This is a genomic window from Streptomyces sp. NPDC053542, from assembly GCF_044544685.1.
In the GTDB taxonomy this organism is placed as follows: domain Bacteria; phylum Actinomycetota; class Actinomycetes; order Streptomycetales; family Streptomycetaceae; genus Streptomyces.
The window spans coordinates 543,007-658,349 of the sequence record NZ_JBITXL010000001.1 but is presented as its reverse complement, the minus strand read 5'-3'; the positions used below and the strand labels follow the sequence as shown (position 1 = coordinate 658,349).

The 115,343-nt window shown below is 71.1% G+C and carries 88 protein-coding genes and 4 pseudogenes (1 of these 92 running past the window's edge); 57 read left to right on the top strand and 35 right to left on the bottom strand.

Annotated features, from left to right (window positions below; all coding sequences use genetic code 11):
• Positions 1-455, top strand: the end of a protein-coding gene (locus tag ACIGXO_RS02890; RefSeq protein WP_399779345.1) for an NAD-dependent epimerase/dehydratase family protein. Its footprint begins 547 nt before the window's first position; 455 of the gene's 1,002 nt are visible here — the last part of the coding sequence; its start codon lies beyond the left edge, outside the window; it ends in the stop codon at positions 453-455.
• A gap of 63 nt (positions 456-518) precedes the next feature.
• On the opposite strand, the gene ACIGXO_RS02885 is transcribed toward ACIGXO_RS02890, so the two are convergent.
• Both ACIGXO_RS02885 and ACIGXO_RS02880 read right to left on the bottom strand, forming a co-directional pair.
• A complete protein-coding gene (locus tag ACIGXO_RS02885; protein WP_399779343.1) occupies positions 519-1,631 on the bottom strand; it encodes a sensor histidine kinase in 1,113 nt (370 codons plus the stop codon).
• Positions 1,632-1,633: 2 nt separating this feature from the next.
• The gene (locus ACIGXO_RS02880) at positions 1,634-2,455 is read right to left on the bottom strand and encodes a response regulator transcription factor (protein ID WP_399779341.1); all 822 of its coding nucleotides are present in this window, start codon (positions 2,453-2,455) and stop codon (positions 1,634-1,636) included.
• A gap of 114 nt (positions 2,456-2,569) precedes the next feature.
• Between ACIGXO_RS02880 and ACIGXO_RS02875 the strand changes: the two genes are divergently transcribed.
• From ACIGXO_RS02875 to ACIGXO_RS02865, 3 genes are read left to right on the top strand one after another with little or no spacing between them, the layout of a single operon-like run.
• Complete coding sequence (locus ACIGXO_RS02875; protein ID WP_399779976.1) at positions 2,570-3,304, top strand: glycosyltransferase family 2 protein; 735 nt, start codon at positions 2,570-2,572, stop codon at positions 3,302-3,304.
• The gene (locus ACIGXO_RS02870; RefSeq protein ID WP_399779339.1) at positions 3,301-3,918 is read left to right on the top strand and encodes a DUF2064 domain-containing protein; all 618 of its coding nucleotides are present in this window, start codon (positions 3,301-3,303) and stop codon (positions 3,916-3,918) included. Before ACIGXO_RS02875 ends, ACIGXO_RS02870 begins: the two co-directional genes overlap by 4 nt.
• Complete coding sequence (locus ACIGXO_RS02865; protein ID WP_399779337.1) at positions 3,915-4,724, top strand: class I SAM-dependent methyltransferase; 810 nt, start codon at positions 3,915-3,917, stop codon at positions 4,722-4,724. Before ACIGXO_RS02870 ends, ACIGXO_RS02865 begins: the two co-directional genes overlap by 4 nt.
• A 364-nt stretch (positions 4,725-5,088) precedes the next feature.
• On the opposite strand, the gene ACIGXO_RS02860 is transcribed toward ACIGXO_RS02865, so the two are convergent.
• Positions 5,089-6,336 carry a molybdopterin-dependent oxidoreductase gene (locus ACIGXO_RS02860; RefSeq protein ID WP_399779335.1) on the bottom strand — a complete coding sequence of 416 codons (1,248 nt, stop codon included), beginning with the start codon at positions 6,334-6,336 and terminating at the stop codon, positions 5,089-5,091.
• Positions 6,337-6,448: 112 nt separating this feature from the next.
• Between ACIGXO_RS02860 and ACIGXO_RS02855 the strand changes: the two genes are divergently transcribed.
• The 4 genes from ACIGXO_RS02855 to ACIGXO_RS02840 all read left to right on the top strand — a co-directional run bounded on the left by ACIGXO_RS02855 (position 6,449) and on the right by ACIGXO_RS02840 (position 15,162).
• Positions 6,449-7,825, top strand: coding sequence for a hypothetical protein (locus tag ACIGXO_RS02855; RefSeq protein WP_399779333.1), 1,377 nt, complete (start codon positions 6,449-6,451; stop codon positions 7,823-7,825).
• A gap of 289 nt (positions 7,826-8,114) precedes the next feature.
• Positions 8,115-8,729: a sigma-70 family RNA polymerase sigma factor gene (locus tag ACIGXO_RS02850; protein WP_399779331.1), complete on the top strand. Its 615-nt coding sequence runs from the start codon at positions 8,115-8,117 to the stop codon at positions 8,727-8,729.
• Complete coding sequence (locus ACIGXO_RS02845) at positions 8,726-10,387, top strand: hypothetical protein (protein WP_399779329.1); 1,662 nt, start codon at positions 8,726-8,728, stop codon at positions 10,385-10,387. Before ACIGXO_RS02850 ends, ACIGXO_RS02845 begins: the two co-directional genes overlap by 4 nt.
• Complete coding sequence (locus ACIGXO_RS02840) at positions 10,384-15,162, top strand: FtsK/SpoIIIE domain-containing protein (protein WP_399779328.1); 4,779 nt, start codon at positions 10,384-10,386, stop codon at positions 15,160-15,162. The genes ACIGXO_RS02845 and ACIGXO_RS02840 overlap by 4 nt, the downstream gene beginning before the upstream one ends.
• 93 nt (positions 15,163-15,255) lie before the next feature.
• On the opposite strand, the gene ACIGXO_RS02835 is transcribed toward ACIGXO_RS02840, so the two are convergent.
• Positions 15,256-15,564, bottom strand: coding sequence for a hypothetical protein (locus ACIGXO_RS02835; RefSeq protein WP_030253916.1), 309 nt, complete (start codon positions 15,562-15,564; stop codon positions 15,256-15,258).
• An 82-nt stretch (positions 15,565-15,646) separates the two neighbouring features.
• A complete protein-coding gene (locus ACIGXO_RS02830) occupies positions 15,647-16,657 on the bottom strand; it encodes a hypothetical protein (RefSeq protein ID WP_399779325.1) in 1,011 nt (336 codons plus the stop codon).
• A gap of 235 nt (positions 16,658-16,892) precedes the next feature.
• On the opposite strand from ACIGXO_RS02830, the gene ACIGXO_RS02825 reads away from it, so the two are divergent.
• From ACIGXO_RS02825 to ACIGXO_RS02815, 3 genes are read left to right on the top strand one after another with little or no spacing between them, the layout of a single operon-like run.
• Positions 16,893-22,760, top strand: coding sequence for a putative T7SS-secreted protein (locus tag ACIGXO_RS02825; RefSeq protein ID WP_399779323.1), 5,868 nt, complete (start codon positions 16,893-16,895; stop codon positions 22,758-22,760).
• Positions 22,757-25,561 (top strand): right-handed parallel beta-helix repeat-containing protein, encoded by a 2,805-nt coding sequence (locus ACIGXO_RS02820; RefSeq protein WP_399779321.1) that lies wholly within the window; start codon positions 22,757-22,759, stop codon positions 25,559-25,561. The genes ACIGXO_RS02825 and ACIGXO_RS02820 overlap by 4 nt, the downstream gene beginning before the upstream one ends.
• A 37-nt stretch (positions 25,562-25,598) precedes the next feature.
• Positions 25,599-26,537, top strand: a complete 939-nt coding sequence (locus tag ACIGXO_RS02815; RefSeq protein ID WP_399779319.1) for a hypothetical protein — start codon at positions 25,599-25,601, stop codon at positions 26,535-26,537.
• A gap of 368 nt (positions 26,538-26,905) precedes the next feature.
• Here the strand turns inward: ACIGXO_RS02815 and ACIGXO_RS02810 are convergent, their stop codons facing one another.
• Positions 26,906-27,490, bottom strand: coding sequence for a TetR/AcrR family transcriptional regulator (locus ACIGXO_RS02810; protein ID WP_399779317.1), 585 nt, complete (start codon positions 27,488-27,490; stop codon positions 26,906-26,908).
• 216 nt (positions 27,491-27,706) lie between these two features.
• Between ACIGXO_RS02810 and ACIGXO_RS02805 the strand changes: the two genes are divergently transcribed.
• The gene (locus ACIGXO_RS02805) at positions 27,707-28,645 is read left to right on the top strand and encodes an alpha/beta fold hydrolase (protein ID WP_399779315.1); all 939 of its coding nucleotides are present in this window, start codon (positions 27,707-27,709) and stop codon (positions 28,643-28,645) included.
• Positions 28,646-29,325: 680 nt separating this feature from the next.
• On the opposite strand, the gene ACIGXO_RS02800 is transcribed toward ACIGXO_RS02805, so the two are convergent.
• Positions 29,326-30,600, bottom strand: a complete 1,275-nt coding sequence (locus ACIGXO_RS02800) for an MFS transporter (protein ID WP_399779313.1) — start codon at positions 30,598-30,600, stop codon at positions 29,326-29,328.
• Positions 30,597-32,000, bottom strand: a complete 1,404-nt coding sequence (locus ACIGXO_RS02795) for a rhodanese-like domain-containing protein (RefSeq protein WP_399779311.1) — start codon at positions 31,998-32,000, stop codon at positions 30,597-30,599. The genes ACIGXO_RS02800 and ACIGXO_RS02795 overlap by 4 nt, the downstream gene beginning before the upstream one ends.
• 103 nt (positions 32,001-32,103) lie before the next feature.
• Between ACIGXO_RS02795 and ACIGXO_RS02790 the strand changes: the two genes are divergently transcribed.
• Positions 32,104-32,778 (top strand): ArsR/SmtB family transcription factor, encoded by a 675-nt coding sequence (locus ACIGXO_RS02790; protein WP_399779310.1) that lies wholly within the window; start codon positions 32,104-32,106, stop codon positions 32,776-32,778.
• 52 nt (positions 32,779-32,830) lie between these two features.
• Positions 32,831-32,920: pseudogene (locus tag ACIGXO_RS02785) on the top strand (hypothetical protein); the annotation flags it as partial.
• A 340-nt stretch (positions 32,921-33,260) separates the two neighbouring features.
• Here ACIGXO_RS02785 and ACIGXO_RS02780 read toward each other — a convergent pair.
• A complete protein-coding gene (locus tag ACIGXO_RS02780) occupies positions 33,261-33,542 on the bottom strand; it encodes an EF-hand domain-containing protein (RefSeq protein WP_399779309.1) in 282 nt (93 codons plus the stop codon).
• Between the two features lie 148 nt (positions 33,543-33,690).
• Positions 33,691-33,960: pseudogene (locus tag ACIGXO_RS02775) on the bottom strand (TetR family transcriptional regulator); the annotation flags it as partial.
• Positions 33,961-33,994: 34 nt separating this feature from the next.
• Between ACIGXO_RS02775 and ACIGXO_RS02770 the strand changes: the two are divergent.
• Positions 33,995-34,311: pseudogene (locus ACIGXO_RS02770) on the top strand (type 1 glutamine amidotransferase domain-containing protein); the annotation flags it as partial.
• Positions 34,312-34,334: 23 nt separating this feature from the next.
• Here the strand turns inward: ACIGXO_RS02770 and ACIGXO_RS02765 are convergent.
• From ACIGXO_RS02765 to ACIGXO_RS02725, 9 genes and pseudogenes are all read right to left on the bottom strand, one after another.
• Positions 34,335-36,485, bottom strand: a complete 2,151-nt coding sequence (locus tag ACIGXO_RS02765; protein ID WP_399779307.1) for an ATP-binding protein — start codon at positions 36,483-36,485, stop codon at positions 34,335-34,337.
• A gap of 309 nt (positions 36,486-36,794) precedes the next feature.
• Positions 36,795-38,204, bottom strand: coding sequence for an aspartate ammonia-lyase (gene aspA / locus ACIGXO_RS02760; protein ID WP_399779305.1), 1,410 nt, complete (start codon positions 38,202-38,204; stop codon positions 36,795-36,797).
• 125 nt (positions 38,205-38,329) lie between these two features.
• Positions 38,330-39,388, bottom strand: coding sequence for an asparaginase (locus ACIGXO_RS02755; RefSeq protein ID WP_399779973.1), 1,059 nt, complete (start codon positions 39,386-39,388; stop codon positions 38,330-38,332).
• A gap of 65 nt (positions 39,389-39,453) precedes the next feature.
• Entirely contained in the window at positions 39,454-40,893 is a 1,440-nt protein-coding gene (locus ACIGXO_RS02750; protein WP_399779303.1) for an amino acid permease, read from the bottom strand.
• Positions 40,890-41,567: a FadR/GntR family transcriptional regulator gene (locus ACIGXO_RS02745; RefSeq protein ID WP_399779971.1), complete on the bottom strand. Its 678-nt coding sequence runs from the start codon at positions 41,565-41,567 to the stop codon at positions 40,890-40,892. The genes ACIGXO_RS02750 and ACIGXO_RS02745 overlap by 4 nt, the downstream gene beginning before the upstream one ends.
• Positions 41,568-41,780: 213 nt before the next feature.
• Positions 41,781-42,965 carry a GAF domain-containing protein gene (locus ACIGXO_RS02740; RefSeq protein ID WP_399779301.1) on the bottom strand — a complete coding sequence of 395 codons (1,185 nt, stop codon included), beginning with the start codon at positions 42,963-42,965 and terminating at the stop codon, positions 41,781-41,783.
• A gap of 128 nt (positions 42,966-43,093) precedes the next feature.
• Positions 43,094-43,309 (bottom strand): annotated as a pseudogene (locus ACIGXO_RS02735) (aldehyde dehydrogenase family protein); the annotation flags it as partial.
• A gap of 69 nt (positions 43,310-43,378) precedes the next feature.
• Positions 43,379-44,797, bottom strand: a complete 1,419-nt coding sequence (locus ACIGXO_RS02730) for a 2-oxoadipate dioxygenase/decarboxylase family protein (RefSeq protein ID WP_399779299.1) — start codon at positions 44,795-44,797, stop codon at positions 43,379-43,381.
• Between the two features lie 47 nt (positions 44,798-44,844).
• Positions 44,845-46,029: an NAD(P)/FAD-dependent oxidoreductase gene (locus ACIGXO_RS02725; RefSeq protein WP_399779297.1), complete on the bottom strand. Its 1,185-nt coding sequence runs from the start codon at positions 46,027-46,029 to the stop codon at positions 44,845-44,847.
• Between the two features lie 119 nt (positions 46,030-46,148).
• Between ACIGXO_RS02725 and ACIGXO_RS02720 the strand changes: the two genes are divergently transcribed.
• From ACIGXO_RS02720 to ACIGXO_RS02615, 22 genes are all read left to right on the top strand, one after another.
• The gene (locus ACIGXO_RS02720; protein WP_399779295.1) at positions 46,149-47,012 is read left to right on the top strand and encodes a LysR substrate-binding domain-containing protein; all 864 of its coding nucleotides are present in this window, start codon (positions 46,149-46,151) and stop codon (positions 47,010-47,012) included.
• Between the two features lie 551 nt (positions 47,013-47,563).
• A complete protein-coding gene (locus ACIGXO_RS02715) occupies positions 47,564-49,042 on the top strand; it encodes a sugar transferase (protein WP_399779294.1) in 1,479 nt (492 codons plus the stop codon).
• 73 nt (positions 49,043-49,115) lie between these two features.
• On the top strand, positions 49,116-50,444 hold the full coding sequence (locus ACIGXO_RS02710) for a nucleotide sugar dehydrogenase (RefSeq protein WP_399779292.1): 1,329 nt from the start codon (positions 49,116-49,118) through the stop codon (positions 50,442-50,444).
• On the top strand, positions 50,434-51,699 hold the full coding sequence (locus ACIGXO_RS02705; RefSeq protein ID WP_399779290.1) for a glycosyltransferase family 4 protein: 1,266 nt from the start codon (positions 50,434-50,436) through the stop codon (positions 51,697-51,699). Before ACIGXO_RS02710 ends, ACIGXO_RS02705 begins: the two co-directional genes overlap by 11 nt.
• Complete coding sequence (locus tag ACIGXO_RS02700) at positions 51,696-53,099, top strand: Wzz/FepE/Etk N-terminal domain-containing protein (RefSeq protein WP_399779288.1); 1,404 nt, start codon at positions 51,696-51,698, stop codon at positions 53,097-53,099. Before ACIGXO_RS02705 ends, ACIGXO_RS02700 begins: the two co-directional genes overlap by 4 nt.
• Entirely contained in the window at positions 53,096-54,502 is a 1,407-nt protein-coding gene (locus ACIGXO_RS02695; RefSeq protein WP_399779286.1) for a Wzz/FepE/Etk N-terminal domain-containing protein, read from the top strand. Before ACIGXO_RS02700 ends, ACIGXO_RS02695 begins: the two co-directional genes overlap by 4 nt.
• Before the next feature lie 3 nt (positions 54,503-54,505).
• Positions 54,506-56,431: an asparagine synthase (glutamine-hydrolyzing) gene (gene asnB / locus ACIGXO_RS02690; RefSeq protein WP_399779284.1), complete on the top strand. Its 1,926-nt coding sequence runs from the start codon at positions 54,506-54,508 to the stop codon at positions 56,429-56,431.
• Positions 56,428-58,617: a bi-domain-containing oxidoreductase gene (locus ACIGXO_RS02685; RefSeq protein ID WP_399779283.1), complete on the top strand. Its 2,190-nt coding sequence runs from the start codon at positions 56,428-56,430 to the stop codon at positions 58,615-58,617. The genes asnB and ACIGXO_RS02685 overlap by 4 nt, the downstream gene beginning before the upstream one ends.
• Positions 58,614-60,584 (top strand): alginate lyase family protein, encoded by a 1,971-nt coding sequence (locus tag ACIGXO_RS02680; protein WP_399779281.1) that lies wholly within the window; start codon positions 58,614-58,616, stop codon positions 60,582-60,584. Before ACIGXO_RS02685 ends, ACIGXO_RS02680 begins: the two co-directional genes overlap by 4 nt.
• An 8-nt stretch (positions 60,585-60,592) precedes the next feature.
• Positions 60,593-62,131 carry a right-handed parallel beta-helix repeat-containing protein gene (locus ACIGXO_RS02675; protein ID WP_399779279.1) on the top strand — a complete coding sequence of 513 codons (1,539 nt, stop codon included), beginning with the start codon at positions 60,593-60,595 and terminating at the stop codon, positions 62,129-62,131.
• Position 62,132: 1 nt separating this feature from the next.
• Complete coding sequence (locus ACIGXO_RS02670) at positions 62,133-63,377, top strand: O-antigen ligase domain-containing protein (RefSeq protein ID WP_399779278.1); 1,245 nt, start codon at positions 62,133-62,135, stop codon at positions 63,375-63,377.
• Positions 63,378-63,388: 11 nt separating this feature from the next.
• Positions 63,389-64,582 carry a glycosyltransferase gene (locus ACIGXO_RS02665; protein WP_399779967.1) on the top strand — a complete coding sequence of 398 codons (1,194 nt, stop codon included), beginning with the start codon at positions 63,389-63,391 and terminating at the stop codon, positions 64,580-64,582.
• Complete coding sequence (locus tag ACIGXO_RS02660; protein WP_399779276.1) at positions 64,579-65,832, top strand: class I SAM-dependent methyltransferase; 1,254 nt, start codon at positions 64,579-64,581, stop codon at positions 65,830-65,832. The genes ACIGXO_RS02665 and ACIGXO_RS02660 overlap by 4 nt, the downstream gene beginning before the upstream one ends.
• Positions 65,829-66,623: a glucose-1-phosphate cytidylyltransferase gene (locus tag ACIGXO_RS02655; protein WP_399779273.1), complete on the top strand. Its 795-nt coding sequence runs from the start codon at positions 65,829-65,831 to the stop codon at positions 66,621-66,623. Before ACIGXO_RS02660 ends, ACIGXO_RS02655 begins: the two co-directional genes overlap by 4 nt.
• On the top strand, positions 66,620-67,282 hold the full coding sequence (locus ACIGXO_RS02650) for a PIG-L deacetylase family protein (RefSeq protein ID WP_399779272.1): 663 nt from the start codon (positions 66,620-66,622) through the stop codon (positions 67,280-67,282). The genes ACIGXO_RS02655 and ACIGXO_RS02650 overlap by 4 nt, the downstream gene beginning before the upstream one ends.
• Before the next feature lie 3 nt (positions 67,283-67,285).
• Positions 67,286-68,311, top strand: coding sequence for an NAD-dependent epimerase/dehydratase family protein (locus tag ACIGXO_RS02645; protein WP_399779270.1), 1,026 nt, complete (start codon positions 67,286-67,288; stop codon positions 68,309-68,311).
• Between the two features lie 47 nt (positions 68,312-68,358).
• Positions 68,359-69,633: a DUF4910 domain-containing protein gene (locus tag ACIGXO_RS02640; RefSeq protein WP_399779964.1), complete on the top strand. Its 1,275-nt coding sequence runs from the start codon at positions 68,359-68,361 to the stop codon at positions 69,631-69,633.
• The gene (locus ACIGXO_RS02635; protein WP_399779268.1) at positions 69,630-70,937 is read left to right on the top strand and encodes a hypothetical protein; all 1,308 of its coding nucleotides are present in this window, start codon (positions 69,630-69,632) and stop codon (positions 70,935-70,937) included. Before ACIGXO_RS02640 ends, ACIGXO_RS02635 begins: the two co-directional genes overlap by 4 nt.
• Positions 70,934-71,890, top strand: coding sequence for a glycosyltransferase family 2 protein (locus ACIGXO_RS02630; protein ID WP_399779267.1), 957 nt, complete (start codon positions 70,934-70,936; stop codon positions 71,888-71,890). Before ACIGXO_RS02635 ends, ACIGXO_RS02630 begins: the two co-directional genes overlap by 4 nt.
• On the top strand, positions 71,887-73,104 hold the full coding sequence (locus ACIGXO_RS02625; RefSeq protein ID WP_399779265.1) for a polysaccharide pyruvyl transferase family protein: 1,218 nt from the start codon (positions 71,887-71,889) through the stop codon (positions 73,102-73,104). Before ACIGXO_RS02630 ends, ACIGXO_RS02625 begins: the two co-directional genes overlap by 4 nt.
• Positions 73,101-73,652 (top strand): dTDP-4-dehydrorhamnose 3,5-epimerase, encoded by a 552-nt coding sequence (gene rfbC, locus ACIGXO_RS02620; RefSeq protein WP_399779263.1) that lies wholly within the window; start codon positions 73,101-73,103, stop codon positions 73,650-73,652. Before ACIGXO_RS02625 ends, rfbC begins: the two co-directional genes overlap by 4 nt.
• Before the next feature lie 7 nt (positions 73,653-73,659).
• Positions 73,660-74,985, top strand: coding sequence for a glutamate-1-semialdehyde 2,1-aminomutase (locus tag ACIGXO_RS02615; protein ID WP_399779262.1), 1,326 nt, complete (start codon positions 73,660-73,662; stop codon positions 74,983-74,985).
• A 7-nt stretch (positions 74,986-74,992) separates the two neighbouring features.
• On the opposite strand, the gene ACIGXO_RS02610 is transcribed toward ACIGXO_RS02615, so the two are convergent.
• Positions 74,993-75,688 (bottom strand): phosphatase PAP2 family protein, encoded by a 696-nt coding sequence (locus tag ACIGXO_RS02610; protein WP_399779260.1) that lies wholly within the window; start codon positions 75,686-75,688, stop codon positions 74,993-74,995.
• 361 nt (positions 75,689-76,049) lie between these two features.
• Between ACIGXO_RS02610 and ACIGXO_RS02605 the strand changes: the two genes are divergently transcribed.
• Positions 76,050-77,117 (top strand): tryptophan dimethylallyltransferase family protein, encoded by a 1,068-nt coding sequence (locus ACIGXO_RS02605; RefSeq protein ID WP_399779258.1) that lies wholly within the window; start codon positions 76,050-76,052, stop codon positions 77,115-77,117.
• Positions 77,118-77,122: 5 nt separating this feature from the next.
• A complete protein-coding gene (locus ACIGXO_RS02600; RefSeq protein WP_399779256.1) occupies positions 77,123-78,424 on the top strand; it encodes a pyridoxal phosphate-dependent aminotransferase in 1,302 nt (433 codons plus the stop codon).
• Here ACIGXO_RS02600 and ACIGXO_RS02595 read toward each other — a convergent pair.
• The 6 genes from ACIGXO_RS02595 to ACIGXO_RS02570 all read right to left on the bottom strand — a co-directional run bounded on the left by ACIGXO_RS02595 (position 78,323) and on the right by ACIGXO_RS02570 (position 84,343).
• Positions 78,323-79,792 carry a cytochrome P450 gene (locus ACIGXO_RS02595; RefSeq protein WP_399779254.1) on the bottom strand — a complete coding sequence of 490 codons (1,470 nt, stop codon included), beginning with the start codon at positions 79,790-79,792 and terminating at the stop codon, positions 78,323-78,325. The two genes, ACIGXO_RS02600 and ACIGXO_RS02595, sit on opposite strands and share 102 nt — an antisense overlap.
• Positions 79,786-80,409, bottom strand: coding sequence for a GTP-binding protein (locus tag ACIGXO_RS02590; RefSeq protein WP_399779252.1), 624 nt, complete (start codon positions 80,407-80,409; stop codon positions 79,786-79,788). The genes ACIGXO_RS02595 and ACIGXO_RS02590 overlap by 7 nt, the downstream gene beginning before the upstream one ends.
• Positions 80,390-80,758 (bottom strand): DUF742 domain-containing protein, encoded by a 369-nt coding sequence (locus ACIGXO_RS02585; protein ID WP_399779250.1) that lies wholly within the window; start codon positions 80,756-80,758, stop codon positions 80,390-80,392. The genes ACIGXO_RS02590 and ACIGXO_RS02585 overlap by 20 nt, the downstream gene beginning before the upstream one ends.
• Positions 80,755-81,141: a roadblock/LC7 domain-containing protein gene (locus tag ACIGXO_RS02580; protein WP_399779961.1), complete on the bottom strand. Its 387-nt coding sequence runs from the start codon at positions 81,139-81,141 to the stop codon at positions 80,755-80,757. Before ACIGXO_RS02580 ends, ACIGXO_RS02585 begins: the two co-directional genes overlap by 4 nt.
• 50 nt (positions 81,142-81,191) lie before the next feature.
• On the bottom strand, positions 81,192-82,643 hold the full coding sequence (locus ACIGXO_RS02575; RefSeq protein WP_399779248.1) for an ATP-binding protein: 1,452 nt from the start codon (positions 82,641-82,643) through the stop codon (positions 81,192-81,194).
• Positions 82,644-83,587: 944 nt separating this feature from the next.
• Positions 83,588-84,343: an IclR family transcriptional regulator gene (locus ACIGXO_RS02570; protein WP_399779246.1), complete on the bottom strand. Its 756-nt coding sequence runs from the start codon at positions 84,341-84,343 to the stop codon at positions 83,588-83,590.
• Positions 84,344-84,526: 183 nt separating this feature from the next.
• Here ACIGXO_RS02570 and ACIGXO_RS02565 point away from each other — a divergent pair, with 183 nt between their 5' ends.
• From ACIGXO_RS02565 to ACIGXO_RS02545, 5 genes are all read left to right on the top strand, one after another.
• Positions 84,527-85,651: a zinc-binding dehydrogenase gene (locus ACIGXO_RS02565; protein WP_399779244.1), complete on the top strand. Its 1,125-nt coding sequence runs from the start codon at positions 84,527-84,529 to the stop codon at positions 85,649-85,651.
• Positions 85,652-85,760: 109 nt separating this feature from the next.
• Complete coding sequence (locus ACIGXO_RS02560; protein ID WP_399779242.1) at positions 85,761-87,047, top strand: Rieske 2Fe-2S domain-containing protein; 1,287 nt, start codon at positions 85,761-85,763, stop codon at positions 87,045-87,047.
• Positions 87,048-87,083: 36 nt separating this feature from the next.
• Positions 87,084-87,524 (top strand): hypothetical protein, encoded by a 441-nt coding sequence (locus ACIGXO_RS02555; RefSeq protein ID WP_399779241.1) that lies wholly within the window; start codon positions 87,084-87,086, stop codon positions 87,522-87,524.
• Positions 87,521-88,552 (top strand): PDR/VanB family oxidoreductase, encoded by a 1,032-nt coding sequence (locus ACIGXO_RS02550; protein ID WP_399779239.1) that lies wholly within the window; start codon positions 87,521-87,523, stop codon positions 88,550-88,552. The genes ACIGXO_RS02555 and ACIGXO_RS02550 overlap by 4 nt, the downstream gene beginning before the upstream one ends.
• Before the next feature lie 61 nt (positions 88,553-88,613).
• On the top strand, positions 88,614-89,957 hold the full coding sequence (locus ACIGXO_RS02545; protein ID WP_399779238.1) for an MFS transporter: 1,344 nt from the start codon (positions 88,614-88,616) through the stop codon (positions 89,955-89,957).
• Between the two features lie 142 nt (positions 89,958-90,099).
• Here ACIGXO_RS02545 and ACIGXO_RS02540 read toward each other — a convergent pair whose 3' ends face one another.
• Positions 90,100-91,104, bottom strand: coding sequence for a mechanosensitive ion channel family protein (locus ACIGXO_RS02540; protein ID WP_399779237.1), 1,005 nt, complete (start codon positions 91,102-91,104; stop codon positions 90,100-90,102).
• 214 nt (positions 91,105-91,318) lie between these two features.
• Here ACIGXO_RS02540 and ACIGXO_RS02535 point away from each other — a divergent pair, with 214 nt between their 5' ends.
• Positions 91,319-91,879, top strand: a complete 561-nt coding sequence (locus ACIGXO_RS02535) for a cysteine hydrolase family protein (RefSeq protein ID WP_399779235.1) — start codon at positions 91,319-91,321, stop codon at positions 91,877-91,879.
• Positions 91,880-91,942: 63 nt separating this feature from the next.
• On the opposite strand, the gene ACIGXO_RS02530 is transcribed toward ACIGXO_RS02535, so the two are convergent.
• Positions 91,943-92,281, bottom strand: a complete 339-nt coding sequence (locus ACIGXO_RS02530; protein WP_399779234.1) for a PLDc N-terminal domain-containing protein — start codon at positions 92,279-92,281, stop codon at positions 91,943-91,945.
• A gap of 179 nt (positions 92,282-92,460) precedes the next feature.
• Between ACIGXO_RS02530 and ACIGXO_RS02525 the strand changes: the two genes are divergently transcribed.
• Positions 92,461-93,264 (top strand): YhjD/YihY/BrkB family envelope integrity protein, encoded by an 804-nt coding sequence (locus tag ACIGXO_RS02525; protein WP_399779232.1) that lies wholly within the window; start codon positions 92,461-92,463, stop codon positions 93,262-93,264.
• A gap of 67 nt (positions 93,265-93,331) precedes the next feature.
• Entirely contained in the window at positions 93,332-94,993 is a 1,662-nt protein-coding gene (locus tag ACIGXO_RS02520; RefSeq protein WP_399779230.1) for an MFS transporter, read from the top strand.
• Here the strand turns inward: ACIGXO_RS02520 and ACIGXO_RS02515 are convergent.
• The gene (locus ACIGXO_RS02515) at positions 94,962-96,449 is read right to left on the bottom strand and encodes an alpha-amylase (RefSeq protein ID WP_399779228.1); all 1,488 of its coding nucleotides are present in this window, start codon (positions 96,447-96,449) and stop codon (positions 94,962-94,964) included. The two genes, ACIGXO_RS02520 and ACIGXO_RS02515, sit on opposite strands and share 32 nt — an antisense overlap.
• The gene (locus ACIGXO_RS02510) at positions 96,449-99,097 is read right to left on the bottom strand and encodes an MGH1-like glycoside hydrolase domain-containing protein (RefSeq protein WP_399779226.1); all 2,649 of its coding nucleotides are present in this window, start codon (positions 99,095-99,097) and stop codon (positions 96,449-96,451) included. The genes ACIGXO_RS02515 and ACIGXO_RS02510 overlap by 1 nt, the downstream gene beginning before the upstream one ends.
• 149 nt (positions 99,098-99,246) lie before the next feature.
• On the opposite strand from ACIGXO_RS02510, the gene rutA reads away from it, so the two are divergent.
• Positions 99,247-100,338 (top strand): pyrimidine utilization protein A, encoded by a 1,092-nt coding sequence (gene rutA, locus ACIGXO_RS02505; RefSeq protein WP_399779224.1) that lies wholly within the window; start codon positions 99,247-99,249, stop codon positions 100,336-100,338.
• On the opposite strand, the gene ACIGXO_RS02500 is transcribed toward rutA, so the two are convergent.
• The 4 genes from ACIGXO_RS02500 to ACIGXO_RS02485 form a co-directional block, all read right to left on the bottom strand.
• Positions 100,321-101,349, bottom strand: coding sequence for a 2Fe-2S iron-sulfur cluster-binding protein (locus tag ACIGXO_RS02500; RefSeq protein ID WP_399779222.1), 1,029 nt, complete (start codon positions 101,347-101,349; stop codon positions 100,321-100,323). The two genes, rutA and ACIGXO_RS02500, sit on opposite strands and share 18 nt — an antisense overlap.
• Entirely contained in the window at positions 101,346-102,602 is a 1,257-nt protein-coding gene (locus ACIGXO_RS02495; protein ID WP_399779220.1) for an SRPBCC family protein, read from the bottom strand. Before ACIGXO_RS02495 ends, ACIGXO_RS02500 begins: the two co-directional genes overlap by 4 nt.
• Before the next feature lie 20 nt (positions 102,603-102,622).
• A complete protein-coding gene (locus ACIGXO_RS02490; RefSeq protein ID WP_399779218.1) occupies positions 102,623-104,683 on the bottom strand; it encodes an FAD-dependent oxidoreductase in 2,061 nt (686 codons plus the stop codon).
• Between the two features lie 144 nt (positions 104,684-104,827).
• Entirely contained in the window at positions 104,828-105,577 is a 750-nt protein-coding gene (locus ACIGXO_RS02485) for an IclR family transcriptional regulator (RefSeq protein ID WP_399779959.1), read from the bottom strand.
• Between the two features lie 214 nt (positions 105,578-105,791).
• Between ACIGXO_RS02485 and ACIGXO_RS02480 the strand changes: the two genes are divergently transcribed.
• The 4 genes from ACIGXO_RS02480 to ACIGXO_RS02465 all read left to right on the top strand — a co-directional run bounded on the left by ACIGXO_RS02480 (position 105,792) and on the right by ACIGXO_RS02465 (position 109,149).
• Positions 105,792-106,274, top strand: coding sequence for a DedA family protein (locus tag ACIGXO_RS02480; RefSeq protein ID WP_399779216.1), 483 nt, complete (start codon positions 105,792-105,794; stop codon positions 106,272-106,274).
• A gap of 138 nt (positions 106,275-106,412) precedes the next feature.
• Complete coding sequence (locus tag ACIGXO_RS02475; RefSeq protein WP_399779214.1) at positions 106,413-106,838, top strand: cupin domain-containing protein; 426 nt, start codon at positions 106,413-106,415, stop codon at positions 106,836-106,838.
• A 31-nt stretch (positions 106,839-106,869) separates the two neighbouring features.
• The gene (locus ACIGXO_RS02470; protein ID WP_399779212.1) at positions 106,870-107,619 is read left to right on the top strand and encodes an SDR family oxidoreductase; all 750 of its coding nucleotides are present in this window, start codon (positions 106,870-106,872) and stop codon (positions 107,617-107,619) included.
• 192 nt (positions 107,620-107,811) lie between these two features.
• Complete coding sequence (locus tag ACIGXO_RS02465) at positions 107,812-109,149, top strand: APC family permease (protein WP_399779210.1); 1,338 nt, start codon at positions 107,812-107,814, stop codon at positions 109,147-109,149.
• On the opposite strand, the gene cimA is transcribed toward ACIGXO_RS02465, so the two are convergent.
• Entirely contained in the window at positions 109,068-110,717 is a 1,650-nt protein-coding gene (gene cimA, locus ACIGXO_RS02460; protein WP_399779208.1) for a citramalate synthase, read from the bottom strand. The genes ACIGXO_RS02465 and cimA overlap by 82 nt on opposite strands.
• A 308-nt stretch (positions 110,718-111,025) precedes the next feature.
• On the opposite strand from cimA, the gene leuD (ACIGXO_RS02455) reads away from it, so the two are divergent.
• The 5 genes from leuD (ACIGXO_RS02455) to ACIGXO_RS02435 all read left to right on the top strand — a co-directional run bounded on the left by leuD (ACIGXO_RS02455) (position 111,026) and on the right by ACIGXO_RS02435 (position 115,077).
• Entirely contained in the window at positions 111,026-111,625 is a 600-nt protein-coding gene (leuD, locus tag ACIGXO_RS02455) for a 3-isopropylmalate dehydratase small subunit (protein WP_399779206.1), read from the top strand.
• Positions 111,626-111,730: 105 nt separating this feature from the next.
• Positions 111,731-112,309 carry an Lrp/AsnC family transcriptional regulator gene (locus tag ACIGXO_RS02450; RefSeq protein WP_399779204.1) on the top strand — a complete coding sequence of 193 codons (579 nt, stop codon included), beginning with the start codon at positions 111,731-111,733 and terminating at the stop codon, positions 112,307-112,309.
• A gap of 163 nt (positions 112,310-112,472) precedes the next feature.
• Positions 112,473-113,903 carry a 3-isopropylmalate dehydratase large subunit gene (gene leuC / locus ACIGXO_RS02445; RefSeq protein WP_399779202.1) on the top strand — a complete coding sequence of 477 codons (1,431 nt, stop codon included), beginning with the start codon at positions 112,473-112,475 and terminating at the stop codon, positions 113,901-113,903.
• Between the two features lie 5 nt (positions 113,904-113,908).
• On the top strand, positions 113,909-114,499 hold the full coding sequence (gene leuD, locus ACIGXO_RS02440; protein ID WP_399779200.1) for a 3-isopropylmalate dehydratase small subunit: 591 nt from the start codon (positions 113,909-113,911) through the stop codon (positions 114,497-114,499).
• Between the two features lie 164 nt (positions 114,500-114,663).
• Complete coding sequence (locus ACIGXO_RS02435; RefSeq protein WP_399779198.1) at positions 114,664-115,077, top strand: DUF2000 domain-containing protein; 414 nt, start codon at positions 114,664-114,666, stop codon at positions 115,075-115,077.
• The last annotated feature ends 266 nt before the right edge of the window (positions 115,078-115,343 follow it).

Here is a 115,343-nt window from a genome sequence, read left to right as displayed (position 1 = left end):
GTACGGCGGTGTCGTTGCGGTACCACAATGTGTACGGTCCCCGGATGCCCCGTGACACCCCGTACGCCGGGGTCGCCTCCTTCTTCCGCTCGGCGCTGGCCCGTGGTGAGGCACCGCGGGTCTTCGAGGACGGTCGCCAGCGACGGGACTTCGTGCACGTGCGGGACGTGGCGGCGGCCAACGTGGCGGCGTTGGACACCGACGCGCCCGTGGGCGCACTCACGGCGTACAACACGGGCAGCGGCGAGCCGCATACGGTCGGCGAGATGGCCCGGGAACTGGCCGCTGCGTGCAGCGGACCCGAGCCGGTGGTCACGGGGGAGTACCGCCTGGGGGACGTACGCCACATCACGGCGGACTCGTCCCGGCTGCGGACCGAACTGGGCTGGAAAGCGCAGGTGGGTTTCGCGGAGGGCATGCGGGAGTTCGCGCGGGCCGAATCGCGGGAGTGCTGAGCGCCGCACCGGCCGCCCGGAGGGCCCCGTCTGCTCCGCAGGACCTTCCGAGAGCCGACGGGCTCAGGAATCGGCCGCGGGGAGCGTCACCTCGAAGCGGCAGCCGCCGGAAATGTTGGACACGGCGGCGCGGCCCCGGTGAGCCTCGACGATGCCGCGGACGATGGCGAGGCCGAGGCCCGCGCCGGCGGGCGGGGTACGCGCGTGAGTGCCACGCCAGCCGGTGTCGAAGACCCGGGGCAGGTCTTCCTCGGGAATGCCGCCGCAGCCATCGGTGACCGACAGGGTCACGCCGTCGGGACAGCGTTCCGTGGCGATCGCGACCGTGCCGTCGGCAGGGGTGCGCCGGATCGCGTTGAGGAGGAGGTTTCCCAGCACACGGCTCATTTCCTTGCCGTCCACTTCGACGGGAACGGGTTCGACCCGGTCGCCGACGAGCTTCACTCCGTGTTCACGGGCGAGCGGATCGGCTTCGGCGAGGGCGTCGCCGACGAGGTCGTACAGGGAGACGTGGGAGAGGGAAAGCGTGAGGGCGCCCGCGTGAATTCGGGAGAGTTCGAACAGGTCGCTCACCATGTCGTTCAGGCGCTCGACCTCGGCGCGGATCTGCCGCAAGTAGCGGTCCGGATCGGCCGCCACCCTGTCCTCCAGCGCCTCGGTCATGGCGCGCAGGCCCGCGAGCGGGGTGCGCAGGTCGTGCGAGATCCAGGCGACGAGTTCGCGCCGCGAGGTCTCCAATGCCCGTTCACGGTCGCGGGATTCGGCGAGCTTGGCGCTGGTGTTGGCCAACTCGTCGCTCAAGGAAGTGAGTTCGGCGATTGCCGGGCCGGTGGGAGCCGCGAAGTCACCGCCGTCCCCGAAGGAGCGGGCCGCGAGCTGGAGGTCCCGGCTGCGGGCGACGACCCAGCGTCCCAGCAGCAGCGCCGTGGCCAGCGACACCACGGTGGCCATCGCGACGACCGTAGTGACGACGGTCAGGTCGTGCGCCGACAGGAACATCGCCCACGCGACCGCGAGAGTTCCGGCGAGCATCGCGGTCACGGCCACCGCGGCCACAACGGTGAGCGAGGCGGTGAGCGAGCGGCGGCGCAGCAACCACAGCGCTCCCGCACCGAGGAGCCCGGCCGCACCGGCACCGAGGAAGGCGAACAGGGCGATGAGAAGGGTGTCGCGCACGGTCACTCCGCGCCGTCCGCGCCGACACCCTCGCGGACATCGCCGCCGTCGCGGGCGTCGCCGCTCTCCAGGGCGCCGTCGCCCGGATCGAAGCGGTAGCCCACGCCCCACACGGTCTGGATCAGCCGGGGCCGGGCCGGATCGTCCTCGACCTTGCCGCGCAGCCGGCGGACGTGGACGGTGACGGTCGACAGGTCGCCGAACTCCCAGCCCCACACGTCCCGCATCAGGTCCTCGCGGCTGCAGGCGCGGCCGGGGTTGCGGAGGAAGTACGCGAGCAGGTCGAACTCGCGGAGGGTGAGGGCGATGCCGGTGCCGTTCTTGGTGGCACGGCGGGCGGTGGGGTCGACGGTGAGCCCGGCCGCGCTCAAGGGGTGTGTCTCCGTACGGGAGTGTGCTGCGGCCCAGGGACGCGTGCGGCGCAGGATCGACTCCACCCGCAGTACCAGTTCCCGCGGGCTGAACGGCTTGGTGACGTAATCGTCGGCCCCCACCTCCAGGCCCAGGATGCGGTCGTCCTCATCGCCGCGGGCGGTGAGCATGATGACCGGCACCGGCCCGCGTCCCCGCATGCGGCGGCACACCTCCAGCCCGTCCATCCCCGGCAGCATCAGGTCCAGCACCACCAGGTCGGGCCAGGTCGCCGCGGCACGGGTGAGCGCGGCGGGCCCGTCCTCGGCGCGGTCCACGACGTGTCCTGCCCGGTCGAGATAACCGGCTACGACCTCGGCGACCGTGAGGTCGTCGTCGACGACGAGGACGCGGGCGGCCCCGGACCTCTCATCCGCCGGTCCGGCCGGCGTCCCGTACGGCATCTGCTCCATGCGGACAGCCTCGCACCAGTGGGCCGTTGCTGCTGGCCGCCAGGTGCCCGCCGTCCCTGATGTCCGCGTTTCGTAAGGAGCTGGAGTCCGAAATGCGTGTTTCGCGCTCGTAAGGTGAAGGGCGTGAAGATCTCTCCCACCCGGCCGGACGTCGACGTCGTCCTGCCCTGCCTGAACGAGGCCGAGGCCCTCCCCTGGGTACTCGACCGCATCCCGCCCGGCTGGCGGGCCCTCGTCGTGGACAACGGCTCCACGGACGGTTCGGCGGATCTCGCCCGGGAGCTCGGCGCCTCCGTCGTCGACGAACCGCGGCGCGGATTCGGTGCCGCCTGCCACGCCGGGCTGACCGCCGCCACCGCCGACATCGTGTGCTTCTGCGACTGTGACGCCTCGCTCGACCCGACGCTGCTCCTGCCTTTCGTGCGGGAAGTGCGAGCGGGCGAGGCCGACCTGGTGCTGGGCCGGCGGCGGCCCAGCGGCCGGGGCGTCTGGCCCGTGCACGCCCGGGCCGGCAACCTCGCGCTCGCCCGGATGCTGCGTCGTCGCACCGGGCTTCGCCTGCACGACCTGGGACCGCTGCGCGCCGCCCGTCGTGAGCCGCTCCTCGCTCTCGGCCTCACCGACCGGCGCAGCGGTTACCCGCTCCAGATGGTGGTCCGCGCCGCTGACGCCGGCTGGCGCATCGCCGAACACGACGTGCCGTACCTGCCGCGCAGCGGCGAATCGAAGGTCACCGGCACCTGGCGCGGCACCTGGCAGGCGGTCCGTGACATGCGTCGTGTCCTCGCCGAGGCACCGGCCGTGCCGGTGGCGACCGCGCCGGCCGCGCAAGGAGGCACCCCTCGATGACCACCCTGCTCGTGATTGCCAAGGAGCCCCGGCCGGGTCGCGTGAAGACGCGGCTCACACCGCCGTTCACGCCCGCGGAGGCGGCGGCACTCGCCGAGGCGGCCCTCGTGGACACGCTGTGTACGGTGGCTGCGACCCCCGCGGAGCGCCGTGTGCTGGTGCTGGACGGGAGTCCCGGCCCCTGGCTGCCGCCCGGTTTCGACCTCGTACCGCAGTGCGCGGGCCGCCTCGACGCGCGGCTGGCCGCGGCCTTCGCGGGCTGCGACGGCCCGGCCCTGCTCATCGGCATGGACACGCCGCAGGTGACGCCGGACCTGCTGACCGTCGACTTCGCCGGCTACGACGCCTGCTTCGGTGCGGCCGAGGACGGCGGCTTCTGGGCACTGGGTCTGGCGTCCCCCGATCCCGGCCTGCTGCGCGGCGTCCCCATGTCGACGCCGGACACCGGCGCCGTCCAGCGCGGCCGGCTCGTCGCCGCCGGCCTGCGTGTCCGCGATCTGCCGCGGCTGCGCGACGTCGACACGGCGGCCGACGCGCAAGCTGTCTCCGCGTCGGCGCCACACGGCCGCTTCGCCGCGGAACTGGCCCGGCTGCAGGCGGTCGCCGGTCGATGAACACCGCACACGAGGCGATAGCGCAGCACATCACCGGACGCCCCACCGTGACCCCCTGGTCGACCGACCCCTACGCCGACGCCTTGCGCGCCGGCCGCGGGCCGCTCTTCCTCCGCCGTACCGACGGCTGGCTGCTGCCGTTGGAGGTGGAGCGGTGGTGTGCGCGCGCCGACGCCGTGGACCGGGAAGTACTGACCCGTTGCGAAGGGGCCGTGCTCGATGTGGGGTGCGGGCCGGGGAGGCTCGTCGTGGAGCTCGCCTCCTCGGGGCACGCGGCACTCGGCATCGACGTCAGCGAAGCCGCCGTGGCCCACGCCACCCGGCGTGGCGGGCAGGCCCTGCGGCGCTCCGTCTTCGAACCGCTGCCCGGTGAGGGCCGGTGGGGCACCGCGCTCCTGCTCGACGGGAACCTCGGCATCGGCGGCGACCCGCCGGCCCTGCTCGGCCGGCTGGCCCGGCTTCTCCTCCCCGGCGGCCTGCTGATCGCTGAGACGGTCCCGGTCGACGTGGACGAGCTCGCCAGCGTCCGCCTCGTCCGTACTGCGGACCTCGCCGGTGCCGGCGACGTCCGGGGCACGGCGGGTGCCTCGTTCCCCTGGGCCCGGCTCGGCACCCCGGCGCTGCTCCGGTGTGCCCGCGCGCGGGGCTGGCGTGCCGTCGATCAGTGGGCGGCCGGTGGGCGCGCTTTCGTCGCACTGCGCAGCCGCACCACCAGCAGCAGGGCCGAGCCGCCGAACAGCACGGCCGAGATCAGCAGCCATCTGGTCAGGAAGCCGTCGCCCGACAGCCCGGCGACCGACCGGTAGCGTTCTGCCACCTGCCCGCTGATCAGCGGAAACCACACGAGCAGCAGCAGCCCCGAGAAGGCGGCCGGTACGCGTACGTACATGGCGCCCTCCCGGTGGCCGACCGCGCCGAGCACCCGTACGACCGCGTGGGCCACAGCGACGTACAGCGGCAGCAGCACCAGGTCGTGAACCAGGGCGGCGCCGACGAACCAGCACGCCACCTGGAACCAGTCGTCGGCGAGCAGCCGCACGCCCGCGTAGCCGGCAAGCGCGAACGAGCAGGCCAGCAGGAGGAGTTGCAGCGGGCTGCCGATCCGGATCCGCAGGCGTCCGCCGTCCCGGAGCCGCCGCAGCGGGTGTCCGGTGCCCAGGCCGTCTCTCATCACAGTTCTCCGAACGTCATCCGGGCCACCCACTTGGTGTTGAGCACTCCGGGCGCCCCGGGCACGATGACCCGCGCCGGGTAGCCGTGGTCCAGGGTCAGGGGCTCACCATTGACCTCCAGGGCGAGCAGCGAGCGCGGGTCGCGCACCTGATTGGCGCGCAGGGCGGCCCGGCGGAAGGCACCGTGCAGTTGGAGCGACTCCACCAGTACGTCGGGCGCGGCGTCCGCGCCGTACCCGACGAGCCGTGCGACATCCGTCAGCCGTACGCCCCGCCACCACTGGTCGGAGGTCGACCAGCCCTCCACGCAGGCGATGGGCAGCGCCGAGCTGTGCAGGCCGAGGGCCAGCAGCTCGGCCCGGCTCAGCCGGACGGTCCCGGTGCGCCCCGCGACGACCAGCCGCCATACCTCCCCGCTCGTCTCCCGCGCGCTGATCCCCGCGTACGCGGCCGTCTTGTTGATCTGGAAGCCGCCGGGGCCGCTGCCCGGGTCCGCTCCTCCGTGTGGCGCGAGCACGGCAGTCCGCCGCAGCGGACCGTCGAAGCTGCGCCCCACCGTGGTACCGAACAGGACCAGTGAACCTCCCCCGACCAGCCACAGCGCACCCCGCCGCGAGGTGGTGGGCGGATCGGGACGCGCGGAGGTCAACTGCCCCGCCCGTTCCCGGGGCGGCCCCTCGTCCGCGCGGAGACCGCGCAGATTCCGTACGGCCGCCGGCACCTTCAGTACGGCATGTGCGACGAACGCGGCGAAGAACACCCACGCGCCGTAGAAGTGCAGTGAGTAGAAGGAGCCGGGGAACACGTAGTCCAGCTGGACGTTGAGCACCCCCGTCGTGAACTGGAACAGCGCGCCCCCGACCAACAGGAGCAGGGAGACACGCTCCAGGGCATGGGCCACCGACCGCGCGGGCGGCAGCTGGAACAGCCTGGGCACGACCGACCACAGCTTCGCCAGCAGGACGGGGACGAGCGTGATGCCGAGCGTGACGTGGACGCCCTGGGTGAGCCGGTACAGCCAGTACGGGCCGGTCGGCCAGGAGAAGAGGTAGAAGCCGAGCAGGCCCTTGTCCGGAGTCTTGTCGTTCACCGGCGACAGGTCGGGGTTGTACGCCGCGTAGGACAGGAGCCCGGTCACGAACAGCACGGTGATCCCGGCGAGCAGCACCACACCGAGCACCGAGGTGAACCAGGGACCGCGCAGCGGACTGCGCCAGCGAACCGGGAAGGAAGCGGATCGTGCCATGCGCCGACCGTACGGCCGGACACCCCGCGACGGGCTGCGCAACCGATGACGAAACGCTGACGTCCGCGCCTGTCAGGCCGTCGGCGGCCGCCGACCGGCCTAACGTTCCCATGTGAACCGCGACCTCCTCCGCGACCTGTACGCCGCCGTGACCGCGGTGCTGCTCGTCCTTGCGGCCGTCCTGGTCGGCATCGCCGTCGAGCGCACCGACGGCACCCTCCGCGTCGGGTGGCCCCCGCTGTACTCCAACTGGTTGCCGCACCTGGGCCCCGGCACGCCGGCCGCACTCGCCGTGGCGGTCGCCGTCGTGGCGTACGGGCCGTCCCTGGCCGCCCGTCTGCCCTGGCGTGCCCTGCTCATCGCCGCCTGGGGCACCGCCATGGCCTGGACGTGGTCCCTCGCGCTCGTCGACGGCTGGCACCGCGGCATCGCCCGGCGGCTGACGACCAGGTACGAGTACCTCCAGGTCATCGACCGCTTCCACGACATCCCCGGCACCCTGCGGGACTTCACCCAGCACATCCTGCTGCACTCTCCCGACCACTGGCCCCCACACGTCGCCGGACATCCGCCGGCCGCGTCGCTCACCTTCGTCCTCCTCGACCGGATCGGCCTGGGCGGCGGCGGATGGGCCGGCGCCTGGTGCATCACCGTCGGCGCCACGGCGTGCGTGGCCGTGCTCGTGACGGTGCGGGCGCTTGCCGGGGAGCGCCTGGCGCGGCGGGCGGCACCGTGCCTGGCGCCGGCGCCGGCGGCGGTGTGGATGGGGACGTCGGCCGACGGATACTTCGCCGCGGTTGCCGCATGGTCCGTCGCCCTGGCAGCGCTCGCGGTGACGCACCGGGCGGCGCACCGGGCACGGGCCGCCGCCTTCGGCTCGGGGCTGCTGCTCGGTCTGACCTGCTACCTCTCGTACGGGCTCACGCTGTTCGCGCTGGTCGTAGCCGGTGTGCTGCTGCTCGGCCGGAAACGGAACCCGACCGGGGTGCTCCAGGTGCTCCCCTTGCTGCTGCTCGGCTTCGTCGTCGTGCCGGTGGCGTTCACACTCGCCGGCTTCAACTGGTGGGAGGCGTACCACCTGCTGGTCGAGCGCTACTACCAAGGAGCGGGCGGCATCCGGCCGTACGGCTATTGGGTGTGGGCCAACCTCGCCTGCACGGTCTTCCTCGTGGGCCTCGCGACGGCGGCAGGGCTGCGGCGCGCCGCCGGCACGCTCGTCCGGCAGCGCGACCGCCTCCTCACCCGGCCGGGCCCGGCCGGCGGACCCTCCGCCGAGGCACGACTCGCCCTGCTGGTGTCCGCCGCCGTGCTCACTCTCCTCGCCGCTGATCTGTCCGGGATGAGCAAGGCGGAGACGGAACGCATCTGGCTGCCGTTCGTCATGTGGCTGCTGCCGGCCTGCGCCTTCCTCACCAGGCCCCGTGCCTGGCTCGCGGCCCAGGCCGTGCTCGCCCTGCTCGTCAACCACTTGCTGCTGACCGCTTGGTGACGGCTGCCCGGCACGCGCCGACCGCGCCCACGAAGTGCGAGGCATCCCGCGAAGGCCAGTCCCTTCCGGGAGCGGTGAGGAATGAGCGGTGATGAATGAGCGGTGATGAATATTCAACTATGGTCGCCCGTGGGTAGGTTTGCGTACGGCAAGAGGGCGATTGTTCACCCGGGGGGTTTTGCCGCGTTCGGTGGCCGCTGATTAGGCTGGGGTACGTGGTTACGACAACCACTTGTTCCCGCTCGGGGTGCGCCCGGCACCCCTGGAGACCCCCTGAGGCAGCACATCGATGAGCGAACCGGCGATATCGGCCCCGGTCCCTGCTCCCGCCGGGCCCGGGCGCCCCGCGCCGGCTTCCCCGCCGTCTGCCCGTCCCTCCGCCGAGGAGCGCATCACCGCACTCGTCCTGACGTACCGTCAGCCGTTGTTGCGGTATGTCACCGGCCTGCTGCCCACCGACCCGCAGCGCGCGGAGGACGTCGTTCAGGAAGCACTGTTGCGCGCCTGGCTGAAGAGTGAGGCGTCCAGCGCCCGCGGCGCCCGGCGCGAGACGGGGTGGGAGCCGAGTCTGCCCTGGCTGTTCACGGTCGCCCGCAACGTCGTGATCGACTGGAGTCGGCGTGACAGCTCCCGGCCGGCGGTGCTGACCGGGCTGCCGCCGGAGACGGCCGGTCTCGCGGACGAGGCAGCCCGCGTCGTGGAGCGGACGCACGTCGTCGAGTTACTCGCCCAACTGTCCCGCCCCCATCGAGAGGTTCTGGTGTACACATACCTGCTCGGCTGTTCCGGCCCCGATACGGCGCACGCCCTGGGCATTCCGTCCGGCACCGTGAAGTCCCGGCTGCACCACGCGATGCACCACCTGCGGCAGGCCGCCGCGCTCGCCGCGCGGGAGTGCGCGTGAGTCCTTTCAGCCACGCCGCGTCTTCGGGCGCGGCGGCCGTCGCGGCACCGGCGCAGTTCCCGGTACCGCTGGCCCTCGGCATGCCGGACCGTAACTCCTGGCTGATTCTCATCGGCTTCCTCGTCGCCCTGGTCCTGCTCGTCTGGCTCCTCGTCCGCACCGTGAGCAGGCAGGGCGGCTTCCGCCGCACCTGCCGCCGGATCGCGTGGGAGGCACGGATGACCGCACGGGCGTTCACCGCGCCGCTGCGTGCCTACCTGCGGCACCGGCGCTGTGCCCGGATGCTGGCCCAGTACTTCGCCGACCCGGCCGCCGGCGACGTGGTGCGGGCGGCCCTCGACCGCGCGGACACGGACGCGGGGGAGGGCTGTTACGTGCCCGCCGTTCAGCTGTCCCAGGCCAGGGACCGCGTTCGCGTCGTCGTCGCGGGGCGTGACCCGGCCGGATCCGCCGGGCCGGTGCTGCCATGGAAGGACGCGGCGGACGAGCCGGGGGAGTGGACCTGGGCCGCGCCGGCCGATGCGGTACGGACGCGGCCTGCCGGCCTCGGCCGCGCCGTACGGCTGCCGCTCGTCCTGGGCGTGGACCGCAAGGCGCCGGGCGTCGTCCTCGTCGACTGGCTGCGCGGCCCCGCCGCGCTGGCCATCGAGGGCGACGCGCGGGTCTCCCGCGGTGTGCTCCAGGCGCTGGCCGCACAGGTGGACCGGATGCCGGACGGGCCGCCGGTCCGGATCGCCTCCGGTGTGCACCCGCGATTCCCCGGGCGCCCGCTGGACGACATCCTCGCGGAACTGGCGGACCGGCCGGGAGCGCAGGAGCAAGCGACGGGATCGGCGGTTCCGGAGGAAGCGGTGCCGGTGGTGGTCTGCTGGGCACCGACGCCCGCACAAGCGGCCCGGCTCGCGGAGCTGTGCGCGCGAGGGCAGGCCCGCGTGCTGGCCGGCGGCCGGCTGCCGGGCGCCTGCTGGGTCCTGCACGCCGAGCCGGACGGCCGGCTGCTGGGGCCCGGACCACAGGTGGACGTGGAGTCGCCCGCACTCGGCCGGGCCGTGGCCCGCGCGGTGCGGCGAGGGCTCCCCGCGCCGTACTGCGTGCTGCCGGACGCCGGTACCGGGACGGGCGCGGGCACCGATACCGGGACGGGCGCAGGCACGGGTACCGGACCTGGCTTCCCGGCCGCCGGGCCCGCCCGGGAAACCGCCCCGGCCGGGCCGGAACTCCGCAAGCCCGAGCCCGCGCCGGACCGCACCGAGCCGGTACGCGAGCAGGCGGCGGCCACCCGCGATGCCGACTTCGACGAGCCCGCGCCGAGCGGGCCCGCTCCAGGGCCGAGTGCACCGGCGGCCTCCGCCGTACCTGCTCCCGCGCCGCGCCCGGACGCACCCGGGCGACCGGCCACCACGGCACCCGAACCCCGCACGGCCAGTGGCGCACCCGGACCCCGCACAGCCCGCGGTGCGACCGGACCCGACCGCCCGGCCGACGCCGGCTCCGCCATGGCGGACGACTTCGACTTCACGGAACCGGACCTGGCCGAACCCCGGACCGCAGCCCCCGCGCCCGGCCTGGCCGGGGTGTCCGCCGCCGACCGCTCCGACGCCGACTCCGACCCCGCCGCCTCCGGCGATTCCCAGGAACGGACTCCTCGTACCCCGTGAGACTCTTCGTCACCCTCGCTCCGGCCGCCCCGGAAACCTCCGCACCGGCCCGGCCCGGCTCCCCGCACACCGCCCCCGAGCGGCGCGACCTGGTCCTGGACACCCCGGGCTCGACCACCGTCGGCGCACTGGCCGCACGCCTCGCCGGCGAGCCCCCGACCGGCGACACGGCCCCCGCGCTCTTCCTCGAAGACCGTGAACTCCCCGCCGATCTGCCGCTGGCCGCCACCGGCGTACGGGACGGCGCCACGCTCGGTCTCGGCGGTCCGGTACCGCCCGAGCCCGACGGCGGCTACGGGCCCGGCCGCGCCGACCTGCCGCCGCCGTCCCGTTCCGCCGACGGCGAGCGGCTGCCGCGCGCACCCCGTGTGGAACTCCAGCTGATCGGCGGGCGCGGTGCCGGGCGCGTCTGGCCCCTGGACTGCGGTACGCACACCGTCGGCCCGGCGGCAGGCAGCTCGGTGCGGCTCCAAGGCCGTGAAGTGCCCGCCGACGGGATCCGCATCACCGTCCGCCCGGACGGCACCGTGCTGCTGAACGTCAACGCGGCGGTCGGCGGGCCCGCGTCCGGCGACGGCGCGCCGGCGGTCGGCGCCACGGGGCCCGGCCACCGCACCGGCGTCCACCTGTCCGTGCCCGAACCGCCGCCCGCCCGGCCCCGCGCCGACGCCACCCCGCTGCCGCCCCCGCCGCCGCCCGAACTCCCCGACCCCTACGCCGACACGCACGCCCCCGTCCCCGAGGGCTGGGTGGAGTGGCCGCTCGGCGGTGAGCTGCGGATGGGCGAGTACCTGCTGCGGGTGGCCGAGCCCACCGAGGCGGACGCCGCCGTGACGGCCTCCGAGGACGGCGCGTACCTGGACTTCAACCGGCCGCCGCGGATCGTGCCGCCGCTGGTGCCGGAACGGTTCACGCTGCCCTCGCCGCCGGTGCCGCCGGCCCGGCGCACCATCCCGCTGCTGGTGGTGATCGCGCCGCTGTTCATGGGCGTCGGCATGGTCGTCTTCCTGCACTCGTACTTCTACTTGATGTTCGCGTTCTTCAGCCCGGTGCTCGCCATCGGCAACTGGATCAGCTCCAAGCGGAGCGGCTGGCGCGACTTCCTGACCTCGGTCGCCAACTACCGGGCCCGGCGCGCCTCGCTGGAGGAGGACGTCAAGGACATGGTCGCGCGCGAGCGCGGCCTGCGGGTCGCCGCCGGCCCCGACCCGGCAGCCGCCGGCATGTGGGCCGTCGGCCCCGGCGCCCGGCTGTGGGAACGCCGCCGCGGCGACTCCGACCACCTGCTGCTGCGTGTCGGCACCGTACGCCAGGCGTCGCTGCTGACGATCGAGGACGCCTCCCGCGAGGACAACCACCGCTCCGTCAACTGGCAGATCCCCGACATGCCGATCGGCGTGAACCTGGCCGGGGACGGTGTCGTCGGCATCTCGGGCGAGACGGACGCGGCCCGGGCGCTGGCCCGCTGGACCGTCGCGCAGGCCGCGATCCTGCACAGCCCGCGCGACGTCCGGATCACCGTGCTCACCGACGCGGCGGGCGCGCCCGCCTGGCAGTGGGTGCGCTGGCTGCCGCACGCCCGCCCCGGCGAGGGCGGCGTCGCCGCGCCGCCGTCCGGCGGGCCCACCGTGACCATCGGCAACGACCCGGAGACGGTCGCCAACCGGGTCTCCGAACTGGTCTCCGCGATCCGTTCCCGGGCCCGTTCGCGGGAGTCGGCGATGGGCGGCGCGCTGCTCGCCGAGCCCGACCTCGTCGTCGTCCTGGACGGCGCGCGGCGGCTGCGCGACGTGCCCGGCGTGGTGCAGGTGCTCAAGGAGGGCCCGGCCGTACGGGTGTTCCTGATCTGCCTCGACCAGGAGGAGCGGATGCTCCCCGAGGAGTGCGTCACCGTCTGCGCGGTCGGCGCCCGCGAGGTGACGCTGCGCCGTACCGGCAGCGCCGACATCACCGGCATCCGGCCCGACCTGGTGGACACCGGCTGGTGCGAGCGGATCGGCCGGGCCCTGGCCCCCGTACGCGACGTCACCCCGGACGGCTCGGACGGTCTGCCGGACCGCGTCAAGCTGCTGGACCTGCTCGGCCTGGAGCCGCCGCGGGCCGCCGAGCTGGCCGCCCGCTGGACCAAGCGTCCGGCCTCCACCGGCGTCCTGCTCGGCACCGGCTACACCGGTCCTGTCACCTTCGACCTGGTCAAGGACGGCCCGCACGGCCTGATCGCGGGCACGACCGGCGCCGGCAAGTCCGAACTCCTCCAGACGCTGGTGGCCTCCCTGGCGGCGGTCAACCGGCCGGACGAGATGACGTTCGTCCTCGTCGACTACAAGGGCGGCAGCGCCTTCGCGGGCTGCGAGAAGCTGCCGCACGTCCTCGGCATGGTCACCGACCTGGACAGCCACCTGGTCGAGCGGGCCCTGACCTCGCTGACCGCCGAACTGACCCGCCGCGAACGCATCCTGGCCGACGCGGGCGCCAAGGACCACACCGAGTACCGGGCGATGCGCCGCCGCGACCCCGCGCTGGCGCCACTGCCGAGGCTGCTGCTCATCATCGACGAGTTCGCCACCCTCGCCCGCGACGTGCCCGAGTTCGTACCCGGCCTGGTCGGCATCGCCCAGCGTGGCCGCTCGCTCGGTCTGCACCTGCTGCTCGCCACCCAGCGCCCGGCCGGTGTGATCACCGCCGACATCCGCGCCAACACCAACCTGCGGATCTCGCTGCGCGTCACCGACGCCCTCGACAGCCAGGACGTCCTGGAGGTCAACGACGCGGTGAGCATCTCCAGCGACACCCCGGGCCGCGCCCTGGCCCGGATCGGGCACCGGTCGGTGCTCCCGTTCCAGACCGCCTTCGTCGGCGCCGTACGCGACGACGGACAGGCCGCGGCCGCGGGCACCGGGGCCGCGGGGGCGGACACCGGGCCGGGCTCGGAACACCGGGCCGACGTCTGGACCAGCGAACTGACCTGGTCGCTGCTGGGCCGTACAGCGGCCGAACCGGTCGAGGAGACCGCTGACCTGTTCGACGCCATCCAGGAGGCGATGGACCGCGCCGACGCGCCCACCGATCTGACGGCCCTGGTCGACGCGGTCCGGGAAGCCGCCGCTCAGCTGGAGATCGAGCGGCAGCCCAGCCCCTGGCTGCCCGCGCTGCCCAACGCGGTGAGCCTGGCCGAACTGCCCGAGCGGCCCGACCCGGCCGACGGACGCCTCGCGCCGGTCGCCTGGGGCCTGGCCGACCTGCCGGGCGCCCAGCGCCAGGAGCCCCTGGAACTGGACCTGAGCCGCTTCGGGCACCTGTACGTCCTGGGCACCCCGCGCTCCGGCCGCTCCCAGGTGCTGCGCACCATAGGCGGCGCGCTGGCCCGCCGGCACTCCAGCGCCGACGTGCACCTGTACGGCATCGACGCGGCCGGCGGCGCGCTGGCGGCGCTGTCCGAACTGCCGCACTGCGGCGCCGTCGTACCGCGCGCCGACCTGGAACGGCTGGGCCGCCTGCTGACCCGGCTGACCGCCGAGATGAGCGCGCGCCAGGAACTGCTCACCTCCCACGGCGCGGCCAACCTCACCGAACTGCGCGCCCTGCTGCGGCCCGCCGAACGCCCCGCCCACGTGGTCGTCCTGATCGACGGCTGGGACTCGTTGGCAGCCCTGCTCGGCGAGCACGACGGCGGCCGGCCGATGCATGAGCTGACCGCGCTGATCCGCGAGGGCGCGCCGATGGGACTGCACGTCGTCGCCACGTCCGAACGGGCGCTGCTGACCGGCAAGGTCGCCTCGCTCAACGACGAGCGGCTGCTGCTCAGGCTGACCGACCGCAACGAGTACAGCCTGGCGGGCATCCCGCCGAAGCAGGTGCCGGCCGTCGTCCCGCAGGGCCGCGGCTGGCGCGGGGGCAGCGCCACCGAAGTGCAGGTCGCGCTGCTCGGCGAACAGGCCCCACAGGGACAGGGGGCGCCGGTCACCGGACGCGACCAGGCCGAGGCGCTCAAGCGGATCGGGGAGCGGGCCGCGCAGCGCGACCGCGACCTGCCCGCGGCGCGCCGCCCCGCGCGCGTCATGAGCCTGCCCCGCCAGGTGTCGTTCACCGACGCGTACGAGAAGGTCCCGGCGGCCGACCGGCGCCCCCTGTGGGGACTGCTCGGCGTCGGCGGCGACGACCTGGGCGCCATCGGCGTGGACTTCGCGGCCGACGCGCCGTCCTTCCTCGTCAGCGGTCCGCCCGGCAGCGGCCGGTCCACCGCGCTCACCACGCTCGCGGTGTCGCTGCTGGCCGGCGGTACTCGGGTGGTCGCGCTCACCCCGCGTGAATCGCCGCTGCGGGGCCTGGCCCGGCACCCGCGGGCCGTGGTCATCCAGGATCCGGACCCGCTGGCCGACGAGGTGAGTGCGGCGCTGAACGCCGAGCCGGGGCCCGCCGTGGTCCTGGTCGATGACGCCGACCTGCTCTCCCAGCTGCCTGCCTGTGACGCGGCGCTGCGGGAGGTCGCCACCACGGGCCGGGACCGCGGTATCGGACTGGTCGCTGCCGCCACTGCCGAGACGCTGACCACGGCGGGCATCGGCTGGCTCGGCCTGGTACGGCGGGTCCGCAAGGGCGTGCTGCTGTCGCCGCAGTCACCGGGCGAGGGCGACATCCTCGGCGTGCGGGTGCCGTACGACCTGTTGCGGGGCCGTCCGACGCCGGGCCGCGGCCTGACCGTCGACCCGGTGACCGGCGCGCTGGTGTCGGTGCTGGTACCGGAGACGGTGCTGCGCGACGGGGACGCCGGCTGACCGGCCGGCCCGTACGGACGACGGTGCCCCGCCCCGGACTTCTGGTCCGGGGCGGGGCACCGTCGTGTCGTACGGCCCGTGTCGTACGGTCCGTCAGCCGGCGTTCTTGGTGCCGGTCGCGATGTCCAGGTCCATCTTCTCGATGCTGTTCTTGATCTGGTTGAACTGGTTGGCGAAGGAGTTGATGCTCTCCACCGCCTTCTGCAGCGACGCGGTGAGGTTGCTGTAGGACTCCTTCAGCGCCGGGCTGCTCTGCTGCATGAACAGGCCGTTGTCCAGCAGGCCCTCGACGGAGGTCTTGGTGCTCAGCAGCAGCGGGTTGATGTCGTTGACGGCCTGCTTCATCACGCCGGAGACGCGCTGGATCTCGTTGTAGTCGATGTTGATGTTGCCTGCGGGCATGGTGCTGACTCCTTGGGTCGGTATGGGGATGGGTGAAACCGGGACGGGGCCCGGGGGCGCGTCGGGCCGAGGGCGGGGGCCGTCAGTCGTCGGACTCCTTCGGCGTCCAGCCGGTGTCTCCCTCGGCGTCGTCGCTGGTCCACTCCTCCGTCTTGCCGTCGGTCACCACGGTTTTGGTGCCGCTGCCGTCCTCGTTGACCTCGATGGTGGTGGTCACCTCGTGGCCGTCGAGATCGACGGAGGAGTGGGTAGTGCCTGTCACCGTCTGCTCGTTGCCGTCCTCGTCGGGACCGACGGTGGTGTAGGTGGTCTTCGTGTCGCGGTGGCCGGTCTTCTGGTCGGTGACCGAGGTGGTGGTACCGGTGGTGGTGCTCTCGTTGCCGTCGGTGTCCTTCGTCTTGCTGGTGAAGTCGTCCGTGGTGGTCTTGTGCTCCGGCGTCTCGGTCGTCTTCGACGTGCCGGTGGTGTGGGTGACGCTGCCGAAGACGTCCGTCGAGGTCGAGTCGTACGTGCCGTCGGCGTGGTAGTTCGTGGTGTCGGTCGCCTTCAGGCCCGTGTTGGTCTCCATGGTCGTGGTGACCTTCGTCGGCTTGCCGTCCGGCCCGTACTCGTACGTCGTGGTGGTCTTGTTGCCGTGCCCGTCGTCGGTGGTCCACTCGTCGGGGCGCTCACCGGGCTTCTCGGGCTCCTCCGGCAGCAGGGACGGATCGAGGTCCGGGTACTCCTTCTTGGCCTTCTCGACCGACTCGTGCCAGGCGTTCCACTCGTCGTTGCGGGCGTTCCACAGGTCGGAGGCGATCGAGGCGCTCTGCTTGGCGGCCTTGTTGGCCAGGTCGAAGTCCCAGTCGGCCCACTTCTTCGCCACGCCCTCGTAGAGGTTCTTGAGCTTCTCCAGCTTCTCCTCGGAGCGCTTGAAGGAGCCCTTCCAGGTCGAGTAGTACTTGCGGATCGCCGCGACCGCCACCCGGGTGCCGACCTCGTCGACCGAGTACTCCTGCTTGCTCTCGCGGGCCTGCTTGACCTCGTCCTTGAGCTTGCCGGCCTTCTGCGCGACGTCGTTGAGCAGTTCGTAGTCAACGGCTATGTCGGTCACGGTCACACCCTTCGCGCGGTCGGAGATCACTTCAGGTCTCTCCACTGGTCAAACGCAACGAAAAGCGAATCGGTTCACCCGAGTACCGGTGAAGGGGAGCGAAGTGATGTCGTTCACACGGTGAACCGATCGGGCCGCAGATACGTAAACGTAGGTGTGGTGTTCTGTGACTCCGGTGAGCCGGACGCGTCGTCAGTGACACCTGTGAACGGTCTACCGCGGGAGAGGAACAGGCTTGGCTACGCGTCCCGGAGACTGGGGTGCTCTCGGCCTCGACGGCGATCCGACCCCGGGCGACGCCGCCGCCATCACGGCCATCGCCGACGCGATGCGCGACCTCGCCACCAACGCGGGCACCATCAACAACGGCCTCAAGGCGCTCCAGCAGACCGCCGGTGACGGCCGGCGTTTCATCGGCAAGACCGCCGACCAGCTGCGCGACATGGTCGACGACCACCTGCACAACTTCGTCGGCCACGTCGAGGACTCCTTCCACCAGGCCGAGGCGGCACTGCGTACGTACGCCACCGCCGTCACCGATGCGCAGAGCGATGCCGACCAGGCGCTGTCCGCCATCCAGGGCCTGGCCGACGACGACCCGCAGCGGCAGACCCACATCGACCGGGCCGACGAGGCGAAGACCGCGCTCAGCAACGCGGCGAGCACCTTGGACAAGGCGCTGACCGCTGCCGGGTCGCTGATGGTCCAGCCGGTCAGCGACTGCGACATGTTCTGGGAAGCCTTCGAATGGCTGACCATTGTCCTGTCGGTCATCGCCATCTTCACCGGCGGCGTCCTCGCGGTCCTCGCCTGGGGCATGAACGCGGTCCTGCTGATCAAAACCATCGTCGACTTCAGTCAGGGCAAGGCGAGCGGCCTGGAGCTCGGCCTCGCCTTCCTCGGCGTGCTCTTCCCGACCACCAAGGCCCTGCCGGTCGGTTCCATCGTCAAGGGCCTGGGCGGCGTCCTCAAGGGCGGCTTCGAAGGCATCGCCGGCGCCGGGAAGAACATCTTCGCGGAGATCGGCCACTTCTCCTCGCTGCACGGCATGCCCAAGGTCGTGGTGGCGCCCATGGTCATCGCCGCCCACGCGGCGCCCGCCCTCAACATCGTCAACGGCGTGAAGGGGCTCGGGAATCTCGCCAAGGGCGGCTGGGAGTCCCTGGCGGGCACCTTCGCCAAGGACTGGGCGACGTTCACCGGTCACATCGACGGCAGCTGGGCCAAGATCGGCGCGTACGCGAAGGTCAACTTCGGGCGGGGCGGGCGGATCGCCGTCGCCACCGTGCTGCCCCTGGACTTCACCGAAATGGGTGTCCTGGGCTTCGGTGGCGCCGCGCGGCTCGCCTTCGGCGAGCGGGTCCTGGGCATCAAGCAGCCGGAGCTGCACGCGCTGCTGGCCAACGCGGGGCGTACGGACGCGGCGCTGCGCGGCGGCGTCCACACCGGCGCGTTCGGCGGACCCGGCGCGCTCGTGCCGTTCCGGCCCATAGGCGGTACCGGCGCGCCCTTCGTGCCGGGCGGCTTCGTGAACCTGTCGGGCCTGCATCTCGGCGCGGCCGCCTTCCCGGGCGGCTTCCCGGGGGCGCACTTCACGCCCGGTGGGCTCGGAGCATTCACACCGAACGGGCTCGGGGCGTTCACGCCGAACGGGCTGGGGGCGTTCACGCCGAATGGGCTCGGGGCGTTCACGCCGAACGGACTGGGGGCGTTCTCGCCGAACGGGCTGGGCGGTACCGCCCCCAACGGCATCACGGTGCCGCATGGGATCACCGCACCTCAGGGCATTACAGCGCCCAACGGCTCTGTCGCTCACGCGGGTCCGCAGGTCGACCAGCCGGGACTGGTGACTGTCCCCGACGTACCCGGCATGACCACGCACGCCAATGGCCTGACCGTCCCGGACGTGCACGGTTCCGGCGCCACTCAGCTCATCCAGCAGGCGGACTTCGCAGCCGGGCACATCCGCCTGGACAACAACCTGCTGCTGCCCGCGGACACCGCCATCGATCTGCTCAAGGACACCCACGCGGCGTCGCCGCTCGCCCACACGGACGCCCCCGCCGTCCGCGTCCCGGAGACCTCGTTCGACGCCGGATCCGTCCACGGCATCGGTGACGGCCACGCGATGGCCCGCGGTGCCGTCGGGCACGGCGAGGCGCTGGAGGACATGACCTTCCCCGAACTGCAGGCGCTGGCTTCGGGCGACGTCGCGGTGACCGCTTTCCACGGGGACGGCGTCAGCATCCGCATCGGCGACGCGGCGACGCGCACGTTCACGGCGCAGGACCTGGCGAACACGGTGCCCGGTGGCCAGGCGGCAACGATCCGGCCGGCGGGCGCCGGCACGCACGCGGAGACCGTCGGCCTCCACGGGGCGGTGCCCCCGCAGCGCGACCCCGTCAAGGCCCCGGTAGACATCCCGGCGACGGCCGGCGCGTACGACCCGCTGCGGCTGAAGACGCCGGACGCGGCGCCGAGCACCAAGGCGGTCCCCTCGTCCGGCACCGCCCCCACGACCAACGCGACTCCTCAACCAGCCCTCAATCAGCATGACTTGGCGATGAGCCTGCTGGACGCCGGCGACCGCAAACCCGCCCCGGCCACCGGTCACAGCGCCACCGGTCACAGCGTCACCTCGTACAGCGGCCCCTCCGGTGTGTCGGCCCGTCCGGACCTGGATGGCGCGGGCGCGTCCGGCATCGCGGACCACAGTGCCCTCGACCTGATCGCCCACCCGGGCGGCGACGTGTCCAAGGCCGCGGACGCCGCTGCCGTACCGGCCGCGGTCAAGGCCACCGAACACACCCCCACGCCGGTACCCGCCCCCGCGCCGAAGGCCGGGTCCGCTCCCACCCCGGCGTCCGGTCCGAAGGACTCCGGTCCCGTCACCGCGCCCCCGCGCGGCCGCTTCGGCGGCTTCTCCGGCGCCGCCGCCATGAACCAGCGCCTGCGCGCCCGGCACGACCTGATCCTCGGCGGTTCGACCGGTCCCGAAGCCGGGGCGAAGCTCAACGCGTGGGCCGGGTACGAGAACGCGCTGTCGCAGCTCGGTAAGGCGGAGCGCAAGGTGGACGAGCTGACGCCGCCGGGCGCCGCCCAGGGCAAGCCCACGCCCGCCCTGGCCGAGGCGCTGGACGACCTGGGTGTCAAGCGCGCCGAGGCCGCCGAGGCGGAGGCCAGGCTGGACGAACTGGGCATCGACGCGGCGCGCACCCGCAAGCAGATCAACGCCCTCACCGGCGGCCTCTTCGGCGAACACGGCCTCGGCGGCGGACCGCACCCGCACCCGCACCCGCAGCCGGAGACGCAAGACCCGCTCGGTTCCGGCCCCGGCACCGGACGCGGGGCCCGCGACCAGGCGAGGCACGACATCGTCACCGGTGGCGCGAGCGGGCCGGAGGCCGAACTACGGCTCGATGCCTGGGGTCAGTACCAAAGGGCGTCGTACGACCTGGCCGGCGCCCAGGGAAAGGTGGACCGGCTGGTGCCCAAGGCGGGGCAGCCGGGCCCGTCCAAGCCGTCCGCCGCGGCCCTCGACGCGCTCGACGACCTGAGTGCCAAGCGCGCCGAGTTCACCGAGGCCGAGACCCGGCTCGGCGAGCTGGGCATGGACCCGCAGGCCCTCCGGCAGCAGATCGACGACGCCAACAACGCCATCGCCGCCGAGCGTGCGCAGCGCGGGGAGTACGTCGGGCCGCTCGGCGGCGCGCCGACGCCGCACCCCGGGCCGCGCGACGTGGAGATGACCGACGCACAGCCCGGCCCCTCGGCCCAGGGCGGCGGCAACCACCAGCCGCCCGGCCTGCGGTGGGACAACGCCCTCACCCGCGGCACCACGCCGGGCGACATCCGCGCCAACACCGCGTTCCAGAACCTGCGCGGACTCGACCAGCGGCCCCTGTCCGGCGCCGACTACCTGGCCAACCTGCACGACAGTCTCCGCGAGCAGCGCCCGCTCTCCTTCGTCGTCAACACCGTCGTCAAGTACGACCAGATCGGCGGCGGGCAGCTCGACGCCTTCCTGCGGGCGGTCACCACCGGCCTGCCGGACAGCTACCGGGGGCGCTTCGGCGTGGTCATCGGCCTCAACGGCCCGGCGGGTGAGATGGCCCGGATCAACGCCGCGGTGCGCCATGCCCTGGACGGCGTGCAGGCCGAGTTCCCGATCGCCGTCGTCGGAGTCGGCTGGCGCGGCGGCGACTTCCCGTACGGCACCGTCCGCAACACCGTCATGACCAGCCCGGCCAGCCGGTCGATGGTGCACGCGATGATGGCCGGCGGCGCCGGCGGCGCCGGGCGTACCCATCCGTACTTCGCCTTCATGGACTTCGACGACTTCCCGCACACCGTGCCCAGCGGCCGGCACATCTTCGACTACTTCGAGAAGAAGTTCGAGATGCGCGGCGTCGAGCGGGCGGGGGAGCCGTCGTCGGCCGAGCCGCTGCGCCCGCTGACGATGTTCGGTGGCTACCGGGTGCCCGAGCCGCCGGGCGGCGGTCTGCCCGACCCGCTCCTGGTCAAGACCGACGATCACCTGGCCAAGGCCGAGGCGAAGGGCAAGGGCAAGGCCACGGACACCCCGCGGCAGCCCGGCGAACTGCGGGTGACGCAGGAGAACCGGATCACCTTCGACCTGCGGATCCGCGCGGACATGCGTGCCCGCGTCGGCATCGCCGGCCGCCACCCGCTGCTGCCGTACGCGCCCGAGCCCAACCTGTTCGTGGACGCCACCGCGACGCTGGTGGACACCATGCCCGGCGTCCACGGCTGGCTGCCGTTGCGGTACGGTCCCGGCGGCGCCGAGTACCACCAGCTGAGCCGGGCGCTCAACCACTTCAACGCCTGGGAGCTGGACACCACCCTGCCCCGCTTCACCAGGGACGACTTCCCGAGGCTGCCGGGCGAGAGCCAGGACGACTGGGACAAGCGGGTGGCGGACGGCATCACCGACCGCGAGGCGCAGCGGGAGATCGCCGCCGGCAACCACACGCTGCCCGCCCGCGGTACGGCCTTCGTCGCCGAGTTCGAGAAGGCCGCCATCCCCACCGACCTCTCCCGGATCATGGCCTCACTCTTCGGCAAGAGCGGCAAGCTGCTCCAGGACCACGCCGGGCTGGGGAACGTGGAGCGGCTGGTCGTGAACAAGGACGCCAAGCGCGGGATGGAACTGAAGGACGTCCGTGACGACCGTTTCAAACTGTCCCCGGAGGCGGCGGACCACGACAACCCGCTGCGGCCGGTCGAGAGTCCGGACCAGGAGCGCCCCCGTGACGTCGCCGCGCGGCTGACCGACAAGCTGGGCACCGGCGCCAACCCGCTGGGGGGCAACGTCTCCGCCGGGCTGCCGAGCGACCCGTCGATACGGGCCGGCATCCGCCAGGAGGACCTGCGGATCATCACCCACGGCTACGCCCACAACGAGGACCCGTCGCGGTTCCTGGACCTGCTCGATTACGCCATCGTGCACACCTCGCACCAGTCGCCGCCGACCTCGGTCCTGCACGCCTTCGAGAACGCGCCCGACCGCCTGGGCCTGCCCGCACCGGAGGACATCCTGCGCGGCGTGCGGGCCCAGCTGGAGTACCGCGGCACCGTCGCCAAGAGCCGGGTCGAGGCCGCGGTCAACGACGCGATCGCGCGCGGGACCGACGGCCGGGAACTGTCCATCGCCCTGACCACCGGACGGCTGCGCCGCGAGAACTTCCTTCCTGACGGCCTGGGCGGCGCCACCGGCCGGACCGCCAGGAACACGGCCGAGGACCTCGCGCTCACGTACTACGCCAACGCCCTCGGCCGCGAACTGCACATCACCTTCGCCGACGGCAGCATGACCACCATCGCCCCCACGAAGCCGGGGAAGAAGCGGTTGCCGCCGCCGGTGGAGATCGTCTGGACGACCAGTACGGACACCGTGCGCTACCCGGACGGCGGCCACTGGACCGTGGCCGACAACGAACCCGGCCCGGTCGCGGGCGGCAAGCGCGGCCGCGGCGGTGCCGACGGACCGGGCGGCGACACCCACACCAAGCGCCCGCGCAAGGGCAAGGGCCGGGCCGACGGCCCCGCCGACCCGGACACCCCCATGGGAGGCATCCAATGACCACCGACCAGGCGGCACCGGACGCCACCGTGCACCACGTGGACTCCGGCCGCCCCGGTGCGTTGGCCGGGGCCTTGGAGGCCGCTGCCCCGGGCGACGAAGTGCGGATGGCACCGGGGACGTATGCGGAGACGCTGCGCGTCGCACGGGACGTGACCCTGCGGGCCGCGGACGGCGGGGTCACCCTCACCGCGCCCGGCGGCACCACCCCGGCCCTCGAAGTCCTCTCCGGTGCCCGGCTGACGCTGGACGGGGTGACCGTACGGGGCGCTGCGGCGGACCAGCCGGCCGTCCTGCTGTCCGGCGGCAGCACGCACTGGCACGGTGGCGGTACCGGCATCGGCCGCCTCGAAGTGCTGCGTGACGCCGCGCTCACCATGACCGGCGCCCGCCTGACGGGCGCGGCACTGGCAGGGGCGCTGATCCGTACCACCGGTGCGGTGCGGCTGACGGACTGCGTCCTGGAAGGCGCCCAGGGCACCGGCGTCGTGGTGGGCGGCGACTCCCGGCTGGAGATGACCGGCAGCCGGATCAGGGGGGCCACCGGCTCGGGTGTACGGGTCCGCGACGGCGCGCACGTCCTGTTGCGCGACTGTCTGATCGACGGCGCGGGCCGCAGCGGGCTGCTGTTCGAGGACCGGTCGGCGGCCCTGCTCGTGGACTGCCGGGTACGGGACTGCGACGGCGAAGCGGTGCGTGTACTGGACTCCTCGCCCGTACCGCGGGACGCCGACCCGTACGAGGCGGTGGACGCCGCGGCCCCGGCGGAGGCCCGGGGCGGACTGCTGCTGTACGGCTGCGAACTGAGCGGTGCGGGTGCCGACGCGCTGCACGTCGCCGGGGCGGGCGACGCCGTGCTGGCCGGCTGCGTCCTGCGCGACGGCGGCGGCTCAGGCGCCACGGTGGGGGAGCGGGCCCGGGTCCGGCTGGCCGACACGCGGATCGTGCGGACCACGTCGGCGGCCCTGACGGCCCACGGTACGGCCCGGCTGGAGGCGCGCGGCACGACCGTACGCGGCTCGGCGGCCAACGGCCTGCTGGCCACCGGCTCCGCCGCCGTCCGGCTCACCGACGGCGAGGTGACCGACTGCCGGTTCAGCGCCGTACACGCCGGTGGTGCCGCCGAGCTGACACTGACCCGGCTCCGTGCCGGCCACACCCCCGAACACGGGCTGCACGCGGTCGCCGACGCCCGGCTCACGCTGACCGAGGTGCATCTCACCGACTGCGGCATGTCCGGCCTCGACCTGTCCGGCGCGGCGAGCACCGAAGCCGCCGAACTGTCCGTCGTCCGCTGCCGCAACGGTGTGGTTGCCGGCTCCGGCGGCCCGGTCCGCCTGACCGGCTGCACGGTCACCGACGCCGAACGCGCCGGGTTCAGCTTCGGCCCCGGCGGCGATGTGGAACTGGCCGGCGGCCGGGTGCTGCGCGCCGGTACCGCCGGGCTGGTGGTCCAGGAGGGCGCCACTGTACGGGCCCGGGACGTGGAGATCACCGAGGCGGCCGGGTCCGGATTGGTGGTCGCGGCCGGCGCCGCCCCGCACCTGAGCCGGGTACGGATCGTACGCGCCGGCAAGAACGGCCTGATCGTGGACGCCAAGGGCGCCGGCGTCTTCGAGGACTGCGAGATCACCGCACCCGGCTACCCCGCCGTCCACCTGGGCGAGGCGGCCACCCCCGTACTGACCCGCATCCGTGTTCAGGACGCCGACGCCGACCTGAGCACCGGGACCGGTGCCGATCCGGAGGTGCGCGACTGCGTCTCGTGGCAGGTCAAGGACGCGCAGTGGCCCGCGCCGCTGGCGCCCGCAACGGCCACCGCCACCGCGGGGTCCGGCGGAAGCCCGGCAGGCGGAACCCCGGCCGGGGGAACCACGACCACGGCGTCGGCCACCGAGGACGATCTCGACGAACTGCTCGCCGAACTGCACCAGTTGATCGGTCTGGAGCGGGTCAAGCAGGATGTCGCCTCGCTCGTGAAGCTGATGCGCATGGTGCAGCGCCGCGAGGCGGCCGGGCTCGCGGCGCCGCCGCTCAGCCGCCACCTGGTCTTCGCGGGCAATCCCGGCACCGGCAAGACCACGGTGGCCCGGCTCTACGGCCGCATCCTGGCCGCCGTCGGCCTGCTGGAGCGCGGCCACCTCGTGGAGGCCGACCGCTCCGCGCTGGTCGGCGAGTACGTCGGCCACACCGGTCCGAAGACCCAGCGGGTCTTCATGGAAGCGATGGGCGGCGTGCTGTTCATCGACGAGGCGTACTCCCTGGCACCCGCACACGGATCGGGCGGCAACGACTTCGCGCAGGAGGCCATCGCCACCCTCGTGAAGCTGATGGAGGACCACCGCGACGCCGTCGTGGTCATCGTCGCCGGCTATCCGGTGGAGATGGAGCACTTCATCGACTCCAACCCCGGTCTCGCCTCCCGCTTCAACCGCACGCTGCTGTTCGAGGACTACGGCACCGAGGACCTGGTGCGCATCGTGGAACAGCACGCGGCGGGCCACCAGTACGAACTGACCGACGCGGCGCGCGCCACGCTCACCGGCTACTTCGACCACATGCCCCGGGACGGCCGGTTCGGCAACGGACGCTCGGCCCGGCAGACGTTCCAGGCGATGACCGAACGGCAGGCGTACCGCGTCGCGGAGAACGACTCCCCGTCCGAGGCGGAGCTGCGGACGCTGTCCGAACTGGACGTACCGGAACTGGACATACCGGAGACCAGCCGGACCAGCCTGTCCGGCCCTGGCGTGCCGCAACCGCTCCCGTCCGGCCCCGGCGGGCCCGTCAGCCCGGCCTGACCCGCTTCCCCCCACTACTCCCAGGAGGAAACCCCCGTTGTCACAGCCGAACAAGAACGCCGGCCCGGACCGCCCGTCCGGGACCGGTTTCGCGGAGACCTTCGCCAAGGGGGCGCGTACACCGCTGCGCGGCCTGGCGCCCGGCCGGCGGGTGTGGAAGACAGTGCTGGGCCTGCCCGTGCTGGCCGGCGTCGGCGTCGGCGTGGTGGCGCTGGCCACCCTGGGCGCCTCCCAGGTGCGCTTCGGCGACGGCCAGGAAAAGGCCGTCGCCGCCAAGCAGCCACAGCCGACGAAGACCGGCTCTCCGGCACCGGCCGCCAAGGCCAGCAAGTCCCCGAGCCCGGCGGCGTCCCCGAAGCCCAGCGACGCGGGCGCGCCGGCCCCGACTCCCGAGGCGCCGCAGAAGAAGGAGCCCCCGGCCCCCGAGCCCAAGAAGAAGCCCGCCGGTCCGCCGCGCGTGACCTACACGGGTCTCGCGGGCCCCGGCTGCCCGACCCCGCCCGGCGGCGGCTATCAGCAGCAGGGCGCCTACAACGACGGCGGCAACGGCTGGTACGGGCTCACCGGCGGCAGCACCCAGGAGGGCGGCTGCAGCGGCCAGTTCACCTCCGTACCGATGTCCGGCGACCCGGTCAAGGACGCCAAGAGCCGAGTGATGTGGTGGTTCGCGCCGGGCCCGCAGTCCCGGACCTGCCAGGTCTCGGTCTACGTGCCCGAGGGCCCCAACGACCGCGATGTGAACGGTCACCCGACCACGTATCACGTGCTGACCGACGCCTTCGACCGGAACACCAAGTACGGCCAGTTCACCGTCGACCAGGCCGCGCACCGCGGCAGCTGGCAGCCGGGCGGCACCTTCCAGGTCCGCCAGGGCAAGATCGCCGTGAAGCTGCTGGACCGCGGCATCAATCACGGTCCGGGCCGCGAGGCCGCCCACCACGCGGCGGCACCCGTCAAGGTCACCTGCCACGGCTGAGCGCCGCAGCGGGCCGTCAGCAACGGCTCCCGCTGAGGTTCTTGTGAACGAAAGCGGTGCCCTCCGTTCGCCACGGAGGGCACCGCGCCGCCGTTCCCCGCTATTACTGCGTCCGCTGTTACTGCGTCCGCGACGCCTGGACGAACCCACCCAGGCGCGCGGCTACCGGGCCGGGAAACGGCACACCGCGCTCGCGCTCGCCGCCTACGCGCTGCCGGCCGTCGCATCGGGCCTGGCCAGCCACCCACTCCGCACCTGTCCTACCCGACGGTGCCGACCAGAAATCGCCGGCCGACTACGGCATGACCGCGCTGACCGTCCCCGAGATCCAGCGCCTTCGCACCGTGGTCACACGGCGATCGAATGCGTTACGCGCGCAACGCCTGCGACAGCGCGTCAACGGTCACGCCCACGATGGCCAGGAGCTGCGCCGGGCTCGCCCCGGCCCTGCTCATGACGGCGAGCGACTGATTCACAGCCGCGATGTGTACAGAGAAGGCATCGGCGTCCTGGTCGGTCAGTCGGCCGGCCTTCAGCGCGGCGCGCAGGCGCAGGCGCTGGAAGCCGAGCGCCTGCTTGGCGTGCGCTGCCACGCTCGGACGCAGCGCTGGAATTGCCATGGCCGACTGGGCAATCAGGCATCCATCAGGCAGTGCGGGATCGGCGATGCGCTCGAGGGTGACGTCGAAGAACGCACGAACAGCGGCAACGGGTTCCGAGGCTGCACACGACAGGGCGGCGTCGTACTTCTCGCCGTAGCGCGCGGCGTAGAGGTCCAGGCAGCGCAGGAAGAGCGTGTCCTTGTCGCCGAGGGAGGAGTAGATGGAACTGCGGTTCAGGCCGGTTGCCCGGGACAAATCGCCCAATGAGGTGTCGGCGTAGCCGTCGCGCCAGAACTGGATCATCGCGGCGTCGAGCGCCGCGTCCATGTCGAACTGCTTCTTGCCTGCCACGCGCTACTTCCTTGCCGATGCGTCGATGGTTCGGACTGTGTTGCGCACCATTCTATCTTGAACCGATCAGTTCAAGATGGTGTTAGCCTTCATGCGTGGTCATGGCCAGGCATGCCGCGCGCTTCGCGACGCGCGAGAAACACGCCACGCGGTCCCAGCCATCGCCCGTCAGCCACACCGTCCCCACCGCACACCTGACCCCGACGGAGGATCCCCGTGACCGGCCCAGCAACCAGCACTCCGCATGTCTCCGAAAGCAACCCCATCCGCGACCTGCCCCTGCAGCATCTGGACGGGTTCACTCACCGCTGGGTCGACGCGGACGGCGTCCGCCTTCATGCCGTCGAAGGCGGACGGCCGAGCGGCCCGGCCGTCGTCCTGCTCGCCGGATTCCCGCAAACCTGGTGGGCCTGGCGAAAGGTGATGCCCGGCCTCGCCCACCGGTTCCGCGTCCTCGCGATCGACCTGCCGGGGCAGGGCCACTCCGAGCGTCCGGAGCGCAACTACGACACGCACGCGGTCGCCGCGCACGTTCATACCGCCGTGCAGGCTCTCGGAGTGTCGACCTACTCCCTGGTGGCCCACGACATCGGCGCCTGGGTCGCTTTCTCCCTCGCCCTCAACTTCGAGAGCCACCTGCGCGGGGTCGCTCTGCTCGACGCCGGAATTCCCGGTATCACTCTCCCGGAGGCGATTCCCACCGACCCGGATCGAGCGTGGAAAACCTGGCATTTCGCGTTCCACGCCGTGCCCGACCTGCCCGAGACGCTGCTTGCCGGCCGCGAACGCGAGTACGTCGGCTGGTTCCTGAAGGCGAAGGCCCTGTCTCCCGACACGTTCGACGACGCCGAGCTCGACCACTACGCGGCGGCCGTCGCCGCCGACGGCGGCCTGCGCGCTTCCCTCGCGTACTACCGAGACGCCGCGGAGTCGGCGCGCAAGAACCGCGAGGCGCTCCAGCGGCGGCACCTGACCGTGCCCGTCCTCGGAATCTCCAGCAGCCACGGCTCCGTTCCGGACATGGCCGCCTCCCTCAGCCCATGGGCCGACCACACCACCGGAATCGTCGTGCCCGACGCTGGACACTTCATCCCCGACGAGCAGCCCGAAGCCGTTGCTGCCGCGATAACGGGCTTCATCGCCGCCGACGACTGACAATCCGCAGCGTCAGGTCCGGCTGTCGTTTCTTGGCCGAGGGGCGGGCCGGGCCCAGCACGGGTGCTCCACCCCTTACTGCGACACCATCGTGGCGTGCCAGTGGCCTCGTCGAGTCCTGCCCCCTCAGGCGCCGGAGACCGGTGCTGGCGCCCGGGGAGCGAGAGGGGGCGGCTGTCAGCTTGCTTCGGGTATCCGACTGGCGCGCCATTCGGGGGCTTCTGCGGTATCGGTGAACTCCAACCGCGCCGCCGCGGTCGGCTGGACCTCCGGAATGGGCACCGCCTTCGCCATCGCCGCCATCCTCTCCACGGCCTTCATCCGCCTCACCGGCCTCACACCTCGTCACAGAGCAGACCGGGACCTTGCCGGCGAGGTCCCAGCCGCAGGCTGAACCCGCTGCGTACAGTGGTCACGGAGGTGGCGTCACTCGCCTCGTCGTGCCCGAGACCCCTTGCCGCCGCGCTCTCCGATGCGCCCGCCTAACGCATCGTGTTGGGTTTCCCTGACGTCCTCTCGACGTCCGAAGCACCCCGGTCAGAGATGCAGCGGCGGGCTCGCGGTCGCCCCGCTGATGCGCTCGCGGCCAACGACGTCGCGCGGAAATTGCACATCACGCGCCGCGACCCCTCCATGGGCGCCCTTGCCTTTCGCCCGGTCTTGCTGGTCTCCTGCGACGGTCAGTGGGCGGGCCGGTGTTCGGTGATCCAGTGGGCGGCGAACAGTCCGGAGGCGGCGGTGAGGACGGCGGCGGCGATGACGGTGGCGTTCAGGCCGAGGGCGTCGGCGAGAATGCCGGCGACGAGGGCGCCTGCGGCGTAGCCGATGTCGCGCCAGAAGCGGTAGGTGCCCAGGGCGTTGGCGCGCCAAGTGGGGTGGGCGTGGTCGGAGACCGAGGCGATGAGAGCCGGGTAGACCATGGCCGTGCCGATGCCGAGGGTGGCGGAGGCGAGAATTCCGGCGAGCAGCGGTGTGCTCAGGAGCACCAGCGCGAGGACGAAGCCTGCGGCCTGGAGGAGCATGCCCCAGACGATGAGGGGTTTGCGGCCGATACGGTCGGCGAGGTGGCCGGTGTAGGTCTGCCCGAGGCCCCACAGGATCGGGTAGACGCCCTTGATCAGGCCCACGGCGGCGAGTCCGAGGCCGTGGTCGGTGAACAGCAGTGGGAAGACGCCCCAGGTGAGGCCGTCATTGAGGTTGTTGACCAGTCCGGCCTGGCTGGCGCCGCGCAGGGAGCGGTGATGCCAGGAGACGCGGGCGAAGGTTTTGGCCAGCCCGGTGGGTTCCTCACCCGGGGACGGCCTGGGGTGCCGGCTGAGTTCGAGCGCGACGTGAGCCGCGGTGTCGCGGACGACGAGGGAGAGAGCGAGTCCCGCGGCGACGAAGACGACGCCGATCAGCTCGGGGACGGGGCGCAGACCGTAGGCGGTGGCGAGGTAGCCGGTGAACAGGGCAGTGACGCCGACCGCGGTGTAACCGGCGGCCTCGTTCAACCCGGTGGCCAGTCCCCGGCGTTCGGGACCGACCAGGTCGATCTTCATGTTGACCGTCATGGACCAGGTCAGGCCCTGGTTGAGGCCGAGCAGCACGTTCGCGGCGATGATCCAGCCCCACGAGGGCGCCCAGGCCAGTGCGAAGGGCACGGGGGTGCCCAGTAGCCAGCCTGCGAGCAGGAGTTGCTTGCGGCTGAAGCGGGACGTGAGGGCGCCGGCGGCGAGGTTGGTCAGGGCCTTGGTGACGCCGAAGGCGATGATGAAGGAGAAGACGGCCAGGTCGCTGGTGAGTCCGAAGACGTCGCTGCCGATCAGGGGAACCGTGGTGCGTTCCAGGCCGACCAGTCCGCCGACGCAGACGTTGACGACGACCAGCAGTGTGAACTGCAGCCAGTTCTCGCGCAGCCCCAGCACGACGGGGCGGGGAGCGGTCTTGGTTATGGCAGTGGAGGGTGTCTTCACTGCCGGCTGTCCTTCGCCGGGTCGCCTTCGCCTGCGGTGGTGCCTTCGGCCAGGGTCTGGCCGTGTGCGGCGGCGTAGTGGGCGGGGCCGCCTTGCAGAACGGTGAGGTCGGTGCGGCCTGCGCGCTCCAGCAGGCTGGCAGCGGTCATGGCGCGTTCGCCGTGCCCACAGGCCACGACGGCACCTTCGGGGGCTTCGGTGGCGTGCGCGGCCAGGCTGCCGAGTTCGAGGTGTACGGCTCCAGGTACATGCCCTTCGGCGTATTCGGCTTCTTGCCGCACGTCGAGGTAGGGGCTGGGCGAAGTGTGTTCCGCGGTGACGAAGCGAGTGGTCGTCTGCCGGTTTCCGGCGGCGAGCCAGGCGGGAATGCCGCCGGCCAGGCGCCCGACCAGCCGCTCGTAGCCGATCTTGTACGCCTGCCAGACGATTTCGGAGAGGTCCTGGCCTGCGCCGGTGACGAAGGCGATCTGCGCGTCACCGGGCAGGAGCCAGCCCAGCCAAGTGGCGAACTGGTCGCGCAGCGGGATGGAGACCGAGCCGGGGACGTGTCCGGCCGCGTAGTCGGCCGCGGGCCGCACATCGACCACGTACCCGCCGTTGGCCAGCAGCGCCTGGAGGCGGGAGGCGTTCAGCTCGGGCAGCAGAGGGGTGGAGGTGAGTACGGCAGGCCCGCGACGGTTGGCCTCGGTGAGGCGGGCGAAGTAGGCGGGGTAGCTGCCCAGGCTCGCCACCAGGTGCCGTACGAAGGTGTCCTCGTCCGGCACGGCCAGCAGCGGGTTGGCCTGCTTTTCGGCGCCGATGGTGGTGGTGCGCTCGGTGCCGGGCGGGGCGGAGCAGAATGACCCGGCCCCGTGCGTGGGCCATACCGGCGTCGCGTCCGGCAGTGTCGTGAGCCGTTTGAGGGAGCGGTATTGGGCGCGGGTGAGTTCCTCGGTGCGGTCGGCGCCGAGCAGGTCGGTGCGGGCGGCCGAGTTCACGATCAGCGAGCCGCCGGTGAAGATGCCCAGTTCGCGGTTGCCGTCCAGGACCAGGAAGGAGAGGTGTTCGTCGGTGTGCCCGGGGGTGGCCAGTGCCCGCAGGGTCAGGCCGCCCAGGTCGACCTCGTCACCGTCGGCGAGGGGGGTGTGGTCGAAGGCGCGGCGCCCGGCGGCGGAGGCCAGCACGGTGGCGCCCGAGTCGTGGCCGAGCTGGACGGCGCCGGAGAGAAAGTCGGCGTGCAGGTGGGTATCGGCCGCATACGCCACCCGCAGCCCCCGCTTCCCGGCGGCGGCGTGCAGGGTGCGCAGGTCCCGGCTGGCGTCTACCGCCAGGGCACGTCCGTCACCCAGGTCGAGGAGATAGGCGCTGTTGCCGAGTCCTTCGTCGACCAGCGGTATCAGGTGTTCGTCGGTGAACCCCACGGCTTCCTCCAGGTCCTCGCATGCTCAGGGCCCGCTCGGGCGGGCTCTGGGCACAGCACCGAGCCTCATCTACAATATTCCATAGATTCTTGGAGGATGCATCGTGGAGAACACCGCAACCCGTGGCAAGGCGAAGCTGTACGAGGCGTTCGCGGCCAGCGGCAAGGCTCTGGCCAGCGGAAAACGCCTGGAGCTGCTGGACCTGCTCGCCCAGGGTGAGCGCACTGTGGATGCGCTGGCCAAGGCGTCGGGGCTGAACCTGACCACCGCGTCGGCCCACTTGCAGACGCTCAAGCAGGCCGGATTTGTCGCCACCCGCCGCGAGGGTGTGCGCATCCACTACCGGCTCGCCGGGGACGACGTTGCGCAGCTGTTCGCGCTGCTGCGCAAGGTGGCCGAGCGCCATCAGGCCGCCGTGCCCGCCGCCCGGGACGCCTACCTCGGCGAGGACGCCGCCGCCGAGGTCAGCCGCGCGGAGCTGCGGGGCCGCATCGCCGCCGGAGACGTCGTCGTCCTCGACGTGCGGCCGGTCGAGGAGTACCGGGCCGGGCACATTCCCGGCGCCGTATCCATCCCGGTGGAGGAGCTCGCCGAGCGGATCAACGAGCTGCCCGAGGATCTGGAGATCGTCGTGTACTGCCGCGGCGAGTACTGCGTGCTCGCCTACGATGCGGTGCGGCTGCTGACCGACCGTGGCCGGCGGGCCATCCGCCTCCACGACGGCATGCTGGAGTGGCGGCTGTCGGAGCTGCCCGTCGACGTCTCGGATCTGACGTGACCGGCTCGGGCGGCGGCCTCCCGCCGCACCCGGGCCTGGCCGGCGGGCGGGTCTGCCTGGACTAGAACGCCACCACGCGGCGAACAACGGGACCGGTGCCCTCCAGCCGATCACCGAACTCGCCGCCCTCGCCCACGAACACGGGGCGCTCTTCCACTGCGACGCCGCCCAAGCCGTCGGCAAGATCCCGCTCGACATCGGCGAGCCGGCCTCCGGCGCCCCCGCGCGCATCGCGGACCTGCGCGACGACCTCCACCAGCGGCAACGCCGACAACCCCAGCCGTCAGGTCCGGTTGAGCTTCCTCGGCTAAGACGCCGGGGTCTCGCGGCCGTCGGTGCTGTGGGCTGTACGTCGTCGCGGGGGCGAAGCGGTAACGGCTCCGGGGGCGCTACGAGGGCCGAGGCTGGGAGAACGAAAGCGGTGCCCTCCGTTCGCTGCGGAGGGCACCGCGCCGCCGTTCCCGCTGTTACCGCGTCCGCTGTTACTGCGTCCGCGACGCCTGGACGAACTCTTCCTTGGAGATCTGACCGTTCGAGTCGCGGTCCACCAGGTGGAATGCCTTGCGGATGTTGGCCTCGGAGACCCGCTCCCGCTTCCCCGCCACGAGCAGTTCCGGCTCGCTGATGGTGCCGCTCCCGTCCGTGTCGATCTGCTGGAAGGTGGGAGGGGTGCTCGCGGGGGCGCCGGCGAAGGCGGAACCGCTGGCGCCGAGAACGGCTGCCGCCGTCAGGGCCATCGCGGTGGCGGCGGTGCGAGTCTGCATGGTGTCTCCCCTCGGCCCTCCGCGGGATGGCGGGAAGGCCGGATGTATGGCTGTCACTGGCAACTGCAGCCACCCACCGTAGTGAATCAATAGCTCAACGTCACGGAAGGCGTGGAGGTTCCGTGCGAAGTGCGAGGTGTCGTTCGCGCTACCGGGGCTGCGTGGTGGTTGTCCGCGAGAGGGCAGGGGCGGTGGTGAACAGTGCGAGGACTGCGGTGCGGACCTGGTCGGCGACCGTGTCGGGGTGGAGGTGTCGAACTTGCCGTCGAGGTGCAGGAATGCCAGGCCGTGGACGAGCGTCGGGGGTCGCGGGTGAGGGATGGGCGGCGGCCAGGTGCTCGGCGAGTTCGCGGTAGCCCTCGGCCGCGACCGCGGAGACGAGTGCTTCGCGGTCCGGGAAGTGCCGGTAGGGGGCGGTCGGCTGAAGGACGGAGAAGTCCACCCCTCGGATTGTCGACCCGGACGCGTACGACCTGGTCTTCTACCCGGGGGGCCACGGCCCGATGGAATACCTCGCCGGCGACCCTGTCTCGGGCGCACTGCTCACCCGCGTCCTGCACTCCGGCAAGCCGCTGGCACTGCTGTGCCACGCACTGGCCGCCCCGTTCGCGGCGAAGAGCGAGGACGGATCGTGGCCGTTCACCGGCTACCGCATGACGGGCCTGTCCAACCTGGAGGAGAAGTCGAGGAGAGGTGCAACAGCTTCGGTCGCAAGGCGATCCGGCTCCTGGAGGGCCGCCTGCGCGAAAGTGGCGCCGACTACCGCAAGGGGTGGGGCAGGCGGTGCGTCGGTCAGCCTCGTGTGCTGCCGTTGCTGCCGCTGGGGGGCGCCAGGGGGTTGTGTTTGTTGAGGGCGGGGGTGATTCCCGCGTCCAGGTCGGTGTGGTAGCCGGTATCGAATGCGGTCTGGTAGGCGCGGTCGCCGAGGGCGGCGCGGGCTTGTCGTTCGCAGGCTTGGCGGGCGGCGATCCATTCGGGGACGCCGGCCTGCGGGCGGCCGAGGGTGTCCCAGATCTGCTGGGCCACACCGAGCAGATGGGCGGCCCGTTGCTCCTGCCCCATGGCGCAGGAGGCGGAGGCGAGGACGTCGATGGCCGAGGCGCTCCCCTGGGGGTCGTGCAGCCGGTGCTTGACCTCCGCCGCGGCCTGGGCGTGGAGCTGTGCGGCCTGGAACCGGCCGCGAGCCAGCTCGGCCTGGGACCGGAAGATGTCGGCCCAGGCGCGTACCCATCGCTCGCCGTGCCGGTCGCAGGTGGTGCGCAGCTGCTCCAGGGCGGCAACGGCTTCCGTGTGACGGCCCGCGAGATTGTGCGCATGGCTGAGGCCAAGGCGTCCCATGAGCAGGGCGAAGGTGGGGCTCCCCTCGTGTCGCTGCGTGGTGAGCAGGCTCTGTACCAGCGACAGTGTCCGTGCCGCGTCACCTCGCAAGCCCGCCACACACATCGCGATGACCCTCGCATGGGCTGCCGCGTCGTCGTCGCCGAGCTGCCGGGCCGCGGCCTCGCATTCACGGGCCAGTGCGGCTGCCGTGTCGGCGTCGCCCTGCGCCACCATCGCCAGGCCGTAGGCCCACAGGGCCTGGTCGCGCACCTCGCTGGGCTCGGTGTCCGTGGCCAGGGCACGCTCCAGGTAGTGCTGGCCCTCCTTCGGGTGTCCGCAGGGGTACCAGAACACCCAAAGTGCCCCGCCGAGCTCCAGCGCGGAGTGGTCGTGCGGGCCGTCCGGCCGGGCCAGGGAGAACTCCATGGCGGCGCGGAGGTTGTCGTGCTCGCCGGTCAGCCGGTCGTGCCAGGCCAACTGGTCGGGCCCGACCCAGGAAGCGTCCGCGTGGTGGGCCATCGCCAGGTAATAGCGCAGATGAGCACGGTGCGCCTGCTCATCCTCGTCGTCACCCAGAGCGCGCAGCCAGTGAGCCCCGTATTCGCGGAGGGTGTCCAGCATCCGGTAACGCTCCCCGGCTCCGGTCGGCTCCCAGACCAGGATCGATTTGTCGACCAGGGCGGTGAGCAAGGAGAGAACCGTATGGTCGGGAAGCCGTTGGTCGGCACACACCCGCCGGGCCGCCACCGCGTCGAAGGAGCCGGCGAATACCGACAGCCGCGCCCACAGCAGACGTTCCGCGGGGCTGCACAACTCGTGGCTCCAGCCGATCGCGGTCCGTAGTGCCTGGTGCCATGGAGGATCGGCCTCGTACACGGCCTGCTCCGTCTCGCCCAGTACCGCGAAACGGTCCTCCAGACGGTCGGTCAGCTCGGTCACCGACAGATCGCGCAGCCGGGCGGCGGCCAGTTCGATGGCGAGCGGCAGACCGTCCAGGCGGCGGCACAGTCGGACGAGACCGGCGCGGTTGGCGTCGGTGACCGTGAATCCCGGTGCTGCCTCTGCGGCGCGCGCCGCCAGCAGGGCGACCGCGTCCGCCTCCCCGGCCGTCTTGTTCCGGGGGTCGGGTACGGGCAACGGTGCGACGGTCAGCAGCTGCTCCGCGGACACGTCCAACCGGCGGCGACTGGTCACCAGGATGCGCAGCCCGGGCGCTGTGGCCAGCAATGTCTCGACGGTCATCGCACATTCATCGATCAGATGCTCGCAGGTGTCGAGCACCAGCAGCAGCTCCCGCCCCTCCAGGTAGTCGGCCACCACGTCGATCATCGGTCGCGTCGTCTGGTCCGCCAGCGGCAGCGCCTCGGCAATGGTGTGTGCCAGCAGGGCACCACGCCGTAGCGGGGAGAGCCCCACCCACCACGTCCCGTCCCTTAGGGACGGTTGTGCCTCGTACGCGGCCCGTAGCGCCAGCCGTGTCTTGCCCACGCCTCCGACGCCCGTCAGCGTCACCAGCCGGGCATCCCCGAACCATCGCCGGACCTGCGCCAGCTCAGCCGCCCGGCCCACCAGCTCCGTCGCCTCCGCAGGCAGGTTTCCCGCTCGCTGCCTCCGTCTGGTCACGATCGCCCTCTCCCGTCCGTCTCCGTCCGAGGTGGAGCAGCCTGCCTACTCTCGCCACCCTGCGTGACGGTTAGTAAGAAAGCGACCGACTGTGGTGACGGCTGATCGCGGAGGTGCGCTTTACGGTGCGTTGTGCGGCAACCCCATGCCTCGCCAGGCAAGTCACTGAACAGAAGCGCCGCCCGGGGACCCGAGATGCCCGCAGGGGCACCGTGACCAGACATGGGTCCCCGGGCAGCGCCTAGGGGAGGGGTCGGCTCAGCGGAGTCCGGCGGACACGAGCGCCGACAATCCTCGTCCGGTCCCGCATCAGGCCGAAGGCGCGCCGTTGCCCGCGAGGACTTCCGGGCGCAGCAGGGCGGCGAGCTTTTCGGCCGGGAGCAGGCCCCTCTCCAGGACGAGTTCGGCGACGCCGCGGCCGCTGGCGAGGGCCTCCTTGGCGATGTCGGTGGCGGCCGTGTAGCCGATGTGCGGGTTGAGGGCGGTCACCAGGCCGATGGAGTTCTCGACGGTCGCGCGCAGCTGCTCCGTGTTGGCGGTGATGCCCGCAACGCAGCGTTCGGCGAGGGTGAGGCAGGCGGCGCGCAGGTGCGTGATGGACTCCGAGAGGGAGTGCAGGATGATCGGCTCGAAGGCGTTGAGCTGGAGCTGTCCTGCCTCGGCGGCCATGGTGATGGTGACGTCGTTGCCGATCACCTCGAAGGCGACCTGGTTGACGACCTCGGGGATCACCGGGTTGACCTTGCCGGGCATGATGCTGGAACCGGCCTGTACCGGCGGCAGGTTGATCTCCGCGAGTCCCGCACGCGGGCCGGAGGAGAGCAGGCGCAGGTCGTTGCAGCTCTTGGAGAGCTTGACGGCGATGCGCTTGAGCACGCCCGACATCTGCACGAACGCACCGCAGTCCTGAGTCGCCTCGACCAGGTTGGCGGCGGTGACGAGGGGCAGGCCGGTGATGTCGGCGAGGTGGCGGCGGGCCGCCTCCGCGTACCCGGCGTGAGCGTTGAGGCCGGTGCCGATCGCGGTGGCGCCGAGGTTGATCTCGTGGATCAGCTCGACGGCCTCGGCGAGCCGGCTGCGGTCCTCGTCGAGCATCACGGCGTACGCCGAGAACTCCTGCCCGAGGGTCATCGGCACCGCGTCCTGGAGCTGAGTACGGCCCATCTTCAGTACGTCGCGGAACTCGACGGCCTTGGCGGCGAAGGCGTCCTGGAGGACGGCCATCGCCTTGAGCAGACCGCGCACCGCGAACACCGTCGCGATCTTGACGGCGGTCGGGTAGACGTCGTTGGTGGACTGGCCGAGGTTGACGTGCTCGTTGGGGTGCAGGTGCTGGTACTGCCCCTTGGCGAACCCCATCAGCTCCAGCGCACGGTTGGCGACGACTTCGTTGGCGTTCATGTTCGTCGAGGTGCCGGCGCCGCCCTGGATGACGTCGACGACGAACTGGTCGTGCAGCTTGCCGTCGCGGATCTCACGGCAGGCGGCAACGATCGCGGCCGCCTTCCGGGGCTCCAGCAGGCCGAGTTCCTCGTTGGCGAGGGCGGCGGCCTCCTTGACGGTGGCCAGGGCGTCGATCAGGTGCGCGTAGGCGGAGATCGGGGTGCCCGTGATGGGGAAGTTCTCCGTGGCGCGCAGGGTGTGGACGCCCCAGTACGCGTCGGCGGGTATCTCGCGGTCTCCGAGCAGGTCGTGTTCGCTGCGGGTGGCGGCGGTCATGGGTGTGCGGGCCCTCTTCTTCGAGGTAGGTGGGTCAGGTACGTGAGGGGGTGGGTCAGGTACGTGAGGGTGGGTCAGGTACGTGAGGTGGGCCGAGCCAGGCGCTGACCTGCGTCGGGTCAGGGTTACGCGGGGGTGGCGACGGCCCGGGGGAGCAGCGCGGAGACCGGTCGTACGCTGCCGACCGGCCGGCCGCCGCCCAGCATCGGCTCCCCGGCGAACGCGGTGAGGAGTTCCGGATCGACGCCCGCGCGTGCCAGGGCGGCAGCGGCGACGGGTATGCGCGCCCGGTTCGCCCCGTCGGCGATCTTCACGGCGATGGCGCTGCCGTCCGGCAGCGCGGCGACCTGTACGCCCTCGAAGCCGTCCTTGGCCAGCAGTCCGGGAACCGCGCGCATCAGCGCGGCGACGTCCCGTCCGGCGCCGGAGGCCATCTCGGGGTACTCGCGCATGGCGTCCGCCACGCGTGCCTCGGGGGTGCCGGGTGCGGCGGTGGCGATGCGGGCGGCGGCGCGGGCGAGGCCGTGCAGGGAGACGGCGAACAGCGGGGCGCCGCAGCCGTCGACGGTGACCTGCGCGATCCGCTGCCCTGTGAGTTCCTCGACGGTCTCGGCGATCGCCGTCTGGAGCGGATGGTCGGGAGCGAGGTAGTTCGCCGGCGGCCAGCCGTTGAGCAGGCAGGTGTAGAGCATCGCGGCGTGCTTGCCGGAGCAGTTCTGGGCGAGCCGGGAGGCCGGGCGGTGCTCGCGGACCCAGACGTCGCGGACGGCCGGGGCGTACGGCAGGTCCGGGACGTTGCGCAGGTCGTCCTCGGTGAAGCCGGCGAGATCGAGGATCCGCCGGGCTCCGGCGAGGTGGCGTTCCTCGCCGGAGTGGCTGGCCGCGGCGAGGGAGAGCAGTTCGCCGTCGAGCGGGAGCCCGGCCCGCACCATGGCGACGGCCTGGAGGGGCTTGAGCGCCGAGCGCGGGTAGCACGCGGTTTCGATGTCGCCGAGGTGGAAGCGGATCTCGCCGTCGGGGCCGAGTACGGCGACGGAGCCGTAGTGAACGCCCTCGATCATTCCGCCACGTATGACATGGGCGACGGGGGCGTGGCGGGGTTCGCGGAGGGCGGGTGCCGCCGCGAGGGACCGTGCGTCCGTGCCGGACGCGTCGGCGAGGGAACGATTCTGCGGGTGGTGCATCTGTTTCTCTCTCGACCAGTGGTGGGTCGTCGTGGCCGGTGGGCCGTCGTGGACCGGTACGCGGGTCACGCGTCGGTCCCGGTGGAGGTGCGCCCGATACGGCCGCGGATGCCGTACCAGCCCGCGACCAGGGCTGCGATGATCAGCGGCAGGCACAGCACGGTGGTGCGGCCGGCGCCGCCGTCGGCGTACATGAGGACCAGGACGGAGGCGAGGAAGGCCAGCGTCACGAGTTCGGTCCAGGGGGAGCCCGGCAGCCGGAAGCCGGGGCGGGTCAGCTCGCCCTTCTGGGTCTTCTGCCAGAAGAGCAGATGACAGACCATGATCATGCCCCAGGTGGCGAGGATGCCGATCGCCGCGAAGTTGAGCACGATCTCGAACGCGTCGGCGGGGACCACGTAGTTGAGGCCGACGCCGAGGACGCAGATGCCGCTGGTGAGCAGGATGCCGCCGTACGGCACCTGGCTGCGGCTCATCCGGGCGGTGAACCGCGGCGCCGAGCCGCTGACGGCCATGGAGCGCAGGATGCGCCCGGTGGAGTACAGGCCGGAGTTGAGCGAGGACATGGCCGCGGTGAGCACGACGAGGTTCATCACGCCGCCGGCCGCCGGGACGCCGATGCGGGACAGCACGGTCACGAAGGGACTCTCGTCGGCGCTGTACGCGGTCCAGGGCAGCAGCATCGACAGCAGGACGACCGAGCCGACGTAGAAGAGGCCCACCCGCCACATGATCGAGTTGATCGCCTTCGGCATGATCTTCTCGGGGTTCTGGGTCTCCCCGGCCGCGACGCCGACCAGCTCGACGGAGGCGTACGCGAAGACGACGCCCTGGATGATCAGCAGCATGGGCAGCAGGCCGCCGGGGAAGATGCCGCCGTGGTCGGTGATCAGGGACGGGCCGGGCGTGGTGCCGTCGACCGGCTGCTGGGTGACCAGCAGGAAGATGCCGATACACATGAAGATCACCAGTGCGCTGACCTTGATGATGGCGAACCAGAACTCCAGTTCGCCGAAGATCCGCACCGAGATGAGGTTCACGGTGAGGACCACGGCCAGGGCGATGAGGGCGATCACCCACTGCGGGATGTCGGAGAACATGCCCCAGTAGTGGGTGTAGGTGGCCACGGCGGTGATGTCGGCGATGCCGGTGGTCGCCCAGTTGAGGAAGTACATCCAGCCCGCGGTGTACGCGCCCTTCTCGCCCATGAACTCCCGGGCGTAGGACACGAAGGCGCCGGAGGAGGGGCGGTACAGGACCAGTTCGCCGAGGGCCCGTACGACGAGGAAGGCGAACAGGCCGCAGACGGCGTACGCGATGAAGAGGGACGGTCCTGCGTCGGCGAGCCGGCCGCCGGCGCCGAGGAAGAGGCCGGTGCCGATGGCACCGCCGATGGCGATCATGTTGACGTGCCGGGACTTCAGGGACTTGCTGTAACCCGCGTCTCCGGCGTCGATGTGGCCGGACGAGGGGCGCGTCTCGTCTTTGAGATGCTGTTCGCTCACGCCTCGGATCTGCCTTCCGTAGGTATGTCCGTACGTGTGGGGCGCACGATGTCGGTGAGGGTGGTGTCGACGCGGTCGAGATGGTGGGACATGGCCGCCTCCGCGTCGTGCTCGGAACCGTCGATCAGCGCCTCGACGATCGCCCGGTGCTCCTGGTTGGACCGCTCGCGCCGGCCGCCCAGCTCGTTGAGGAACGCCGACTGACGCGCCAGTGCGTCGCGGATCTCCTCGATGACCCGGCGGAAGACCGGGTTCTGAGCCGCCTCGGCCACGGCGAGGTGGAAGAGGCTGTCCATCGCGACCCACGCGGTGGTGTCCGTCTCCCGCTCCATCCGGTCGAGGAGGTGGGACAGGTGGTCCAGGTTTTCCGGGGTGCGGCGCAGTGCCGCGTACCGGGCCACCGGAATCTCGATGTGGCGGCGTACCTCCAGCAGGTCGCTGGCCGCGTAGTCGCCGAAGGTGGGGTCCTCGACGGTGGTCGCGACCACGAAGGTGCCCCGGCCGGTCCTGGAGACGGTCAGGCCCATGGTCTGCAGGGCCCGGAGGGCCTCGCGCAGCACGGGCCGGCTGACCTCCAGAGTGCGGCACAGCTCCGCTTCGGAGGGGAGCTTGTCGCCGATGGCGTAGTCGCCGCGCTCGATGGCGCCGCGGAGGTGGGCGAGCACCGCTTCCATCGCGCTGACGCGCCGCGGCATCCGGCCACCTGTCTGGCTGTCTGACAGGTCCATGGGGGTGATCCTGCGGGCTGTGCGTCGGCGGTGTCAAGAGGTGTCAAGACTTGGCTTCCCGGCGCGGGAGGGGACGAGGAGCCGCAGGTCACACATCTCGGGCGAGGCCGGTACCCGGTTCCCAGCCCGGCAGGCCGGTCGGGGCGCGGGGATCGTCCGTTACCGTCCGGGGTGAATCGTGAGCCGTACGCCCTCGGCGAGGCGGTAGGGGCGGGTGCCCACGATGGCTCCGAGGAGGCGGCGGAGGCGGCTCACCTCCGCCCGTGCGGTGACGAGGTGGTCGGGGTCGCCGAAGAGGGAGCGGCTCAGTGCGGCCGCGGTCAGGCCGGCCGGGCCGGCTGAGTGCAGCAGGGACAGGATCTCGGCGTGGCGCCTGGTGATGCTCCGGCACCAGCTGGTCTCGCCGCAGCTCGCTCGCAGCACCGGTGCCCCGGACAGGTCGAGGTCGAGCAGTACGGTGCGGCCGCGGCCCGCCGGGCGGACGAGCCAGCCGTTGGCCGGCCGCTCCGGCAGCCAGGCGCCGAGGCCGGGCACGGCGATGGCCCGGCCCGCCCGCGGCGCGGCGATCCGGTCGCCCACGGCGACGCCCGCGCGGTGCGCGACCCAGCCGTTGTCGTCCACGACCAGGGCCGGGCCCGTACCCCCGGCCAGCAGTGGTTCGGCCAGCTGCCGCAGTGCGTCCAGCCGCTTCTGGTGCGAGCGCCACAGCTCCGCCTCGGCCAGCCGCGTCGCTGCCTCGACCAGCATGCCGACCGCGGGGTGCAGGGACAGCGCCGGGCCGCTGACGTCGATGACGCCGAGCATCTCACCGGTACGCGGGTCGTGGATCGGGGCGGCACTGCAGTACCAAGGGTGCTGGCCCTGCTCGTAGTGTTCGCCGGCGAGGAGCTCGACGGGCGCGGCCTCGGCCAGCGCGGTGCCGATCGCGTTCGTACCGACCTTCGCCTCCGTCCAGTCCGCGCCCTCGGTGAATCCGAGTGCGTCGGCCCGGCGGCGGACGGCGGAAGCGCCGGCGCGCCACAGGACGGCGCCGTCGGCGTCGGTCACCACGAGCATCATGGTCGCCGCGTCCGAGGTGGCGTTGAACATGTCGGCGATGCGGTCGACGACGTCGCGCAACGGTGAGTCGTACCGTCGGCGCGCGACCTCGTCCGCCGCGAAGAAGTCGCGCTTGTTGACGCGGTCCGCGATCAGCCCGAGCTGCCGCATGCGCGACCAGGAATGGGAGACGATGTCGCGCGGAGACACCGGCGGGCGGGTGCCCGCCATGACCGCCTCGTGCATCCGGACCAGGTCCCGGGCGTGGGTCGGGAGGTTCCGGCCCGGTGGGACGGCGCCGCGCATCAGCACCACCTCCTGGCCCACCGCACCGTCGCGTCAGCCGCCTCAGGATAGGGAGCCGGCCGGGGCGATCGCTACGGTCCTGCACGTGTGCGATGGGAGCCGGCCGGGGGAATCACAGGGTCCTGCAAGTCGCAGATGTCGACCATCTCCTGGACCTCGCCCAGCGCCTCCGAGCGGACCTTGCCCGCCTCGATGGTGATGAGGTCGGCCAGGTCACTCTTGTGCGCGCGCAGCAACTCGCCCAGGCGGCGGACGAGTTCACCGCGGCGCGGGGCCGGTGTGGCGCGCCAGGAGAGGAAGGCCGTACGGGCCGCCGCGATGGCTTCCTCGGTGGCCGCGGCAGTGGTGGGCGCGCTCACGCAGGTCTTCGGTGGCGGGGAGGGTGGCGGCGGTGGGAGTGGTCATGATGTTCCTTACTGGGTACGGGAGTTGAGGGGTCGTCGGCCGAGCGTGTCGTCGAGTTCCAGCTCCTGGGCGATCTGGGCGAGGGAGTGGTTCTGCTGCCGCTCGTACAGGGCGAAGGGGTCCAGGACCTCCCGGCCGATGGCGCCGGAGAGCCAGTCGCTGTCGTACGCGGTGGCTGCCTGCGCGTCGTCCCTGGAGCCCTCTCCGCTGAGGTTGGACTGGAAGATGCCGGCCGCCGAGCGCGGCAGGAAGTCCTCGTAGACGAGGGGTGCGGCCTCGACCCAGCCCTGTGCGAGCAGCTCTCCGACGGTGGCGGGCGGGCGGCTGCCGTCGCGCGGACGGCCGGGGGAGACCCGGTAGGTGAAGTACGCCAGGCCCTGCGCGGCGAGCGCCTGCTCGGTGTCGGGGAGGTGCTCGGCCCACAGCGCGCGGGCGATTTCGGCCCGGTCCGCGCCGGGATCGCGGGTCAGCTGCTCGTCGATGAGGCCGAGCAGGCGGTCGTAGCGGGCCCGGCCGTCGCGGGTGAGCGCGATGCCGCGGGCCTCCACCTCGCCGAACCGCACCCGCAGCGCGCCGCTCTGCACGCTGCCGTCCGGCGCGCGCATGGCCCGGGGCTCGGCCAGCGCCCGGAAGGACGTCTGGCGCAGCAGGACGTCAGGGCCGTGCCAGGCCGGCGGGCCCTGAATCGTGTCGATCATCTCGATGCCGCGCGCGGTCATCCGCCGGTACAGCTCGTCGATGTCCAGGACGCGCGGGGTGAGGTGGTTGATGTGGGTGCTGCGTACGCCGCCGATGTCGGCGGCGACGGCGGAGACCTTCTCCAGCGTCTCGTACCAGCTCTTGTCGATCGGCTCGGTGGACAGCTCGAAGGCGCGCACGGCGAGCTGGAGGAAGCGCTCGGCCTCGGCGTCCGGGAGTTCCTTCGCCGCCTCGGCCCGGTCGGCCAGGGTGAGCAGTTCCGGCGGGAACAGCTCGCGGCCCGCGAGGAACGTCTCCAGGCGCGAGCGCAGGTCGGCGTCGAAGAACCGGGGGTCGGCGGGGGTGAGCATCGAGGTGAAGACGCGGAAGGGGTTGCGGGCCAGCTCCTCGCCGTCGACGGGGCGGAACGCGGTCGACACGACGGGCACCGCGCTGGCCGCGGCCTCGCGCAGATCGTAGAAGCCGACCGGGTGCATGCCCAACGCGCCGAAGATGCGGGCGACTTGTCGCATCTCGCCGGGGGTGCCGACGCGGATGGCGCCGTGCCGCTCCGCGGTCACCCGGCCGATGGAGCCGAGCCGTTCGGCGTCGGCGCCCTGTGTGCGCAGCACGTCCTCGTTGACCTCGCGGGAGACGTCCACGAGTGTGGTGTAGGCGGGCACCTCCCGTCCGTACATGTCCGAGAGGCGGGCGGCGAAGGCGGCGCGCAGCTGCCACTGGCTGATCATCGAGAGGGCTGCCTTTCGGTCGGTCGGGTTCACACCACTGGACGGGTTCACACCACATGGGCTTCGGGGCGGATCTCGGCCCCGGACCGGAAGCGGTCGGCGCTGAGGGGGGAGATGTCGACGAACGGTGTGCGGTCCAGGTACAGGTCGCGCACGATCTCGCCGACGGCGGGGGCCTGCAAGAAGCCGTGGCCGGAGAACCCGGTGGCGTACAGGAAGTTGTGGAGCTCGCTGGAGCGCCCGATCAGCGCGTTGTGGTCAGGGGTGTTCTCGTACAGTCCGGCCCAGCCGTCGACCGTCTTCATGTCGGCGAGCGCGGGGGCACGGTCCCGTACGACGTCCCGGAAGAGTGCGAGCCACTCCGGTGTCCAGGTGGTGTCAAAGCCCTCCGGCTGGTCGGGGTCGGCGAGGCCGAACAGCAGGCCGTCGTCGCTGTTGTGGAAGTAGGCGGACGAGGAGAAGTCGATGGTGAACGGTATGCGCGGTGCCGGGGGCATCAGCGGCTCGGTGAACGCCAGTTGGCGGCGGACCGGACGTACCGGCAGGTCGACGCCCGCCATGTCGCCGATCTGCCCCGACCAGGCGCCGGCCGCGCAGATGACGGCGGAGCAGGCGATCGTGCCCCGGTCGGTGTGCACGGCCGTGACCCGGTCGCCGGCCGTGTCGATGCCGGTCACCGCGGTGTGCGTGGCGAAGGTGACGCCGCTCCGGGCCGCGGCGTCGGCGTAGCCCCGCACCACCAGGCCCGGGCGGGCATGGCCGTCGGTGGGGGAGAAGACGGCGGCCACCAGCCCTTCGGTGGTGACGTACGGACAGAGCCCGCTGGCCTCTTCGGGTGTGACCATGCGGCTGGGGACGCCGAGAGCGTTCTGCGTCCGGACGCTCTCCTCGAAGCCGGCGGCCTGTTCGTCGGTGGTGAGGAGGAAGAGGTAGCCGACGGTGTCGAGGCGGATGTCGGCGCCCGGGCGGTGCGGGAAGTCCTGGTAGGCGCGCAGGCTCCGGCTGCCGAGTTCGATGTTGAGCGGGTCGGAGAAGTGGGCGCGTACGCCGCCGATGGGCTTGCCCGAGCTTCCGCTGCCCAGGTCGCCGCGTTCGACCACGACGATGTTGCGCACGCCGGCTTCGGCCAGATGGAAAGCGGTGCTGGTACCCATCACACCGCCGCCGATGATCACGACGTCGGCGGTGGGCGGAACGGTGCTGCGGGCGGATGAGGAGGAGAAGGTGGACAAGGCGCCGATCCCTTCCGTGCATGGCTCGTGTGTGGCTCAGTGCAGGACGAAGAGTGCTGATCAGCTGTCTGGCCGACATCGTGCAGTACACGGGCCGTTGACGTCCATGAACAGTTTGTGTGCCCGACCTGTCAGGGCTGACCGACGCCGGACTGACACTGGCCCGGCACGCCGAGCGGATCCTGTCCACGGAGGCCGAGGCCGTCGAGGCGCTGGAACGCAGCCGCAACGAGGTCTCCGGGGTGCTGCGGGTCGGCCTGTTCGCCACCGCGGCGGCTGAAATCCTGCCGCTGGCCCTGCAGCGGGTACGTATGGCCCATCCCGAACTGACCGTGCACAGCCGCGACATGGACGTGGACGAGGTGTACGACGCCGTCGCCTCCGGGAGCGTGGACCTGGCGCTCGGCCTGGACTACCCGGATGTGCCCATCCGCCGCGATCCCGCGCTGCGGATGCTGCGCTTGTACCGGGAGCGGTTCTCCCTCTCGGTGCCCGCAGGGTCGATGGACGGCCGCGCCGAGGTCTCCCTGACCGACACCCGGGACCTGGGGTGGATCCGGCCGTCGGCCGAGAGCTACTACGGCCGGGCCGTGCGCACGGCCTGTCGCCGCGCGGGTATCGAGCCCGATGTACGGCACGAGGTGACGGACACCGCGGCCACGTTGGCCCTGGTCGAGGCGGGTATCGGGGTGAGTGTCGTGACGGACCTGATGCTCCGGCTCCGTGCCTCGCGCTTCGACGTGGTGCGGCTGCGCGAGCGGATCGAGCGCCACATCGTCGTGGTGTTCCGCTCCTCCGCCGCATGCCGGCCCACGGTGGCCGCGCTGGTCGACGTCCTGCGGGCGGTGGCGGGAACCCGACGCGCGCACCGGCATAGGGCAGGCGCCGTGCGCCCTGCGTCACCTGTCCATCAGCGTTGCTTGCCCTCGGGGCCGCAAGGTGTCGCCCCGGTATCCCTTCTGCCGACCGCGGGTCGTGCGTGAAGCAAGGGCCGGATGCCCGTCTGAGCCGTGTCCCGCCTGCGCGTTGTGCTCATGCGACCTGCGGGCCAACGCCGTTTCGGCCGCCCGGAGAACGCCCGTCACCACAGGTCACAAAGCATGTCACCGTCACCAGGGCACCCACGGCGGTCACCAGCCCGTCACCGATCAGTCGACCCGTCTCCAAATCTTGACCACAATTTCCACACATCCCTCTCTTCAGGCGGGCTTCCATGGTCTAGATTGACGTTGCTTCACATGGTGTGACACGAAGCGACAAATAGTGACTTATTGGTCGGGTGCCGCGGACAGTCGGTAACTGTGTCCGCGGCGCCGGACGGGGGGACGGTCAATTCTCGGGGCCCGCGAGGGGGCCTTGGGTGCGGGAGGGGAGCACCCGGGGTTCCGACGGGTTCCCGCGCATCTTGAGTGGTCGGCAGGGCATGCGGGTCCCTGCTGCCCGGATGGTTGCTCAAACGGTGCTGAACATTCGGAATGTCATGCGCGGCGCGGGAGGCGGGGGCCTCCCGGGGGATGGGAACCGGGGGGTTTCTGTGCGGCAGGGGGGATTAGTCGGCCCTTTTCCGTCGGCGGGCGGGCGTCTGACGGACGGGGCGGCCGGCCGGCCGGTGAGCGACTGGGAGCAGCGGTACCGCCGTACCGTGATCACCAGCGACACCGTGGCCACCGGCTTGGTCGTGGCGGCGATCGGCAACTTCTTCGGCGTCCGGGACGCGGCCAACTGGCATGAGAAGTGGGGAATTCTCGCCTTCGGCACCGAACTGCTGGTGCTGGGCGCGCTTGCGGTGAGCCGGTCGTGGGCGCCGGCCGTGCTCGGCCAGGGCGCCGAGGAATTCCGCCGGCTCGGACGCTCACTGTTCACCGCGACCGTCGTACTCGCGCTCGGCGGGATCGCCCTCACCTCGCGCAACATCAAGCTCTGGATCTTCGTCGCGATCCCCGCCATCGCGCTCGTCACCATGACCGAGCGGTACGTGCTCCGGCTCCGGCTGCACAGACAGCGGAACCAAGGGCTGTGCCTGAGACCGGTGCTCGCTGCCGGGAGCCCGGACACCGTGCGCGACCTGATCAGCAGGACCCGCAAGTTCCCGCACCTCGGCTGGCGGGTGGACGGGGTGTGCACGACGGACGGTCGCGGGCTCGACGGTGACCAACTGGACGGAGTGCCGGTCGTCGGCCGGCTGGAGGACGTCGCCAAGCACGTCCGCCACGACGGCTACCGGGTCGTCGCGGTCACACCGGACCCGCACTGGTCACCGGACCGGCTGCAGCGGCTGGCCTGGAACCTCGAAGGCAGCGACGCCGAGATGGTCGTGGCACCCGTACTGATGGAGGTGGCCGGCCCGCGGCTGCACGTCGACGCGGTGCTCGGAATCCCACTGCTGCGGGTCAGCATGCCGACCTTCACCGGCGGGCGCCGCGCGGTCAAAGAGGTCGTCGACCGGGTGGGTGCGGCGGTCCTGCTGATGCTGTTCGCGCCGCTGATGGTGGGTGTCGCACTGCTCGTGATGGTGGACAGCCGGGGTGGTGCGTTGTACAGCCAGCGCAGGGTCGGCAAGGACGGCCGCGAGTTCACCATTTACAAGTTCCGCACCATGGTCACCGGCGCTCATCGGGCACGTGCCGAGCTGGCCGGCCACAACGAGGGCGCGGGGCTGCTGTTCAAGCTCCGCCGGGATCCGCGGGTGACCCGGGTGGGAAGGGTGCTCCGCCGGTACTCGCTCGACGAACTCCCGCAGCTGTTCAACGTGCTCACCGGATCGATGTCGCTCGTCGGCCCGCGGCCTCCGTTACCGGAGGAGTGCGCCGCGTACGACCCGGACATCCGGCGGCGGCTGCTGGTCAAGCCCGGGCTCACCGGCCTGTGGCAGATCAGCGGGCGCAGCGACCTGCCGTGGGAGGAGGCGGTCCGCCTCGACCTGCGGTACGTGGAGGACTGGTCGCTCGCCCTGGACACGGTGATCTTGTGGAAGACGCTGCGTGCGGTGCTCCACGGGCAAGGGGCGTACTGATGCGCGGGGAGCCGGTTTCCGGCCGACGCACGGGTCGCAGGCCGCAGGGGCCTGCCTGGGGGAGGAACGAGGCATGAGAGTAAGCGTCTTCGGGCTCGGCTACGTGGGCTGCGTGTCAGCGGCGTGCCTGGCCGGCATGGGCCACGAGGTCATCGGGGTGGACGTCAGCCAGGTGAAGGTCGACCTGGTCAACGACGGCAAGGCCCCCGTGGTCGAGGAGCGGATCGGCGAGCTCACCGCCGAGGTCGTGCGGACCGGAGCGTTACGCGCCACCCGCGACGTCCGCGAGGCGATCATGCACAGCGACGTGTCGCTGATCTGCGTGGGCACGCCCTCGGAGCCCAACGGCAGCCTGTGCACCACGTACTTGGAGCGGGTCACCGAGCAGATCGGCGCGGCACTGGCCGAGCGCAACGGGCCGGGCGGGCGGCACACCGTCGTGTTCCGCTCCACCATGCTCCCGGGCACCTGCCTGAACCTGCTGGTACCGATCCTGGAGAAGAACGTCGGCGGCACGGCCGGGGTGGACTTCGGGGTCGCGGTCAACCCGGAGTTCCTGCGCGAGGGCACCAGCGTGCGGGACTTCTTCGACCCGCCCAAGACCGTCATCGGTGAACTCGACGCGGCGAGCGGCGACGCGGTGACGAAGCTGTACGGCGGCCTGCCCGGCGAGGTGTTCCGGGTGCCGGTCCCGGTGGCCGAGGCGATCAAGTACGCCGACAACGCGTTCCACGGCCTCAAGATCGGCTTCGCGAACGAGCTGGGCGCGGTGTGCCAGGCCCTCGGGGTGGACTCGCACCAGGTGATCGACGTGTTCCTGGCCGACCGCAAGCTGAACATCAGCCCCGCCTACCTGCGTCCCGGCTTCGCCTTCGGCGGCTCCTGCCTGCCCAAGGACCTGCGCAGCCTGGTCCACGCGGCGCACCGGGCCGACGTCTCGGTGCCCATCCTCTCCCACGTACTGCCCTCCAACTCCGACCATCTGCAGCGCGCGGTGGACATGGTGGAGCGCACCGGCAAGCGCCGGGTGGGCCTGTTCGGGCTGTCCTTCAAACCCGGCACCGACGACCTCCGCGAGAGCCCGCTCGTCGAGCTGGCGGAACGGCTCTTCGGCAAGGGCTACGACCTGCGGATCCACGACGCCAACGTGAGCCTCTCCCGGCTGATCGGCGCGAACCGCGAGTACATCGAGACCCGGCTGCCGCACCTCGCGCAGCTGCTCGCCGACTCCGTCGAGGAGGTGCTCGAACACGCCGAGGTGTGCCTGGTCGGCACCAAGGACCCGGCCGTGCTGTCGGCGCTGCCCCACGGCGACGACGGCCCGGTGCTGATCGACCTCATCCGCCTTCCCGACGCCGAGGCGCGCCGGACCGAACCGGGATACATGGGCCTTGCTTGGTAACACGACCAGGGGCGACGCGCCGGACCGGCGCGCGCTGATCCTGGTGGAGAACCTGTCGGTGCCGTTCGACCGGCGGGTGTGGCAGGAGTGCACGACACTGCGTGACGCGGGCTGGACGGTACACGTCATCTGCCCCCAGGGCAGTAAGCGGGACACCGAGCCGGAGGCAGTGATCGACGGGGTGCGGATCCACCGCTACCCGTTGCGCGCGGCCACCGGCGGGCCGGCCGGCTATCTGCGCGAGTACGGATCGGCGTTGTGGCACACGCTCCGGCTGGCCCGCAAAGTCGGCCCGGTCGACGTGGTACACGCCTGCAACCCGCCCGACCTGCTGTTCCTGCCCGCGCTGTGGCTCAAGCGGCAGGGCGCGCGGTTCGTCTTCGACCAGCACGACCTGGTGCCCGAGCTGTACCTCTCCCGGTTCGACCGCGGCAAGGACCTGCTCTACCGCACCGTGTGCGCGCTGGAACGGCGGACCTACCGTGCCGCGGACATCGTGCTCGCCACGAACGAGAGCTACCGTGACGTCGCGCTGCGCCGTGGCGGCAAGAAGCCGGCGGACGTCTTCGTGGTGCGCAGCGCGCCCGCCGTCGACCGCTTCCAACCAGTGCCGCCCGAGCCGGAGTTGAAGCGCGGCAAGCCTCATCTGCTGTGCTACCTCGGCGTCATGGGCCCGCAGGACGGCGTCGACTACGCCTTGCGGGCACTTGCGAAGCTGCGCGACGAACTCGGGCGGACCGACTGGCATGCGGTGTTCGTCGGCGCCGGCGACGCCTTCAACGCCATGGTGGCGCTCTCCCGGCGGCTCGGGCTCTCCGAGCAGGTGCAGTTCACCGGGCGCATCCCGGACGCCGACCTGGTGCGCTACCTGTCCACCGCCGACGTGTGCCTTTCCCCCGACCCGCGCAACCCGCTCAACGACGTGTCGACCATGAACAAGGTCCTGGAGTACATGGCGATGGGCCGGCCGATCGTCTCGTTCGACCTGCGGGAGGCACGCGTCTCCGCCGGCGAGGCCGCCGTTTACGCACCCGCCAACGACGAGGCCGAATTCGCGCGGCTCATCGCGCTGCTGCTGGACGATCCGGAGCGGCGGGACCGGATGGGCAGGATCGGCCAGGAGCGGATCAGCGGGCCGCTCTCCTGGCGGAACTCGCAGGCATCGCTGCTCGCCGCCTACGCGGCTGCGTGCCAGGACCGCACTTCGGTGTCGGCGGCCGGCACGGTTCGGGCGGGGCGGAGAGCACGGCGTTGAACGAAGACACGATCCGCCTGGTCACGATCGGGCGGATGCTCCGCGGGCGCTGGCGGCTGCTCGCCGTCCTCACCGTGGTGGGCGCGCTCGTCGGCTACGGCACCTCGGTGGTGTTCCCGCCGCGGTACACGGCGTCGGCATCGGTACTGCTGCCGGGGCAGTGGGAAGAGCGCGAGCTGCTGACCCAGGTGGACATCGCGACCAGCTCGTCGGTGGTCGACCTCGCGGCCGCCGAGCTCGGCTGGCAGGGCGTCAGCGGCCTCGAACTGCGGGACCGGGTGACCGCCAAGGCCGCCGACGGGAACATCATCACGATCTCGGGTACGGCCGACACCCCGGCGCGCGCGCAGCAGCTCTCCGACCAGGTGGCCCAGCAATTCGTCGGCTTCGCCGCGCGGATCGCGGGCGGCGGCACCGACCCCGACGCGGCCACGGGGACCGAGGCGCTGCGGAAGAAGGTCGTGGAGACCAACCGCCGCATCACCGACCTGGCCAACGCCGCCGACCCGGGGCGGACCGTGGAGGGCGTGCAGGCCCGCACCTCGCTCGAGAAGCTGCGCACCTCCCTGGAAGAGGCCATGACGAAGCTGGACGAGGCCGACCCGGCGAACGACAAGGCCGGCATGGTCGTCATGGGCCCGGCGCCCCGGCCGACCGGTGCGACGCCGCCGACGAGGCCGCAGCTCATCGTCGCCGGGGCGCTGCTGTTCTTCCTGCTCGCGGTCGTCGGCCACCTCGTCGCCGTACGGATGAACCGCCGACTGCGTACCGAACCGGAGATCGCCGCGGCGCTGGGCTCGACGCTCCTCGGCACCGTCGACGTACCTGTCGATGCGTCTGTCGATGTGCCTGTCGCCGTACCTGGTGAACGCCGCGCGCACCGGTCGGAGGGCCGTGGCACGAGGGCCCGGATCCGCCGCTTCCTCGGCCTCGACACCCGGTGGGACGTACCGACGCCGCAGAGGTCCGGTGACGAGGCGGGCAGGCGGATCCGCTACCAGCGGGTGTGCGCTCGCCTCCGGAACCAACTGCCGGCCACCCGGCGGCTGCTCGTTGTCGTACCGCACGGCGACGAGACCGCCCTCCGGGCCGCCGGACAGCTCGCCGCCGAGGCCGGAAGCAATCCGCTGCTGCGGGTGGTGGAGGTCTCGGTGGACCGGCCCATCGTGCCGGACAGTGACACCGAGTCCGGTGCCCTGATCGTCCTCAGCGCGGGCAGCTGGACCGCGGAGGAGCTCGCCGGCCTCGCCGAGGCGTGCGCGGACGGCCGGCACGAGGTCGTCGGCATCGTCGTCGCCGGCCCGGTACTGGCCCGTCCGACGCGGTCCGCCGGCGGTTCTCCGGACCACACCACCCCGGCCCTCGCGGTGCGCGGCCACGCGACGGGAGGTTCGGTGTGACGACGAGTACGACTTCCGAGCCGTCGGCCGCCGTTCCGCTGCTCGACCTCCAGGCGCTGGTGGCGGCCGTGCGCAGACGCCGCCGCCTCTGGTGCTCCCTGGCGCTGCTGGGGCTGCTGGTCGGTGCGGCGGTGGCGGTCCTGCTGCCGCCACCGCCGACCGCGGTGACCAAGGTGCTGGTCGCGCACAAGGAGGACCAGCCGAACGACACCGGAACACTGATGCGCACCGACGTCGCGGTGCTGGGGACCTCACGGATCGCCGAAAAGGCCCTGCGGTCCCTCAACTCCCCGGAGAAGCCAGCAGACTTCATGGAGGACTACCTGGGCACCGGCTTGACCAACAACCTGTTGCAGATCGATGTGACAGGTGACAGCGACGCGGAAGCGGTGGCCCGCGCCAAGGCGCTGGCCGATGCCTTCATCGCGGACCATGTGAAGCGGATGCGGGAAGCCGCAAAGGCCGAGGCCAAGGCCCTCACCGATCAGCGTGACCGCATGCGGGACGAGCTCGCCCAGGTCAACAAGGCGATCGGGGGCCGATCGCCGGACCGCGACCCGGAAGCCTCGGCGAGCAGCGAGTCGCTCTTCGCCCGCCGGGCCGAGCTCACTTCGCGGATCGCCGACTACGGCCAGCGCGCCGAGGAGGCGCACCTCGGCACGCCCCGGGTCATCGCCGGCACGCAGATCGTGGACGCCCCGCGCGCGGTGCGGCACTCCCTGCCCAAGGCCGTCGCCACCGACGGCGCGATCGGGCTCGTCCTCGGGCTCGTCCTCGGACTCGCGCTGGCCGCGGTCGGCGCGGTGGTGGCGGACCGCCCGGTGCTGCGCCGGGACATCGCGGCGAACCTGGGCGCCTCGGTCATCGCCGAGCTGCCCCGCCGGTCGGGCGGGCGGTGGCAGCGCCGGCGGACCCGGGCGGCACACGAACGCCTCACCACGACCCTGGCCCGCACCGTGCGCGGCTCCGCGGAACCGGTATCGCTGCTGGAACTGGGCTGTGCGCGCAGCACGAGCGTGCTCGCCACGGATCTGACCAGGGCACTGGGCGCTGAGGGGCCGGCCGTCGGCGCCGGCTCGGTCGCGCCCGGCACCGCGTGGACCGACCTGCGGTACCTCGGCACTCGGACCGTGCTCGTCGTACGGGCCGGGCACGGCAGCGCCGCATGGCTGCACACTGTGGCGCGGCAGCTCGCGGACCAGTGCATTCCGGTGCTCGGTGTGGTGCTGATCGACCCCGATCCGCGGGACCGGACCGACGGCACGCTGTGGGACGGGCTGCACATCGCACTGCGCGGCCAGAGCGAGCGGCTGACCCGGCTGAACGGGACCGGCCGGCACCGGTCGGAGCGGCTGTCGATGCCGGCCGCACGAGTCCCGGACAACGACGAGGAGGTGCGGTAGCACATGTGTGGCATCGCAGGCACGTACAGATGGCCGGACGGCAAGATCGTGACCGACCGGCTCACCGACACCCTCGCCCACCGCGGTCCGGACGGGGCGGGCCGGTACAGCCACTCCGCCGGTGACGGCGAGGTGCACCTCGGCCACCGCCGGCTGGCCATCATCGACCTGTCCGGGACCGGCGCCCAGCCGATGGTCTCGGACGGCCTCGCCCTGACGTACAACGGCGAGCTCTACAACGCGCCCGAGCTGCGTGCCGAACTGGCCGCCGCCGGAGTGCGTTTCCGCGGCACCTCCGACACCGAGGTGCTTCTTGAAGCCTGGCGGCGCTGGGGCACGGACTGCCTGCCCCGGCTGCGCGGCATGTTCGCCTTCGGCATCTTCGACGAGCGCACCGGTGAACTGGTGCTGGCCCGCGACCAGTTGGGCATCAAGCCGCTGTTCCTCCTGCGGCGCGGCGCGGGCCTGGTGTTCGCCTCCGAGCTCAAGGCGCTGGCCGCCGCCACCGGCGGGTCGCTGGAGGTGGACCACGCGGCGCTGGTGGCCTCGCTGCTGTACTACTGGGTGCCGGACTCGCGCTGCGCGTTCCGCGAGGCGGAGAAGCTGCCGCCGGGGAGCTGGCTCAGGGTGCGGCCCGACGGCCGGGTGGAGCGCGGCCGGTACTGGCACCTGAAGGACGTCGCCGCCGAGGGCCGGGAGCGGGCCCGCAGCGGCGAGCAGCCGGATCTGGCCGCCATCGTCGAGGAGTCGACCCGGCGCCACCTGCTCTCCGACGTACCCGTGGCGACCTTCCTCTCCGGCGGCCTCGACTCCAGCTGGCTGACCGCGCTTGCGGCCCGCCACCGGCCCGGGATCTCCGCCTACACGATCGGATTCCGCGCCGAGGACGCCAGGTTCGAGGCGATGCCGGACGACCTGCGCTACGCCCGGCAGGTGGCCGAGCGGTTCGGCGTCGACCTGCACGAGATCGAGATCGCTCCGAACGTGCTCGACCTGCTGCCGCGGATGACGTACCACCTGGACGAGCCGATCGGCGACCCCGCCGCCATCAACACCTTCCTGATCTGCTCGGCAGCACGGGAAGCCGGGGTCAAGGTGATGCTCTCCGGGATGGGCGCCGACGAGCTGTTCGCCGGATACCGCAGGCACCTGGCCAACAAGATGGCACTGCGCTACCAGCGCGTCCCGCGCCCGTTGCGGCGCGGGGTGTCCGCGGCCGTCGACCGGCTGCCGGTCGCCACCAGCCGCCGGGGGCTGCGGTCCGTGCGGTTCGCGAAGCGGTTCCTGTCCTTCGCCGAGCTGCCGGAGGAGACCGCCTTCCGGCGCAGCTACACCATGTACGACCGGGACGAGCTGCTCGCGCTGGTCGACCCGGACCTGGCCGGCACGGTCGACGACGTGCTGAGTGAGCACGCGGACATCTACGAGGACAACGAGCTCGACGACTTCGTGAACCGCATGTGCCTGGGCGACTCCCGGATGTTCCTGCCGGGTCTGAACCTCGCCTACACCGACCGGTCGAGCATGGCCGCGTCGACGGAGGTGCGGGTGCCGTACGTGGACGTCGAGGTGGTCAAGGCGGCGTTCGCCTTCCCCGGCGACCGCAAGATCGCCGGACGGCAGGGCAAGGCCGTGCTCAAGGAGGCGGCCACCTCGATCCTGCCCCGGGAGATCGTCTACCGGCCCAAGGGCCTGTTCAGCGCGCCGCTGCGGGCCTGGATGAGCCGGGACCTCGCGCCGCTGGTGCGCGAGGTGATCAACGACGGAGAGCTCGTCAAGTCCGGGTTCCTGCGCCGCGACGCACTGCGGCGGCTGGTGGCCGAGGACGCCGCCGGGCAGCAGGACTTCTCCAAGCATCTCTGGCATGTGCTGACCCTCGAGTACTGGTACCGCGGCGCAGTGTCCAAGCAGTCCAAGGAGTTCGTGTGAAGCAGGTCGTGCAGAACTACAAGAGCGGCGAGCTGGCGCTGCTCGACGTGCCGGTGCCGGGGTGCAAGCCGGGCGGTGTGCTGGTACGGACCGCGTACTCGCTGATATCCACCGGTACCGAGATGATGAAGGTCTCCGAGGCCGGCATGTCGATGGTGGGCAAGGCCCGCTCACGCCCCGATCAGGTGGCCAAGGTCATGCAGAGCGTGGCCACCAACGGGGTGCCCGCCACCTACCGCAAGGTGATGGGCAAGCTGGACTCCTACACGCCGCTGGGCTACTCGCTGTGCGGGGTGGTCGAGCAGGTCGGCGCCGGGATCGACGATGTGAAGGTCGGCGACCTCGTGGCCTGCGCCGGCAATGAGCACGCGTTGCACGCCGAGCTGAACTGGGTACCGAAGAACCTCTACACCCCGGTACCGGACGGCCTCGCGCCGCGGCACGCGGCCTTCGGCACCGTCGGGTCCATCGCGATGCAGGGCGTCCGCCAGGGCGAGCCACAGCTCGGCGAAGTGGCACTGGTCATCGGCCTCGGCCTGATCGGGCAGCTGGTGGTGCAGCTCCTCACCGCCTCGGGAGTCCGCGTCGTGGGCGCCGACCCCGACCCGGCGCGCTGCGAGCTCGCCGAGCGGCTGGGCGCCGCGGCCTGCGGCGATCCCGCCTCCGCTGCCGTCGAGACCGCCGTCGCCGAGCTCACCGGCGGGCACGGCGTCGACCAGGTGTATCTGGCCGCCGGCGGCAACAGCAACCAGCCCGTCGAGCTGGCCGCCCGGCTCTGCCGGGACCGCGGCCGGGTCGTCGACATCGGCAAGTGCCGCCTGGACCTGCCGTGGAACGCGTACTACGAGAAGGAGCTGGACGTCCGGTTCTCCCGGTCGTACGGTCCCGGTCGCTACGACCCGGAGTACGAGCTGGAAGGCCGGGACTACCCGATCGGCTACGTGCGCTGGACCGAGCGCCGCAACCTGGCGTGCTTCCTCGATCTCGCCGCCCGCGGCAGCGTCGACGTGCAGCCCCTGATCTCGCACATCGCCGACTTCGACGACGCCGTCGAGACGTACCAGCGTCTGAAGGACGGCGAGTTGAAGGCCGTGGCGGTTCTCTTCCGCTATCCCGAGGAGAAGGTGGAGGCCGAGGCCCCGGCGGTCGCCGTGCCCAGGGTGACCGTGAAGCCGAGCCCGGCCCGGAGCGTGAAGTCGCCCGTGCGCCTCGCGTTCATCGGCGCCGGAAACTACGCCACGTCGATGCTGCTGCCGCACCTGGCACAGCGCGACGGCGTCGAGCTGTCGACCGTCGTCACCACGACGGCGCTGTCCGCGGCCAACGCGCAGCGGAAGTTCGGCTTCGCCGAGGCGACCACCGACCTCGACGCCGTACTCGGTGACAAGTCCATCGACGCGGTGTTCGTCGTCACCCGGCACAGCTCGCACGCCGAGCTGACCCGGAAGGCGCTGCTGGCGGGCAAGGCCGTGTTCGTGGAGAAGCCGCTGGCCCTCACCGAGGACGAGCTGGCCGGCGTACTGGCCGCGGTGGAGGAGTCCGGCAACGACCGGCTCCAGGTGGGCTTCAACCGCCGGTTCGCGCCGCTGCTGCAGGAGGCCAAGAAGCGGTTCGGCGCCCGGACCGGTCCGGCGAGCCTCCGCTACCTGGTCAACGCGGGCCGGCTGCAGCACGGCAGTTGGTACCTCCAGCAGGGTACCGAGGGCTCGCGGTTCGCCGGTGAGGGCGGACACTTCATCGACACGGCGAGCTGGCTGCTCGGGGCCGACCCGGTCTCGGTGTACGCGGTCGCCCCGTCCGGCAACGAGGACCTGCAGGTCGTACTGCGCTACCCGGACGGGTCCACCGCCACCATCAGCTACGTCACCACGGGCCCGGCCAGTCTCCCCAAGGAGACCCTCGACCTGGTCGCGGACGGCAAGGCGCTGCGGCTCGACGACTTCGTCCGGGCCTCGGTGTATTTCGAAAAAAGCACAGCCGGCCGTAAGAAGTGGGACAGCTCGCGGCTGCCCAAGGCCCGGGACAAGGGCCAGAACGCCGAGCTGGCCGCGTTCGTCAGGGCCGTCCGGACCGGTGGGCCGATGCCGGTGCCGCTGGAGTCGCTGGCCGCCACCACCGCGGCCACCCTCGCCGTGCAGGCCGGCCTGGCCGACGGCGCGCCGGTGACGCTGGAGCGGGCACGATGACCATGAGCGCGGGCTGGTACTTACGACGCCTTTCCCGGATGGAACCGCGGGAGATCGGCGGCCGGGTGGGCGACGCGGTGCGCCGACGGCGGTGGCGGTCGGCACGCCCTGACTGCCCGAGCGTGACCGGCGCCCACTGGGGGGCCGGGGGGCATCCCCCGGGAAGACGCAGCACGGCGGTACTGCCCGCCGGGACCATCGCCGCCATACCTCCGGACGCCGCGAAACGCCTCGTCGCCGAGGCGGACCGGCTGATGTACGGGCACATCGAGTACTTCGGTGTGGTCCGTGACGACCTGGTCGACCCGGACTGGTGGTACGACCCGAAGACCGGCCGCCGGGCTCCGTGGGGCTACGCCTTCGACGTGCCGTACCGGGACGAGGAGGCGGTCGGGGACATCAAGCAGATCTGGGAGCCGTCCCGGCACCAGTACCTCACCGTGCTCGCCGCCGCCTACGCGGTCACCGGGGACGAGCGGTACGCCGAGCGCGTGGCCGCGCACCTGCGGTCGTGGTGGGCGGCCAACCCACCGCTGCGCGGCGTGCACTGGATCAGCGGCATCGAGCTGGGCATCCGGCTGCTGTCCTGGGTGTGGGTCCGCCGGCTGCTCGACGGCTGGGCCGGCGCGGCCGGGCTGTTCGAGGACAACCCGGTGGCGCGGAACCAGATCTGGCACCACCAGCGCTGGCTGGCCGCCTTCCCCAGCCGGGGGTCGTCGGCGAACAACCACGTCATCGCCGAGGCCGCCGGGCAGTTCGCCGCGGCCTGCGCGTTCGACTGGTTCCCGTCGTCGGCGCGCTGGCGGGCGAGCGCGTTGCGGTCGCTGGAGCGCCACCTGCGCGCCAACACCTTCCTCTCCGGTCTCAACCGGGAGCTGGCCACCGAGTACCACGGCCTTGTACTGGAGCTGGGCCTGGCCGCGCTGGCCGAGGCGGATGCCGCCGGTGTGCCGGTCCCCGCCACGGTCCGGCTGGTACTGCTGCGGATGACCGACGCGCTCGCGGCCGTCGTGGACAACCGGCTGCGGCCGCCGCGCCAGGGGGACGCGGACGACGGACACGGTCTGATCGTGGACGGCGCGGGCACCGACCGCTGGGGCTCGCTGCTGGCCACCGGGGAGGCCGTGTTCGGCCGGCTCGCCTGGTGGCCGGCGGTGACCGGCACCGACGTGCGTACTCCGTTGCTGGCCGCGCTCATCAAGCCCACTGCGCTGTCCGTGTCCCGGCCGGCAAGCCGCCCCGCGCACTTCGCCGACGCGGGCATGACCATCCTGCGCGGCCCGGGGGAGATCTGGTGCCGTTGCGACGGCGGTCCGCACGGCTTCCTGTCCATCGCCGCACACGCCCACGCCGACGCGCTGTCCGTGGAGGTCCGGCACGACGGGGTCGACGTGCTCGCCGACCCCGGGACGTACTGCTACCACGGGCAGCCCGAGTGGCGGCAGTACTTCCGCTCGACCCTCGGCCACAACACCCTGCAGCTGGACGGCGCCGACCAGTCCGTCTCCGGGGGCCCGTTCCTGTGGACCCGGCATGCGCGCACTCGCGTCCTGGAGGCGGGTGCGGCCCGCTGGTCTGCCGAGCACGACGGCTACCAGGGCGCCGTGCACCGACGCCGGGTCGAACTTGCCGCCTCGACACGGGAGGTGAGGATCGTCGACGAGGTGCGCGGCCCGGGCCGCGACGTACGTCTGGCGTTCCACCTCGGCCCCGCGATCACCGCGCACCTGACGGGCGACCGAGCGGTGCTCACCTGGACCCTGGACGGCGAGCACCGCTCCGCTGAGCTGGAGCTGCCCGGCGAGCTGAACTGGCGGGCGCACCGCGGCGAGACCGCGCCCCCGCTGGGCTGGTACTCCGCCGGCTTCGGGCGCAAGGAACCCACCACCACCCTGATCGGCACCGGCTTCACCGACAGCGCTGTGCTGCCGGGGGAGTTCACCACCGTGCTCAGGTTCCACGGCTAGGGGGGCGCGTGGAGAGCAAGAGACGGCACTGGGCGTGGGCGGCGGCACCGCTGACGCTGGCCCTGCTGGCGGTGTCCGGCTGTACGAGCACGCCGGACGCCCCGGCGAAGGCGGCCGGTGCGTCGTCCAGGCCCGGGGCGTCGGCCACGCCCGTGGCCCGAGTGTGCGACAGGCCCGCTGCCGGGCCGGCGAAGGCGCCGGCGGACGCGGTGCCGGTCGACCCCGCGGTGGTCGGTGACCTGGCTGCGAAGACCAAGAGCCGCCCACCGAACACCACGTTCTGGCTTCGACCGGGCAAGCACCGGCTCGACCCGGACCGCTACGCCCAGGTCATCCCCAAGAAGGGGAACCGCTACCTCGGTGCGCCGGGCGCGGTGCTCGACGGCCGGCAGAAGAACCAGTACGCGTTCGGCGGCAGCGCCCGCGACGTCACCATCCGCCACCTGACCGTGCAGGGTTTCGTCGCGCCGCAGAACGAGGGCGTGGTCAACCATGACTCGGCCGACGGCTGGGTGATCGAGCACGCGACGATCCAGCACAACTCCGGCGCCGGCCTGATGGCCGGTGCCCGCCAGCGGGTCCGCGCCAGCTGCCTGCGCGACAACGGCCAGTACGGCATGAATGCGTACAAGTCCGGCGGCCGCATCGGTGACCTGGTGGTCGAGGGCAACGAGATCACGGGCAACAACACCGGCGACTGGGAGCGGCGGCGGAAGGGCTGCGGCTGTACCGGAGGCGTCAAGTTCTGGGCCGTCGACGGCGCCGACGTGCGCGGCAACTGGGTGCACGACAACCGCGGAACGGGGTTGTGGGCGGACACCAACAACAACGACTTCCGCATCGAGAACAACGTGCTGGAGGCCAACGACGGTGCCGCGCTGATCTATGAGACCAGCTACAACGCGGTCATCCGGCACAACACGATCCGGCGGAACAACTGGGTCGAGGGCCGCAGGGCGGCCGACCGGGGCGACAGCTTCCCGTTCGCCACCGTCTACCTGTCCGAGTCCGGCGGCGAACCACGGATCGGAGCCCGCACCGACAAGATCGAGATCTACCGGAACGTGCTGGTGAACAACTGGTCCGGGATCACCCTGTGGGAGAACGCCGACCGGTTCTGCAACAGCCCGGCCAACACCTCGTCCGGTGACTGCACACTGCTGGTGAAGAAGACCGACCGCTGTGCGCGGCCGGCGATCGCCACCGCACCGCTCTACGCCGACTGCCGGTGGAAGACCCAGCGGGTGGACATCCACGGCAACCGCTTCGTGCTCGACAAGTCCGTCGTCAAGTGCACGGTGAAGTGCGACCGCATGGCGGTGCTGGCCAACTACGGCACCTACCCGGACTGGTCGCCGTACCAGGGCGAGGGAGTGGCCGAGGCGATCACCCGAGAGCAGCACAACCGCTGGCACGACAACGTCTACGTCGGACCGTGGAAGTTCGTCGTCCAGGACCCGAGCCAGGTGCTCGACTCCGGGCAGTGGCAGGCCACGCCGTACCAGCAGGACGCGGGCAGCACCTTCGCCCCACGGGCCGGTGGTTGAGATGGACCGGGACTCCGTGGGCACACCGAAGACCGTCGGGATCATCTGGGGGCTGCTGGTCCTCAACACGCTCGGCTCCGCCGGCGCGAAGACCATCGTCCCGCTGCCCCGCTCCCTGATCCAGCTGGTCACCATGGGTGCGCTGGCCGTCGCGTTCTCGCTGGCGCTCGCACTCAATCCCCGGCTGCGCATCCGGCCCAGCGCCTACCTGTTCCTGCTCACCCTGCTGCTGGTGACGAGCGTGCTCTCCAGCGCGCACCTGGAGGCCGGATTCGGTGCGCTGTTCCGGTGCGCCCGGCTGGCCCTCTTCGTCGGCACACTGTGGCTGCTCAGCCGCTGGTGGGACGGCGGCCCGACGTTCGTCCGGCACCACATCCGGATGTACTTCGCGGTGCTCGGGTCGGTGGCCGCGGGGCTGGTCATCTCGCCGGGCGCGGCCCTGCCCGAGCTCTACGGCGGGCGGCTGGTCGGCGCGTTGTGGCCGCTCACGCCGCCGCAGATCGGCCAGTACGCCGCGGTGATCATCGGGCTCACGGTGCTGCTCGTACTGGGCCGCCGGACCGACAAGGTCAGCGCGGCGGTGATCATCGTGCCGTCACTCGTCCTGCTCGCGCTGACCCATACCCGGACGGCCACGGTCGGCCTGCTCGTCGGGCTGGCGTTGGCGATCGGCTCGCTCCTGCTGACCAGCGCCGCTGCGCGCCGGTTCTTCACCCGGGCGGTGCTGTGCGCCGCGGTGGCCGCGGTGGCGTTCAGCTCCGCACTACAGGCGTGGTTTCTGCGCGGGCAGAGCCAGGAGAACTTCTCCAATCTCACCGGCCGGGCCAAGGTCTGGGACGCGCTGCTGGCGGCGCCCCGGTCGACCGTGGAGCAGCTGTTCGGAGTGGGCCTGGGCGACAAGTCGTTCGGCGGGCTGCCGATCGACAACAGCTGGCTGGCCGTCTACCAGGAACAGGGGCTGACCGGCGTCGCCCTGGTCGCGGCGGTCTTCGTCGTGCTGGGCGGCGTCGCGTTGTTGCGGCCACCGTCGCTGTCGAGGGCCTGCGCGATCTTCCTGATCAGCTACTGCGCGATCGCGTCGTACACCGAGGCGGGGCTCGGCGACGCCTCGCCGTATCTCTTGCATCTGGCCGTCGCCGCCTCGCTGCTGGCGGCACCCGCACCTGCCGCGGCCGACCCCCTCACAACGCCCGAAGGCCCTCGACGACGCATCCCGCGCCGGGCCCAGAGATCGGAGGTGATCTGAGCATGCACGGCTTGCACGTTCTCGTCGTACACAACCGCTACGCCTCGGCGCAGCCGAGCGGAGAGAACAAGGTCGTCGACCAGGAGGTCGCGCTGCTGCGCGGCGCCGGCCACCGGGTCGAGGTGTTCGAGCGGCGCAGCGACGACATCGCCGCCCGGTCCCTGCTGAGCAAGGCCGCGGTGCCGCTGCTCGTGCCGTGGAACCCGGCGGTGCGCACGGAGCTCGCGGCCAGGCTTCGTACCGAGCGCCCTGACGTGGTGCACGTCCACAACGTCTTCCCGCTCCTGTCGCCCGTGGTGCTGGCCGCCTGCGCCGACGCCGGGGTGCCCGCCGTCGCCACGCTGCACAACTACACCCAGGTCTGCCCGCCCGGCACGCTGCAACGGGACGGCCGGCCGTGCACCGAGTGCGTCGGGGCGAAGGCGCCGCTCCCCGCCGTCCGGCACGGCTGCTACCGGAACTCCCGCCTCGCGACGGTGCCGCTCGCGGTCAGCCTGTCGGTCAACCGGCGACGGTGGTGGACCGGAGTGGAGCGGTTCCTCTGCATCTCCGCGGCACAGCGCGACGTCCTGGTGCGCGCCGGCATGCCGGCCGAGCGGCTGGCGGTGAAGCACAACTTCGTGCCGGAGCCGGAAGCCCGCCGAGCGGACGACGGCGAGCACGTGCTCTACCTCGGCCGGCTCGCCGAGGCCAAGGGCGTACGGCTGCTCATGGCCGCGTGGGACGAGCTCGCGGCGAGCGGCGGTGTGGGCGTACCGCTCGTGATCGCCGGTACGGGGCCGCTGGAGGGAGAGGTGACCGCCTGGGCCGCGGGCCGGGACGACGTGCGGTACGTCGGCCTGTACGACACGGCGGAGTGCCAAAAGGCCATCGCACGGTCGGTCGCCGTGGTGGCTCCCTCGACGTGGCTGGAGGCGTTCGGCCTGGTGGTCGTGGAGGCGATGGCGGCCGGGGTCCCGGTCGTCGCCGCCGGCCACGGTGCCTTCGTCGAACTCGTCGAGGACGGGGTGACCGGGCTGCTGCACCGGCCGGGCGAGGCCGCCTCGCTCGCGTCCGGCATACGGCGGATCACGGCTGAGCCGGCCCGCAACCGGGAGATGGGACAGGCGGCCCGGCGCCGTTACGAACAGGGTTTCAGCCCGGCCGTCGGGCTGGAGCGCCTGGTGAATGAGTACCGCACCGCGATAAGTGGGGGAAACACATGACACGATGCCGACTCTGCGGCTCGACGGCGCTGGAGAGCGTCGTCGATCTGGGGGCGACACCGCCGTGCGAGAGCTTTCTCGCCGCGGACCAACTGGATCAGCCGGAGCCCGCGTATCCGCTGCACCTGCGGGTCTGCACCGACTGCCGGCTGGCGCAGCTCCCGCCGCTGATCACGCCGGAGGAGACGTTCAAGGAGTACGCGTACTTCTCCTCGTACTCGACCTCGTGGGTGGAGCACGCGCGCACGTACGTCGCCGACGCCGTACAGAAAGTGCGGCTGGGCCCCGACGCCTTCGTCGTCGAGGTCGCGAGCAACGACGGATACCTGCTGAAGCACGTGGTGGACCGGGGAATCCGCTGCCTCGGCATCGAGCCGTCGGTGAACGTCGGCGCCGCGGCGCGGGACGCGGGCGTGCCCACGCTCACGGAGTTCCTGAGCCCGGAGACCGGCGCGGCCGTCCGCGCCGAGCACGGCCCGGCGAACCTGGTCGTGGCCAACAACGTGTACGCGCACATCCCCGACGTCGTCGGGTTCACCCAGGGCCTGCGCGCCCTGGTCGCCGACGACGGCTGGGTCTCCATCGAGGTGCAGCACCTGCTGTCCCTGATCGAGGAGAACCAGTACGACACGATCTACCACGAGCACTTCCAGTACTACACGGTCGCCTCCGCGATCCGGGCGCTCGCCAGCGGCGGACTCGCGCTCGTGGACGTCGAGTTGCTGCCCACGCACGGTGGTTCGATCCGGCTGTGGGCCCGGCCGGCCGAGGTGGCCGGCGAGCCGACACAGAGGGTGGCCGACGTGCTGGCCCGGGAGAAGGCCGCCGGGCTGCAGGAGCTGTCCGGGTACACCGAGTTCTCCGCGCGGGTGGCCAAGGTGCGCCGCGACCTTCTCAAGTTCCTCATCGAGGCGGCCGAGCAGGGCAGGACGGTCGTTGGCTACGGCGCCCCGGGCAAGGGCAACACCCTGCTCAACCACTGCGGCATCCGCCCCGACCTGCTTCCGTACACGGTCGACCGCAACCCGTACAAGCACGGCCGATTCACCCCGGGCACCCGCATCCCGATCCTGCCGCCCGAGCAGATAGCCGCCGACCGACCGGACTATGTCCTCGTCCTCCCGTGGAACCTGCGGGCCGAGCTGGTCCAGCAGCTGTCCTACGTAGGCGACTGGGGCGGCCGCCTTGTCTTCCCCATCCCGGAACTGAGCGTTGTCGAACCGAGCATTGCCGAGGTCAGCAAGTCATGAAGGTCGTACTGTTCTGTGGCGGTTACGGGATGCGGATGCGGAGCGGCGCCGCGGATGACGTGCCCAAGCCGATGGCGATGGTCGGCCCGCGGCCGCTGATCTGGCACGTGATGCGCTACTACGCGCACTTCGGGCACACGGAGTTCATCCTGTGCCTCGGCTACGGGGCCCACCACATCAAGGACTTCTTCCTCAACTACGAGGAGACGACGTCCAACGACTTCGTGCTGAGAGGCGGCCGGACCGAGCTGCTGTCCACCGACATCTCGGACTGGACGATCACGTTCGCGCAGACCGGCATCGAGTCGCCGATCGGGGAGCGGCTGCGCCGCGTGCGGCACCACCTGGACGGCGACGAGATGTTCCTCGCCAACTACGCCGACGTGCTCACCGACGCCCCGCTGCCGGAGATGATCGACCGGTTCGCCCGGCGTGATGCCGGTGCGTCGATGATGGTGGTACCGCCGCAGTCCTCGTTCCACTGCGTGGAGCTGGGCGAGGACGGCCTGGTGGGAGGCATCACCGCGGTCAGCGAACTGCCGCTGTGGGAGAACGGCGGCTACTTCGTGCTCCGCCAGGAGGTCTTCGACCACATACCGGAGAACGGCGACCTGGTCGCCGACGGCTGCGCCGAACTGGCCAAGCGGGGGCGGCTGGTGGCGCACCAGCACCGCGGCTTCTGGAAGCCGACGGACACGGTGAAGGAGAAGGCCGCGCTCGACGCCGCCTACGCCCGGGGCGACCGCCCGTGGGCCGTGTGGGAGCGGGACGACGCGGGGGTGCGCGCGTGATCCGGCTCGGGACCGGGCGCCTGGACCGGATCGTCGCGGTGGGCGCGCACTGCGACGACATCGCCATCGGCGCCGGCGGCACACTGCTGACGTTGTGTCACGCGCGGCCGGGTATCCGCGTCGACGCACTGGTCCTCTCCGGCGGCGGCAGCGAGCGGGAGCAGGAGGAGCAGGCCGCGCTCGCCGCCTTCTGCCCGGGCGCCGACCTGCGGCTGACCGTGCTCAAGCTGCCGGACGGCCGGCAGCGGGCGCACTGGGACGAGGCCAAGACCGCGGTCGAGGAACTGCGCGCGCAGACCGACCCGGACCTGATCCTGGCCCCGCGCACCGACGACGCGCACCAGGACCACCGCGGCCTGGCGCAGCTGATACCCACCGCATTCCGCGACCACCTCGTGCTCGGCTACGAGATCGTCAAGTGGGACGGTGATCTCGGCCGTATGGCGGCGTACCAACCGCTGTCACCGGAGACCGCCGAAGAGAAGGTGCGGCTGCTGGCGGAGCACTACCCCTCGCAGCGGCACCGGCCCTGGTACGACCGGGAGGCATTCCTCGGCCTTGCCCGCATCCGCGGCATCGAATGCCACGAGCGATACGCCGAGGCGTTCGCCGTCACCAAACTCACTCTCAACCTCGGCACTTCCACCCTGGGGGACTGAACCTTGCGCGTACTGCTCACCGGACACCAGGGCTACCTGGGCACCGTCATGGCCCCGGTCCTCGCGGCCGCCGGACACGAAGTCGTCGGCCTCGACTCCGGCCTGTTCGCCGACTGCGTCCTCGGCCCGACGCCCGCCGACCCGGCGGGTCACCAGGTCGACCTGCGCGACATCACGGCCGACCACGTGGCCGGGGTGGACGCCGTCATCCACCTGGCCGCGCTCTCCAACGACCCGCTGGGATCGCTGGCGCCGGAGCTCACCTACGACATCAACCACCACGCGTCCGTACGCCTCGCCAAGCTGGCCCGTGATGCCGGAGTGCGGCGCTTCCTGTACGCCTCGACCTGCTCCGTCTACGGCGCCGCCGGCGGCGACGAGCTGGTCGGCGAGGACGCGCCGCTGCGCCCGGTGACGCCGTACGCGGAGTCCAAGGTGCGGGTGGAGGACGACCTGCACGCGCTGGCCGACGGCGACTTCACCCCGGTGTACATGCGCAACGCCACCGCCTTCGGCTACTCGCCCCGGCTGCGCGCCGACATCGTGCTGAACAACCTGGTGGGCCATGCGCTGCTGTCCGGCGAGGTGCTGGTCCTCTCCGACGGCACCCCCTGGCGCCCGCTGGTGCACGCAGCCGACATCGCACGGGCCTTCACGGCCGCGCTGACCGCGCCGCGCGAAGCGGTGCACGACCGCGCTTTCAACATCGGCAGCGAGGTCAACAACGTCACGGTCGCCGAGATCGCCGAGCAGGTCGCCGAGGCGGTGCCCGGCGCGAAGGTGCGGATCACCGGCGAGAACGGTGCCGACCCGCGGTCGTACCGGGTGGACTTCTCCCGGTTCCGCACGGCGCTCCCCGGCTTCGACTGCGAGTGGACCGTGAAGCAGGGCGCGCTCGAACTCGCCGACGCCTACCGGAAGCACGGGCTGTCCAAGGAGGACTTCGAGCGGCGCTTCACCCGCCTCGCCGTGCTGCGCGCGGCGTCCGACGCAGGCGCCGTCGACGACACCCTGCGGCGGCGCCGATGACCGCCGCGGCTGACGAACAGCCGATGACCGCGCCGGGCAAACAGCCGATGACCGCGGCCGGCGAAGAGATGCACGCGCTGGTGGAGCGGTTGTACCCGCTGTGCCGGAGCATCACCGGCGACGGTGTGCGCGCCACCCTGGACATCGTCGGCGAGTACCTCCCGCTGCAGGTGCACGAAGTGCCGACCGGGACCCAGGTACTCGACTGGACGGTGCCGCAGGAGTGGAACATCCGGGACGCGTACGTCGCCGACCCCGCCGGCAACCGGGTCGTCGACTTCGCCGCGTCCAGCCTGCACGTGCTCGGCTACAGCGTGCCGGTGTCGGCGACCATGCCGCTCTCCGAGCTGCGCGACCACCTGCACACCCTGCCGGACCACCCGTCCTGGGTGCCGTACCGCACCAGCTACTACAAGCCGGAGTGGGGCTTCTGCCTGGCCCAGGAGACCCTGGACGCGATGCCGGACGGCGAGTACGAGGTGCGCATCGACTCCACCCTCGCGGACGGCCACCTCACCTACGCCGAGCACGTCGTCCCCGGCCAGGTCCCCGACGAGGTGATCGTCTCCTGCCACGTCTGCCACCCGTCGCTGGCCAACGACAACCTGGCCGGCATCGCGGTGGCGACGTTCCTGGCCCGGGCGCTGGCGGAGACGACGCCGTACTACACCTACCGGTTTCTCTTCGCGCCCGGCACCATCGGCGCGATCACCTGGCTGGCCCGCAACGCGGAGCGGGTGGACCGGGTCAAGCACGGGTTGGTGCTGGCCTGCGCCGGGGACCGGGGTCAACTGACGTACAAGCAGAGCAGACGCGGCGACGCGGAGATCGACCGGGTGCTGCGGCACGTCCTCACCACCTCCGAACGCCCGCACCGCATCACCGAGTTCACGCCGTACGGCTACGACGAGCGGCAGTTCTGCTCGCCCGGGTTCAACCTCGGCGTGGGCTCGCTCAGCCGGACCCCGTACGCCGGTTATCCCGAGTACCACACCTCGGCGGACAACCCGGACTTCGTCTCCCCGGAGGCGATGGCGGACACGCTCGCCGTCTGCCGCGAGGCGTTCGCGGTGCTGGACCGCAACCGGCGGTACCTCAACCTCAGCCCGTACGGCGAACCGCAGCTGGGACGGCGTGGGTTGTACGACGCGCTCGGCGGCCGCAGCGACACCAAGCAGGCCCAGATGGCCATGCTCTGGGTGCTCAACCTCGCCGACGGCGAGCACAGTCTGCTGGACGTCGCCGAGCGGTCCGGGCTGCCGTTCGACACCGTCGCCGTCGCGGCCGATGCCCTGCGCGGCGCCGGGCTGATCAAGGCATGACGCCGATGACCACCGAGGGGGAGAACACGACGACAACGGCGCCGCCGGCCGGATCCGCCCGGCGGGCCCTCGTCGGCCGGCTGTCCTGGGGGCTGGCCGACCAGGCGGCCTCCAGCATCAGCAACTTCGCGGTGGGGGTCTACGTGGCGCGGTCGCTGGGGCCGACCGCGTTCGGCGTGTTCAGCCTGGCCTGGGTGACCTACGGCGTGGTGCTCAACGTTTCCCGCGGACTGGCCACCGACCCGCTCGTGGTGCGCTTCAGCGGCGTGCCGGATGTGTCCTGGCGCGGCGCTGTGGCCCGGTCGTCGGGTACCGCGCTCGGCGTCGGTGCCGCCCTCGGCGCGGCGTGCCTGGCGGTCGGCCTCGCCCTCGGTGGCAGCGTGGGACCCGCGTTCACGTGCCTCGGCGTCGTGCTGCCGGCGCTGCTGCTGCAGGACGCCTGGCGGTACTCGTTCTTCGCCGCGGGCACCGGGAAAAAGGCGTTCGTCAACGACGTGGTGTGGGGCGTTGCGCTCATCCCCGCCATGGTGGTGGCGGCCCACGTGGGCAGCGTGGCCGCGTTCGTGCTGGCCTGGGGCGGTTCCGCCGCGGTGGCCGCGGCGTACGGCTGCCTCCAGTCCGGCATCCGGCCCCGGATGGGCGGAGCGCGCGGGTGGCTTCGCGAGCAGCGCGACCTCGGCTACCGGTACCTGGTCGAGAACGTCAGCCTCAGCGGCGCGAGCCAGCTGCGGGCGTACGGGCTCGGCGCGATCGTCGGGGTCCGCGCGGTGGGCGCGGTGCGGGGCGCCGAGCTCCTGATGGGCCCGTTCCTCGCCGTGCTGATGGGCCTGTCGCTGGTCACCGTCCCGGAGGCGGCACGGGTGCTGCGGCAGGCCCCGCGCCGCCTCGGCCCGTTCTGCTTCCGGCTGGGGGGCGGGCAGGCGGCCGCCGCACTGCTCTGGGGCGGGGCGCTGCTGCTGGTGCCGGACCGGCTCGGCGTGCTCGTGCTCGGCGACGTCTGGCACTCCGCCTCGCAGCTCATCGTGCCGATCACCTTCGGCGTTGCGGGCGCAGGGCTCGGCACCGGCGCGGCGGCCGGGCTGCGCGCGCTCGGCGCGGCCCGGCGCAGCCTGCGCTGCCAGCTCTTCGCCTCCGCCTGCTACGTCGGCGGCGGGCTCGGCGGAGCGGTCGTGGCCGGCACGGTCGGCTCGGCATGGGGCGTCGCCGCCGCGACCGTCGGCAGCTCGGCCGTGTGGTGGCTGCAACTGCGGTCGGCCCTGCGCGAGCACCACCAGAACACCCTTCGCGAAGTGAGGACGCCATGACTGCTTTTCGCCGCACTCCCCGGCTGAGCATCGGCCTGCCCGTGTACAACGGCGAGGAGTACCTCGCCGAGTCGCTCGACGCCCTGCTCGGCCAGACCTACGAGGACTTCGAGCTGGTCATCTCCGACAACGCCTCGACCGACGGGACCGAGGACATCTGCCGCAAGTACGCCGCGCAGGACTCCCGCATCCGGTACCTCCGGCTGTCCCGGAACGTCGGCGCCACGCCCAACCACAACTACGTGTTCACCCAGTGCCGCGGCGAGCTGTTCAAGTGGGCCTCGCACGACGACCTGTACGCCCGCGACCTGCTGCGGCGCTGCGTGGAGGCGCTCGACGAGCGCCCCGACGTGATCCTCGCGCACGCCGACCAGGCGGTCATCGACGGCGACGGCCAGGTGAAGGTGCCGTACGACTACACGCTCGCCACCGACTCACCGCACGCCCCCGAGCGCTTCCGCAGCCTGCTGTTCGAGCCCGGCGGCGACGACTTCTACGGTGTGATGCGGGCCGACATGCTGCGCCGGGTGAAGCCGCTCGACAGCTATCACCACGCGGACCGCACGTTCGTCGCCGAGATCACCCTGCACGGGCGCTTCCACCAGGTGCCGGAGCTGCTGTACTTCCGCCGCGACCATCCCACCCGTGCCGAGCGCGCGAACCCTTCCAAGCGCGCCCGGTGCGTCAACCTGGACCCGCGCCGGTCGGGCCCGCTGCACCCGACGCCCCGGCTGCTCGCCGAGTACATGGCGGGCTTCGTCACGGCGATCCGGCGGGCGCCGCTCTCCGTCGCCGACCGGCGCGCGTGCTACGGCCACCTGGCCGCATGGATGACCAGCCGCGTCCGGCCGGGCGCCGGCGAGCGGGTCGAGGACCGCGCCCCGGTCGACCCGGCCGCGCTCACCGTCTCCGTCGACGCCCTCGTCGCGGGCCGTGAGGGGAGGCAGCGATGACCCCGGTACGCGTGGGGGTATTCGGCCTGCTCGGCTCCGGCAACCTCGGCAATGACGGATCGCTCGAAGCCGTCCTCGGGTACCTCCGTACCGAGCATCCGGAGGCGGTCGTGGGCGCGCTGTGCGGCGGGCCCGAGGCCGTGACGGCCCGGTTCGGGATCCCCGCGACGCGGCTGCACTGGAACCGCGGGGAGTACCGCACCGCGTCGCGCGCGGGCGCGATCGCGGCGAAGGGCCTCGGCAAACTCGTCGATGTCTTCCGCACCGCCGCCTGGGTGCGCCGGCACGACGTGGTGATCGTGCCGGGCATGGGCGTCCTGGAGGCCACGCTGCCACTGCGGCCGTGGGGCTTCCCGTACTCCCTGTTCCTGCTCTGCGCGAGCGGCCGGCTGTTCGGTACCCCGGTCGCGCTGGTCGGCGTCGGCGCCGCCCCGATCGGCAACCGGCCGACCCGCGCCCTGGTGCGCTGGTCGGCACGGCTGGCCGCGTACCGCTCGTACCGGGACGCCCCGTCCCGCGACGCGATGCGGGCGATGGGCGTCGACACCGCGCGCGACACGGTCCACCCGGACCTCGCATTCGCCCTGCCGACGCCGCCGACGAGCCCACCCTCGGGCCCGCCCGGCACGGTCTGCGTCGGCGTCATGGACTTCCACGGCGGCAACGACGACCGCGCCCGGGCCGACGAGATATACCGGCGCTACCTCGACGGGACGACTCGCTTCGTCCACGCGCTGGTCGCGGACGGCAGGCCGGTCCGGCTGCTCACCGGCGACGAGTGCGACGCGCCGGTGGTCGCCGCGATCCTCGACGCGGTGGACTCGCCGCTGGTCACCGTCGCCGAGACGGCCTCCCTGGCCGACCTGATGAAGGAGACGGCGGCCGCCGACACCGTGGTGGCGACCCGCTACCACAACCTGATCTGCGCGCTGAAGGCCGGCACACCGACGCTCGCACTCAGCTACGCGGCGAAGAGCGACGCGCTCATGGACCGGATGGGCCTCGGCGCGTACTGCCACCCGGCCCGCGAGGTCGACGCCGACCGTTTGCTCGAACAGTTCCGGGAGCTGGAGAAGCACTCGGCCGAGCTGCGGCGGACCCTCGCCGAGCGGAACGAGGCCGCCGTCCAGCAACTCAACGATCAGTTCACCGCCCTGACCACAGCCCTGTTCCCCACGCACGACCACACCCACGTACATCGAGAGGCCCCATGAAAGCGACCGAAGTCCCGCAGATCTCCGGCGCGTACCTGTTCGAGCCGACGCCGTACGCCGACGAACGCGGCTTCTTCTGCCGCACCTTCGACGCCGACGTGGTCCGCTCGGTGGGCCTCGACCCGAACGCCTTCATCCAGGACAGCCTGTCCCGCTCGGCCCGAGGCGTGCTGCGCGGCCTGCACCTGCGCTCCGGCGCCGGCGAGGCCAAGCTCGTGCGGTGCTCGTACGGCAAGGTCTTCGACGTCGTCGTGGACCTGCGGCCGGACTCGCCGACGTACCTGGCCCGGGCCTTCTTCGAGCTGTCCGGCGAGACGCAGACGACGCTGTACATCCCGGCGGGCTGCGCGCACGGCTTCCAGGCGCTGACCGAGACCGCCGACACCTCGTACCGGATCGACCGCCCGCACGATCCGGCCGAGGACGTGACGATCGCCTTCGACGACCCGGAGCTCGCCATTCCCTGGCCGCTGCCGGTCACCTCGATGTCCCAGCGGGACCGGGAGGCGCCGAGCCTCGCCGAGGTCCTGAAGCACAAGGAAGGGTGAAGTCGGCTTGGACACCGAAGAGTTGCCATTACCTCGGTCGCGGGCGGCGAACGAGCGGCTGCACGCCCTCATCCCCGGAGGCGCGCACACCTACGCCAAGGGCGACGACCAGTACCCGGAGGGCCTGGCCCCGGTCATCAGCCACGGCCGTGGTGCCCACGTGTGGGACGTCGACGGCAACCGCTACGTCGAGTACGGCTCCGGCCTGCGCTCCGTCAGTCTCGGCCACGCCCACCCACGCGTGCTGGAGGCGGTGCGGCGGGAACTCGACCGCGGCAGCAACTTCGTCCGGCCGTCCATCGTGGAGGTCGAGGCCGCGGAACGCTTCCTGGCCACGGTGCCGACCGCCGAGATGGTGAAGTTCACGAAGAACGGCTCCGACGCGACCACCGCCGCGGTCCGCCTCGCCCGCGCCGTGACCGGGCGCCCGCGGGTGGCAATCTGCGCCGACCATCCGTTCTTCTCCGTCGACGACTGGTTCATCGGCACCACGCCGATGTCCGCCGGCATTCCGGCGTCGACCACCGAACTCACCGTCTCCTTCCCTTACGGGGACCTGGCCGCCACCGAGGAACTGCTCACCCGCTACCAGGACGAGATCGCCTGCCTGATCCTCGAACCCGCCGGTCACACCGAGCCCCCGCCGGGGTACCTCGCCGGGCTGCGCGACCTCGCCGACCGGCACGGCTGCGTACTGATCTTCGACGAGATGATCACCGGCTTCCGCTGGTCCGAGGCGGGCGCCCAAGGGCTGTACGGCGTTGTCCCCGACCTCTCCACGTTCGGCAAGGCGCTCGGCAACGGGTTCGCCGTCTCCGCGCTCGCCGGGCGCCGCGAACTGATGGAGCGGGGTGGGTTGCGCCACTCCGGCGAGCGGGTGTTTCTGCTGTCCACCACGCACGGCGCGGAAACACACTCGCTGGCAGCGGCGATGGCCGTGCAGACCACCTACGTCGAGGAGGGCATCACCGCTCGGCTGCACGATCTCGGCGAGCGGCTGGCCGCCGGTGTCCGCGACGCCGCGGCGAGCATGGGCGTCGGTGACCACGTCGTCGTCCGGGGCCGGGCCAGCAACCTGGTCTTCGCCACCCTCGACGAGAACGGGCAGCCGTCGCAGCAGTACCGCACCCTGTTCCTGCGCCGGCTCCTCGCGGGCGGGGTGCTGGCCCCGTCGTTCGTGGTGAGCAGCGCGCTCGACGACGCCGACATCGACCGCACCGTCGAGGCGGTGGCCCAGGCGTGTGCGGTGTACCGGAAGGCGCTGGACGCCGGTGACCCCGACACTTGGCTGGCCGGGCGACCGGTGAAGCCCGTGTTCCGCCGCTTGGCGTGACGCAACGTCAGTGGGGGTCCGGCTGACCGGTGTTCGTCGTCCGATCGACCCGCCGGTCGGCCACCCGGTCGACCATCCACGCCGTCACCGGTACCACCGCCAGCGCGGTGCACCAGCCGCCGAGGGCATCGGTCGGGTAGTGCGCGCCCAGGGCGACCTGGGCCCACCCCATCGCGGCGCCGGCGACCAGCCCCGCGGCGAGTACGAGTGACGTGCCGGCCGTCCTGCCAAGGCCGAGCCGGCCGCACGCGAGCAGCGCCACCACGAGGGCGAGCGCGGTGAGGAAAGCGGTGTGCCCGCTCGGATACGACAGATTGCCGGCGCCGTGGATGGTGCGTCCCACCAGGGACTTGAGCAGTGTCGCCGTTCCCACGGTGAGGCATGTCCCGGCAACGACGAGCACCGCCGCGCGAGGACGCCGAAGCAGCAGGCAGCCCGCCACGACGGCCACGATCAGCGTCGCCGCTCCCGCGGGCTCTCCCAGAAAGTCGATGGCCAGCGCGACGCTCCGCCACGGCGGCCGCACACTGTCCGCCGTCGGGTCGACGAACCACCTGTCCACGGTGCCGGGCTCGCTGTGGCCGGCGTACAGGCCCCCGAGCGCGACGACCACCAGCGCGGCAAGGACCGCGACCGGCCCGAGCCGTGCGTGCGGCGACGATCCTGCCAGGCGATCCAACGCGAGCCCCCTCTTCCGTAGCATCCCCGAAGCCAGAACCACCATCTTGTAGCCGACTTGAGGCTCTTGCTCGCGGAATCCACTGGCCCGACGAGACTGAGCCTGTCTCTCTGGACGACAGCGTGCACACCCGTCAGACAGAGGCGCACGCTCCCAACGCGAAACACTCCGCAAGCCCCCCGCACGCTGCTGTCGGGGCGGAAGATTCTTCGTTATTCCTAAAGTAATAAAATCCGATGCTCTGGCGGAGTGGCAGGCAGGATCCTGGATCTCCCGGGATCGGCCGATGGCCGGCGAGGCAAGGCGCGCTGTACGGCGAGACCGGTGAGAGCTAGGGAGGAATTCCATGTTGTCTCCGCAGTCGGATTCGCGAGGGTCTGCTGACGTGACGTTCCTGGATTACGGAATTTCCACCGCCACACGTCTTCTCGACAGTTCGGGACTCGATGCCGAGCAAGGCGCAAGGGTGCTGCGCAGGCTGCTTTCGCCGTGGGGGAGAAGGCGGATCGCGGAGCAACCCGACTGGCACTCGGACGTCTGTGCCGACGGTTCGCCGATCGAGTTTTCCGCGGCCTTTTCGGCTGACTGTGTAAAGGTCCGGGTGCTCGTGGAGGCGATTCCGGACGAGCCCAATACTCTGGCCGCACAGGAATCAGCGATCGAGCTTTCCCAAGGACTCACCCGAGACTTCGGCGCTGTCGACGGCCGACTCGCGGCAGTACGGGATCTGTTCCTGCCGGATGACCGCCCGAGCGGCTTCGCCGTGATGTACGCCGCCATCTTCGCACCGACCGGCCGGCCCGAGTTCAAGGTCTATCTGAATCCGAGCGCCAATCACGCCATGACCGGCGTCGAGCGGACTCGCGAGGCGATGGAGCGCCTGGGGTTCGGTAAGGCATGGAAAGCGATCAGCGCATACGCTCGCCGGGGATTCGACCTCGATCGAATCGTCTACTTCGGTCTCGACCTGACCGACGGTCCCGAGTCGCGCATCAAAGTTTATTTCCGCCACTACGATGCGTCCCCGGCAGATCTGGACGCCCGCATGGAGATTACCGCTCAGCACGAGTCCGGCCTCCTGGGCGACTTCTGCCGCAGGCTGACCGGCCGGGCCGGCAAGCTCAAGGAACAGCCCCTTGTCAGCAATCTGACTTTTACGGCTGCCGGCGAGCATGTCCCGGTGTCCGCCACGGTGTACGTTCCGCTATGGCGGTATGCGGAGAGCGACAGCATAATGCGCGATCGCATCAGCTCCGTGATGACTGATCTGGGGCTTTCCAGCGCCTGCTATCGGAAACTGCTGAACCACATGGCCCGCCGTCCGCTGTCGGACGGGCGCGGGATACACACCTACGCATCGGTGCGCGTGCACCACGGCCACCCCCACCTGACCACGTACTGGTCCTCGGAGCTGTACGACCGGTACCCGCCCGCCCGTTATCAAGGAGGCTGATCCTCATGCCGTTTCAGGCCGCGACCGAACCGCTCGCGTCGCTGTTCGGTGACGCGCGGGTACGGCCCGATTGGCTGCGGGACCGATCGCCAATCCGGTGGGGCGCTTACCCGTCCGACGTCATCCCGCTGACGGCAGCCGAACCGGACTTTCCCGGTCCCCAGGCGGTCAGGGATGCGATGATCCTGTCTCTCGCCGATGGCTACTGTCCCTATGCGGCACCCGCGGGACTCGGTGCGCTCCGGGAAGCGTTCTCCGACGTGGCGAAGGCGCGTTATGGCATCAGCGCCACTCCCGACCGTGTGGTGCTGGCCCCTGGCACGGCAGCCGCACTCTGGGGCGTGGTGCACCTTCTTTGCGGGAAAGGCGACGAGTGCATCTTGCTGGACCCGGTTGATCTGCTGTTCGGTCAGGCCATCGATGCCGCAGGGGCCCGGCGGGTGTACTGCCCGCTGGACAAACGTACGGGGCAGCTCGACCCGGACCGGCTCGCCTCACTGATCACTCCGCGCACTGCCCTGATCTGTCTGTGCAATCCGCACAATCCCTTGGGCACGGTCTTCAGCGAGGAGACGCTCCGGGCGGTAGCGGAGATCGCGGGTGCGCACGGTGTGCCGGTCCTCTCCGACGAAGTATGGAACGAAATCGTGTACCCGCCCGCGGTGCATGTGAGCATGGCGGCCCTGGACACGACGAGCAGCCAGCCGATCTACACGCTGACCGGACTCTCCAAGACCTTCGCGCTTCCTGGCTTGCGGGTGGGTTGCGTGATCGCCCCGAATGCGCGCGAGGCGACCCGATTGCAGCTCACCTTCCAACGGCTCGGCGGCGCGTACAGCCTGACTCCCTTCGCGCAGGCCGGTGCCCTGGCCGCGCTGCGGCACGGCTGGCCCTGGCGGGATGCTTTTCTGGAGCATCTGCAGGAGATGCGGAACTACTGCGTGGAACGGCTGAATGGAATCCCGGGCTGGTCCTGCGGCCGCCCGGACGGGACGTTCGTTCTGTTTCCTGACACGTCATTCAGCGGGCTGGACAGTCGGGCGATGGGCGAATTCCTCCTCGCGGAAGCCCGGGTGGCGGTGGTGGCCGGTACGACCGAGTGGTTCGGCCCGGCCGCCGAAGGCAACATCCGTATCAGCTATGCCACTTCCCGGGCGGTGCTGGAAGAGGCGTTGACCCGCATCGAAAGGGCAGTTGAACGCCTCTCAGCCGCGCAGCCATGTCTTCATCGCGTACCACCAGCGCGCACGCCTGGTGCGAGCAGGTCGCGGCAGAGACGGAACTGGGCACTCGGCAGCAGCGCTTGAGCCACTGTCCGTGACGTCCCGCAGCGGACGCTCGATCTCTGCGCCGACCCGGTCCGGACCGGTGGACGTGGCGGAAGTGCTGGGCCGCGGCCTGGTGAAGGTCACCGGGAGGCTGGTCAGGTGGCGCGTCATCCAGCCCGATTTCCAGCGCAGCTCCTCCTCGGGAATGCTCAGACCCACGTCGGGCAGCCGCGCCAGCAGCGTGTCGATGCCGGTGTCGGTGATGGCGCGGCCGATGTTCTGGCCGGGGCACTCCTGCGGGCCGCTGCTGAAGGCGAGATGCGAACGGTTTCCGTGCAGGGGAGCCGTGGGGTCCGGCCGGACGGCCGGGTCGTGGTTCCCGGCGGCCAGACCGAGCAGCAGCATGTCGCCCGCCTCGACCTTCTGACCGCCGATCTCGGTGTCCACGGCAGCCCAGCGACCGGGGATGGTCATGAGCGGCGGTTCGCTCCACAGCACCTGCTCCACCACGTCGGGCAGGGTCATCTGGCCGCCGGCCAGCGACGCGTGGCAGCGCGGATCGGTCAGCACCATGCGCAGGGTGCTCTTGAGGAGGTTGACAGTGGTTTCGTTGCCGGCGATGAGGATGACCCGCAGGTGATTCCACACCTCCTCGTCGGTGAGCGCGGAGGAGTGCTCGATCAGCCAGGACGTGATGTCGTGGCCGGGATTGCCGCGCTTGCGCAGCACGAGCTGCTGCAGGGTCTCCACGATGAACTCGTTACTGGCCACCGAAGTCTCGGTGCCCGCCACCATGTCCCTGCTGGCTTCGACCAGCCGCGGGCCGTACTCGTCGGGCATTCCCAGGAGCTGTGTCATCACGAGCATGGGCAGTTGCTCCGAGAACTCGTCCACGAGGTCTGCCGTTCCCCGGTCGGCGAAGCCGTCGATCAGCTGGTGGGCGGAGCGGGTGATCTGGCGTCGGATGCCGCGGCGGTTGAAGCGCTCCAGGCTGTCGGTGACCGCCAGGCGCAGCCGGTCGCGCTCCGCACCGTCGAGGAACAGACAGACCGGCTGCCAGGCAATCATCGGCAGCAGCGGGGAGTCCGGCGGAACCTTGCCCTCCTTGAACCAGCGCCAAGTGCGGGAGTCGCGGCTGAACCGGGAAGGAGTACCGGCGACCTCGAGGATCTCGCGGTAACCGAGGACGAGCCAGGCCGGCAGGTCGCCGTCCAGCAGGACGGGCGCGACGGGCCCGTGCTCGGCGCGCAAGCGCTCGTACAGGCTCATGGGGTTCTTGGCGGCCTCGGGCCCGAGTAGCCGCGCAAGTCCGGCGGGATCCCCGAACCGGGCGTGTGCCGGGCACTCCGGAGGCGGCTCGGATGCTGACGTGGTGCGGGACGAGTCGGGGAAAGAGGCGGTCACCATGGCTCCGTAGTTGTGGTGGTGAGGGTGTGCAGGTAACGCATGAGGGTCAGCAGGGCATCGCGGCTGGAGCCGCGCTTGCGGGCGTCACAGTCGATGACGGGTACGTCATCGGGGATGTCCAGGGCCGCTCGGAGTTCGGACACGGGGTGGGAGGGGGCGTCGGGGAAGGCGTTGATGGCGACGACGAAGGGCGTGCCGCGTTCCTCGAGCAGGCCCATCACGTCGAAGCTGTCCTCCAGCCGCCGGGTGTCGATCAGGACCACGGCGCCCAGCGCGCCTTCGAAGAGGCCGTTCCACAGGAACCAGAACCGCTGCTGGCCCGGGGTGCCGAACAGATACAGCACCAGTTCGTCGTTGAGGGTGATCCGGCCGAAGTCCATCGCCACGGTGGTCTCGGACTTGCGCTCGATGCCGGCGATGTCGTCCACCCCGGCACTCGCCTGGGTCATGGTCTCCTCGGTGGTCAGCGGCCTGATCTCACTGACCGCTCCGACCAGGGTGGTCTTGCCGACTCCGAAGCCGCCGACGACCACCACCTTCACCGCCGAGGTGATCGACGCCGGCAGGGCGTCCTCGCTCCGGGGACCGACGACGGGTTCAGAGCTTCTGAAGTCCATGCATCACCGCCTCCAAAAGTGCGACATCGGGCAACTTGGCCGGGGCCGGTACCCGGGCTTCGACATGGCCGTTCGACAGCAGGTCCGTGAGCAGTACCGCGATCACGCTGACCGGCATGTGGAGGTAGGCGGAGATCTCGGCGACGGACAGCGGGTAGTCGCAGATGCCGACGATCGCGGCCTGTTCGGGCTGCATGCTCACGCCGGCCTCGTGCCGGCTCACGATCAGCGTGACCATGTCCAGCGGGGAGCGCTTGTCGGGCAGGTCCCGGCCGGACGTGATGACGTAGAGCCGTTCGGGACCGCCCTCTTCCCAGTCCGGGCGCTGTGGCTGTTCCGGGTCGCTCATGGAACCTGCCGGTCGGCCCGCGGCGGGCTGGTGAGGTGCTGGCCGATCCGGGCGACCAGGTCCCGCATACGCTGACCGATCAGTCCGGCATCCACGTCGTCATCGGCCAGCACCGCCAGGTATGCTCCGGCGCCGGCGGCCATCAGATAGAAGAAGCCGCCGTCGACCTCGATGACTACGAGTTTCATCTTTCCGTTACCCTGCGGGAATTCCGCGCCGACGGCCGCCGACAGGCTTTGCAGCCCGGCGCAGGCGGCGGCGAGGCGATCCGCGGTGTCTTTCTCCGTACCGGACTGTGCCATGCACAAGCCGTCCGAGGACAGCACCACGACATTTCGAGTCTGCGGAACACTGGACGCCAACTCCTCCAGCATCCAGTCCATATTGAGCCGCTGCTGTGTCGCCACTTGCTTATTCATCCTTACCTAATGGCTCAGTTACTGCTTGGACTCTCGTCATCGCTCAGGCCATCGGGACGACGCACGGGGGAATCGGCTCGGGAATCGCCGTAGGCACCCTCGTGAAAGGCGGCCAGCCACATCCCGGCCTGTGGGGGTTGCTCGGCCGGCGCCGGGGACGGGGCGTCAGCGGTGGGGAAGGCCGCGGGCTTCGGCCGCGCGGGGGGAACCACCGCACGAGTACGGCGCCTGCGCTGCGGGAGGCCATTGGCGGGGCGCGGAGCGTTGGTGGACACCGGTTCCTCGACAATCGCGCCGTAGCGGCGCTGCGGTCCGAGGGTGTGACGGGGCGGCGGCAGGGTGGCGGCCTTGGCGATGGCTCCGCCGGGCGCGGGGGTCGCGGTGATCAGGCCCGGCGGCACGATCAGGACGACGCGTACGCCGCCGTACGCGGATGCGCGGAGGGCGACTTTGAAGTTGTTCGTGCGGGACAGCCGGCCGACCACCGCGAGGCCGAGTCGTGGTGACTCGCCCAGGTCGTCGAGGTCCAGTCCGCTGGCGGAGTCCTGTGCCAGGGCCCGTTCGGCGCGGATCCTGGCCTCATCGGTCAGGCCGAGCCCGGCGTCCTCGATCTCGACGGCCACCCCGGACTGGACCTCCGTCGCGGTCAGATGCACCCGGGTCTGCGGCGGTGAGTAGCGAGTGGCGTTGTCCAGCAGCTCGGCCACGGTGTGGATCAGTGGTTCGACCGCGCTTCCGAGGATTCCGACGTCGGCCACCGAGTGCAGATCGACACGCTGGTAATCGGTGATCCGGGACATGGCGCCGCGCAACACATTGAACAGCGGAATGTTCTTCTGCCACTGACGTCCCGGCCGGGCCCCGCCGAGTACGGCGATGCTGTCCGCCAGCCGGCCGATCAGCGCGGTCCTGTGATCGAGGTGCAGCAAGTCGCCGAAGACATCCGGGTCATTGCCGTGCCGGTCCTCCATCTCCCGGAGTTCCTGGGCCTGTTGATGCACGATGGCCTGGACCCGGCGGGCGATGTTGACGAAGGCCCGCTGGGCGGAGTCACGCAGATCCTCCTCGGCCTCGACGGCTTGGAGGACGTAGCGGAGCACCGCGTGGTGTGCGGCTCCGAACCGGGGGCTGACGTGGGACACGGGGCAGGTGTTGCGCAGTACGTTTTCGACCGGGACGCCTTGCTGAAGCTGCGCCATGGCCGCGGGCAGGATCTCCTTGGCCATCCGTACTGTTTCGGTCTCCTGCTCGGCCAGCATTCGTTGCGCCATCGCCGCACTCTCGGCGTGCTGCCTGCGCAGCCCGGCGATCACATGTCCCCGGCGCGCCGCCTCCCCGGCGGCGACGGCCACCGCCACCGTGGCGATGATGCCGGCCCAGGCGGTGTAGGTGCGGGCCGCCGAGGGCGTCAACAACACGGCCAAGACCGTAGATATGGACAGTAGTGCGGGTGGCAGCAGCCACATTGCAGCGGGCGTACGCCCCGGCCTTCCGGGTGGCGAATCAGCACGAACCATCGGCATCCTCAGAGCGCTAATCGAGAGGGGCAGGGCGTCATGCAGGGAAATACGGACGCCAGGCCAAGGAAGGAAGAAATGTGAACAAGGCCCACCGAATTTCGATCCACGCTCACCAACGCGTGGACACAGGGCATTCCAAGTTCGCATTCCGCGCGCGGAGCCGGGTCCCGGGACGCCCGAGCCCTCGTGCGATGGATGGCATCACGACAGCCGGCAGGGACGTGTGGAAACCGCCACAACTAGCTGCGCGGCAGTGAGCATAGCGGGGCCCGAGCGGCTTTGTGTGATGAGTGCATATAACACATGAATGTACTTGCGTGCGAAATTCTGGAGAAACGTTTTGGGCTGGTTATTCAGCGGAATTGAGTGAGGATTGGCCTTCGGTGCTCCACGTAATTGGCGATCAGCCCGTGCAGTGTCGGCGGGTACCGGCTGTGCCTGCCCCCGATGAGGGCGCGACCGCCGGCCTCGGCGACCCGTACGGCCGCGTCGGCCTTCGGCTTCATCGGCACGCTCGCCGCGCTCGCCGGGGTGTGGAAACACTTTCCTGGACCGGCTGATCATCCTGAGCGTCTTCGTCCCGCCGCTGGGCGGCGTCCTCATCGCCGACCAGTTCTTCGGGCGCGGCGGCCGCGGGCGCGGCCCACTGGTACGCCCCACAGCTCTCCGATGCGATCACCGGCCTGCTCGTCGCCGTACTCGCCTACGCCGTCCTCGAGCGGTCCGTGAGGTCCGTGAGGTCCGTGCCTCAACGGCCGACCGGGGAGTAGTTGTTGCGACCCGGGAGAAGTCCCTACGACCTGGGAATAGCTCTTCCGCCCCGTGCACACATCGACGCGCGCTTTCCCCAGCCACTGCGGGCAAGCGCGCGTCAACGTGTGTTCAGTCGTTCAGCTGGTGAGGGCCTGGGAGATGCGTTCGGCTGTTTTGCGGACGAGGTCGATGACCGCGTCGCGCTTGCCCTCGTCGAGCCGGAAGGCAGGGCACGGCGCGGAGAGCGCGGCGCGGGTGATCGTGCCTTCCTTGATGGGGGCGGAGGCGGCCCAGATGCCCTGGTCGATCTCTTCCTGACTGATGTCCCAGCCCTGTTGGACGGCGCGCTCGATCTCCTCGAGGAAGGCGTCACGGCCGTGGACCGGCGGCGGGGTGCCGGTGGCGAGTGCCTGGTCGACGAAGCGTTCGCGCTCGGCGGGTGGGAGCCCCCCGATGAGGAGGCGGACGCTGGCGCCGCGGAGCGGGGGCATGTTCTGGCCGGTCTCGAAGGACAGCCGGAACGGGCGCAGGCTCTCGACGCGATGGATGCAGACGGGCAGCCCGTGGACCATGCGGACGAGGATCACGGTTTCGTCGATCTGCTCGGACAGTTCGCGCATGTAGGGCTCGGCGATGTGGACCAGGGGGGTGGCCCGGCGGGCGGCCCGGCCGAGGGCCGCCACCCGCATGGTCAGGTGGTACTGGCCGCGTTCGCGTTCCTCGATCAGCCCCATGTCCCGCAGCAGGGCCACGTAGCGGTGTGCGGTGGGGACGGGGATCTCCAGGTCCTCGGCGAGCTGGCGGACCGAGGCCACGGGGCGCTGTTCCGTGAAGGCGAACAGGAGCTCAAGTGCCCTGCGCCCGCTGTCCGCGCCTGCCTTCGAGGCTGCCAATGCGCTGTCCTTCCCCCCAGTTGCTGACCGGTCCCGTCCCACTCTAGCGAATATCGCACAGCGAGAACGTCGCTCTCTTGCAGCGATTCTTCAAGGCTATTGACGGGGGTGAGGTGACGGCTTAACTTATCGAATCACTACGCGATACCTCCGTATCGCACAGTGATAGTTAGGAGGTAGGTCGTGGGCGACAGAGTTGCCGCGGCGATACCGGACTCGGCACGCGCCGGCGTGGCCCTCCCTGGGGCACGCAGCGAGGTGCGCCAACTGCCGACGAGAGCCGCGCGGCCCGGCGAGGGCTGGCTGCGCGTCGCGTCCTCCGGCATCTGCGGCACGGACGTGAACCTGTACAAACGGGGCCTCGCCGCCGCCACGGTCCTGGGCCACCATGTGGCCGGCACGATCGCCGCCGTCGACGCCGACCCCGGTAAACGTCGCTGGTCAGGAGCGGTGGGGGAGCGGGTGGTGGTGGAGGAGTACCTGCCCTGCGGTACGTGTCGGGCGTGCGTGTCCGGTGCGTACCGGCTGTGCCCCGACACCGACCTGTGGGGTGGCGGCCGGCGGATCGGAACCATACCCGTCGGTGAGGCGCCCGGTCTGTACGGTGGCAACGCCGAGTACCTGCTGCTGCCGCCCAACGCCGTACTGCACCCCCTGCCCGGCGGCCTGCCCGACGAGCTCGCGGCCTGGGTACTGCCCTACGCCAACGCCCTCGACTGGACGGTCCGCGCGGGTGGCGTCACCAAGGGGGACACCGTCGTCGTGCTCGGCCCCGGCTACCACGGCCTGGCCGTCACCGCGGCCGCCCGCTGGGCCGGTGCCGACGTGATCGTCGCGGGCCTGAGCCGGGACCGCGCGCGACTGGCCATGGCGGAACGGCTCGGCGCGCTCCCCGTCACCGCGGACTCCGGCGACGAACTCGCCACGAGCCTCCGGCGCGCGCTCGGCTCCGAGGCCGCCGATGTCGTCGTCGACACCGTCGGCCCGGCCCCGCACGTCATCGCTGTCGCGGTCGAGTTGCTGGGACAGGGCGGCAGGCTCGTGCTCACCACCCCCAAGAGCCCCGCCCACGTACCCATCGACACCACCGCGATGACCCGGCGCAATCTCACCGTCACCGCGGTGCGCGGCCGGCGCCCCGAGGCGATCGCCACCGCGATCTCCTCCCTCGCCGAGGGCACGTCCCGCCTCCAGCACGTGCCCTCGGCCGACACCACGCTCGACGGGACCGGCGCCATGCTCGACCGGCTCGCCGAGGGCACCGGACCCGAGACGCCGCATGTCGTGGTCCGCCCGCACGCGGACTGACCGTCCCGGACCCTCACCTCTCTCTTACGGCGCTTCTTTCTTACGGCCGTGCGGCCCCGCTTCACCGCCGTACGAGCACCCCTCCCGTACCACCTTCAGGAGCCACACCATGCTGACCCGTGAACAGAACGAGCGGCTCGTCCGCACCGACCGCGGCACCGAGATGGGCACCCTGCTCCGCCGCTACTGGATTCCGGCCCTCCTCGCGGAGGAGCTGCCCGAGCCGGACTGCCCGCCCGTGCGCGTCAAGCTGCTCGGCGAGAAGCTCATCGCCTTCCGCGACAGCCAGGGGCGGATCGGCCTCCTCGACGAGATGTGCAGCCACCGCACCGCCTCCCTCTTCTTCGGCCGCAACGAGGAAGGCGGGCTGCGCTGCGCCTACCACGGCTGGAAGTACGACATCGACGGCAACTGCGTCGACATGCCCTCCGAGCCCCCGGAGAGCCGCATGTGCCAGAAGATCAAGCAGCCTGCCTACCCGTGCGTCGAGCGCGGCGGTGTCATCTGGACCTACATGGGGCCCGCCGACCTCAAGCCCGAGCTCCCCGAGCTGGAGTGGGCGGGCCTGCCGGACAGCCAGGTGGTCGTCACCAAGCGCCGCCAGATGACCAACTTCATGCAGGCGATGGAGGGTGGCATCGACTCCAGCCACGTCTCCTTCGCGCACCGGTTCAACATGGACGACGACCCGATGCACGCCGGCACGGCTGGTATCGAGTACCTGAAGGCGGACACCCGGCCGAAGTTCGAGGTCGTCGAGTCCGACGGCGGACTCCTCATCGGTGCCCGCCGCAACGTGGACGACGAGCAGTACTACTGGCGCATCACCCAGTGGATCATGCCCTGGTACACGATCATCCCGCCGTTCGGCACGCACAACCCGCTCGGCGCCCACGCCTGGGTCCCGATCGACGACGAGACCTGCTGGGCCTGGTCGATCAACTACCACCCCACCCGCGACCTCACCGAGACGGAGCTCGCCGCCGCGCGGAACGGTGAGGGCATCCACGCCAAGTACATCCCCGGCACGTACGACACCCTCGCCAACGCCTCCAACGACTACCTGATCGACCGTCAGGCGCAGAAGGACAAGAAGTCCTTCTCCGGCGTCGAGGGCATCGCCGCCCAGGACTTCTCCCTGCAGGAGAGCATGGGCCCGATCGTCGACCGCACCAAGGAACGCCTCGGCACCTCCGACGCCGCGATCATCCTCGCCCGTCGCCGGCTGCTCGCGGCCGCCGAGATCGCCGGCAAGGGCGATCCCGTACCTGGCGACCAGGCAGCACACCACCGCGTCCGCTCCGCGTCCGTGCTGGTACCCAAGTCGGTGCCGTTCCAGGAGGGCGCCGCCGACGCGCTCGTCGTCCGCGACGGCGAGGACTTCGTCTCCATCTAGCCCTCTCCATCCAGCAAGAAAGGAGAGGTGGTCATCATGTCGACGCACTCCTGGACCCGACGGTCCTACGAAGCCGACGTACTGCTCGTCCCTCTCGATCCCACCGCCCGCGCCGCTGTTACCGCCCTGCCCGACGAACTCCCCGGCATCACCGTCCCCGGGGCCAGTCCGCTCGTCGACTCTCGGCAGCACGTCGAACACGCCGACGTCATCACCCTTCTCATACACGACCTGGCCGCCATCGACCATGACGCGGTCGTCCGGCTCGGCGAGGCGGCCCGTGCCACCGGCACACTGCTCGGCGCAGTCGTCGTCACGCCGGACCTCGGCTGGAGCGGCGCCGACGAGGATGCCGCCGCTGCCGTGGTGCGCGACCATGCCGATACCGTCGTCATCGTCCCGGACATGCCGCCCGTCCTGCACCTGTTGCAGGTGCTGCGTGGCGGAACCCGCGACACCGCGGAGGCGATCGCATGAACCGGCCGACGAACAGCGACGGCTGGCGCGACACCATCGTCACCCAAGTACGCCTCGAAGCCGAGGGCGTCCTCTCGCTCACCCTCGCCGCACCCGACGGCCAACAGCTGCCTTCCTGGGAAGCGGGTGCCCACATCGACGTACGACTGCCGTCCGGCACCGTGCGCCAGTACTCGCTCTGCGGCGACCCCGACGCCGCCGACTACACGGTCGCGGTGCTGCGCGAGGAGAACGGACGCGGCGGCTCCGCGGAGATCCACGACACCGCCCTCGTCGGCCGTACGCTCCCGATCCGCGGGCCCCGCAACCACTTCCCACTGCACGCCGCCGAGCACTACGTCTTCATCGCCGGCGGCATCGGGATCACTCCGGTCCTCGCCCTCGCCCGCGAGGCGGCCCGGCAAGGGGCGTCCTGGGAACTGCACTACGGCGGCCGGAGCGCCACCAGCATGGCGTTCACCAGCGAGGTGCGCGCACTCGCCAGCGACCTCTCCCTCGCCAGCGACCTCTCCCTCGGCGGCTACCTCTCTCTCGGCAGCAACATTTCTCTCGTCGAGGGCGAGCCCCTCGACCTGGCCGCCATCGTTTCCCGGGCCCCGGCCGGGGCGGCGGTGTACGCATGCGGGCCGGCCGGGCTCCTGGCCGCACTGCGGGAGTCATGCGGGGGCGCCCACCTCGCCCTGTACACCGAGCAGTTCTCCGCCGACCCCAACGCAGCCCGCGCGGCCGCCCAGGAGGACGCGGCGGGTGAGGCCCCGGGCCAGGCGTTCGAGGTCGAACTCGCCCGTACCGGAGCCACCGTCACCGTGGAACCCGGCACGTCCATCCTCGAAGCCGTGCGTACGGTGTGCCCGGACGTCCTCTCCTCCTGCGAAGAGGGCTTCTGCGGAACGTGCGAGACCAAGGTCCTCGCCGGGCAGCCCGTCCATGCCGACTCCATCCTCAACGAACGGGAACGGGAATCCGGCGCCTCCATGATGATCTGCGTCGGCAGCTGCGCCTCGCGCCGGCTCGTCCTGGATCTCTGACCATCGTGCGGATTCCCTTGCGCCCACCCACCGCAGCGCCACCAACCGCGGAGGTTCGAAGATGAACCTGCCCCATCCCTCCGGAAGCTCCACCAGCACCTCCCGCGACGCCGGCACCGCACCGCCCTCGCCCTACCGCTGGGCGATCCTCGTAGGCTGTTGGCTGTCCTTCACACTCACCTCCATCGACCGCTCCACCTGGGGACCGGCCTCCGTCTTCGTCGGGGACGGCCTCGGCGTGCCGCTCGCCAGCCTCGGCGTGTTCGCCACCGCCTACTACGTCGGTTACGTCATCTCCAACGCACTCGGCGGCCTCGGCGTCGACCGGTACGGACCCCGCATCGTCCTCACCATCTCCCTGGCCGGCGCCGGAGCCTTCATGACGGCCTTCGGCTCCACGCCCTCCGCCATCGTCGGCATCGCCCTCCAGGCGGTGGTCGGCCTCTTCGCGGGGGCCGACTACGCGGCGGGCGTGCGTCTCATCTCCAGTTGGTTTCCGCCCGGAAGCCTCGGACTGCCGATGGGAATCTTCACCACGGCGACCTCTCTCGGCACCGCCATCGCCAACGCCGTCGTCCCCGCGATGATCGCCTGGCACGGCTGGGGCACCTCGTACCACATCTTCGGAATCCTCTCCATCGTCGTAGCCGTGCCCCTGTTCCTGCTGCTGCGCAACAAACCAGGAGCAGCCGCTCCGGAGAAGAAAATGCCGGAGAGGGGTGGAGCGTCGGCAATCAAGGCCGCCCCGCACGGTCGGCCCGACCTCGGCAGCGTGGCCCGCAACCGCGACTACCTGCTCGTCTGCGTCACCGGATTCTTCGCCTTCTGGGGCCTGTACGGCTTCGTCACCTGGGCCAACGCCCTCATGATCAAGGGGCATGACGTCTCCCCGGGCACTGCGGGGCTGGTCGTATCGATCTTCGCCATCAGTGCGGTGGCGGTGAAACCCGTCGTGGGTTTCGTCTCCGACCGGTTCTTCGGGGGCGCCCGCAAGGGGCCGAGCATCGTCATCTTCGGCATCTTCGCGCTCGCCCTCATCTGGTTCGGCCAGCTCTCCACGCCGACGGCGTTCATCCTGCTGTCACCGCTGCTGGGCGCCGCGGCATACGGCTGGACCCCACTGCTCGTCGCCCTCGTTCCCCGGCTCGTGCCGTCCTCCGTGACCGGTACCGCTTCGGGCCTCGCCAACGCGGTCTGGCAGCTCGGCAGCGTCCTGGTACCGCTGGCGGTCGGCGCCGTGTTCTCCGCGACCGGCTCCTTCAACGCGGCGTTCGCCACCCTCGCGGCCGGCCCCGTCCTCGCAGTACTGGCCATCCTCCCCGTACGGGCCGCCAGAACCAGACCCCACAAGACCGACCACGTCCCCCCGCACCAGGAACCCACAACGACGTCCACCCTCGCCTGACGACCACCACCAAATCCACCACCAACCTGGGCATGGAGCGGCGAGGACGCCGCGCTGCAAACGGAATGGGCCCAGGCCGACCATGGTCGACCTGGGCCCATTCCGTACGAGCCGCCGTCGGGCTTCCGCTTTCGGGGCTCCGTCAGCGGGGGGTGGGGACAGTGGGGGCGGCGGTGTTGTCGTCCGTGCGCATCCAGACCGTGCGCTGGGGGAAGGGGATCTCGACGCCCGCGGCGTCGAGGGCTTCCTTGGCGCGGCGGCGCAGTTCGCGGGTGACGGCCCACTGCTTGAGGGGGGCGGTCTTCACGACGACACGGACGACGACACCGTCGGCGTCCAGGGACTGGACACCCCAGATCGACGGCTCCTCCAGGAGGACGTCCTTGAACTCCGGGTCCTGGCGAATGGCGTGACCGGTCTCTTCCAGGACGCTGTAGACCGTGTCCAGGTTGGCGTCGTAGGCCACGGAGACGTCGAGGACGGCGCGGGCCCATTCCTGGCTGTCATTGCGCACCCGGCGGATCTCGCCGTTGCGGATGTGCCACAGCCCGCCATTGAGGTCGCGGACCTGCGTGAGGCGGAGGCCGACGTGCTCGACCTCACCGACGGCCTCACCGAGGTCGACGGAGTCACCGACGCCGTACTGGTCCTCGATCATGATGAGCATGCCGGACAGGTAGTCCGCCACCAGGCTCTGCGCGCCGAAGCCGATCGCCAGGCCCACCACGCCCGCGCTGGCCAGGATCGGGCCGAGGGCGATGCCGATCTGGTCGAGGATCATGGCCAGGCCCATGACGGACACGACGATGGTGACGATGCTGCTGAGCACCGCACCGATGGTGCGTGCGCGCTGCTGGCGCCGTTCGTTGGCGCGGGAGGGGTCCCGCTGCAGGACGGCGGGACCGCGGCCGGTGCGGCGCGGCTCGCTCTCCCCTTCACTGGGCTGCAGGATGCGCTGCACAGCACGGTCGATCGCCCGCTTGGCCACCGCTCGTACGAGGACCGCTCCCAAGATGATCAGGAGGATGCGCAGCGGTACGCCAATCAAGGTGGCGACGTTGTCCTGTACCCAGCCCGGGATAGCGATTGCCTGGTCGGTGACGTTGCTGCTCAGTACGTGAGACGCGGATGCGTCCAGGGGTGACACGGGAGTTGCTCCAGACGATCGAGGTACGTGCTACTCGGCGCGTAGAACGTAGTTGCGCCTCCGGACAAGGTCAAAAAAATCCCAAGGAGCGATCGAGCAACGCGACGAGCGCGCCCCGATGGGCGCACTAGCGCCGCGCCCGAGGCCGCGTAGGATCCGGGCAGCAGAGCTCGGCCCGTTTCTCCGCCGAACCGGCTTCGTGACTGGAGGCGATATGAGCAGCGCCCTTCTTGTGATGGATGTCCAGCGGGCCATTGTGGACATTGCCGATGACGGGTCCGGGTATCTGTCGCGTCTGCGCAGGGCGATTGCGGGGGCTCGGGCGGCGGATGTGCCCGTGATCTATGTGGTCATCGCGCTGCGTCCTGGGTTCCCGGAAGTCGGTACGCGGAACAGGGCGCTTAACGCCATCGCGCGGGCCGGCCGCTACGTCGAGGGCGCTCCGGGCACCGAGATTCATCCCGAGGTCGCGCCCCGGCCGGGCGATGTGGTGGTTACCAAGAGGCGGGCGAGCGCGTTCTCGGGCAGTGATCTGGATGTGGTGTTGCGGGCACGTGGTATCGACAGCCTCGTGCTCACCGGCATCGCCACGAGCGCTGTGGTGCTGTCCACGCTGTGCCACGCGAACGATCTGGACTTCGGTCTCACCGTCCTCTCCGACGCCTGCCTGGACACCGACCCGGAGGTGCACCGGGTCCTCATCGAGCGGCTGTTTCCGCAGTGGGCGGATGTTGTCACCGTGGATGAGTGGGTCGAGGTGGTCGCACCTCGATAGCGGGGGGCCAGTGAGTAGTGGCGGGCAGGGGGACGACAACAGCATTGCTGCCGAGCGGCCTCGCTACCTCATCGGCTTGGTCGTGCGGGCCGGGTCGCTTGCCGCGGTCCTGCGGATGTAGGCGTCGAAGGCGTCGCGTTGGGCCTCTGCCTCGGCCATCTTGCGGCGGCCCATGCCGCGGCCGCGGGCGGCGACGTAGACCAGGACGCCGAGGAAGGGCAGGACGAGTACGAAGACGATCCAGCCCGCCTTCGCCCATCCGCTCAGCCCGTCGTCCCGGAAGATGTCCGCGATGATGTGGAACAGCAGGACGAACCACATCACCCACAGAAACAGCAGGAACGTGGTCCAGAACACGCCCAGGATCGGATAGTCGTAGGCGAGGGACACGGAGTCGCTCATGATTCCCTTCCTTCCTTCGCCGTCCTCTCTTCAGCCGGGGTCCGGGGCCCTTGTGCCTTTGACGGTAGGACGCCCGCGCGGCGGGAGCCATAGCCCTGCGGGCGCACTTCGGAGCCGCCGGGCAGCCTCCCCCGCAGTGGGTGAGGTACCGCGCTCACGCCGGTGCGATGCTTCGATCCGTGCATCAGGCATCCCGTGTCCTGCCGTTCGCCCGCCGTGTCGCGGAACAACTCGCGCGCGTCGGTGTCCTGGACAACGCGACCCGCCTTGCCGCGCAGGCGTTTCTGACCGCACTGCCCATGCTCATCGCGATCGCCACGTACTCACCCGAGGTCATACGTGCGGAGCTGCTCGTGTCGCTGCGCTCCATATTCGGTACGCCGAACCCCGTGGTGCGTCAGGTGGAGGGGGTGTACAGGGGCGGTCCCGGGGCGCGCGAGACCTGGGGAGCCGTCGGCGTACTGGTCACCATCGTCTCCGCCACCGCCTTCGTCCGGGCCTTGCAACGGCTGTGTGAGCGGTCCTGGCATCTGCCGCACTCGGGGATACGCATCGCGGTCTGGCGTTGGTTCGCCTGGCTCGTGGTGTGGACGACGGGGCTGGTGTGCCAGGGAGTGCTGCGTACGGGCTTCGGCGCGGGACTCGTACTGGCCGTTCCGCTCCAGGTGGCGGTGGCGGTCCTGGTGTGGTGGTGGACCCAGCACCTGCTGCTGGCCGGCCGGGTCGGCTGGCGTTCCCTTTTCCCGGGAGCCCTGGTGACCGGCGGTGCCGTGGTGGCCTTCACCGGCGTGTCCGGGCTCTGGCTGCCGCACTCGCTCGAAGCGAGTGTGCACCGCTACGGGCCGCTCGGCTCCGTCTTCACACTGCTGTCCTGGCTCATCCTCTTCTTCACCACCGTCGTCGTGGGCATCGCCGTGGGGTACGTGCTCGCTCGGGAGCGGTCCCTCAGCAGTGCCGCCGACGGTGACACCCGGAGAAGGTGAGGCGCAGGCCGATGAGGGCGGCGACACTGAGGCATCCCCGGAAGCCTGCGGAAGGGAGCGTCCGACCATGGCTGACCCGGACGCCGGCAAGGCCGCCGTACAGCGTGGCGCGGCAGGTACCGCCGCCCGCACCGTGCTCGGCGTCATCGCGACGCAGCAGCTGCTCATGGCGTACGACTCGACCGCCATGAACGTCGCCGTCTCCGACATCGTCACCGACCTCGGCACCACCCTGACCGGAGTGCAGTCCGCCATCTCGCTCTATGCCCTGGTGATGGCCGCCCTGATGATCACCGGCAGCAAGCTCGGCAGCCGGGTCGGCCACCTCCGCATGTTCACCCTGGGTGCCACGGTGTACGGAATCGGCGCCCTGGTCACGGCGCTGAGCCCCAGCCTGCCGGTGATGCTGGTGGGCTGGTCGTTGCTGGAGGGCATCGGCGCCGCGCTGGTCTTCCCGGCGATCCTGTCGATCGCCACGCTGGCCTTCACCGGTGCCCAGCGCACCCGCGCCCTCACCCTCGTCGGCGCGGCGGCCGGCGCGGGAGCGGCGCTGGGCCCGGTCGTCGGCGGCCTGATCACGAAGTACCTGACCTGGCGGGTCTCCTTCCTGATGGAGACCGTGATCACCGCAGTGGCCGTGGTACTCGTCCTGCGCAACCGGAGCCTCCGGCGGAGTCCCGAACGGGCTCCTCGGCAGCCCTTCGACATCGTGGGCGTCGTGCTCTCCGCGGCGGGCTTCGGCCTGATCGTCCTGGGCACCCTGCTGGCCAGCCGTTACGGCCTGCTCATCGCCCGTGAGGAGGTGACCGTCCTCGGCCGGACAGTGCTCGACGCGGGCGGCCCCGCGCCCACGGTGGTACTGGGCGTGGCCGGTCTTCTGGTCCTCGCGGTCTTCGGGTGGTGGGAACGCCGCCTCGTACGGGGCGGACGCGACCCGCTGGTCCGGCTCGCGGTCCTGCGCGACCGCTCCATACGGGTGGGCTCGCTCGCCCTCGCCGTCCAATTCCTCGTACTGGCCGGCCTGTTCTTCCTCGTACCGGTCTTCGTACAGACCACACTCGACTACGACGCGCTGGAAAGCGGGCTCACCCTGCTGCCGTCCACGGTGATGCTCGTACTGGGCTCGATGGCCGGTGCCCGCGCCGTCGGTGAGGGGCGCACCACCCGCAAGCCGCTCATCGTCCTCGGCTTCCTGCTGATCGCGGCCGGTACGGTGCTGGTCGCGGCCGCCTTCGACCCGGACAGCTCCGGTCTGCACATCGCTCCGGGGCTCGCCGTTGCCGGCCTCGGCCTCGGCCTGTGCACCCTGTTGCCCGATCTCGTGCAGTCCGCGGCCGACGAGGACGTGGTGAGCGATGTCGCGGGCCTCTCGCGCAGTACGTCGTACCTGGGCCAGTCCCTGGGCGTCGCCCTCGCCGGCGCGCTGATGATCGGCGTTCTGCTGAACACCGCCCTGGACGCCGTAACCGACAGTCCCGTACTGACGAGCAGTCAGAAGGGCCAGGCAGCGCAGACGTTGAGCCACGGCGTGCAGGCGACCGCGGTGAGCGATGAGCAGTTGCGTACAGCGCTGGAGAAGCGGGGCGTGACCGGCGCCTCCGCCGACGAACTGGTACGGATCAACACACTGGCCCGCGGGGACGGCCTGACCGCCGCCACGGCGGGAATGGGCGTCATCGCACTCATCGGCGCCGGGCTCACGCTGCGGCTCCCGGGGACTCGACGGTGAAGACGTGGCTGCGCCAGGCGGGCAGGTCGACGAAGAGGCCGGACCCGGTCAGTTCGCTGCCGGAGCGTTCGTAGCGGGTGCCGTCCAGCAGGTCCGTCAGCCGGCAGGCCGCCGTGCCGAGGGGCCACGGCAGCCGAATCCTGGCCTGGGAGCTGTGCGCCGAGAGGTTGACGACGGTGAGGAACGTGCCCGCGGTGCCCCGCCAGCCCCAGGCGAGCAGGTCGTGGTGGGTCGGGTTGTCGGCCCAGCCCTCGCACGACAGCAGTTCCCAGTGCCCCGTGCGCATGCCGCTCCGGTGCACGGTGGCCAGCAGCCGCTCGTGAAATGCCTGCAGTTCGGCGTCGGGCGGTTCCTCGGGGCGCCGGGTGAGGAAGACGGGCAGGCGCGTCCGGCGACCGGTGAACTGGCCCTCGTGCCACAGCGTCGCGCCGGGCAGCGTCGCGATGGCGACGGCGGCCGCACGCTCCTCGGAAGGGCCCAGGACCGACGCGGCCCGGGGCTCGTCATGGTTCTCCAGGAACCGTACGAGACGCCGCTGGTAGCTCACGTCAGCGCGCAGGTGCTGGAGCACCGAGACCGCCCGCTCGTGCAGCAGCCGGTCGTACAGCCGCTTGTCGTAGCAGTAGTCGAACCCCTGCTGCTGCAGGGCCCATTCGAGGTCCCAGTACGCCTCGGCGATGAAGGCCATGTCGGGCCGGTGCTGCCGGACGGCGGTCAGGACGGCCGGCCAGAACTCGGCGTCCGGCGGCGGGCCGGCACGGTGCCCCCACGTCCGTGCGAAGACGTCGTTCATCATCAGCATCGCCATGTCGCAGCGCACCCCGTCGCACATGCCGCCGATGCGCGTCAGCACCTCGGCCGTGGCCGCGCGCACGCCGGGCCGGAAGGCATTGAGCTGCACCACGTCCGGCCAGGGCGGGAAGAAGGGGTCCCGGCCACGGGCGAAGACATGGCCGCCCGACGCGAGGTAGGCGGCCGGGTCGCGGTGCAGGTCGTCGGGGGTCCCGCGGACGAAGTACTCGGGGTGCTCGGCCAGCCACGGGCTGTCCGGCGCCACGTGGTTGGGCACGTAGTCGAGCAGCAGGCCGATGCCGCGGCCGGCGAGCTCGGCACGCGCGGAAGCCAGTCCCGCCGCTCCGCCGAGCGCCTCGTCGACGGTGTATTCGCGGACGCAGTACGGGGAACCGGCGATGTCCTCGTCCCGGACGTCCGGCAGGGCCTCGGTGAAGGAGCGGCGCAACTCGGGATCCCGCAGCGCGATGTCGCGGCCCACGCCGCTGCGTTCCCACACCCCCATGAGCCAGACGGCATCGATGCCGTGCGGGGTGATCCGGTCCCAGGCGTCCTTCGGGACATCGCCGAGCCCGACCGGGCGGCCGATGCGCTGCTGTACCTCGCGCAGCCACACGTGCGTGTTGACCTCGTGGATGACGGGCTGTTCCGGAAGCGGATGCATCACGTCTCCTTCCTCGCAGGCCAGGTGCGGAAGTGCTCGGGCGAGATGGTGCCGAAGAACGTCATCAGCGTGGCGACCAGGCCGGTCCAGCCGGTCTGGTGCGCGGCACCGATGCCCGCCCCGTTGTCACCGTGGAAGTACTCGTGGAAGGAGAGCAGGTCGCGCCAGTGCGGGTCGTCCTGGAACTTCCGCTGGCCGCCGTACATGGGCCGGTGCCCGTTCTCATCGCGCAGGAAGAGGCGGGTGAGACGGGTGGAGATCTCGCGTGCGACCTCGAAGAGGTTCATCCGGACGCCGGAGCCGGTCGGGCACTCCACGGTGAAGTCGTCACCGTAGAACGCGTAGAGGTTGAGCAGCCCGCGGATGACGAGGGCGTTGGCGGGGAACCATACGGGACCGCGCCAGTTGGAGTTGCCGCCGAACATCCCGGAGTCGGACTCGGCGGGCAGATAGCCGACGCGGTGCTCCGTGCCGTCGACCCGGAAGGTGTAGGGGTGCTCGGCGTGGTACCGCGAGAGCGCCCTGATGCCGTACGGGCTGAGGAACTCGTCCTCGGACAGCAGCCGTGCCAGGACGCGGACCAGCCGCTTCTCGTCGACGACGGACATCAGCCGCGGACCGCCCTCGGCCCCCGAGAGCGCCTCCGCGAGGCCGGGGGCCAGGGAGGGATGGCGGTCGACGAAGCGGCGCAACCGGTCGCCCAGGCCGCGCACGCCGGCCAGCTGCCCGGGCCGCAGCACGGTCGCCGCGCAGAGCGGCAGCAGTCCCACCATCGAGCGGACCTTCAGCCGCGTCGCCTGCCCGTCCGGCAGCCGCAGCACGTCGTAGAAGAACCCGTCCTCCTCGTCCCACAGGCCGTCCCCACCGGTGCGGTCCATGGCGGCCGCGATCCACAGGAAGTGTTCCGCGAACTTGAGCACGTGATCCTCGTAGCCGGTGGGATCGTGCTGGACGAGTTCCAGCGCGCTCTGCAGCATGGTCTGGCAGTACAGCGCCATCCACGCGGTACCGTCGGCCTGCTCCAGGTAGCCGCCGGTGGGCAGCTGCGCACTGCGGTCGAACACACCGATGTTGTCCAGGCCGAGGAAGCCGCCCTGGAAGAGGTTGCGGCCGCTGGGGTCCTTGCGGTTGACCCACCAGGTGAAGTTGGTCAGCAGCTTCTGGAAGACGCGGTCCAGGAAGTCCCGGTCGGCGTTGCCCGTACGCAGCTCTTCCAGGGTGTAGACGAAGTACGCCGCCCAGGCGTGGACGGGCGGGTTGACGTCGGCGAAGTTCCACTCGTACGCCGGGACCTGGCCGTTGGGGTGCAGGTAGGTGTCCCGCAGCAGCAGTTCCAGCTGGTCCTTGGCGAAGGACAGGTCGACCACCGCGAGCGCCACGGTGTGGAACGCCAGGTCCCACGCGGCGAACCAGGGGTACTCCCACTTGTCCGGCATGGAGACGATGTCGTCGCACGCCATGTGGAACCACGCGCCGTTGCGTACGGCGCGCCCCGGCGCCGTCCAGGGGTCGAGGCCGTGCTCGGCCAGCCAGGTCTCCACGTCGAAGGAGTAGTACTGCTTCGACCACAGCATCCCGGCCAGTGCCTGGCGCAGCACCCGCGCCTCGTCCGCACTCGCCCCCTCCGGGGTCAGCTCACGGTAGAAGTCATCGGCCTCGGCCCGCCGGGCGCGCAGCACACTGTCGAAATCGCGGGTCAGCGGCATCGAGGAGCCGGCCGGGGCGAGGCGCAGCCGGATGGTTTCCGAGCCGCCGGCCGGGATCGTCAGTGTGTAGTGCGGCGCGGCCTTGGTGCCTTCCTGTGCGGGATTGACCGCCGTCTCCTCGCCGTTGACCACCGCCCGGCCGATGCCGTCCTTCACGTACGGCGAGGGGTTGGGCGTGCCCGACAGCCGCTCACTGTTGGTCTCGTTCTCGGTGAACAGCAGCGGTACCTGCCCGCCGCACCGCAGCTCGTAGCTGCCCAGCGCCGGATGGTCGGCGCGGAGCGCGGTGGTCCCCGCGGGACTGCGGGTCGCGTACAGCCGCGGCATGGTGGCGCCTCCGCCGTCCTGCCAGGACCAGGTGTTGCGGAACCAGAGCGTCGGCAGCAGGTGCAGGGTGGCCTCGTCGGGCCCGCGGTTCTCGGCGGTGATCCGGATCAGTATGTCCTCGGGCGACGCCTTGGCGTACTCGACGGTGACATCGAAGTAGCGGTCGTCGTCGAAGACCCCGGTGTCCAGCAGCTCGTACTCGAATTCCTGGCGGTCGCGGTTCCGGTTGGTGGTCACCAGGTCGTTGTACGGGAACTCGGCCTGCGGGTACTTGTACAGGTACTTCAGGTAGGAATGGCTGGGCGTGCTGTCGAGGTAGAAGTAGTACTCCTTGACGTCCTCGCCGTGATTGCCCTCGCCGTTCGTCAGCCCGAAGGCACGCTCCTTGAGGATCGGGTCACGCTCGTTCCACAACGCGAGCGCGAAACACAACCGCTGCTTCTCGTCACAGATGCCGCCCAGGCCGTCCTCGCCCCACCGGTAGGCGCGGGACCGTGCGTGGTCGTGCGGGAAGGCGGACCAGGCGTCGCCCCCGGCGCTGTAGTCCTCGCGGACGGTGCCCCACTGCCGTTCGCTGAGATAGGGGCCCCACAGTTTCTCCGACGAAGTGGTCATGTGCGCGCTCCCTGCCGACGGCGACTCTCTTCCCATTGCGCCCGCCACTCCCGCGGAGCCGCATCACCCGAAGCGGGTGACCGGGAGCGCGACTCTGCGATCATGAAAGGGAAACCCCTGCCCGACCCCCCAACTCGTGAAGGAGCGGCATGGACATCGGCGTCTTCATCCCCATCGGCAACAACGGCTGGCTGATATCGAAGAGCTCGCCGCAGTACATGCCGACGTTCGAGCTGAACAAGGCAGTGGTGCGGAAGGCCGAGGAGCACGGACTCGACTTCGCCCTGTCGATGATCAAACTCAAGGGCTTCGGCGGGGAGACGGAGTTCTGGGACCACTGCCTCGAATCGTTCACGCTGATGGCCGGTCTGGCCGCCGTGACCGAGCGGATCAAGCTGTACGCCTCCACGCCGATCCTCGCCCTGCCCCCGGCGATCGTCGCGCGCATGGCCGTCACGGTCGACTCCATCGCTCCCGGGCGGTTCGGGGTCAACATCGTCACCGGCTGGGCGCCGGGTGAGTACACGCAGATGGGCCTGTGGCCCGGCGACGAGCATTTCGGCAACCGGTACGCACGGGCCGCCGAGTACGTCAGTGTGATGAAGGAGCTGTGGAGCGAGGGCGTCAGCGACTTCAAGGGCGAGTTCTACGAGATGGACGGCTGCGCGCTGTCCCCACGACCGGAGAACGGCCACATCGACATCGTCGCCGCCGGTCAGAGCAGTACCGGCATGCGCTTCGCCGCCGAGCACGCCGACTACAACTTCATCCTGGGCAGCGGCGTCAACACCCCGCTCGCGCTCTCGGACACCACCGCCGCGCTCGTGGACGCGGCGCGGACGACGGGGCGCGATGTCGGGGCGCTGCCGCTCTTCATGATCATCGCCGACGAGACCGACGAGGCCGCCCGCGCGAAGTGGCAGGACTACCACGACCACGCCGATCTCGCCGCGCTGGCGTACATGGCGGGGGAGACGGCCGCGGACGCGACGGACGACGAGTCCGCCACCGCCCGGACCATCTCGTTGCCCGAAGGCGCCGTGAACTTCAACATGGGCACGCTCGTCGGCTCGTACGAGACCGTCGCGAAGATGCTGGACGAGATCGCCGAGGTGCCCGGCACCAAGGGCATCATGCTGGTCTTCGACGACTTCCTCGAAGGAATCGACCACTTCGGCACGCGCATCCAGCCGCTGATGAAGTCGCGGTCGGGGAAATCCGCGTCACGCGTCAATCACTAGGTGGTCCAGCGGTTTCGCGCAGCAGAGCAGAATTTTGTTGTTCGCGATTTCGCGAGGGCGGATGCCACCGTTGTGTTGCATGTCGACCGAGCCCGCGAGCAGTGTGGTTTTGCAGGTGCCGCACATGCCCTGGGCGCACGAGGCCGGCAGGGTGAGGCCCGCGCGGGACGCGGCGGCGAGGATCGGGGTGCCCGGGTCGCAGTCGATCGTGCGCCCGCTGCGGGTGAACTCGACTTTGTAACCCGGCCCGGTGTGGTGTTCGGGGACGGCCGGCGCGTCGAAGGTGAAGCTCTCCTCGTGGTACCGGGCCATGTCGAAGCCCGCCGTGGAGAGCATCCGCCGCACCGCTTCCATGTAGCCGGCGGGGCCGCAGGTGAAGACCTCGCGTTCGAGGAAGTCCGGGGCGGTCTCCCGGAGCAGCTCCGTATTCAACTGCTCGCCGCGGTCGTCGAGGACATGGACCACGCGAATGTGCGGAGCCGTGGCCGCGATGAAGTCGAGTTCGCGGCGGAAGATGATGTCGTCGAAGCTGCGGGCGCTGTGGAGGAACGCCACATCGACGGGGTGGGCCAGGTCGTACAGCGTCCGGGTCATCGACATCATGGGTGTCACGCCGCTGCCCGCGGAGAGGAAGAGGTACTTCGGCGCCGGGTGCCGGGCGAGGGAGAACTGGCCGAGCGGGCCCCGTGCCCGCACGGTGGTACCCGGGGTCAGGTGGTCGTGGAGCCAGTGGGAGACCAGGCCGGCCGGGACGCGTTTCACCGTGATCGCCGCGAGGTCGGGGCGGGTCGGCGGGGAGGAGAGGGTGTAGCAGCGCTCGACGGGGCGGCCGTCGATGTCGAGGAGGAGGGTGAGGAACTGGCCGGGGTCGTGCCGGAACAGCCGGGGTTCGGTGGGTTCGAAGACGAAGGTCCGGACGTCGGCGGTGACGTCGTGGACCTGCTTGCACACCAGCAGACCGTCGCTCCAGGCAGGCGGCGGGCTCCCGGTGGTCATGGCCGCTGTCGTCATCGCTCCTCCAGATGTGCCTTCAGTCGGCCGATGTACCAGTTGATGAAGTCCTCGACCTGGGATTCGGTCGGGCTGTAGGGGCCGGGGGCGTATGCGGGGCTGCTGATGCCCTGGTGGGCGCGGGCGACGAAGGCCGCGTCCTGTTCGTTCGTGGCGGCCCATACGTGCGTCAGGGTGTCGAGGTCGTAGTCGACGCCCTCCACGGCGTCGGCGTGCACCAGCCAGGTGGTGCGGACGAGGGTGCGGTCCGGCGCGAGCGGGATGACGGCGAAGGTGACGGCGTGGTCCGCCGCGAAGTGGAACCAGGCGTTGGGCTGCAGATGGAATCCGAGGCGGCCGAGGCGGGCCGTGGGGAAGTCGGCCAGCAGCCGCTTGACCGCCGCCTTGCCGTCCGCGGTGAAGGACTCACCGGCCAGGTCGAGCGGTTCGCGCTGGATGCGGAAGCCGGTGGGGCGGTTGTCCAGTTCCTCGATCGTGGCGTAGGGCAGGCCCAGCGACTCGTAGGTCGCGTGTGCTTCCGCTTCGGCCCGCACGAAGCGTTCGTAGGTCGGGCGGAGCGCCGGCGGGACGTTCTCCTCCGTGAAGTTGTAGAGGGGGAAGTAGCAGCGCTGGAGCTCGGGGTGGCCGGTGCAGTGGTAACACTCCCGGTTGTTCTCCATCGTGAGCTTCCAGTTGGCGTGCTCGACGAGGTCGATCTGGGTCGCGACCTTCGCCTGCCGCAGGTCGTGCGGTGCGATGTAGGGCTCGACGCGCCGGGCGACCTCGTCGAAGTCGGCGGGCGGCTGGGCGGCGAGGCTGAGGAAGACCAGGCCGGCGATGGTGCGTACGTGGACGGTTTTGAGGCCGAAGCACGAGGGGTCGAAGCCGGGGGCTTGCGACTCGGCGTGCAGGAGTGTGCCGTCCACGCCGTACGTCCAGTGGTGGTAGCCGCAGACGATGTTGCCCACGGAGCCGCGTTCCCCATTGAGGATGCGCGCGCCCCGGTGCCGGCAGACGTTGTGGAAGGCCCGTACTTCCTCGTCGTCGTCGCGGACGAGGATGACGGAGTACGGTCCGACGGTGACGGTCACATAGTCGCCGGGCTCGGGGAGTTCGGCCTCCGCGGCGGCGAAGATCCAGCTGCGGGCGAAGACGGCTGCGATGTCGAGGCCGAAGAACTCCTCGCTGAGGTAGAAGGGGGCTTCGAGACTGTGGCCGGCGGTGCGCCGGGCGACGAGGTCGGCGGGGCTCGTGACGGAAGCTGGTGCGTTCATCTCGTCTCTCCCATAGCTCGTCAGAGGGGCAGGCAGAGCCGCAGGGCGTCGTACACGGCGGCGTGGATGTTGCGACTGGTGACCGCGTCACCGATGCGGAACAGCTGGTACCGGCCCGCGTCGTTGCGTACGACCGACTGTTCCTCGTGCGCCAGCAGGGCGCGGTGGTCGACCTCGCCGTGGTTGCGGGAGCCGCGCAGCAGGTCGGTGTACAGCTCGTCGTTGGGGAGCGTGCCGTGCTCGACCACGACATGGTCGACGACCTGCTCGGTCCCGGTCTCGGTGTACTCGCTGTAGAGGGTCGCGGCGAGGCGTCCGTCCCCGGTGCGGCGCACGGAGCGCAGCCGCTGGGCGAGGGTGGTGGTCACGCCGTGCTGGGCGAAGGTTTTCAGGTACGCCGGGGAGTTCATGCTGCCGACGTCCGGTGCCAGCGTGCGTTCCGGTGTGACGTAGTGCAGCCGGGCGCCGGACGGGGCCAACAGTTCCACGGCGTCCATCGCCGGGTAGCCGCCGTGGTCGTCGTAGACCAGTACGTCGCCGGTGCTGCGGGGCCGCAGGGAGCCGGACATCACGTCCCAGGTGTCGGCGACCAGGTCCTCGCCCTCGGTGAGGAAGGAGCGGTTGGGCATGCCTCCGGTGGCGATGAGGACGAGGTCGGGGTTTTCCGCGAGTACGTCCCTGGCCTCGGCGTACGCCCCGAGGCGCAGGTCGATGCCGAGGTGTTTGCACTCGGTGACCCGCCAGTCGACGATGCCGAGCAGGTCGCGGCGGCGGGGGTTCTGTGCGGCGAGCCGCACCTGGCCGCCGGGCTCGTCGCTCGCCTCGAACAGTACGACCTCATGGCCGCGTTCGCCCAGGACGCGGGCGGCTTCCAGGCCGGCCGGTCCGGCCCCGACGATCACTGCCTTCCTGCGGCGGCCGGTGGTCGGGGTGATGGTGTGCGGTAGTTGGAGTTCGCGTCCGGTGGCCGGGTTGTGGAGGCATTTGGTGTCCCCGGAGTCGTAGATCGCGTCCAGGCAGTAACTCGCGCCGACGCAGGGCCGGATGCGGTCCTCCTGGCCGGACGCGATCTTGGCCACCAGATGGGGGTCGGCGATCTGGGCCCGGGTCATGCCGACGAGGTCCAGCAGCCCTTCACGCACGGCATACCGCGCGGTGGCCACGTCCGCGATGCGGGCGGCGTGCATCACCGGGATGTCCAGGCGTCGTTTGACCTCGCCGGTGAACTCCAGATACGGCGCGGACGGCGTGCCCATGGACGGGATCGTCTTCGCCAGGGAGGCGTCGCTTTCGATGGTGCCGCGGATGGCGCTGATGAAGTCGATGCCGTCGGCGGTGAATTGCTCCGCCGCGGCCAGCGCCTCGTCGACCGTCAGGCCGCCGGGCAGGGCCTCGTCGAGCGCCATGCGGATACCGACGACGAAGTCCGGGCCGACGGCCTCGCGTACGGCGCGGATCACCCGGCGGGGGAAGGCCATCCGGTGTTCCAGGCTGCCGCCGAGCTCGTCGTCGCGGTGGTTCGTCGCGGGGGACAGGAAGCCGTCGAGGAAGTGGCCGTAGGACTGCAGCTCGATGCCGTCCAGGCCGCCTGCCCGGCAGCGCTGTGCCGCGGCGGCGTAGTCGGCGACGATGCGGTCAAGATCCCAGGGCTCCGCGGCCTTGGGGAAAGCCCGGTGCGCGGGCTCGCGCAGTGGTGAGGCGGCCACCACCGGCAGCCAGTCGCCGGAGTAGTTGCTGGTACGCCGCCCGAGATGGGTGACCTGGCACATGACGGCCGCGCCCGCGCCGTGCACGTCGTCGGCGAGCCTGCGCAGCCACGGCACGATCTCGTCCCGGTACAGCAGCAGATTGCCGAACGAGGGCGGGCTGTCCGGGGAGACGACCGCGGAGCCGCCGATCATCGTCAGGCCGACGCCGCCGCGCGCCTTCTCGAGGTGGTAGGCCCGGTAGCGGTCCTTGGGCAGGCCGCCCTCCCCGAACGCCGGCTCGTGGGAGGTGCTGACCACCCGGTTGCGCAGGGTGAGGTGCTTCAGCCGGAAGGGCTGGAGCAGGGGGTCCATGGTCATGGTCTGTGCGCGCACAACCGCTCCTGGGGAAGCTCTGTGGCTGACTGCCGAAGGCTGCTCATGACACTTCAATGCGTTTCGCAATGCGAAACAGATACGCTATGCGAGACAAATGTGCGGCCTGAGTGTCCCCGTCGTCAAGCCCCGCCGAGCCGTGGTTCAGCCGCGCCTGAGATAGCCCTTACGCCACGAGATCTTGTTGCCGGCCGCGATGAGCTGCTCGGCGAGGTGCGGAATCGTGTGGTCGTTGATGCGGAAGGTCGGACCGGAGAGGGATACGGCGGCAATCACTTGCCCGTTCAGGGACCTGACGGGGGCCGAGAGGGCGGCCAGCCCGATCTCGTGCTCCTCGCTCGTGGCGGCGTACCCCAGCTCGCGGACGGTCTGCAGCTGCTCCTTGAGGAGCGCCGGGTCCGTGATCGTGTGCGGGGTGAACTTCTCCAGTGGCTGCGCGAGGATCCCGGCGGCCTCCTCCTGGGGCATGTGCGCCAGGAAGACCTTGCCCGCCGAGGTCGCGTGTAGGGGCGTGCGCTTGCCGACCCAGTCGATGCTGGTGATGGCCGCGCTGCTGATCACCTGGTCGATGCTGATGACCGCCTGCCCGTCGTGCACCGCCAGATTCACCGTCTCGCCGACGGCCGCGGCGAGCTCCTGGCAGATGGGGCGGCTCAGCAGCGACAGGTCGTTGCCTTTGGTCGCCCCGCCCGCGAGCTCGACCACGGTGTAACCGATGCGGTACCGCCCGCGTTCGCTGTCCTGCTCGACGAGGCCCCGGGCCTCCAGGGTGGCGAGCAGCCGGAACACGGTCGACTTGTGGACCTCCAGGGCCTCCGCGATGTCGGTGACGCCGGACGGGCCTTGTACCGCCAGTACTTGAAGAATCGAGACCGCTCGATCCACCGACTGCACCGACGTGTCGCGCGCCCGACCCTTGCTGCTCATGACGGAAGCCTATCCGAGCGGCCTCGCCGGCCACCGGGCGTGACGAGGCGCGACAGCGCGAGGCCAGCGGCGCCCCGCACCCGGGGCTCGGTTAACCTCGCAGGGACGGAACCGGCAGCAGCAGACCGCAGGTGAGGCATGGAGACCAGGCTCGTACGCGCGGCGCCGAGGGCGAGGCGTCGTGGATAAGGTCGCGCTCACGGCCGCCGGTCTGTACGTCATCGTGCTGCTGCGGGCCGGTGGGACGTTCGCCGTCGGGTGGCTCGCCGGCGCCGGTGCCCGGCGCGGCAGGCTCGCCAAGCGGATCTCCTCGGCGAAGTTCCAGCGCGCCGAACGGGCGATCCAGCGGTGGGGCGCGCCGGTGGTGGCCGTCTCCTTCCTCACCGTCGGCTTCCAGACCGCTGCCAACTTCCTCGCGGGGAGCATGCGCATGCCCCTGCCGCGCTACCTCCCCGCGCTGTTCGTGGGCGGAGCGGGCTGGGCGCTGGTCTACGCGACCGTCGGGATCGGCGCGCTCGAAATGCTGGCGAGGCTCTTCGCCGAGCGGACGGCGCTCGGTGTGACCGCGGTCGCCGTCCTGCTCCTCGCGGTGTGCGGAGTGGTGGTGTACCGGAGGAGAAGCGCCGCATCGGCGCCCCGGGAAGCCGCGGCCGAAGATTCCTGAAACGTGTCCGGATCAGAGCTCACCGAGCGTGTGGGGGCTCTGAAGAATGGGACGCCCCTCGGGCTGCCCGCGAGGCGTCGGTGTCATCTCACTGTGCGCGACGCCTCACCCACCGGCACTGCAGGAGGAAAGTCCGCTATGCCCGAAACCGGCGAGCAGCCGCGTTCGGAGGCGTGGAAGAACGCGCTCACCGTGCTGCAGGAAGTCACCCCGCCCGCCATTCCGGAGGGCGCGCACGTGATGACCGTACGGATCGAATTCCCGCCCGGCGACCCGGGCACTCCGCCGCACCGCCACCCCGGACCGGCCTTCGGCTACGTGCTGGAGGGCGAGATGCGTTTCGAGCTGGAGGGCGAGCCGGAGCGGATCGTCCGCGCCGGGGAAACGTTCTGGGAGCCCGGCGGGGACGTCATCCACTACCAGGACGGCAACGGCAGCACCGAGACGCGCCTGCGGTTCCTCGTCACCATGCTCTGCGTGCCGGGGCAGCCCATGCTCGTCCTGGTCGACGACGACGAACTGAAGCAGCGCGCGCACCTGCGCGCACCCCGGCCGGCATCGTGACGCCGTGCCGTCGAGGCGAGGAGTATCCGACGTGAAGATCGTGGTCATCGGAGGCACCGGCCTCATCGGCCGCAAAGTGGTCGGCAAGCTGAACGACCGTGGGCACGAGGCGGTGCCCGCCGCGCCCAGTACGGGCGTCAACACCCTCACCGGCGAGGGCCTCGCCGCCGTACTGGACGGCGCTGATGCGGTCGTGGACGTGACCAACTCGCCGTCCTTCGAGCCCTCGGCCGTACTGGACTTCTTCACCACCTCCACCCGCACTCTGCTGGCCGCCGAGCAGACGGCGGGCGTGGCGCACCACCTGGCGCTGTCGATCGTCGGCATCGACGACCTGCCCGACAACGGCTACTTCCGGGCGAAGGTGGCCCAGGAGCAACTGATCAAACAGGGGCCGGTCCCTTACTCGATCGTCCGCGCCACGCAGTTCTTCGAGTTCGTCAAGGGCATCGCCGACACCGCCACCGAAGGCGACACCGTGCGCGTGCCGCCCGTGCTCTTCCAGCCCATGGCGGCCGACGACGTCGCCGAAGCGGTGGCCGGGGCCGTTGTGGAGGGTCCGCTGAAGGGCACCATCGAGGTCGCCGGGCCCGAAGTGTTCCGCTTCGACGAGCTCATCGCGGAAGCGCTGCGTGCATGGCACGACCCGCGTACGGTTGTCTCCGATCCGCACGCCCGTTACTTCGGTTCCGAGCCGGCGGAGCGCAGCCTCGTCCCCGACGAGGGACGCGCCCGCCTGGCCGGCACCCGCTTCGAGGACTGGCTGCGCCGCTCCTCCTGAGCGGGGCGAGCGAGGCCGGCGGGCTGCCTGCATTGCGCCCGCGGAATTCCGGGATCGCCGAATCAAGTTCATCGGTGATCGACGTTCGGCGGTCCGTTTCGAATGCCGTTCACCGGTCCCGACATCTTTCCGTTCATCGCCTTACGTTCGGCGGACACAGTCGAACGCAAGCACGGTGAACGGAGAGAGTTCATGGAGAAGGTGCGGCAGCCGGAGACCCGGGAGGTGGCGCGGCCGAGACACCGGCTGGGAGTCCGGGCCGGCACGGCGCTGTGCGTGGGGGCGATCCTGGGGCCGGGCGTGCTGACCCTGCCCTCGTCGGCCGCGGCGGCGGCCGGCCCGGCGTCGCTGGTGGCCTGGGTGGGGCTGGTGATCCTGAGCCTGCCGGTCGCCCTGTCGTTCGCGGCGCTGGGCGGCCGCTACCCGGACGGCGGGGGCGTGGCCACCTACGTCCACCGGGCGTTCGGCGCCGCCGCGTCCGCGCCGGTGGGCTGGTGGTTCTACTGGGGCGTGCCGATCGGCGTGTCCTCCGGAGCGCTGATAGGCGGCGAGTACGTGGCCCTGGCGGCGGGCTGGGGACCCGGCGCCGCACCGATGATCGCGCTGCTGGTGCTCGTCGCGGCGGCGCTGGCCAACCTCGCCGGACTGCAGATGTCCGGCCGGGTGCAGCTGCTGATGGTCGGGCTGCTGGCCGTACTGCTGCTGGTCACCATTACCGTGGCGGCCGGGCACGTGCAGGCCGACAACTTCCGCCCCTTCCTGCCGCAGGGCTGGACCTCGGTCGGCAGCGCCGCGAGCGTGCTGTTCTTCGCGTTCGCCGGCTGGGAGGCGATCAGCCACCTCTCGGCGGAGTTCGCCGCGCCCCGGCGCGATCTGCCGAAGGTCACCCTGCTGTCCTGGGGCATCGTCTCCAGCCTCTACATCGGGCTGGCGGTCGTCACCATCGGCGTGCTGGGCGGCGGCGCCGGCCGGACCACGACGCCGCTCACCCTCGTCCTGGAGGCGGGCATCGGCTCGCCCGCCCGTATGGTGGCCGCCGCGGTGGGACTGTTCCTCACCTTCGGCGCGGTCAACGCGTACCTCGCGGGCGGCGCCCGGCTGGGCGCGGCGCTGGGCCGCGACGGGGCGCTGCCGCGCACCCTGGTGTCCGACACGAGTGAGGCCGGTACGGTGCCGCGCCGCAGCCTCGTGGTCATCACCGTCACGGGCATGGCCATCACCCTGGCCGCCGCGGTGAACGTCATCACCCTGGACACGCTGCTGCGCGCGACCTCGGCGTGTCTGACGGCCGTCACCATGGCCGGGGTGGTCGCCGCGGTCGTGCTGCTGCCGCGCGGCAGCGCCCTGCGCACCTCGGCGATCATCGGCAGCGTGGTGATCGCCGTCGTCCTCGGATTCTGCGGACTCTATCTCCTGCTGCCGGCCGGCCTGGCGGGCGGCGCCGTCGCCTACCGTGCGCTGCGCGGCCGGGGCACGGCCGGCCCGGACCGGACGCCGGTCAGGAACTCCTCGGAGCGCAGCAGCCCGTAGACGTACCCCTCGTGCAGCGCCCGGAAGGACGCGCTGACCAGGTCCGGGTGCACGCCGACCGTCGTCCACGCGCCGTGTTCGTCGGCCAGGGTGACCAGGACGGTCGCCGGCTCCCCGGCGCCGCCGCTCCCGCGGCCCGGCAGTCGCACGTCGCAGTCGTGCAGCCGCAGCCGGGACACGCCCGGGTAGTACGGTTCCAGGGCGTCGCGCAGGGCGGCGGCGAGGGCGTCGGCCGGGCCGCTGCCCTCGGCCGTGGCGATGGCCCGGTCGTCCTTGACCCGGAGCTTGACGGTGGCCTCGTCGGGCGCTGCGGCCGCACCGTACTGCTCGGAGATGCAGCGCCAGGACTCCACGGTGAAGAACTCGCGGACGCCCGTCAGCTCCTGGCGCAGCAGCAGCTCGAAGGACGCGTCGGCGGACTCGTACGTGTAGCCGCGCCGTTCGCGTTCCTTGATCTGCGCGATGATCCTGCCGACCGCCTCGCGGTCGCCGCCGACCTCGATGCCGAGCTCCCTGGCCTTGAGTTCGACGGAGGCGCGGCCGGCCATGTCGGAGACCAGCATCCGCATGGTGTTGCCGACCTTTTCGGGGTCGATGTGCTGGTACAGGTCGGGGTCGACCTTGATGGCGGAGGCGTGCAGCCCGGCCTTGTGCGCGAACGCGGAAGTGCCCACGTACGGCTGGTGGGTGGCGGGGGCCAGCCGTACGGTCTCGGCGATGGCGCGGGAGACGCGGGTCAGCTCGCGCAGCCCGCCCTCCGGGAGCACGGGGATGCCGTACTTGAGCTGCAGCGTGGCGACGACGGCGAAGAGGTCGGCGTGTCCGGCCCGGTCGCCGTAGCCGTTGGCGGTGCACTGGACGTGCGTGGCGCCCGCGGCCACGGCGGCGAGGGTGCCCGCGACCGCGCACTCGGCGTCGTTCTGCGCGTGGACGCCCAGCCGGGCACCGGTCTCGGCGAGGACCTCGCGTACCACCGCGGTGATGTGGCCGGGCAGCGACCCGCCGTTGCTGTCGCGCAGGACGACGACCTCGGCGCCGGCCCGCGCGGCGGCGCGGACCGCCTCGGTGGCGCGGCCGGGCTCGGCGCGGTGGCCGTCGAAGAAGTGTCCGTACTCGACGAAGACGCGGCGGCCCGCGTCGCGCAGGTACCCCACGGTCCGGGTGAGCGCCGTCAGTCGTTCGTCCGGGGCGGTGCCCGGGGCCGTCGGGTGGCGGGGGTCGGCGTCGGCGGTCAGGGTGATCACGGGGGCCGCCGAGTCCAGCAGCGCCCGTGTCCGCGGGTCCCGACCGGGGGCCGTGCCTACTGGGGCGGGCTCGCCGTACGCCACCAACTGGGCGTGCTGCATGTCGAGTTCCTGGCGGGCTCGGGCGAAGAACTCCCGGTCCCGTGGGTCGGCCCCGGGCCGGCCGCCCGCGATCAGCCCCACCCCGAAGCCGTCCAGGTGCCGGGCGATGGTCAGCCGGTCCGCGACGGTCAGGTCGATGTCGTCGTGCCGCGCACCGTCGAGCAGCGTCGTGTCGAGGATCTGGCAGCCGTTTCGGGGAGCAGCGGGACGAAGCGCAGTCATGGGCGTACCTACCGCGGTCTCGGGAGTTTGTGCACTCGCTGTGTGTCAGCGTGTGGTCACTGTGTCTGTCGGGCAGCGTGTCGTAACGGGGCCGCGGGCGAACGCCGCCCTTCCACTGGGCGCAAGACAACTTGCCGTTCCCGTCCGGGCCTTCGCGGGTCGGCCGGGCGTGCCCGGGCCCGGTGGCCCGGTGCGCGGGAGGGTCTTCGGCTCAGTGGAAGACCCGGCGGCGCGGCGGCGGCCGGACAGTAGAGTTCCGCGCGAGCTGCCCGTGCCGGGCAGGCTGCACGGCCAGGAGGAGAGATTTCGTGACGGAGTTCAGCGTCCATCGGGGCACCGCGGTACCACTGCGCCGGAGCGAGATCGACACGGACCAGATCATCCCGGGCCGGTTCTGCAAGCGCGTCACCCGCACCGGATACGCCGACGCGCTCTTCGGCAACTGGCGCGACGAGCCCGACTACATCCTCGACCGCCCCGAGTACCAGGGCGCCACGATTCTCGTCGCCGGCCCGCACTTCGGCATCGGCTCGTCCCGGGAACACGCCGTATGGGCGCTGCAGGACCACGGCTTCCGGGCCGTGGTCGCCCCCTCGTTCAGCGACATCTTCCGCGGCAACGCGCTCACCTGCGGACTGCTGCCGGTGCAGGTCCCGCAGCGTACTGTCGAGGCGCTCTGGGACGCGGTGGAGGCGGACCCGACGCTGCCCGTCACCGTGGACCTGGAGCGGTGCGTGGTGCACGGCGGCGGGGTGGAGGCGTCCTTCCCGGTGGAGGAGACCGTCCGCCAACGACTCCTCCAGGGGCTGGACTTCATCGCCGCCACACTGGCGTTCGACCCGGACATCACCGCGTACGAAAGCACCCGTGCGCGCTGGAAGCCGACCACGACGGTCCCGGCGCACTAGCGCGGGCCCTCACTTGCGCCCGCTGCCGCCCTGTTGGATGATCATGGAAAAGTGGCGGCACGAAGGCGCAAGAGGCCGTATCGGTCTGCCGGGGGAGAGGTACGCGTGGATCTGGACGAACTGGATATCGCCATCCTGCGCTCGATTCAGACCGATGCCCGGCAGACCAACCGGGAACTGGCGGCCAGCGTCGGGGTGGCCCCCTCGACGTCCCTGGAGCGACTGCGCTCCCTGCGGCGCCGCGGAGTCGTCGAAGGATTCACGGCGAATGTGAACTTCTCGGCGATCGGGCGGCCGGTGCAGGCGCTGATCTCCGTGCGGATCCGGCCGCCGTCCCGGCGGGTGCTGGAGTCCTTCCGCGAGTGGGTGCGCACCTTCCCCGAGGTGGTGGGGCTCTTCGTCACCACCGGGAACGAGGATTTCCTGCTGCACATGGCCGTGCCCAGCACGGAGCGGCTGTACGACTTCGTCATCGACCGGCTCACCGAGCGCCGGGAGGTGGCCGACGTCCGTACCTCCATCGTGTACGAGCATCTGCAGAACCGGCTCATCGAACCGGTCGTCCCGCAGACACGGGACCCCCAGCGGCGACGTGGCGCGGTGAAGCCGGTCGGGCAGGGCGACCGGGCCGACCGGAGCGAGCGGGCCGACCGGCAGGACCGGGGCGAGCGAGCCGGGGACTGACCGACGGTCCGGAGCCGGACTTCCACTGGCCGGTAGAGCGCGACCGGGATTCCCGGATCGCGCCCTACCGTGGCGACTGCAAAACGCGTTCATTTGCGATTCATTCGGATTCGAACCGATACGTCGTCAGATCTCTTGAGATATTTCCAGGTGGAGGACAGTGATGGGACGGACACTCGCGGAGAAGGTCTGGGACGACCACGTCGTCCGGCGCGCGGAAGGCGAGCCCGACCTCCTTTTCATCGATCTGCATCTGCTGCACGAGGTGACCAGCCCGCAGGCGTTCGACGGTCTGCGCAAGGCGGGCCGCCGGGTGCGGCGGACGGATCTGACCATCGCCACCGAGGACCACAACACCCCCACCCTGGACATCGACAAGCCGATCGCCGACCCGGTCTCGCGCACCCAGCTGGAGACGCTGCGCAAGAACGCCGCGGAGTTCGGGGTGCGGCTGCACCCGCTGGGCGATGTCGAGCAGGGTGTCGTGCACGTGGTGGGCCCGCAGTTGGGGCTGACCCAGCCGGGCACCACCGTGGTCTGCGGTGACTCCCACACCTCCACCCACGGCGCGTTCGGCGCGCTGGCCTTCGGCATCGGCACCAGCCAGGTCGAGCACGTGCTGGCCACCCAGACGCTGCCGCTCTCCCCGTTCAAGACCATGGCCATCACGGTCGAGGGCGAGCTGCCCGAGGGGGTCACCGCCAAGGACCTGATCCTCGCCATCATCGCGAAGATCGGCACCGGCGGCGGCCAGGGCTACGTCATCGAGTACCGCGGCTCGGCCATCGAGAAGCTCTCGATGGAGGCCCGGATGACCATCTGCAACATGTCCATCGAGGCCGGCGCCCGCGCGGGCATGATCGCCCCCGACCAGACCACCTTCGACTACCTCAAGGGCCGCGACCACGCCCCCAAGGGCGCCGACTGGGACGCGGCGGTGGAGTACTGGAAGACGCTGCGCACGGACGAGGACGCGGTCTTCGACCACGAGGTGGTCATCAACGCCTCCGAGCTGGCGCCGTTCGTCACCTGGGGCACCAACCCCGGCCAGGGCGCGCCGCTGTCCGAGAACGTCCCCGACCCCGCGTCGTTCCAGGACCCCACCGAGCGCTTCGCCGCGGAGAAGGCCCTGGAGTACATGGACCTCACGGCCGGTCAGCGGCTGCGGGACGTAAAGATCGACACCGTCTTCGTGGGCTCGTGCACCAACGGGCGGATCGAGGACCTGCGGGCGGTCGCGAGCGTCATGGACGGCCGTAAGGTCGCCGACGGCGTGCGCATGATGATCGTCCCCGGCTCGGTGCGCGTTGCCCTGCAGGCGGTGGAGGAGGGTCTGGACAAGGTCTTCACCGCGGCGGGCGCCGAATGGCGGCACGCGGGCTGCTCGATGTGCCTGGGCATGAACCCCGACCAGCTGGCCCCCGGCGAGCGCTCCGCCTCCACCTCCAACCGCAACTTCGAGGGCCGGCAGGGCAAGGGCGGCCGCACCCACCTGGTCTCCCCGCAGGTCGCCGCCGCAACGGCGGTTCTCGGCCACCTGGCCTCGCCCGCCGACCTGTCCGACGCCGCCGCCCCGCAGCCCGCTGGAGTCTGAGAACGATGGAAGCTTTCACCACCCACACCGGCCGGGCCGTCCCGCTGCGCCGCAGCAACGTCGACACCGACCAGATCATCCCCGCCCACTGGCTGAAGAAGGTCACCCGGGACGGCTTCGAGGACGGCCTCTTCGAGGCATGGCGCAAGCAGAGCGACTTCGTGCTGAACCAGGAGGCGTACCGGGGCGCCACCGTCCTGGTCGCCGGCCCCGACTTCGGCACCGGCTCCTCCCGTGAGCACGCCGTCTGGGCGCTGCAGAACTACGGCTTCAAGGCCGTCATCTCCTCGCGTTTCGCCGACATCTTCCGCGGTAACTCCCTCAAGAACGGCCTGCTGACGGTCGTGCTGCCGCAGGAGACCGTGGAGGCACTGCAGCAGCTGGCCGAGGCCGACCCCACCGCCGAGGTGACCGTCGACCTGGTGGGCCGCGAGGTGCGCGCCGAGGGCATCAAGGCCGCATTCGAGCTGGACGAGAACGCCCGTTGGCGGCTGCTGGAGGGGCTGGACGACATCAGCCTCACCCTCCGGGAGGAAGACTCCATCGCCGCCTACGAAGCGAACAGGCTGCCCTTCAAGCCGAACGTCGTTCTGTAGTTCCTGCCTGATCCGCACGATATCCGCCGACCCTGTGCCCGGCCGGTGGAAAACGAACGACATTCACCGGGCCGTATCCATGCGGTCCGGTCGAATTAACCTCGATCTGCGACCGCCGCAAACCAGGCGGTATGTCACGACGCAGAGCAAAGAGGTAGCAGTCAATGTCCATGCCCACCAAGGCCGTTGTCGTCATCGCGGAAGAACTTCCGGTCGGCGTCGCGCTCAATACCGCCGCACTGCTGGGGATCAGCATCGGAAATCGGGCCCCGGATCTGGTGGGTGAGGACGGACCGGACGCCTCCGGGCACCGGCATCTGGGGATGAGTACGCTTCCCGTGCCGGTGCTCAAGGCGTCCGCCGAACGTCTCCAGGAGCTGTACGCGGACGCCGCGGCGCTCGATGGTGTGCTGGTCGCCGATATGAGCGAGGTCGCGCAGAAGTCGCGTACCTACGACGCCTATCTGGCCACTCTCGGCGGTACCAAGCCCGAAGACCTGCGGTATTTGGGCGTGATGCTGCACGGTCCGCGGCCGGCCATTGATTCCCTCACCGGGCAGCTTCCGCTTTATCGTTGAACTCCCAATCTTCTCGTATGGTGAGACAGCTCCGTTCTGGTTACCGTGCGGCGTGCGCGGCGTTCCGCTCCCTGATGTTCGCCACGACGGTGTCACCACGCGCTCAGAGCGAATGAGTGAACGGTGGAATGGGGCCAGGCATGGAACAGATTCGGCATCGCTGGTTCCGGCCGCCCGCCATTGTTAGTTTCTGGGCCGTGGGGCTCACCTTCTCGGCCTTCGCCCCGCATCTCGCATGTTGATACTCACCAAACGCTGGGGGCTCT

What these genes read in the sequence shown, in the direction of transcription:
- ACIGXO_RS02710 (WP_399779292.1), top strand. Translation starts at nt 49,116, where the DNA reads ATGAGAGTAAGCGTCTTCGGGCTCGGCTACGTGGGCTGCGTGTCAGCG.
- ACIGXO_RS02655 (WP_399779273.1), top strand. Translation starts at nt 65,829, where the DNA reads ATGAAGGTCGTACTGTTCTGTGGCGGTTACGGGATGCGGATGCGGAGC.
- ACIGXO_RS02730 (WP_399779299.1), bottom strand. Translation starts at nt 44,797, where the DNA reads ATGATCAGCCAGTGGCAGCTGCGCGCCGCCTTCGCCGCCCGCCTCTCG.
- ACIGXO_RS02495 (WP_399779220.1), bottom strand. Translation starts at nt 102,602, where the DNA reads ATGAACGCACCAGCTTCCGTCACGAGCCCCGCCGACCTCGTCGCCCGG.
- ACIGXO_RS02580 (WP_399779961.1), bottom strand. Translation starts at nt 81,141, where the DNA reads ATGGACTGGATGCTGGAGGAGTTGGCGTCCAGTGTTCCGCAGACTCGA.
- ACIGXO_RS02745 (WP_399779971.1), bottom strand. Translation starts at nt 41,567, where the DNA reads ATGGAAGCGGTGCTCGCCCACCTCCGCGGCGCCATCGAGCGCGGCGAC.
- ACIGXO_RS02545 (WP_399779238.1), top strand. Translation starts at nt 88,614, where the DNA reads ATGAACCTGCCCCATCCCTCCGGAAGCTCCACCAGCACCTCCCGCGAC.
- ACIGXO_RS02660 (WP_399779276.1), top strand. Translation starts at nt 64,579, where the DNA reads ATGACACGATGCCGACTCTGCGGCTCGACGGCGCTGGAGAGCGTCGTC.
- ACIGXO_RS02550 (WP_399779239.1), top strand. Translation starts at nt 87,521, where the DNA reads ATGAACCGGCCGACGAACAGCGACGGCTGGCGCGACACCATCGTCACC.
- cimA (WP_399779208.1), bottom strand. Translation starts at nt 110,717, where the DNA reads ATGACTGCGCTTCGTCCCGCTGCTCCCCGAAACGGCTGCCAGATCCTC.
- ACIGXO_RS02610 (WP_399779260.1), bottom strand. Translation starts at nt 75,688, where the DNA reads ATGCTACGGAAGAGGGGGCTCGCGTTGGATCGCCTGGCAGGATCGTCG.
- ACIGXO_RS02515 (WP_399779228.1), bottom strand. Translation starts at nt 96,449, where the DNA reads ATGCATCCGCTTCCGGAACAGCCCGTCATCCACGAGGTCAACACGCAC.
- ACIGXO_RS02740 (WP_399779301.1), bottom strand. Translation starts at nt 42,965, where the DNA reads ATGCGCGGCGCCGTCCCACCGGGCCGGAACCTCCCGACCCACGCCCGG.
- ACIGXO_RS02850 (WP_399779331.1), top strand. Translation starts at nt 8,115, where the DNA reads ATGAGCGAACCGGCGATATCGGCCCCGGTCCCTGCTCCCGCCGGGCCC.
- ACIGXO_RS02680 (WP_399779281.1), top strand. Translation starts at nt 58,614, where the DNA reads ATGACCATGAGCGCGGGCTGGTACTTACGACGCCTTTCCCGGATGGAA.
- ACIGXO_RS02465 (WP_399779210.1), top strand. Translation starts at nt 107,812, where the DNA reads ATGGAGAAGGTGCGGCAGCCGGAGACCCGGGAGGTGGCGCGGCCGAGA.
- ACIGXO_RS02820 (WP_399779321.1), top strand. Translation starts at nt 22,757, where the DNA reads ATGACCACCGACCAGGCGGCACCGGACGCCACCGTGCACCACGTGGAC.
- ACIGXO_RS02575 (WP_399779248.1), bottom strand. Translation starts at nt 82,643, where the DNA reads ATGTGGCTGCTGCCACCCGCACTACTGTCCATATCTACGGTCTTGGCC.
- ACIGXO_RS02555 (WP_399779241.1), top strand. Translation starts at nt 87,084, where the DNA reads ATGTCGACGCACTCCTGGACCCGACGGTCCTACGAAGCCGACGTACTG.
- ACIGXO_RS02755 (WP_399779973.1), bottom strand. Translation starts at nt 39,388, where the DNA reads ATGCACCACCCGCAGAATCGTTCCCTCGCCGACGCGTCCGGCACGGAC.
- ACIGXO_RS02535 (WP_399779235.1), top strand. Translation starts at nt 91,319, where the DNA reads ATGAGCAGCGCCCTTCTTGTGATGGATGTCCAGCGGGCCATTGTGGAC.
- ACIGXO_RS02780 (WP_399779309.1), bottom strand. Translation starts at nt 33,542, where the DNA reads ATGCAGACTCGCACCGCCGCCACCGCGATGGCCCTGACGGCGGCAGCC.
- ACIGXO_RS02530 (WP_399779234.1), bottom strand. Translation starts at nt 92,281, where the DNA reads ATGAGCGACTCCGTGTCCCTCGCCTACGACTATCCGATCCTGGGCGTG.
- leuD (WP_399779200.1), top strand. Translation starts at nt 113,909, where the DNA reads ATGGAAGCTTTCACCACCCACACCGGCCGGGCCGTCCCGCTGCGCCGC.
- asnB (WP_399779284.1), top strand. Translation starts at nt 54,506, where the DNA reads ATGTGTGGCATCGCAGGCACGTACAGATGGCCGGACGGCAAGATCGTG.
- rutA (WP_399779224.1), top strand. Translation starts at nt 99,247, where the DNA reads ATGGACATCGGCGTCTTCATCCCCATCGGCAACAACGGCTGGCTGATA.
- rfbC (WP_399779263.1), top strand. Translation starts at nt 73,101, where the DNA reads ATGAAAGCGACCGAAGTCCCGCAGATCTCCGGCGCGTACCTGTTCGAG.
- ACIGXO_RS02870 (WP_399779339.1), top strand. Translation starts at nt 3,301, where the DNA reads ATGACCACCCTGCTCGTGATTGCCAAGGAGCCCCGGCCGGGTCGCGTG.
- ACIGXO_RS02520 (WP_399779230.1), top strand. Translation starts at nt 93,332, where the DNA reads ATGGCTGACCCGGACGCCGGCAAGGCCGCCGTACAGCGTGGCGCGGCA.
- ACIGXO_RS02880 (WP_399779341.1), bottom strand. Translation starts at nt 2,455, where the DNA reads ATGGAGCAGATGCCGTACGGGACGCCGGCCGGACCGGCGGATGAGAGG.
- aspA (WP_399779305.1), bottom strand. Translation starts at nt 38,204, where the DNA reads ATGACCGCCGCCACCCGCAGCGAACACGACCTGCTCGGAGACCGCGAG.
- ACIGXO_RS02865 (WP_399779337.1), top strand. Translation starts at nt 3,915, where the DNA reads ATGAACACCGCACACGAGGCGATAGCGCAGCACATCACCGGACGCCCC.
- ACIGXO_RS02860 (WP_399779335.1), bottom strand. Translation starts at nt 6,336, where the DNA reads ATGGCACGATCCGCTTCCTTCCCGGTTCGCTGGCGCAGTCCGCTGCGC.
- ACIGXO_RS02435 (WP_399779198.1), top strand. Translation starts at nt 114,664, where the DNA reads ATGTCCATGCCCACCAAGGCCGTTGTCGTCATCGCGGAAGAACTTCCG.
- ACIGXO_RS02630 (WP_399779267.1), top strand. Translation starts at nt 70,934, where the DNA reads ATGACTGCTTTTCGCCGCACTCCCCGGCTGAGCATCGGCCTGCCCGTG.
- ACIGXO_RS02595 (WP_399779254.1), bottom strand. Translation starts at nt 79,792, where the DNA reads ATGGTGACCGCCTCTTTCCCCGACTCGTCCCGCACCACGTCAGCATCC.
- ACIGXO_RS02585 (WP_399779250.1), bottom strand. Translation starts at nt 80,758, where the DNA reads ATGAGCGACCCGGAACAGCCACAGCGCCCGGACTGGGAAGAGGGCGGT.
- ACIGXO_RS02835 (WP_030253916.1), bottom strand. Translation starts at nt 15,564, where the DNA reads ATGCCCGCAGGCAACATCAACATCGACTACAACGAGATCCAGCGCGTC.
- ACIGXO_RS02475 (WP_399779214.1), top strand. Translation starts at nt 106,413, where the DNA reads ATGCCCGAAACCGGCGAGCAGCCGCGTTCGGAGGCGTGGAAGAACGCG.
- ACIGXO_RS02635 (WP_399779268.1), top strand. Translation starts at nt 69,630, where the DNA reads ATGACGCCGATGACCACCGAGGGGGAGAACACGACGACAACGGCGCCG.
- ACIGXO_RS02500 (WP_399779222.1), bottom strand. Translation starts at nt 101,349, where the DNA reads ATGACGACAGCGGCCATGACCACCGGGAGCCCGCCGCCTGCCTGGAGC.
- ACIGXO_RS02640 (WP_399779964.1), top strand. Translation starts at nt 68,359, where the DNA reads ATGACCGCGGCCGGCGAAGAGATGCACGCGCTGGTGGAGCGGTTGTAC.
- leuC (WP_399779202.1), top strand. Translation starts at nt 112,473, where the DNA reads ATGGGACGGACACTCGCGGAGAAGGTCTGGGACGACCACGTCGTCCGG.
- ACIGXO_RS02510 (WP_399779226.1), bottom strand. Translation starts at nt 99,097, where the DNA reads ATGACCACTTCGTCGGAGAAACTGTGGGGCCCCTATCTCAGCGAACGG.
- ACIGXO_RS02560 (WP_399779242.1), top strand. Translation starts at nt 85,761, where the DNA reads ATGCTGACCCGTGAACAGAACGAGCGGCTCGTCCGCACCGACCGCGGC.
- ACIGXO_RS02670 (WP_399779278.1), top strand. Translation starts at nt 62,133, where the DNA reads ATGGACCGGGACTCCGTGGGCACACCGAAGACCGTCGGGATCATCTGG.
- ACIGXO_RS02590 (WP_399779252.1), bottom strand. Translation starts at nt 80,409, where the DNA reads ATGGACTTCAGAAGCTCTGAACCCGTCGTCGGTCCCCGGAGCGAGGAC.
- ACIGXO_RS02600 (WP_399779256.1), top strand. Translation starts at nt 77,123, where the DNA reads ATGCCGTTTCAGGCCGCGACCGAACCGCTCGCGTCGCTGTTCGGTGAC.
- ACIGXO_RS02625 (WP_399779265.1), top strand. Translation starts at nt 71,887, where the DNA reads ATGACCCCGGTACGCGTGGGGGTATTCGGCCTGCTCGGCTCCGGCAAC.